Genomic DNA, 111,193 nt, shown 5'->3' with positions numbered 1-111,193 from the left:
ATCGCCGATGCGCGCACGTCGAGTCAGACCACCGTGGAAGCCAACGATGACCATCGCGTTCAAACCCTATCCGTTCGTCGCCGCGCGCCATTCCGCGCATCTGCCGGACTGCGTCGACGGCATCGATACGCACCGGCATCGCGTCGCGATCGTCGGCGGCGGCCCCGTGGGCCTCGCCGTCGCGCTCGGCCTCGCGAATCACGGCATTCGCAGCGTGTTGATCGAAGCCGACGATTCGGTCTGTCACGGCAGCCGCGCGATCTGCATTTCGCGCCGCAGCCTCGAGATCATCGAACGGCTCGGCGCGCTCGACGATTTCCTGCGCACCGGGCTGCCATGGACCGGCGGACGCAGTTTCCATCGCGACGACGAAGTGCTGCACTTCACGATGCCGCAGGACGAGAACCAGAAGCTGCCGCCGATGGTGAACCTCGCGCAGTATCACATCGAGCAGTTCCTGCTGGACGCCGCGCGACGCCGCGCCGATTTCATCGAGATCCGCTGGCAGACGAAGGTCACCGGCGTCACGCGACAACCGGACGGCGTACGCCTGGACGTCGACACGCCGCTCGGCGGCTACGCGCTCGACGCCGACTGGGTCGTCGCATGCGACGGCGGACGCAGCACGATGCGCGACGCGCTCGGTCTGTCGCTCCGCGGCACGCGCTACGAGGGCCGCTATGTGATCGTCGACATCGCGCTCGACAGCAACCGGCCGACCGAGCGGCTCGCATACTTCGATCCGTCGTCGAACCCGGGCTCGACGGTGCTCGTCCACAAGCAGCCCGACAACGTGTGGCGGATCGACTACCAGTTGCGCGACGACGAGGATGCCGACGCGGCCGTGAAGCCCGAGCACGTGATCCCCCGCGTGCAGAACCTGCTCGACATGATGGGCGAGCGCGGCCCATGGTCGCCGATCTGGATCACGATCTACAAGGCGAACGCACTGACGCTCGAACGCTACCGGCACGACCGCGTGCTGTTCTGCGGCGACGCCGCGCACCTCGTGCCGATCTTCGGCGTGCGCGGCGCGAATTCGGGCATCGACGATGCCGACAACCTCGCGTGGAAACTCGCGTACGTGCTGCGCGGCATCGCGTCGGACGCACTGCTCGACAGCTACTCGGACGAACGCGTGTTCGCGACGCACGAGAACCTGCGTTACGGCACGAAGAGCACCGAGTTCATGGCGCCGCCGTCGTTTGCCTTCGAACTGATGCGAAAGGCCGTGCTGACGCTCGCGCGCCGGCATCCGGCACTGCGTTCGCTGATCAACCCGCGCCAGACATCGGCTATCGCGTATGCGAAGTCGCCGCTGAATGCCGCCGAGCGCGACACGTTCGCGGCCGGCCCGGCGCCCGGCACGGTACTCGTCGAATGTCCGCTGACGCTGTACGCGCCACTCGGCGGCGGCACGCGCAGCGGCCACCTGACCGATCTCGTCGCGCCGCGCTTCACCGCGTTCTGCTTCGCGAGCGATGGTGTGCCCGATCCGTCGCTCGCCGAACTCGAGCGGCGCGTGCAGGATGCGCACGTGCCGTTCACGCTCGTCACGCTCGCACGACAGGCCAGGCCGCGACACCCGGCCTGCGCCGGCCATGACGACGACGGCCGGCTGTTCGACCTGTACGGCGCACGCGACGGCACCGTCTATCTCGTGCGACCGGACGGGCACGTACTCGGCCGCTGGCACGACGCGCGCGCCGACGATCTCGCCGCCGCGCTCGACCGCGCGCTCCACCCGCCCACGTCAACCGAGACCGACCTTCAGGAGACCGCATGATCACGGATATCGAACGCGACACGCTCTACACCGATCTGTGCCGCACGATGACGCGGATCGGTGAAACCGACGCACCGCTTTTTCTCGCCCGCTTCGCACTCCTGTCGATTGAGACGATAGCCGATCCCGCGATCGTCGCACGACTGATCGCCGATGCTGGCGAAGGGCTGCCCGATGCAAACGTTCCGGTGGCGGCACGCGGACAGCGGGACGCCTGACCGGCCAGGTCCGTCCCCACCCATTTCTTACATATTCATTTCATGACGCGTCGCAGCCAGACGAATTCCGCTGGAAAATCCGCTTAAGGGTGCATAACATTACTTAACGATCCTGACCCGTCTATCGCGTTACATTGCGTGGGCGGCGCGGCGGGTCGCATGCCGCTTTCATCCAGCTTGCGGCACACGACAGCCGTTGCCCGGTCATTTCGACTCAACCCAAGGAGAGGACCACCATGACTCATGGCTTGATTATGTGGCTCATCATCGGCGCGATCGCCGGCTGGCTTGCCGGGCTGCTCGTGAAAGGCGGCGGCTTCGGACTGATCGTCGACATCATCGTCGGGATCGTCGGCGCGGTGATCGGCGGCTGGCTCGCCGGGGTACTCGGCATCAGCGTCGGCAGCGGCTTCATCGGCTCGGTGATCGTCGCGGTCGTCGGTGCGGTGATCCTGCTGTTCGTGATCCGGCTATTCAAACGAGCGGCCTGACGCTTCTCTCCACGCGCCTTCGGGCGCGTTTTCGCATCAGGCCGGCGCGCGGCCCGTTTGCCGCGCGCCGCCCGTTCGATCACCGCTTCGCGTGCTGCAACTCGCCGTCGAGCACGTCGGTCGTCAACACCCCGCTGCGCGCTTCGCGTGCACGATCGCGCCCGATCCACACGGTGCGCGGCATGTCCCCCGCCATCCCGCATCCAGTGCCGCGCGCAAACGCTCGGGCACCGGTTCCGCGTGCGCATATCGCGCGAGCGCTTACGCGAGCGCCGCACCGTTGTCGTCGTACGCATCCATCACGACCATCGCGAGCTACCCGTCCGGATGAAGGCGCTGTCATGCGACCCGATGCGCGAATGGAACACGTCGCACCCGCCGGAGACAACGCCGCGAACGACTTCACAGCGACCATTTCAGTTCTCCGTAGAAGGTACGGCCCGGATACGGATGGAACACGTAGTAGCGGCGATCCGTCAGGTTGTCGATGCCGAGCGATGCGGTCCAGTGACGATCGAGGCGATAGCGCGCCTTCAGGTCGACGACCGTAAACGAGCTCGTGCCGCCGTACACGTCCGGATTCACATCGCTGTTGTCGAGCGTGTTGAACTGGCGGCCCGAGTAGCGCACGCCGACGCTCGCGAGCCAGTGCTCGTCGAAGCGATAGGACGCCAGCAGGTTCGCGCGCATGCGCGGAATGCGCGGGAAGCGCGAGCCGACGTAGGCAGGATTCGCGGCATCGGCGAGGATCTGCGCATTACTGGCCGATACGTTCGCGTCGATCGCGAGCCCCCTCAGCCCGACGTTTTCGCCGCTGAACGCGAGCTCGATGCCGCGTACGCGCACGCGGTCGACGTTCGAGACGTTGGTGACGGTCGTCGCGCCCGACACGGTCGTCTGGCTGTAGATCGAATCGCGCAGGTCGCTCTGGAACACGCTCGCGCGCACGACGCCGACACCGACGTCGCGCTCGGCCGTGAAGTCCCAGTCGATCGCCTTTTCCGGCCGCAGGTTCGGGTTGTTGTTGACGATCGCATTGTTCGAGATCGTGCCCTGGAACAGCTCGCCGACGGTCGGGAACCGCGTGCCGGTCGCGAACGACAGCCGGAAGCGCCACACGTCCGTCGCGTCCCATTGCAGCGCAACCTTCGGCGACAGCGCGTTCGCGCCGCGATCCGCATAACCGAGCGTGCCGCCCGCGTTGCCGAGCGCGCCGCCGTAAGCATCCCAGCGCTCGTAGCGCAACCCGAGCGTCGCGAGCCAGCCCGGCGCGAAGCGCCACGCATCCTGCCCGAACAGCGCCTGCGTGCGCGTGTCGCCGCGATAGACGCTCGCGAGCGACGTGGTCGGCCCGGCCAGCCAGTCGGCCGTGTTGTACGTGACGTTGCGCAGGAAGTAGTTGTCGTAGTGGTAACCGAACGTGAACGTGTGGCCATTCACTGCCGGCGCCTCGGCCTTCAGGTCGAGCGTGCGCCAGCCGGTGCCGTCGCCCTGGAACAGCGTGCCCGCCCCGCCCTGCACGGTCGAGGCCGCGCGCAGCACGTCGCGCGACACGTCGTACGCGGACACGACGCCCGACAGCCGCCAGCCCGAATCGAGCCGGCCGTTCAGGCCCAGCGCGTACAGCCAGTTCTCCTGGTCGCCGCGTTGCGGCGCGAACGCGTTCGGCGCAACGGTCATGTTCCGGCCGCCGATCGACACGTTGCCGCCGTAGACCGGGTTGCCGGCCGCGTCGCGCAGGAAGGTTTCGCCGTGCTGCCGGTAATGGTTCTCCCAATGCCCGAGCGTGAGCGTCGCATCGACGCGGTCGGTGAACGCGTAGCCCATCCGGACCGTCTCGTTGAGCTGCTCGGTCCGCTCGATCGTCTGCGCGCCGACGATCGTCCGCGGCTTGCCGTTCGGCCCGATGTCGGTCGCGGCACCCGTGACGGGTACGGCGGCGCCCAGCTTCGGGGTGTAGGCCGAATTGGGACTCGCATACTGCATCGGCTGACCGTTGTTCTCGAGCCGGTCGAGCGACAGCGCGAACCAGAACCGGCCGACGCGGTCGGCGATCCGCGCGGTCTGATGATTGCCGCCGAAGCTGTCCGCGAATCCGTAGCCGTCGTGATAGCGCTGCGTGAAGAATTGCGTCGACAGCGATGCCTCGAGCTTGTCCGGGCGCCGCGTCGTGAGCAGCACCGTCGAGCCGATCGCGTTGCCGGGATACAGCGCGGAAAAGGGGCCGTAGAGCACGTCGACGCGCGCGATGTCGTCAGGCGGAATCAGCGACCAGCGCGGCGGGTACGCATAACTCGACCCGAGCAGGTTCGACAGCAGCACGCCGTCCGCGTACACGAGGCCGCGCGCGCTCTGCAGCTCGTTGAAGTCGCGGCCCGCGAACACGCTGTTGCGGTCGCCGATATAGCGCTTGCGGACCATCAGGTTCGGCGCGTACTTCAGCGCGTCCTCGGTGGTGACGTTGGTATGCGACTCGATCTGCTCGCGCGTGATCGACGTGACGACGGCCGGCGTATCCGGATCGACCGGCTGCCGCTGGGCGGTCACGCTGACGGCGGTCAGCGTGTCGCCGGCCGGTGCCGGCGGCACGGCGGCGCTGGCCGGGCGCCCGACACCGCCGGGGACCGCATCGGCGGGGGCATCGACCGCCGATGCGGCGTGCGCGGCGGGCCACGCAAAAGCGGCCGCGCATGCGAGCGCGAGCCGGCCGCGCGGCAACCGCGCGACGTGGGTAAACGACATGAAGTGAATTCCTGAAAACGTGATCGGACACCGCCGGGCACGCGCGCGCGCCGCGCACGCACGACGCGGCGCGCGGACCGGGCCGCGGACGGCACGCGCGCCGCCGGGGCGCGCACGACATCAATCAGATCGGGACGTTTTCAGGCGGGGCCCGCGGCTGCGCGAGACGAATGCGCTTGCGGGGAAAATCGGGAACGGCCGGCGCGGCCACGCGATACGCGAACGTCCGCACGAAGCCCGGCATGTCGGGCAGGCGCGTGCCGAGCGCAAGATTCGCCGCGAAGCCCGGGCAGTACACGCAGTGCGGCACGCCGGCATGGTCGAACGACGACGTGTCGCGGTCGTCGACCGCTTGGGCGAGCACGACCTGGCGCGCGCCCGCTGCACTGCACAACTCGAGCGTGAGCGCGCCCGACCCACTCGACGCAAGACGCGCGTAGCCGACGACGGGCGACAGTACGTTCAGTACCAGCGCCAGCCATACGAGGCCGATCCATCGCGTCGTTCGTCTCATCGCGGTCCAGGAAAAAGTGCGCGCAAGTATAACAAGCGACCCGATTGTTGCTGAATGCGCAGGAGGCAATAGCGGCCATCACACCTCGCGCCGCAGCGCATGTGCCGTTAATACAACAGAGACAAAATCTAACGATTCGCCACTGGCATAAATCCAAGCACGAGGTTGATAATCATCGAACCTGCTGGAGAAATGACCATGGACGAAAGACCCACTCGCATGCCACCGCCCGAGCAAGTGATGAGCCCGGATCCGGAACCCGTCGGCGTGGAATTCCTCGCCGAATTGCCCGAGCACGTGCGGGCATTCTTCGACGAGCAGCACAAGCTGTACTCGCCGAAGTGAACGCCTGTCCGGTTCTGTAACCGCCACGTGTCGATCATCGCTATCGTGCGGTTCATCACTGCGCATCGCGCGCCATTCGCCTCGCACCCGGGCCGCAACAGCCTGACGGTGCCGGATCAGCTCGCCTGCTGATTCTTCTGTCGCGTCGCTACGCCGCGCGACTGTCTTCGTCTATCCTTCTGGTTTTCCACCTCCGGTCCGCCCGGCTCCTCCCATCATTCCGATGAAGCAAGCCATTCGTGCCAGCGTCGCTGTCGCCGCGCTCGGTGTCGCCCTCTTTTCGTCGCCTCACATTGCCCGCGCCGACGGCGACGACACCGCGCTCACCAACCTCGTCGCACTCGCGTCGCAACGCCTCGCGCTCGCCGAACCGGTCGCGCGGTGGAAGTGGGCGAATCAGAAGGCGATCGAGGACCCGCCGCGCGAAGCAGCCCTGCTTGCGTCGGTCGAAAAGCGCGCGACGCAAGCCGGCGTCGATCCGGCATTCGCACGGACGTTCTTCGAGGACCAGATCACCGCGAGCAAGGACGTGCAGAACGCACTGTTCGCGACCTGGCGCACGACGCGGCCGCCCGAAGGCACACCGCCCGACCTCGCGACCAGCACGCGCCCGGCGCTCGACCAGCTGACGCAGAAAATGCTCGCGGGCCTCGCGCAGGTCGCGCCGCTGCGCAATGCGCCCGATTGCCAGGCACGCCTCGCGCGCAGCATCACGAACTGGAAAACGCTGACGCGCTACGATTCGAAGCAGACACAGGCACTCGACACCGCGCTGTCACACGTCTGCTCGGCCGGCGGCGCCAGCGCGATCGGCTGACGCGGCCGGCGCCGCGCGCCTCCCTCAACCTGCCGGCGTGAGCGCGGCGAGCGGAATCAGTTGCAGCCCGCGCGCGAGATGCGTCTGCAGCAGGCGATGGGTAAAGGGTTCGAACGTGCCGTCCGCCGCCTCGGCGGCGAGCCGCGCGGCCGCATCGAGCGATTCGGCCGTGCCGAGGTAGCGCCAGCCGTCGATCACATGCAACAGGCGGCGCTCGCCGTTCGCCTCGAACGCAACGGCGCCGTCGAACGGCCAGTGCGCATTGCCGCCACGCACGCCATCGGCCGCGGGGCGCCGGTTGTACGACGGCCGCAGTTGGGCGATCCATTGCGCTTCCGCCAGCATCGCGCCCAGTTCGTTGCCGGTCTCGCGCCATTCGACGCGCCGCACCTGCTGGGCCAGCCGCATCTCCTTCGACGAACGGCGCTCGCCGGTCAGCAGCGCGCGCAGCCGCTGCCGCACCCTCACGCTTCGGCCCACATACAGCGGCGCGTCGCCCTCCCCGAACAACGCATAGGCGCCGCAGCCGGCAGGCGCGGTGTCGAGCCACGCCTCGGTCAGATCGCCGCCCAGGCGGAAGTGGCGCGTCGTGCGCGCGATCTGGTCGCGCAACCGCTCGAGCGGCACGATGTCGTGCAACTGGCGCCAGAACTGCCACAGCAGATCGGCATCCGCCAGCGCGCGGTGGCGCGCAGCCGGAACGAGACCGTGCCGCTCGATCAACGCGTCGAGCCCGTGCCGCGATTCGCGCGGGAACAGCGCGCGCGACAGCCGGACCGTACACAGCACATCGGGATTGAACGCCAAGCCGGCGCGCTCGAATTCGGCGCGCAGGAAACCGCGATCGAAACTCGCGTTGTGCGCGACGAACAGCTTGCCGTCGAGCCGCTCGAACAGCGCCGGCGCGAGCGACGCGAACGACGGCGCGTCGCGCACCATCGCATCCGAAATGCCCGTCAGTTGCTGGATGAACGGCGGAATCGCCTGCTCGGGATTGACGAGGCTCGTCCACGTCGACACGCCAAGCGGACCGATTTCGACCACGCCGATTTCGGTGATGCGGTGCTCGGCGGGCGAGCCGCCGGTGGTTTCGAGGTCGACGAAGACGAGCGGTTGTTCGCTGGCGGGATCGGACGGACGAGAATCAGACATGAAAAGACAGGAAAACGATGCTTCCGTGAGTATGCACCGGCAAGCATGGCCACGGCCAGCGCGGACCGAAGCGATTCGTCCCCGGAAAACAAAAAGCCCCCGCGATGCGGGGGCCGGACGTGATCGGCAATGCGTGGCGCGTCAGACCGCCTGGATATTCGCTGCCTGCTTGCCTTTCGGCCCGACTTTGACGTCGAACGAAACACGCTGGTTTTCCTTCAGCGTCTTGAAGCCGTCCATCCGGATTTCGGAAAAGTGCGCAAACAAATCTTCACCACCATTGTCCGACGTAATAAAACCAAAACCTTTAGCATCGTTAAACCATTTCACGATACCGGTATCCATGTCTTCGTTCCCCACTCGATTAGATCAAAAAAGCTATTTTTATAGCCGTTTCCCGAAATCCCGAAACATTGCGCCAGCACCCGCACCAGCACGCCGCCCGAGGACGGAGTGCTGACTTTATAAATTGGACAATCCGGGCGCGTCAAGAAGATTTTTGACGTTAGTTTTATCGAAAAAGCGCTAATACCACTGGAATCGGTACACCACCGCCTTTGATTAATTGATTCGCATCAAAAACCTGTCAATATTACCGGGAACGGATCGGCGATAATCCCGACGATGAAATTCCTACCGGGGACAAATCAGCTCGGTAAATCCCTCGGGTTTTTTCCGGGTTGCGAAAATCCGGGGACGTTGAGATGCTGACACCACGCCGACAGGAAGGAGAGGGTCATGTGGCTGGACGGAATCAAGCGCTTCGCGAGCCGGCTCGGACGCGTACGCCGCAAGTCCCGCGCCCTGGCCGAGTCCGCGCGCGAAGCGCCGTGCGACACCGAATTCGATACGACCTGGCACGGCGACCACTGGCAGAACCTGCTCGCCTCGCCACTGGATGCCCGTCACTACGTGATGGAAGACTGGACCTATACACCGCCGCCGACCGATGCCGAGGAAGCCGCGCCTGCGCCCAAGCGCAAGCGGCGCTCGTACGCGCAGTAGCGCACGGACCGGCCGGGCAAAAAAAAAGCGCGACTGGGAAGTCGCGCCGACAAAGGTTTGGAGATCTTTTCCGTCAACGAAAAAGTCTGCTTCGGAAAGCAGAGATCGCAGTATAGCGAGAGAACAACCTTTCATTAGCCATGCTCCACACAAACCTCTATTGCCGATGTGTCAATAATCGCGCTACGGCCTCCCTCGCCGGCCGCTGACCAGGTGTCGCGATCGCGCAACGCCCGTTACGGAGTCCTGAACGCCATTTTTCTTCGCTGCACCGCCGCAAACCCTTGATGTGCAACCGTTTACGCGCATCCCACGATCTTTGCGGATTCCAAAATACATTATTGCTTAAAGCGTCACCCTCCTCCGCTTCACGCACTCCGTACACTGCAGATGGCTTTCTGACAAGCGCACCGCCGCTCTGCCGGTCACAGCGTCACGCACATCAGCCCGGTCCGGCAGCAGGTTCGATCGACATCATCCTGTTTGGAGACAGATCCATGAAAAAAACCCTGATCGTCACCGCGTTGTCGGGTGTATTCGTTACCGCCGCACACGCACAAAGCAGCGTGACGCTATACGGCCTGATCGACGCCGGCATCACCTACACGAACAATCAGGGCGGTCACAGCGCCTGGCAGGAAACGAGCGGCTCGGTCAACGGCAGCCGGTGGGGCTTGCGCGGCACCGAGGATCTCGGCGGCGGCCTGAAAGCGATCTTCACGCTGGAAAACGGTTTCGGCATCAACAACGGCGCGCTGAAGCAGAACGGCCGCGAGTTCGGCCGGCAAGCGTTCGTCGGCCTCGCGCACGACAGCTACGGTTCGCTGACACTGGGCCGGCAATACGACAGCGTCGTCGACTACCTCGGGCCGCTGTCGCTGACCGGCACGCAATATGGCGGCACGCAGTTCGCGCACCCGTTCGACAACGACAACCTGAACAATTCGTTCCGGATCAACAATTCGGTCAAGTACCAGAGCGCGAACTACGGCGGCCTCAAGTTCGGCGCGTTGTACGGGTTCTCGAACTCGACGGCGTTCGCGAACAACCGCGCGTATAGCGGCGGCGTGTCGTACAGCTACCTGGGGTTCAACTTCGCCGCGGCCTACTTGCAGCTGAACAGCGACGTGAACGCGCTCGCGCAGGCCGCATCCGATCCGGGCGCGGTGACCGGCGACTGGACCTTCGCGTCGCGCGTGCAGCGCACCTGGGGGGCCGGCCTGAATTACGGCTTCGGCCCCGCCACGGTCGGCTTCGTGTTCACGCAGACGCGCCTGACCGGCATTCGCGCGATCAGCGCGGGGCAATCCGGCGTGTCCGGCGGCATCACGGGCCTCGGCGGCACCGCGCGCTTCAGCAACTATGAAGTCAACGGCCGTTACGCGTTGACGCCGGCCCTGTCGCTCGCCGGCTCGTACACGTACACGCAGGGCCGCCTGGCCGGCGACAAGCCGACCTGGCACCAGTTCAACCTGCAGGCCGACTATGCGCTGTCGAAGCGCACCGACGTCTATCTGCAGGGTGAGTTCCAGAAGGTCAACAACGACGGCCTCGACCTCGGTGCCAACATCAACGGGCTCGGCGCCGCATCCTCGACCAACAAGCAGATCGCGGTCACGGCCGGCATGCGCCACCGCTTCTGAGCGAAACCCGCCCGCAAGCCGGATGACGAAGCGCCCCGCCGGGGCGCTTTTTCGTTGCCGCGCCGTGCGCGCGGGCCGTGGCTCAGGCGGTGCCCCGCGCCGGATAGCGGACGTCGAGTATGTCGATCGGCTGCGGGCCGGCCGGCGTCATCAGCGTGACGGTATCGCCGATCTTCGCCTTGATCAGCGCACGTGCGACCGGCGAGATCCAGCTGACGCAGCCATGGTCGAGATCGACCTCGTCGATCCCGACGATCGTGATCGTGTGATCCACGCCATCCGGCGTCTCGTAATCGACCGTTGCGCCGAAGAACACCTGGTCGACATTCTCCTGCCGGCTCGCGTCGACGACTTCGGCGAGGTCGAGCCGCTTCGTCAGGAAGCGAATGCGGCGATCGATCTCGCGCAGCCGCCGCTTGCCGTAGATGTAGTCGCCGTTCTCCGACCGGTCGCCGTTCGACGCGGCCCACGACACGAGCCGCACGACCTCGGGGCGCTCGACGTCGATCAGGTTCAGCAGCTCGTCCCTCAGCCGCTTGTGGCCGGCCGGCGTGATGTAGTTCTTCGCCCCCGCCGGAATCGCGGGTTGAGCCTGGTCGAGATCGTCGTCGTCACCGTCCGACTCTTTGACAAACGCCTTGTTCATGATGCGGGTTCAACGTGGATGACTGATGCTCCAAGGGTACACGAAGGGCCGCCGCGAAGGCCATGCCGCCTAATTCGCGAATAAGGCTTCCCTTTTTATACAACCCTGCTATAATTTCGCTTCTGCGTGCGGCTGTAGCTCAGTTGGATAGAGTACTTGGCTACGAACCAAGGGGTCGTGGGTTCGAATCCTGCCAGCCGCGCCACTTTTTCGAGGGCCTTCCCAACCGAAGGCCCTTTCAGTTCGAAGCAGTAGAAGTTTTGTTTTGCGTGCGGCTGTAGCTCAGTTGGATAGAGTACTTGGCTACGAACCAAGGGGTCGTGGGTTCGAATCCTGCCAGCCGCGCCACTTTTTTGGGGGCCTTCCCATCGCAGAAGGTTCCGACAGTTGAAGCAGTACCGTTTTGCGTGCGGCTGTAGCTCAGTTGGATAGAGTACTTGGCTACGAACCAAGGGGTCGTGGGTTCGAATCCTGCCAGCCGCGCCACCTTAAAAGGGCTTTCCTTCGGGAAAGCCCTTTTTTCTTTTCCGCCACCCCTCTTCGCTCGCGCGCGTTGCCGCAGGTTCATACCGCTGCCGACATGAAAACGGCGGCCATTGGCCGCCGTCCGTCGATCGATCGCCCGCACACCGAGCGCGTCAGTAATCCTGCCGCTCCCGCTCGATGCGCATGCCGCCGTCGTGGCGCGCATGCGCTCCGTCGTCGGTCGAACGCTCGCGCATGATCCGCATCACGTCCGGATTGGTGCGCACGCGCCGCATCACGTTCGCGAGGTGCACACGGTCGCTGACCTGGATCACGAAGCGCAGCACCGTCGATTCGTGCGTCAGATCCTCGTCCATCGCGATGTGCACGATGTTCGCGTCGGCCGACGTGATGTCCGCCGCAACACGCGCGAAGATGCCCTTCGTGTTCTTCACGAGCGCCTTCACCGCGACATCGAACAGGCGGCCCGGCTGCGGCGCCCATTCGACATCGATCCAGCGGCCCGGATCGCGGCGATGGATACGCTGCGCGACACGGCAATCGGTCGTATGAATCGCCATCCCCAGGCCGATGCCGATGTAACCCATGATCGCGTCGCCCGGAATCGGCCGGCAGCAGGCCGACAACTGCACGGACATCCCCTCGGTGCCGGTGATCACGACCGGCGGCGCATGGTGCGCGGCATGCCGTTCGGACTTCGGCAGATCGTCGTCCGCGTCGCGGCCGCTCATCAGCACCTCGATGCGCTTGGCCATCACCGCGGCGACGCGGCGGCCCAGGCCGATGTCCGCGAAAATTTCCTGGCGGCTCTTGTTGCCCGTCCACTGCACGAGCTTCTCCCACACTTCCGGCGCGACGTCGGCCAGTGCAAGACCATAACCCTTCAGGCTCTGGTCGACGAGCCGCTCGCCCAGCTGGACGGACTCGTTCAGGCGCATCGTCTTCAGGTAGTGGCGGATCGCCGAACGCGCCTTGCCGGTACGCACGAAACCGAGCCACGCGGGATTCGGCTTCGAATACGGCGCGGTGATCACCTCGACGATGTCGCCGCTCTTCAGCTCGGTGCGCAGCGGCAGCAGCTCGTTGTTGATCTTCACGGCCACGCACTGGTTGCCGAGATCGCTGTGGATCGAATACGCGAAATCGAGTGCCGTCGCGCCGCGCGGCAGCGCCATGATCTTCGACTTCGGGGTGAACACGTAGACCGCGTCGGGGAACAGGTCGATCTTCACGTGCTCGAGGAATTCGCTCGAATCGCCGGCTTCGCTCTGGATGTCGAGCAGCGACTTCAGCCACTGGTGCGCGCGCTTCTGCACGTCGCTGAGATCGGCGCTGCCGTTCTTGTACAGCCAGTGCGCGGCGACCCCGGCCTCGGCGATCTCGTGCATCTTGCGCGTGCGCACCTGGAACTCGATCGGCGCGCCGAACGGGCCGACGAGCGTCGTGTGCAGCGACTGATAGCCGTTGATCTTCGGGATCGCGATGTAGTCCTTGAACTTGCCGGGCACGGGCTTGTACAGCGCATGCAATGCGCCGATGCACGTGTAGCAGTCGAGCGGACTGTCGACGACCACGCGGAAACCGTACACGTCGAGCACCTGCGAGAACGACAGCTGCTTGTCGCGCATCTTGCGGTAGACGCTGTAGATGGTTTTCTCGCGGCCGGTGATCTCGGCGTCGATCTTCGCGTCGGCCATCGCGCGCTGCGCGGCCTCGAGGATCTTGCTGATCACTTCGCGGCGGTTGCCGCGCGCGGCCTTCACGGCTTTCTCGAGCGTCGCGTAGCGATGCGGGTTGAAGTTCGCGAAGCTCATGTCCTGCAGCTCGCGATACGTGTTGTTCAACCCGAGCCGATGGGCAATCGGCGCGTAGATGTCGAGCGTTTCGCGCGCGACGCGGCGGCGCTTTTCCATCGGCACCGCGCCGAGCGTGCGCATGTTGTGCAGGCGATCGGCGAGCTTGACGAGAATGACGCGCACGTCGCGCGCCATCGCGAGCAGCATCTTGCGGAAGTTTTCCGCCTGCGCTTCCTCGCGGCTGCGGAATTCCATCTTGTCGAGCTTCGACAGGCCGTCGACCAGCTCGGCGACCTTCGGACCGAACCGCTCGGCCAGCTCGTTCTTGGTCACGCCCTGGTCTTCCATCACGTCGTGCAGCAGCGCGGCCATCACGGCCTGCGCGTCGAGCTTCCAGCCGGCGCAGATTTCCGCGACGGCGACGGGATGGGTGATGTAGGGCTCGCCGCTCTGGCGATATTGACCGAGGTGGGCTTCGTCGCTGAAGTGGAACGCCGCCTTGACCTCTTTGATTTCGTCCGGGGCGAGATACTCGGCCAGCACGGTGGTCAGTTTCGCGATCGAAACGACACCGTGCTTGCGCGGCTGCTCCGGAGTGGCGGTCGGCCCGAACAGATGCCGGAAGGACTGTTCGAGGACCGCGTCGATGTACTGGCGCGCAGGCGACTGGGCCGTGGCTTCGGTGGTCGAATCCGCGGAGGCGGACGATGGGGTGGTGCTCATATTCGCCTCCAGGTCGAGTCGTTGCGCGCGTGGATTACATGGCTGGAACGGGCCGGATGCGCGTTACACCGGCACCTTCTTCAGCATCTCGACGCCGACCTGGCCGGCAGCGATTTCGCGCAGCGCGACGACGGTCGGCTTGTCGCGGCTTTCGATCTTCGGCGTATGGCCTTGCGCGAGCTGCCGCGCGCGGTAGGTGGCGGCGAGCGCCAGTTCGAAGCGGTTCGGGATTTGCTTCAGGCAGTCTTCGACGGTAATGCGAGCCATGTTGGTAATTCCTTCTGAATATAGTCCTTATTCTACCTTATGTCCCTCGTCCCCCGCGTCATTCCGCGTGGGGCAGATGGATGCCGAGCTCGATGAACAGCTCCGTGTGTCGCGCGTACTGCGAAGCAAAGCGCAGGCGCGTCGCGGCGACGATGCATTCGAGCTCCGCGAGCGCACGCTCGAAATTCTCGTTGATCACCACGTATTCCGCTTCCGACGCGTGCGCGATCTCGCTGCCGGCAGCCAGCAGGCGCCGCGTGATCACGTTCGGTTCGTCCTGGCCGCGCTTCTTCAGCCGCTCCTCGAGCGCATCGAGCGACGGCGGCAGGATGAAGATGCCGACCGCGTTGCGGAACTGCTTCTTCACCTGCAACGCGCCCTGCCAGTCGATCTCGAGCAGCACGTCGTGGCCGCTCTTCATCTGCTCTTCGATCCAGACGCGCGACGTGCCGTAATAGTTGCCGTGCACTTCCGCGCTCTCGAGGAATTCATGCGCCGCGTGACGCGCGCGGAAATCCTCGACGGTCGTGAAGTGGTAATGCTGGCCGTCCTGTTCGTTCGGGCGCGGCTTGCGCGTCGTGTACGAGATCGACAGGCAGATGTCGCGGTCCTTCGACAGCAGCGCATTCACGAGCGTCGACTTGCCGGCGCCCGACGGCGCAATGACCATGAACAGGTTGCCGGGGTAGACACCCGCGTGAAGCGTATGCGTGTCGTGAGTGGGGTGGATCATGTTGCGTTACTCCAGGTTTTGCACTTGCTCGCGCATCTGCTCGATCAACAGCTTGAGCGCCATCGACGCATCGGCCAGTTCCTTCGCCGCCGCCTTCGAGCCGAGCGTGTTCGCTTCGCGATTCAGTTCCTGCATCATGAAGTCGAGGCGCTTGCCGACACGGCCGCCCTTCTCGATCACATGACGCGTTTCGTTCAGGTGCGCGGTAAGCCGCGACAGCTCTTCCGCGATGTCGATCCGGATCCCGTACATCGTCACTTCCTGACGGATGCGTTCCGCGGCTTCCTCGCGCGTGACGATCGTCGCGCCGCCTTCGGGCGCCGCGAGGCCGAGCGCTTCCTGCAGGCGCTCGACGATCTTCTGCTGATGCTTGGCGATCAGCTCCGGCACGAGCGGCGTGATGCGCGCGACGATCGCTTCCATCTCGGTGACGTTCGACAGCAGCATCGTCGCCAGTTGCGCGCCTTCGCGCGAACGCACGACGACGAGCTCGCCGATCGCTTCCTTGCCGCACGCGAGCACCGCGTCGCGGATCGCTTCCGCCGACACGCCGCTTTCGGCGAGCACGCCCGGCCAGCGCAGGATCTCGCCCGCGCGCAGGCGGCCGACGCCCGGGAACGAATCGAGCACCGCACGCTCGAGATCGGCAAGCTGGCCGAGCGCCGACTGGTTCAGCGCGCCCGCGCCGATGCTCTGTTCGCCGCGTTGCAGGTTGATGCGCACGTCGACCTTGCCGCGCGACAGCTTGTTCATCAGCATTTCGCGCAGCGCGGGCTCGCACGCGCGCACGTCGTCCGGCATCCGGAAATTGAGGTCGAGGAAGCGCGAGTTCACGGTGCGCAGTTCGACCGACACGCTGGTGCCGCCGTTGCCGGTGGCCGTCGCGAGTTCGCGCGTCGCGCTCGCGTAGCCCGTCATGCTGTAGATCATGGTTCGTCTCGCCGTCTGGGTGCCCTCGCGGGCGGGGATGTGTCGAGGCGCCCGGCGCATCGGAAAACGCGGGGCGGGAAGCGCGCATTATCCCATTTTTGCGGACCACCCCGCCGGGCAAGCCCGCCGTTCGGCGCTAAAATCGGGGTTTCCTCTCCTTCCGCGATTTCCCCATGACGTCTTCCGTTTCCCGCCCGAGCGGCCGCCGCGCCGACGCACTGCGCAAGGTCGCCCTCACGCGCCACTACACGAAACACGCCGAAGGCTCGGTGCTGGTCGAATTCGGCGACACCAAGGTGCTCTGCACCGCGAGCGTCTCCGAACGCGTGCCCGAGTTCCTGCGCGAGCGCGGGCAAGGCTGGCTGACCGCCGAATACGGGATGCTGCCGCGCGCGACGCACACGCGCAGCGACCGTGAAGCCGCGCGCGGCAAGCAGACCGGCCGCACGCAGGAAATTCAGCGCCTGATCGGCCGCGCGCTGCGCGCGGTGTTCGATCTCGAGGCGCTCGGCCCGCGCACGATCCACATCGACTGCGACGTGATCCAGGCCGACGGCGGCACGCGCACCGCGAGCATCACCGGCGCCTTCGTCGCCGCGCACGATGCCGTGTCGACGCTGATCGCGGCCGGCAAGCTCGCGCGCTCGCCGATCACCGACCACGTCGCCGCGATCTCGGTCGGCGTATACGAAGGCGCGCCGGTGCTCGACCTGGACTACGCGGAAGATTCGCAGTGCGACACCGACATGAACGTCGTGATGACGGGCGCCGGCGGCTTCGTCGAAGTCCAGGGCACGGCCGAGGGCGTGCCGTTCTCGCGCGCCGAGATGAATGCGCTGCTCGACCTCGCGCAGGGTGGCATCGCCGAGCTCGTGCAACTGCAGAAGGATGTCCTGGGCGCCGGCCATGCCTGACGATCGTACCCTCGCGCCGCTGTCGCGCATCGTCCTCGCGTCGAACAACCCGGGCAAGCTGCGCGAATTCACCGCGCTGTTCGCGACGGTCGGCATCGAGATCGTCCCGCAGGGCGATCTCGCCGTGCCCGAAGCGGAAGAACCGTTCGGCACGTTCATCGAGAATGCGCTGACGAAGGCGCGTCACGCGTCGCGGCTCACCGGGCTGCCGGCGATCGCCGACGATTCGGGCCTGTGCGTGCGCGTGCTGCGCGGTGCGCCGGGCGTCTATTCGGCACGTTACGCGCAGCGTGCGGGCCGCGACAAGGGCGACGCGGCGAACAACGCGTATCTCGTCGAGCAGCTGCGCGGGGTCGACGACCGGCGCGCATACTATTGCTGCGTGCTCGCGCTCGTGCGCCACGCGGACGATCCCGAGCCGCTGTTCGCTGAAGGGCGCTGGGCCGGCGAGATCGTCGATACGCCGCGCGGCGAGCACGGATTCGGCTACGACCCGTATTTCTACCTGCCGGCGCTCGGCGCGACGGCCGCGGAACTCGATCCGGCCGTGAAGAACACGCACAGCCATCGCGCGCTGGCGCTGAAGGCGCTGCTGGCGCGGCTCGCGGAGGAAGCATGAGCATGCCCGTTACCCGTTCGCCGCAGGGGGTTGCATGAGCCAGGCCGCGCAAACCGGCGCGCGCGTCGTCGCGACCTTCACGTCGCCCGGCCAGGTGCGGCTCACGTCGCTGCCGCCGCTCGCGCTGTACGTGCATTTCCCGTGGTGCGTGCGCAAGTGCCCGTATTGCGATTTCAACTCGCACGAATGGAAAGGCGAACGATTCCCGGAAACCGAGTACCTCGATGCGCTGCGTGCCGATCTCGAGCAGGCGCTGCCACTCGTGTGGGGGCGGCAGGTGCATACCGTGTTCATCGGCGGCGGCACGCCGAGCCTGCTGTCGGCGGCCGGCCTCGACCGGATGCTGTCCGACGTGCGCGCGCTGCTGCCGCTCGACGCCGATGCCGAGATCACGCTCGAGGCGAATCCGGGCACGTTCGAGGCCGCGAAGTTCGCGCAGTTCCGCGCGAGCGGCGTGAACCGCCTGTCGGTCGGCATCCAGAGCTTCAACGAAACGCACCTGAAGGCGCTCGGCCGGATTCACGATACCGCGCAGGCGCGCGCGGCCGTCGAGATCGCCGCGAAGAACTTCGACAACTTCAACCTCGACCTGATGTTCGCGCTGCCGAACCAGACGCTCGACGAATGCCGCACCGACATCGAGACCGCGCTGTCGTTCGCGCCGCCGCATCTGTCGCTGTATCACCTGACGCTCGAGCCGAACACGCTGTTCGCGAAGTTCCCGCCCGTCGTCCCCGACGACGACGCGTCGGCCGACATGCAGGAGTGGATCCACGCACGCACGGCCGAGGCCGGCTACGGACGCTATGAGGTGTCCGCGTATGCGAAGCCGAATCATCAGTGCAAGCACAACCTGAACTACTGGCGCTTCGGCGACTACCTCGGGATCGGCGCGGGCGCGCACACGAAGCTGTCGTTCCCGAACCGGATCCTGCGGCAGGCGCGCTACAAGCATCCGGCGACCTTCATCGAGCAGGCGAAGGCCGGCACGGCCGTGCAGGAAGAGCGCGAAGTCGGCGCCCGCGACCTGCCGTTCGAGTTCATGCTGAACACGCTGCGGCTCGTCGAGGGCTTCCCCGTGCACAGTTTCGCGGAGCGTACGGGCCTGCCGATGAGCACGATCGAGCCGGCGCTGCAGGAAGCGGAGCGACGCGGGCTGATCGCGCGCGATTTCGCGCAGATCGCGCCGACACCGCTCGGCCAGCGTTTTCTCAACGACCTGCAGGAATTGTTCCTGCGTGACGATTGACGGGATGAACGCGGCGGCATTTCGGTTACAATGCCGCCTCGTGTGGAAGCGTGGCCGAGCGGTTTAAGGCACCGGTCTTGAAAACCGGCGACGGGAAACTGTCCGTGAGTTCGAATCTCACCGCTTCCGCCAGGAAGTTCGCCCAACCCCGTCCATTCATCGAATGACGGGGTTTTTGTTTGGCGGTTTGCCCGTGCGTGCGTGCTCCTCACGTTCCGACGCGTCGCGCCGGATGCCGTTACAATCCCGCGCTCCGATTCGCGAAACGGGAAACCCACTTCATGAAGCCCCTCATCGTCTCGTCGCTCGTCGCCATGCTGGCCGCCGTCAGCACGCATGCGGCCGCCGACACCGCGTCCGGCAGCGGCGCGCAGGCATCGTGCGCGATCGCAACCGTCAGCGGCGTCGGCGGTTCGCCGCGCGGCCTGAGCGAATACCTCGCGAGCCCGGCACCGTACAACTACCTGAAGGACAACGATCTTCAGTGCAAGGTGTCGGACGACGGACGCACGTCCAATTGCACCGGCGTCACCTACCTGCGCAACGAACAGGTCAGCGTGTACGACGATTCCGATCCGGCGACGCTCACCGTCGTCGCGCGCGTGGAACTCGACCACGGCCAGAAATACCCGGTGATCATCGTCGTGCAGCGCAAGGATGCGCGCTGCAAGCCATGACGCCGCCTCGCACGCGCCGCTTCCAATCGGGACGGAACGTGCCCGAATGCCGCGCCGGAAGCCTCCCGGCCTGCCCCGCGATCACCTAGAATTCGTTCAACACGGCGACACGACCGCCGCCGCGTACTCGATGCCGCACGCGCCACCCCTGCGCGCGGCACACGGAGATCGCCATGACCGAACTGTCGAGCGCGACGCAACCCGTCGATTACGAAGGCTTCGAGATCCATGTCGTGCCGGCCGCCGCGCCCGGCAGCGACACGCGCCATACCTACACCGGCTACGTGTGCCATCCGGGCGCGAACCCCGCGCTGCCCGGCCATGCCGTGGCGTTTCACGCGGATGGCGAGGAAAGCTTCGCGACCGTCGACGAGGCCGTCCATGAAGCCGTGCACATCGGCAAGAGCATCATCGACGGCACGCACCCCGACCTGTCGGTACTGTCGCTCGTCACGCACGGCTTCTGAACCCGGTGAAAGGCCTCGCGGGCGATCGCGCGGCCGGCTGGCCGCGGTGCGCACCGGCGGGCCGTCATGCCCGGCCGGACGATCGCGGCGTGCCGTTCAACCTTGCGCCACGCACGCAGCCGCCACGCGTCGCGTTACATCGCGATGCGCGATGCGACCGCCCGGCCGTCATCATCGGCGAACGCAGTGTCCGGCCTCGCGCGCTATGCGTTTCTCCCCATATCGTCTCGCGCCGGGACGCCTATCATTTTTTTATAGTCCCTTCCGGCCGTCACCTCATGCGCCCCCCTCTCCGTCCGCGCGTCGCCCGGCTGCGTGTTGCCGCGCTGGCCGTCGCCGCCCTGCTTGCCGCGTGCACGATCACGCCACCTTCGTCGCTACACTCGGTGCTGACGATTCCGTCGATCGTCCGCAGCGGCAACCTCGACCAGTATCGCGTCGAAGTCGCGCACCGCGTCGCCGAGCGCAATCCGTCCGGCATGCTGCGCGGCACGCCGCAGGCGATGCTCCGATCGCTCGTCGTCGTGTCCTTCACCGTCGACGGCAGTGGCCGTCTCGTCAACGCGTCCGTCTATCGCAGCAACGGCGACAGCGAGGCCGAAGCGCTCGCCCTCGCATCGCTGCGCCGCTCGACGCCGCTGCCGGCGCCGCCGTCGCGGCTGCTCGACGGCAACGGCCGGCTCGAACTGATGGAAGGCTGGCTCTTCAACGACGACGGCCACTTCCAGCTGCAAAGCACGGCGTCCGCGCAGGCGCAATCGATCGACTGACGCGCCGCCGCCGCGCGATTGCCGGCCTGCGGCGGCGCTGGCTATAATTTTCCGCACCCGCGCGGCCATCACGCCGCGCGCGCGTTCGCGCGCTCCACCCGGCACGCGAGCCGACCACGCCGGCACCGGGCGGCGGCGACCTACCCGTCTCCATCGTCGACCGGCGGGTGACGTCCGCGTCACGGCGCGCGTCCACGCCGCCCTCGCGTCATCCGCAGCACCCGCATCATCCGCTCGGCCGCACCCGGCAGGCGCCCGCCTGTCCGGCCGCACCCCCGGCCAACCGCCCCAACGACAAAACGGAGACATCCATGTCCGCATCCCCCCCGACCGTTGCTCACGCAACCGGTTCGGCCGGCGCCGTCAGCCACCGGCGCATCGTGTTCGCGAGCTTCATCGGCACCGCGATCGAGTTCTACGATTTCTATGTGTACGCAACGGCCGCCGCGCTCGTCATCGGCCCCGTATTCTTCCCGCATGGTTCCGCGACCGCACAGGCGCTGTCCGCGTTCGTCACGTTCGGCATCGCGTTCATTGCCCGCCCGATCGGCTCGTTCCTGTTCGGGCACTTCGGCGACCGCATCGGCCGCAAGTCGACGCTCGTCGCGTCGTTGCTCGTGATGGGCGTGTCGACCACCGCGATCGGCTTCGTGCCCGGCTACGACGCGATCGGCACGCTCGCGCCGGTGCTGCTGTGCGTGCTGCGCTTCGGCCAGGGCATCGGCCTCGGCGGCGAATGGGGCGGCGCGGCGCTGCTCGCGACCGAGCACGCGCCGCGGGGCAAGCGCGGCTGGTTCGGGATGTTCCCGCAACTCGGGCCGTCGGTCGGCTTCCTGATGTCGAACGGCCTGTTCTTCGCGCTCGCGCTGTCGCTGTCCGACGAACAGTTCCGCAGCTGGGGCTGGCGCATTCCGTTCCTCGTCAGCGCGGTACTCGTCGCACTCGGCCTGTACGTGCGGCTGAAGATCACCGAGACGCCCGCGTTCCAGGCCGCGCTCGAGCGCAACGAACGCGTGCGCGTGCCGGTCGCGACGCTCGTCACGCAACACTGGCAGCCGACGCTGCTCGGCGCGCTCGCGATGGTCGTCTGCTATACGCTGTTCTATATCTCGACGGTGTTCTCGCTGTCGTACGGCGTGACGGCGTTGCATATTCCGCGCCAGAGCTTCCTCGGGCTGCTGTGCCTTGCCGTCGTGTTCATGGGGCTCGCGACGCCGCTGTCCGCCTGGGCGTCGGACCGCTTTGGCCGCAAGCCGGTGCTGATCGCCGGTGCGATCGCCGCGCTGCTGTCGGGTTTCGCGATGGAGCCGCTGCTCGGCAGCGGCTCGATGCCGCTCGTCGCGCTGTTCCTGACGATCGAACTGTTCCTGATGGGCGTGACGTTCGCACCGATGGGCGCGCTGCTGCCGGAGCTGTTCCCGACCAACGTCCGCTATACGGGCGCGGGCGTGGCATACAACCTCGGCGGGATCCTCGGCGCGTCGATCGCGCCATATATCGCGCAGCTGCTGGCGGCGCGCGGCGGGCTGTCGTGGGTCGGCGGCTACGTGTCGATCGCGGCGGCGATCAGCCTGATCGGCGTGCTGCTGATGCGCGAAACGCGCGACGCATCGCTCGTCTGAGCCTCCGGGGCGACCCGGGTTGCGCGGCGGCAGGCGCTGCCTATACTCGATCCTGGGCGCGCCGTTGCGCGCCCGGGGATCCCGCCCCGAAAGGAGCCGCCGCCATGACCATCCGCCTCGGCAATGCCGATCTCGTCCTGATCCTCGCACTCGCGCTGGGTGGCGCGCTGCTGCTGGCGCTGCGGTTCCGGCCGAAGACGTGGCGCGGCCTCGTGTTCGAGGCGCTGCTGGCGAATCTGGCGGCTGTCGCCGCCGTCATCACGGTCGAGGCGCTGCTGGCCTGAACCGGCCGGCGGCCCGGCTTTCAGGCGGTCAGTCGCGCGCGCTGCGCGCCATAGGCAGGGGCGACCGCATCGATCGCATCCAGCGCCTCGTCGACGGACGGCATCGCGCCGGGCTCGCCGATCGACAACGCGTTCGGCGCACCGCCGATCCCGCAATGGTGGCGCGACGTCGCGACGAAAATCATCACGGTCGGCCGCCGCAGCGCATGCGCCATATGGACGAACCCCGTATCGACCCCCACCACCAGCGCGGCCCGGCCGAGCGCCGCACCAAGTTCGCGCACCGTCATCGCCGGTAACACAATCGCGCCCGGCGCGCGCGCGGCGATGTCCTGCGCATCGTCACGCTCGGCGCTCGATCCCCACGGCAACAGCACCCGCACACCGCTCGCCATCATCTGCGTGGCCAGCGCGGCCCAATGGTCGGCCGGCCATTTCTTGTCGGGATTCGACGTCGCATGGAACAGCAGCATGAACGGTCCGCCGTCGGTCACGGCCGGCGGCAGGTTCGCGTCCTGCGGCGGAACGATGCCGTATGACGCGATGCCTTCGGGCCGGTAGCCGAGCGCCTCGCCGGCGCTCACGCGCATCCCGTGCCACGCGTCGCAATCCGGCCGCGGGCCGAAACGATGCGAATACGCGAAGCGCGCGCCCGCTTCGCCGAGATCCTGCGTCTGGTAGCCGACACGGCGCGCGGCGCGTGCCAGCGCCGAGATGATCGCGCTCTTGTAGACCCCGTGCAGATCGATGACCGCATCGTAGCGATGCGCGCGCAACGCGCCGATCGACGCCGAGATCGCCTTCAGGTCGCCGACGTTCCGCAGCTTCTTGAAGCGACGCAGCGGCGCGCACAGCACGGCGCTCACGCCCGGATGCCAGCGCACGACCTCGGCACACGATTCGTCCACGGCCCAGTCGACCGCCACGCCGGGAAAGGCACGATGCAGGTCCGCGACGACAGGGAGCGTCTGGACGACGTCGCCGAGCGACGTCACTTTCACGATGAGGATGCGTTTCACGTTTGCGGGGAAGAGCCAGCCATTTGGGGATGCTAACGACGGATGCCCGTCGCGGACATTACTTCCTGATTACATTTGCAACGAAATGCTACAACCTTGCAAAACATTGTCACCCGACTGCGCGGCCCCGGTTCTTTCTATAATCGATCCTTTGCCTGATGGCCCCGCCGATGCCACGCCCCGCGCTTCCCGCCCTGTTTCCCGCCCTCACCCGCCGCTCGCTGCGAATCTGGCGCCAGTACGGCGTCTTCTGGCTCGGCGCGATCGTCGTCGGGCTGGCAGCCGTACTTTACGCGCGGCTGATCGACTGGGGCTACGAGTCCTTCCGCGCGATGCGCGAGCACGCCGCATGGTTGCCGCTGCTGTTGACGCCCGCGATCGCCGCCGCGTCGGTATGGCTCACGCGCCGGTTCTTCCGTGGCGCCGAAGGCAGCGGCATCCCGCAGGTGATCGCGACGCTGCATGCGCGCCCGAGCGCGTTCGGCGCCCGGCTGCTGACGCTGCGCATCCTGTTCGGCAAGGTGCTGATTTCGTTCCTGGGCATCCTGGGCGGCTTCACGATCGGCCGCGAGGGGCCGACCGTGCAGGTCGGCGCGGCGCTGATGTTCAACCTGCGGCGCTTCTACCCGCGCTCGAACGCGCAGATCGAACGCCAGCTCGTGCTGGCCGGCGCGGCGGCCGGGCTGTCGGCCGCGTTCAATACGCCGCTCGCCGGGATCGTGTTCGCGATCGAGGAGCTGACGCGCAGCTTCTCCGCGCGCGCCAGCGGCGTGCTGATCACCGCGATCATCCTCGCCGGCGTCGTCGCGCTCGGCCTGAACGGCAACTACACGTACTTCGGCACGATCGACACGGGCCTCCACTTTCCGAAGCTGCTGGCGGTCGCGGTGCTGGTCACCGCGATCGTCACGGGCATCGCCGGCGGCCTGTTCTGCTGGCTGCTGCTGAACACGGGGCGCTGGCTGCCCGCGCGGCTGCTGGGCCTGTATCGCGAGCGGCCGATCACGTTCGCCGCGCTGTGCGGCTTCGCGATCGCCGTCGTCGGCCTGGTGTCGGGCGGCACGACCTTCGGCAGCGGCTACGCCGAGGCGCGCGGCCTGCTCGACGGCAGCCAGCACCTGTCGGTGTTCTATCCGTTCCTGAAGATGATCTCGATGGTCGCGTCGTACCTGCCGGGCATCCCGGGCGGGATCTTCGCGCCGTCGCTGTCGATCGGCGCCGGGTTCGGCAACCTGCTGCACGTCGTGTTCAACAACATGAGCCTGCCGATGCTGATCGCGCTCGCGATGGTCGGCTATCTGGCGGCCGTCACGCAGTCGCCGATCACGTCGTTCGTGATCGTGATGGAAATGATCAACGGCCATGCGCTCGTGATTTCGCTGATGGCGACCGCGCTGGTGTCGAGCCGGGTCTCGCGCTTTTTCGCGCCGCCGCTCTACGAAACGCTCGCGCAGCGTTATCTCGCGCCGCCCGCGGCGGCCGCCGCACCCGCCGCGGCATCGGCGGCGAGCACGGCGGCTGCGACCGGCGTGACCGAGCCGCAGGACGCCGCTGCCGCGCCCGCCGATCCGCTCGACACGTTGCGCGACGAAGACGGCGACGAGGCTGTCGCTGCGACGCCGGGCGCCCCCACGGCGCACGCGCCGGCTCCGGACGGCACCGAACCGGCCGCGCCCGGCGCGAGTGGCCCCGCGCAGCCGGGCCCGCGCGACGCTCAGTAGATCACGACCGGTGCAGGCCGGTAGTAGACGGGCCGCGCCGGCACGACGACGCACCCGGCCAGCGTGATCGCGACGAGCGCGACGGCGATGACGGTTCTTCTCATCACGCGCCTCCGTCACGCCCAGTGGCCACGGGTCCAGAACCAGTTCGGACCGCGCTGGTCCCAGTGGCCCGGCACCCATTGCATGCCGACGCGCTCGGCTTCCCAGTGGCCGCCGATCCACACGTAGCGGCCATGGTCCCAGTGCCAGTGCCCGCGCTCCCACACGTAGCCCACGCGCGCGGTCGGCACGACCTCATAGCGCACGGGCGGCGGCGCATTCGGCGCAACGACGACGATCTCCTCGGTGCGCACGGCAACCGGCTCGGCGACGACCACACGGCCCTGCGGCGCGATCACGGGTGTGCCGACGAGAATCTCGTCCGCCTGCGCGGCAAACGGTGCGACGACGGCTGACAGGCCCGCGGCAAACAGCGCGAGCGAAACGATACGACGTTGAACAGATGAGACAGCCATCACAACCTCCTGGTTGAACAAATAACGCGAGCGTATTCGTTCAATGCGGGAGGGGCGGTTACGGCCGACAGGCGCCGTGTTACGGCGTGCCCGAAAGTGCAACAGGGCGTAAGACGCGCACGACGGCGGGGGCCGCCGTGCGGAGGGACACCGGCAAGCGTCAGGCTTGCGGGATCTCGATCTTCACTTCGAGGACTTCGAGGTCGTCCTGGCGCTCGAGGCTCACGCGGATGTCATCGTTCGAAATATGGACGTACTTCGAGATGACGGCGACGAGTTCCTTCTGCAGCGCCGGCAGGTAATCGGCCGGCGGCCGGCCGCCGACCCGCTCGTGCGCGATGATGAGCTGCAAGCGCTCCTTCGCGACCGATGCGGACTTCTTCTTCTCGCCGAGGAGAAACGAAAGGATGGACATGGGCGGCCTCCGTTACTTGCTGCCGAAGAGGCGCTGCAGCAGGCCCGGCTTCTGGTAGTCGGTGAAGCGCAGCGGCTTGTCCTCGCCGAGGAAGCGAGAGACGACGTCCTTGTACGCTTCGGCGACGTCGGTGCCGTCGATATGCACGGCCGGCAGACCCTGGTTCGACGCGTGCAGCACGGCTTCCGACTCGGGCACCACGCCGATCAGCTTGATGCGCAGGATCTCGCTGATGTCCTCGAGCGACAGCATCTCGCCTTCGCTCACGCGCTTCGGGCTGTAGCGCGTGATCAGCAGGTGTTCCTTGATCGGCTCCTTGCCTTCGGTCGCGCGCTTCGTCTTCGACGACAGGATGCCCAGAATGCGGTCGGAGTCGCGCACCGACGACACTTCCGGGTTCGTGACGATCAGCGCCTCGTCCGCGAAGTACATCGCGTGCAGCGCGCCGGCCTCGATACCGGCCGGCGAATCGCAGACGATGTATTCGAAATCCATCGCGACGAGGTCGTTCAGCACCTTCTCGACGCCGTCGCGCGTCAGCGCATCCTTGTCGCGCGTCTGCGACGCCGGCAGGATGAACAGGTTCTCGCACTTCTTGTCCTTGATCAGCGCCTGGTTCAGGTTCGCTTCGCCCTGGATCACGTTCACGAGGTCATACACGACGCGCCGCTCGCAGCCCATGATGAGATCGAGGTTGCGCAGGCCGACGTCGAAGTCGATCACGGCCGTCTTGTGGCCGCGCAGCGCGAGACCGGACGCAAAGCTCGCGCTCGTCGTCGTCTTGCCCACGCCGCCCTTGCCCGAGGTCACCACGATGATTTTTGCCATTTACCCAATACCCTGTGTTCGTCAATGAGAGCCGATCGATCCGGAGCGTGCCGCGTGAATTTACGTCAGGCGCAGCGGTTCGATCATCAGTTTTTCCTCTTCGAGCCGGATCTGCACCGATTTGCCCAGTACGTCGGCGGGCAGCGGGTTCTCGGTTGTTCGATAGATACCCGCGATCGAAATCAGTTCCGGTTCGAGACACGTGCAGAAAATGCGCGCGTCGTGATTGCCGTGCACGCCCGCGAGTGCGCGGCCGCGCAACGGCGCGTAGATGTGGATATTGCCTTCCGCGATGATCTCCGCGCCGTGACTGACCGGCGCGAGCACCACGAGGTCTCCTTTCGCGTAAATCTGCTGCCCCGAACGCAACGGCCGGTCGATCACGAGCGTCTGGCCGCCCGGCTGATTCGATGCCGGCGCCTGCTCCGACGCCGGTTCGGGCGTCGCCGCGGCGGCCGCGGCGACGACGGCCTCGGCGATCGGCGACGGTTCCGCGCCCTCGGCCGGCTTGGCGGCCGGCACGCGGCGATCGCGCGCCTCGAGCAGCGGCAGGCCGGCTTCCCCCGCCCAAGCCTGCGTGGCCAGTGCGACCACGCCCACCGGGCGCATCCGCACGTCGTTCAGCATCTGCCGGATGTCCGCGAGCGCGACGCGTTCGCCGTCAGCCAGGCGGCGGACGTCGATCGCGACGACATCGTCGGCGAAAAACTCGGGAGTCGCTTCGAAGCGCTTGACAAGTTCGGCACGCAACGCATCGAGATCGGTCGTCTTCACGGTGAACAGCAACGTATCGACCGATCCGCTGCGCAGCTCGAAGAATGGCGATTTTTTAAGCGACATGGACACTCTGCAAAAATTTTTTGCGTATTTTACAGGCGTCCACGCGTGCGGCCATTATTTTTGGGACTCGGGGTGGCGGCGGCCCGGGCGGGCAAGCGACCGGCAGGGTGGCAGGCAAGCGGGCGGCGGAGCCCTCATCGCGCCGCGCGGCCCGCGTTTCGACGGGGCGTCAGTGCTTCACCTGCGACACGAACAGCGATTTCATCGCGCCCGGCATCCGCGCGACCGGCGCATGTTCACCGGTGTTGCCGAAACCCGCGCGCTCGTAAAAACGGATCGCGTTGCGGTTCGCATCGGCGATCCATGCATAGACTTCGCTCGCGCCGCGCTCGGCGAGCCAGGCGGTAGCCGTCTCCAGCAGCAGCACGCCGCCGCGCAGATGGCGCACCGCATGCGCGACCCACAGTTCGCTGACGAACGCGCGCCGATCGGGCGTGTTGTCGAAATACGCGCCGATCATGCCGGCCGGATGGCCTTCGGTGTACAGCAGGAAAGTCGTCGACTCGTCGGACACGGCGCGCAGCGCGGCAATCGCCGACGCCGCGTCCGTTTCGACAGTCAGCAATTCGGCCTCCGGCGCTTCGCCCGGCGCATAGGGCTCACGCAGCGATGCGGCGCGGAGTTCGCGATACACGCCGCCCTGGTCGGCAACGATACGACGAACGGTCAAGGTCGAACTCATGCAGGCACAGCCCCCTTCGGACAGCAAGCTATTAGCTTCAACCGAAAGCGGGGCATGAGTCAAATCGTTATTTTCAAATGACGGCGCGGATCGAAAGGCAACAGATGTCACCCGCGGCGACATGAGCCGATCGGTGTGCAGGTGCAGCATCGGCATGCCGATGCGCATCGACGGACAACCGTCGACGCTTCGCCGCTCGACGTCTCGCCCGGTTCGCCTTGCAATGCGCGGCAGTCGCGTTTCGAAGTGCACCGCCCGTCATGTTCGCCACCGTAATGTTGCGTAATACGAGCAACCCAAAACGTGTTCCGACCTTGCCCGCGTCGCTTCGTTTATTGCGACGCAACATTTGTTGCAGGCGAGCAGGATCGATGTGCGCGCACGCCACACCTCCCGATTCGTCTGACCAGCGCGCGGGATGCGCCGGCCGATCCGGTCTCCACCGGATGTTTCAATCAGCGCGTGCCGGCCCTTTCGGGCGCGACTCGCGCGCGGCCCTCCGTTTGGAGTCGCACGCCTAGCGCCGGTGTTTGGCAAGCGCGCGCACGGGTCGTATAACAGGCAGAACCGGGCAACGATCCGGTGGCGCCGCGCGTGTCGCGGGCCGACGAGGATTCGAACAACCGTGCATGCGGCCGCCCATCGGGCCCGCTGACTGGAGGGAGACAATGGCAATGACCGACGGATCGGCCGCGAGCTGGTCGGATGGCAAGCGTTACCTGTGGCTGCTGGGCGCACTGACGATCACGCTGCCGATCCTCGCCGCGCAGCTCGCGCTGTCGACGGGCCTTCACGTGTTCTGGTGGTTCGGCCCGCTGTTCGCGTTCGGCGTGATTCCGGTCCTCGACACGCTGATCGGCGACGATCGCGACAACCCGCCCGAGGTCGTCGTGCCGCACCTCGAACGCGAGCGCTATTACCGGTTCATCGTCTATCTGGCGACTTGCGTCGAATACGTCGCGTTCTTCATGTGCGTATGGATCGTCGGCACGCACGCGCTCGCGTGGTACGACTACGTCGGCTTCGCGCTGTCGCTCGGCGCCGCGACGGGCATCTCGATCAATACCGCGCACGAGCTCGGGCACAAGACCGACCGCTTCGAACGCTGGCTCGCGAAGATCACGCTCGCGCCGGTCGCGTACGGCCACTTCTATGTCGAGCACAACCGCGGCCACCACGTGCGCGTCGCGACGGCCGAGGATCCGGCGAGCGCGCGCTACGGAGAGTCGTTCTGGGCATTCCTGCCGCGCACCGTGACCGGCAGCATCCGCTCGGCATGGCGGCTCGAGAAGGCGCGCCTCGAACGGCTCGGGCGGTCGCCGTGGACCTGGCGCAACGAGGTGCTGCACGCGTGGGCGATGACGGTCGTCGTGTGGGGCATCGCGATCGCGATGGCCGGCAAGGTCGTGATCCCGTTCCTCGTGATCCAGGCCGTCTACGGCGCCTCGCTGCTCGAAGTCGTGAACTACGTCGAGCACTACGGGCTCGGCCGCCGCAAGCTGCCGAGCGGCCGCTACGAACGCTGCACGCCGCAGCATTCGTGGAACAGCAATCACGTCGTGACCAACCTGTTCCTGTACCAGTTGCAGCGGCACGCCGACCATCACGCGAACCCGACGCGCTCGTACCAGGCGCTGCGCCACTTCGACGATTCGCCGCAACTGCCGGCCGGCTACGCGACGATGATCCTGTTCGCGTACGTGCCGCCGCTCTGGTATCGCGTGATGAATCCGCGCGTCGTCGCGCACTACGGCGGCGACATGGCGCGATCGAACATCAAGCCGTCGATCCGCGACCGGGTGCTGGCGCAGTATCCGGCCGCGGCGTGATATCGGCCGGGGACGGCGCCGCGGCCGTCATTGCATGGCCGCGGACCCAAAACGAAAAACCCCTTGATCCTTTCGGATCAAGGGGCTTCGTATTTTGGCGGAGAGGGTGGGATTCGAACCCACGGTACGGGGAAACCGTACGCCTGATTTCGAGTCAGGTACATTCGACCACTCTGCCACCTCTCCTTTCTTACTGCATTTCGCGTTTGGTCATTTCCGCGAAAGAAAAGATTATAAAACGATCTCTTCTTGGCTGACAAGCCCTTTGTGCAAAATTTTTTACGAGGGCTTCGCAGGCCTGCGTTACGACGCCTGTGCCGGCGCGTCGATGCGCGCCATGCCGCCCATGTACGGACGCAGCACGTCCGGCACCGTGACCGAACCGTCCGCGTTCTGGTAGTTCTCCAGTACCGCGACGAGCGTGCGGCCGACGGCGAGACCCGAACCGTTCAGCGTATGCACGAGCTCCGGCTTGCCCTGCGCGTTGCGGAAACGCGCCTGCATCCGGCGCGCCTGGAACGCCTCGGTGTTCGAGCAGCTCGAGATCTCGCGATAGGTGTTCTGCGCGGGCAGCCACACTTCGAGGTCGAACGTCTTCGCGGCCGAGAAGCCCATGTCGCCCGTGCACAGCGTGATCACGCGGTACGGCAGGCCGAGTTTCTGCAGGATCGCTTCCGCGTGGCCGACCATCTCGTCGAGCGCCGCGTACGACGTTTCCGGCGCGACGACCTGCACCATCTCGACCTTGTCGAACTGGTGCTGGCGGATCATCCCGCGCGTGTCGCGGCCGTACGAACCGGCTTCCGAGCGGAAGCACGGCGAATGCGCGGTCAGCTTGATCGGCAGCGCGGACGCGTCGACGATCGACTCGCGCACGGTGTTCGTCAGCGAGATCTCCGACGTGGAGATCAGGTATTGCGTGACCGTGTTCTCGGCGCCGCCCTTCTCGACGCGGAACATGTCGTCCGCGAACTTCGGCAGCTGGCCCGTGCCGTAGAGGATCTCCGGGTTCACGATGTACGGCGTGTACGTCTCGGTATAACCGTGCTGCTGCGTGTGCGTGTCGATCATGAACTGCGCGAGCGCGCGGTGCAGGCGCGCGATCGGACCGCGCAGCATCGTGAAGCGCGCGCCGGCGAGCTTCGCGCCCGTCTCGAAATCGAGGCCGAGCGGCGTGCCGACATCGACGTGATCCTTCACCTCGAAATCGAACTGGCGCGGCGCGCCCCAGCGGCGCACCTCGACGTTATCGGCTTCGTCCTTGCCGACCGGCACGCTTTCGTGCGCGACGTTCGGCATGCCCAGCATCAGGTCGGACAGGCGCGCCTGGATGTCGCCGAGCCTGGCTTCCGACGCCTTCATGTCGTCGCCGATCCCGCCGACCTCGGCCATCACGGCCGACGTGTCCTCGCCCTTCCCCTTCATCGCGCCGATCTGCTTCGACAGGCTGTTGCGGCGCGCCTGGAGCTCTTCGGTGTGGGTCTGGATCGCGCGGCGTTCCGCTTCGAGTGCGGAAAACGCGGCGACGTCGAGGGTGTAGCCGCGATCGGCGAGGCGCTTCGCGACGCCGTCGAGGTCTTTGCGCAGCAACTGGATGTCGAGCATGGGAGGACTTGGAAAATCGTTGTGTAAGACGGGAATTCTAACGCACCGCGCGGCCGCCACGGCACCGGCCGAACGGACAATGCGCCAAACGGGCGGCGGCCATGGCAACATGGCCTTGCCGCCCCGTAGGCCGGCGGCCGGCGAATCGCGGTATGCCCGACCGTTGCGGATCGCAAAACCGCGGCGCCGGCGGACGGCAACCGATCGGGCGAAGCACCCGGCTTCGCCTCACCGCACCCCAGGGGACCCGATGACCATCGAACTCGACAAGGATGTCCGCGACCGCGCAATCGCGTCGCTGCAACGCTATTTCACGGAAAACATGGACGAGCCGATCGGCAACATCCAGGCCGGCGCGCTGCTGCACTTCTTCGTCGAGGAAATCGCACCGGCGATCTACAACCTCGCGATCGCCGACGCGCAGGAACGCCTGCATGCGCGCGTCGCCGAGCTCGACATCGAATGCCACGAGGAGCCGTTCGAATACTGGAAGAAACAGCAGCCGGGCCGCAAGCGCTGACGCAACGGCGGCGGCGGCGGCGGCCGAACCGGCCCGCGCAACGCGCGGTCAGTCCTTCTTGCCGGCCTCGCGGTCGAGTTCGCGCAACCACGCGAGCTTGTCGGCGATCTTCGATTCGAGCCCACGCGGCACCGGCTGGTACCAGCGCGGCTCGCGCATCCCGTCCGGCAGGTAGGTCTCGCCGGCCGCATACGCATTCGGCTCGTCGTGCGCGTAACGGTACGCGTGGCCGTAGCCGAGTTCCTTCATCAGCTTGGTCGGCGCGTTGCGCAGATGCACTGGCACCTCGCGCGACTTGTCCTGCTTCACGAACGCCATCGCCTGGTTGAACGCGTTGTAGCCGGCGTTGCTCTTCGCCGCGCACGCGAGATAGATCACCGCCTGCCCGAGCGCGAGTTCGCCTTCCGGCGAGCCGAGCCGCTCGTAGGTTTCGGCCGCGTCGTTCGCCACCTGCAGCGCGCGCGGATCGGCGAGCCCGATGTCTTCCCATGCCATCCGCACGATGCGCCGCGCGAGATACTTCGGGTCGGCGCCGCCGTCGATCATCCGGCAGAACCAGTACAACGCGCCGTCCGGGCTCGACCCGCGCACCGACTTGTGCAGCGCCGAGATCTGGTCGTAGAAGTTGTCGCCGCCCTTGTCGAAGCGCCGTGCGTTCAGCGTCATCGCGCTGCTGACGAAATCGGCGTCGATCGTCGCGACACCGGCCGACGTCGCCGCCGTCTGCGCCTGTTCGAGCAGGTTCAGGAAGCGGCGCGCATCGCCGTCCGCATAACCGACCAGCGTATCGATCGCCTTGTCGTCGAACGCGAGGCCGTCGAGCGCGATTCCCTGCGCGCGCTTCAGCAACTGCCGCATCTCGTCGTCGTTCAGCGACTTCAGCACGTACACCTGCGCACGCGACAGCAATGCCGAGTTGACCTCGAAGCTCGGGTTCTCGGTGGTCGCGCCGATGAAGGTCACGAGACCCGACTCGACGAACGGCAGCAGCGCATCCTGCTGCCCCTTGTTGAAGCGGTGGATCTCGTCGACGAACAGGATCGTATGGCGGCCGGTGCGGTTCAGCGTGTCCTTCGCCTGCTCCATCGACTCGCGGATGTCCTTCACGCCGCCGAGCACGGCCGACAGCGCGATGAACTCGCAGTCGAACGCGAGCGCGGTGAGGCGCGCGAGCGTCGTCTTGCCGACGCCGGGCGGCCCCCACAGGATCATCGAATGCGGCTTGCCCGATTCGAACGCGAGCCGCAGCGGCTTGCCTTCGCCCAGCAAATGCGTCTGGCCGATCACCTCGGCGAGCGTCTTCGGCCGCAGCGCCTCGGCGAGCGGGCGGCGCGGCTCGACTTGAAACAGGTCGGACATGAACCCTCGCTCCACATCAAACGATGGCGGCCGAACCGGCCGCCGGACCCGACATTATGACAGCCGCGCGACGGCGCCGCCGCGCCCGGTGCCCACGCCCGATGCCCGCAGGCAGAAACGACACGGGCCCGCCGTCGCCGGCGGGCCCGTTGCGAAAACGCGGCGCGCGGCGCCGGTCAGCCGGTGATCACGTCGGCGCCCTTCGGCACCACGAACTTGAACGTATCGCCCTTCAGCGGCGGGTTCGTCTGGATGTTCGTAAACGTCAGCAGCGTGACGTTGCCGAACACGTCGTGCAGTTCCATCGCGGCGAGCGTGCCATTCCGGAAACCGATGCCGATCCGCTGGAACTGCGTGTCCTGCGCCTTCGGCAGCATCTCGAGCCACTCGATGCCGCCCTTCTCGCCGGCATCGCGCAGCGTGTAGTTCTTGTCGAGATCGTTGCTGCCGAACAGGATCGCGGCAGGGCTCGCGCCCAGCGCGCCGTTCAGCTTGCGCTCGGTGACCTGGTTCAGGTCGCGGTCGAACACGTACAGCTTGTCGCCGTCGGCCTGCAGCACCTGCTGGTACGGCTTCTGGTACGTCCAGATGAACTTGCCCGGCCGCGCGAACACGAACGTGCCGCTCGAATTGTCGGTGGGCTTCGGCGCGGCCTGCGCGGCGCTCGCGCCCTTGGCCGGCGCCTTGACGATCTGCTGCGTGAAATCGCCTTTCGCCGAACGCACCTGCGACACGAAGGCCTTCAGCTGCTCGGTGCCGCCCGCGAACGCGTGCGTCGCCGCGAGCATCAGCGATGCGCCGGCAAGCGCCGCGCCGAGCCAGCGCCGCGTCGAACGAAGGGACATTGCGAACGAAAGTTGCTGCATATTGCGGTTTTCTCCGTGGGTGGCCGGCGCGGCGGGCGCCGCGGACTCATTCCGCGTCGCGCGCCGGCACAAGAATTTCGCGGTTGCCGCTCGACGACATCGCCGACACGAGCCCCGATTGTTCCATCTGCTCGAGCAGGCGAGCCGCGCGGTTGTAGCCGATCCGCAGATGACGCTGCACGAGCGAGATCGACGCGCGGCGGTTCTTGATGACGATCTCGACCGCCTGGTCGTACAGCGGATCAGACTCGCCGCCGCCTTCGCCGGTTCCCGCGCCGGCCGAACCCTCGTCGCCGTCGGCGGTGCCGCCTTCGAGCAGGCCCTCGACGTAGTTCGGCTCGCCCTGCTCCTTGAGCTTCTCGACGACGCGATGCACTTCGTCGTCGGCGACGAACGCGCCGTGCACGCGCACCGGCAGCCCGCTGCCGGGCGGCAGGTACAGCATGTCGCCCATCCCGAGCAGCGATTCGGCGCCCATCTGGTCGAGAATCGTGCGCGAGTCGATCTTCGACGACACCTGGAACGCGATCCGCGTCGGCACGTTCGCCTTGATCAGGCCCGTGATCACGTCGACGGACGGACGCTGCGTCGCGAGGATCAGGTGGATGCCGGCCGCGCGCGCCTTCTGCGCGATCCGCGCGATCAGTTCCTCGACCTTCTTGCCGACCACCATCATCAGGTCGGCCAGCTCGTCGATCACGACGACGATGTTCGGCAGGCGGCCGAGCGGTTCGGGATCCTCGGGCGTCAGGCTGAACGGATTCGGGAGCTTCTCCTCGCGCTTCGCCGCCTCGTCGATCTTGTTGTTGTAGCCGGCGAGGTTGCGCACGCCGAGCTTGCTCATCAGCTTGTAGCGGCGCTCCATCTCCGCGACCGTCCAGTTCAGCGCGTGGCCGGCCTGGCGCATGTCGGTGACGACCGGGCACAGCAGGTGCGGAATGCCTTCGTAGACGCTCATTTCGAGCATCTTCGGATCGATCAGGATCAGGCGCACCTGCTCGGCGGTGGCCTTGTACAGCAGCGACAGGATCATCGCGTTGATCCCGACCGACTTGCCCGAACCGGTCGTGCCGGCCACCAGCAGGTGCGGCATCTTCGCGAGATCCGCGCACACCGGCTTGCCGCCGATGTCCTTGCCGAGGCTCAGCGTCAGCGCCGACGGGGCGGCCGCATACACCTCGGAACCGATGATCTCGGACAGGTGCACGGTCTGGCGGCGCTGGTTCGGCAGCTCGAGCGCCATGTAGTTCTTGCCGGGAATCGTCTCGACGACGCGGATCGACACGAGCGACAGCGAGCGCGCGAGATCCTTCGCGAGATTGACGATCTGGCTGCCCTTCACGCCGGTGGCCGGCTCGATCTCGTAGCGCGTGACGACCGGGCCCGGATACGCGGCGACGACGCTCGCCTCGACGCCGAAATCCTTCAGCTTCTTCTCGATCAGGCGCGACGTGAATTCGAGCGTATCGGCGGAAATCGCTTCCTGCGTCTTCGGCGCGGGATCGAGCAGCGACACCGGCGGCAGCGTCGAGTCGCCCGGCAGGTCGGTGAACAGCGGCACCTGGCGCTCGCGCTCGACGCGCTCGGACTTCGCCGGCGTGACGACCGGCGGCACGATCGTCACCGGCTCGTGATCCTCGATGCGCACGCGCTCCTCTTCGACCTTGCCCTCGCGGCGCACGGCCGCGGCCTCGCCGAGCTTGCGGTCGCGTTCCGCCTCGCGGCGCAGCTTCGCGACGTTGACGGCGGACAGGATCGCGCCGCCGACGCGCTCGGCGACCGACAGCCACGAGAAGCGGAAATACAGCGACAGGCCGATCGCCAGCGCGATCAGCAGCAGCAGCGTGCCGCCGGTGAAGCCGAACGCGTGCGACATCGCACCCGCGACGGCTTCGCCGACGACACCGCCCGGCGCGCGCGGCAACTGCACCTTCAGCGACCACATGCGCAGCGCCTCGATGCCGTCGCACGCGAGCACGACCAGCACGAACGCAAAGATTTCGGTGAGCCAGCCGATCGGCCGCTCGGGTTCGTCGGGAATCGCCTCGTGGCGCGTGATGCGGCGGTAGTTGACGGCGATGCGCCGCCCGAGCGGCACGATCAGCCAGTAGGCGGACAGGCCGAACAGCAGCAGGATGATGTCGGCCGTCCACGCGCCGACGCGGCCGGCCCAGTTCGAGATGTGATCGACCTGGGCGGCGTGCGTCCAGCTCGGATCGCGCCGGCTGTAGCTCAGCAGGGCCATCACCAGAAAGGCGCAGAGCGCGACCTGGAGAATCCAGCGGATCTCCGTGAGGAGCTTCGACATCCGGTGCGGCAACGCCTGTGCCTGGGCGGAATAAGGAGCTTTTGCCATGAATCCGTATAAAGAGGACGGGCCGTGCGCCCGCCTGTCGTTCGATCCCGCTTATTGTAAACGCTGCACCGTGCCGCCAAGTGTAAATGACGGTTACATAACGGGGACGGGATGCCGAAGCGGCCGCCTGCGCACGCTTGGGCCGGGCGTGCCAGCCCCAAGCGTGCGGCAACCGGCCGCCTCGGGCCCGCCGGGCGCCCGTTGCCGCCGCGCCGGCACCGCCGGGCCGCCCCGACACGCTATCGCGGCGATTGAAACTCTCGTTCGGCAACGCAGCAACGGGGCCTTTATAATGCGCGTCTGATACCCATCTATGACGGCATCCCGGTCAACCCGGATCGTACGGCGAGCCCTACCCCGCCCGCCGCGGCCGCCTTTTACGGATTCGCACATGTCCACGCCCAAACACGCCAAAGTCCTGATTCTCGGTTCCGGCCCCGCCGGCTACACGGCCGCCGTCTACGCGGCTCGCGCCAACCTGTCCCCGGTGCTGATCACCGGCATCGCGCAGGGCGGCCAGCTGATGACCACGACCGACGTCGAAAACTGGCCGGCCGACGCGAAAGGCGTGCAGGGTCCGGAGCTGATGGCGCGCTTCCTCGAGCACGCCGAGCGCTTCAACACCGAAATCGTCTTCGACCACATCCACACCGCGAAGCTGCACGAGCAGCCGATCCGCCTGATCGGCGACTCGGGCGAATACACGTGCGACTCGCTGATCATCGCGACCGGCGCGTCCGCCCAGTATCTCGGCCTGCCGTCCGAGGAATCGTTCATGGGCAAGGGCGTGTCGGCCTGCGCGACCTGCGACGGCTTCTTCTATCGCGGCCAGGAAGTCGCGGTGATCGGCGGCGGCAACACGGCCGTCGAGGAAGCGCTCTACCTGACGGGTATCGCGAAGAAGGTGACCGTGATCCACCGCCGCGACAAGTTCCGCGCGGAGCCGATCCTGATCGACCGTCTGCTGGAAAAGCAGAAGGAAGGCGTCGTCGACATCAAGTGGGATCACGTGCTCGACGAAGTGACGGGCGAGGATTCGGGCGTCACGGGCCTGCGCATCAAGAACGTGAAGACCGGCGCGACGGAAGACCTCGCCGTGCAAGGCGTGTTCGTCGCGATCGGCCACAAGCCGAACACCGACCTGTTCCAGGGCCAGCTCGAGATGAAGGACGGCTACATCCTGACGAAGAGCGGCCTGCACGGCAACGCGACGTCGACGAGCGTCCCCGGCGTGTTCGCCGCGGGCGACGTGCAGGACAACGTGTATCGCCAGGCGATCACGAGCGCGGGCACGGGCTGCATGGCCGCGCTCGACGCGCAGCGTTACCTCGAAAGCCTGCACGACAAGAAGTAAGCCGCGAGCCTTGCCGCGCCGGGCGCTACAATGGCGTCCGCTGCCGCGAAGCGGGCCCGACCGGAAAGCCGCTGCCGCCGTGCAGCGGCTTTTTTTTGCCCGCGCGCCCGAACGCGCCTGCCCTGTTACCGAATCATGGCGAAGAACCAGCCCCATCCGAGCGATCCCGCGAAGCGGAAGATCGCTGCCCGCCCCGCGAACCCCGCGCCGGCCGCCCCGCCGCCCGCGCCCGATCCGGCCGCGCTGCGCGGCCAGGGCCTCGCGGGCCTCGGCGCATTGCGCCAGTCGCTGCAAGGCGAAGCCGATCGCCGCGAACGCGCGCGCGTCGAAACCGCGAAGGCCGAGCGCAAGGCGGAAGCCGACGCGAACCTGTTCCGCAACGAAATCGGCGCGATCCGGCCGCTGAACGCGCCGCCGCGCGCGTCGTCGGGCCGCACGCCGCCCGACCCGGTGCCGAAGCAGACGCAGCGCGACGAGGAAGCCGTGCTGAACGCGACACTGTCCGACGAATTCGATCCCGAGACGCTGCTCGACAGCGACGACTCGCTGTATTACCACCGCCCCGGCATCAGCCGCGACGTCGTGCGCAAGCTGAGAAGCGGCGCGTGGATCGTGCAGGCGCAGATCGACCTGCACGGGATGCGGCGCGACGAGGCGCGCGACGCGCTCGCCGAATTCATCCGCGAAGCCGGCAAGAAGGGGCTGCGCTGCCTGCGCGTGATCCACGGCAAGGGGCTCGGCTCGATCGGCAAGGAACCCGTGCTGAAGGGCAAGGTGCGCGCGTGGCTCGTGCAGAAGGAAGAAGTGATCGCGTTCTGCGAGGCGCGCGGCAACGACGGCGGCGCAGGCGCGGTGCTCGTGCTGCTGCAGCCGCATGCGGCGCCCGCCGAGCGGGGGCCGCGTGCCGCATCCTAGGCTGACGCTCGCGATCGCGGTACTGGAGGCGATCGCCACGCTGGCCTTCGCGATTTCGGGCTTCATCGAGGCGCGCAAGAACCGCCTCGACTCGGTCGGCACGTTCGTCGTCGCGCTCGCGACCGCGTTCGGCGGCGGCACGCTGCGCGACATCCTGCTCGAGCGCCGGCCGTTCTACTGGGTCGTGCACGACGACTACGTGATCGCGATCTTCGTGCTCGCGCTGTTCGCGCCGTTCGTGCTGCGGATGCTGTCGCGGCTGTCGGCCGAACGGCTGCTGCTGATCGCCGACGCGATCGGGCTCGGCATCTTCAGCATCTCGGGCACGGCGATCGCGCTCGACGCCGAGATGCCGCGCTTCATCGCGGTGATGATGGGCGTGATCACCGGTGTGGTCGGCGGGATCGTGCGCGACGTGCTGTGCAACGACATCCCGCTGATCCTGCGCGATTCGCGGCCGTACGCGACCTGCGCGTTCGTCGGCTGCTGGTTCTACCTGCTGCTCGTGTGGCTGCAGTTCGACTCGGTGTACAGCGTGCTGCTCGCGACCGGCTTCATCCTCGTCGCGCGGCTCGCGACGTTCAAGTTCGACGTGCGGCTGCCGCACTGATCGCGCCGCCCGCGGCCGCGTCGGCCGCACCGTCCAGACAAAAGGGGCCGTTCGACACGGCCCCTTTCCCTTTCGCGCGGCACTGCCGCCGCGTCACGCGATCCGCTCTTCCGACGCCGGATCGAACAGCACGGCCTTCGACACGTCGAACAGCAGCGACTGCGTCTGCCCCGGCTGCGGGTTCGCGGCCGGATGCACGCGGCTCACGATCCGCTTGCCGTTCACCTGCGCGAACACGTGCGTGTCCGGCCCGGTCGGCTCGGTCACGTCGACGCGCACGTCGATCGGCTGCAGCGTCGACGCCTCGCCGTGGTGCGCGTTGCGCGCGTCGGTGATGCGCTCCGGACGCAGGCCGAGGATCACCTCGCGGCCGACGTGGCCGTTCATCCGCTTCGCATCGAACGGCAGGTTCAGCGCGCTGCGCGCGAGGCCCGTGTCGATCTCGAGCGCGATCCCGCTGCCCTGCTCGACCAGCTTGCCGTTGATGAAGTTCATCGGCGGCGCGCCGATGAAGCCGGCGACGAACAGGTTCGACGGCGAATCGTAGATCTCCTGCGGCGCGCCGAACTGCTGGACCACGCCGTCCTTCATCACCGCGATCCGGTCGCCGAGCGTCATCGCCTCGATCTGGTCGTGCGTCACGTAGACGATCGTCGTGCCGAGGCGCTGGTGCAGCAGCTTGATTTCCGCGCGCATCTCGATGCGCAGCTTCGCGTCGAGGTTCGACAGCGGCTCGTCGAACAGGAACAGCGACGGATCGCGCGCGAGCGCGCGGCCCATCGCGACGCGCTGGCGCTGGCCGCCCGACAGCTGGCCCGGCTTGCGGTCGAGCAGGTGCTGGATCTGCAGCATCTGCGACACGCGGTCGACGATCTGCTGCTGCTCGCTCTTCGGCACCTTGCGGATGTTCAGGCCGAACGAGATGTTCTCGCGCACCGTCATCGACGGATACAGCGCGTACGACTGGAACACCATCGCGATGTCGCGATCCTTCGGCGACAGGTCGTTGACGACCTTGCCGTCGATGCAGATCTCGCCGCTCGTGACGGTCTCGAGCCCGGCGATCATGTTGAGCAGCGTCGACTTCCCGCAGCCCGACCCGCCGACCAGGATCAGGAACTGACCGTCCTCGATCTCGATGTCGACACCCTTCAGGACCGGCACCCCGTTCGGGTAGGTCTTGTACACGTCACGGATGGAAAGGCTTGCCATGCTGTGAATCCTCTGTCTCGTCTCGCGCGGCGCCCTCGGGCGCCGCGTCGGGTTCGTTTCGATGCGCCGCGCGTCGTGCGCGGCCGGTTCGTCGTATCGGAAAAAGCCGCGCTTACCCCTTCACCGCGCCTGCCGTCAGCCCGCGCACGAAATAGCGGCCGGCGACGATGTAGACGAGCAGCGTCGGCAGCGCGGCGATGATCGCGCCGGCCATGTCGACGTTGTATTCCTTCACGCCCGTCGACGTGTTGACGAGGTTGTTCAGCGCCACCGTGATCGGCATCGAATCGACGCCGGAGAACACGATCCCGAACAGGAAGTCGTTCCAGATCTGCGTGAACTGCCAGATCAGGCACACCATGAAGATCGGCAGCGACACCGGCAGCAGGATCTTCGTGAAGATCGTGAAGAAGCCCGCGCCGTCGATGCGCGCGGCCTTCACCAGCTCGGCCGGCACGCTCACGTAGAAGTTGCGGAAGAACATCGTCGTGAACGCGATCCCGTACACGACGTGCACGAACACCAGGCCCGGAATCGTGTTGGCAAGACCGAGCATCCCCTGCAGGCGCGCCATCGGCAGCAGGATCACCTGGAACGGGATGAAGCAGCCGACCAGCATCATCGTGAACAGCGCGTCCGCGCCGCGAAAGCGCCAGTGCGTGAGCACGTAGCCGTTGAACGCGCCGATCAGCGACGAGATCAGCACGGCCGGAATCACCATCTGCAGCGAGTTCAGGAAGAACGGCTTCATGCCGTCGCAGCGCACGCCGGTGCACGCGCCGCTCCACGCCTTCACCCACGGGTCGACCGTCCACGTGGTGGGCGGCGTCAGCAGGTTGCCGGTGCGCAGCTGGTCGAGATCCTTGAACGACGTCGACAGCATCACGTAGATCGGGAACAGGAAATACAGCGCGAACAGGATCAGTGCCGCATAGATCACTGCCCGGCTGATCGTCATCTTAGGCTGCATTGCGGGTGCTCCTCGATTCCATATACATCAGCGGCACCAGCACCGCGACCACGGTCGCGAGCATCATCACCGAGGACGCCGCGCCGAGCCCGAGCTGGCCGCGGTTGAACGAAAACGTGTACATGAACATGGCCGGCAGCGACGACGACGTGCCCGGCCCGCCCGCCGTCAGCGCGACGACGAGGTCGAAGGTCTTGATCGTGATGTGGCAGAGGATCAGCAGCACCGAGAAGAACACCGGGCGCATGCTCGGGATCACGATCTTGCGGTAGATGGTCGGCAGCGTCGCGCCGTCCACCTGCGCGGCCTTGAAGATCTCGCTGTCGACGCCGCGCAGCCCCGCCAGGAACAGCGCCATCACGAAGCCGGTCGACTGCCACACGGCCGCGATCACCACGCAGAAAATCGCCTTGTCCGGATCGTCGAGCCAGCCGAACGAGAAGCTCGTCCAGCCCCAGTCGTGCATCACCTTCTCGAGGCCGAGGCCCGGGTTCAGGATCCACTGCCACGCGGTGCCGGTGACGATGAACGACAGCGCCATCGGGTACAGGAAGATCGCGCGCAGCGCGCCTTCGTTGCGGATGCGCTGGTCGAGCAGGATCGCGAGGAACAGCCCGAGCGCGACGCAGATCGCGATGAACGGAATCCCGAACCAGCCGAGGTTCGCGGCGGAGGTCCACCACACGTCGTTCTGGAACAGGTCCGAGTAACGGCCGAAGCCGTCGAATTCGTAGTTCGGCAACAGCCGCGAGCGGGTCAGCGACAGATAGCCGGTAATCAGGATGAAGCCGTAGATGAACACCACGGCGATCGCGACGCTCGGCGCAAGCACGAGCTTCGGAATCCAGCGATCGGCGAAGGCCGACATCGGCGACGTACGCCGCGCGGCGGCAGCGCCGGATCCGTTTCCGCTAAGAGGGGCAGCCACTTGATTCGACTCCTGGAACGAGGGCGACGCAGGCCGGGCCGGCGCCGGGTACGGCACGGGCCCGCGGGCGAGCCCGTTTGCTGCACTTGCAAAAACGCCCGGCCGACGAAGCGTTTCCGGCCGGGCGCCTGTCGCGCGTTACTTGACCTTCGCGGCCTTCGCGAGCGCGGCGACCGCGCTCTTCGAATCCTGCTGCGAGTTCATGAACTTCGTGACGACGTCGGTGATCGCGCCGGCGGTCGCGTCGCTTTGCGCCATGCCGTGCGCGAGCGACGGCACGAAGCCACCCGACTTGATCGCGGTCTGTTCGTCGGCGTACGACTTCTTCGCGCAGTCGTCGAACTTGTCCATCTTCACGCCGAGGCGCACCGGCACCGAGCCCTTCAGCAGGCTGAACTGCTCCTGGAAGTCCGGCGTCATGATCGTCTTCGCGAGCGCGAGCTGGCCCGGCGTGGCGTTCTTCTCGCCCTTCTGCTGGAAGAACACGAACGAATCGACGTTGAACGTGTACGCGTTCGCCGTACCCGGCACCGCCGCGCAGATGTAGTCCTTGCCCGCCTTCTTGCCGGCGTTCTCGAACTCGCCCTTCGCCCAGTCGCCCATGAACTGCATGCCGGCCTTGCCGTTGATGACCATCGCGGTCGCGAGGTTCCAGTCGCGTCCGTTACGGCCCGTGTCGAAGTAGCCCTGGATCTTGCGCACCGTGTCGAACACGGACAGCATCTGCGGCGACGTCAGCGTCGCCTGGTCGAGGTCGACCAGCGCCTTCTTGTAGAACGCCGGGCCCTGCGACAGCACGACGTCTTCCCACAGCGTCAGGTCCTGCCACGGCTGGCCGCCCATCGCGACCGGCTGGATGCCCGCGGCCTTCAGCTTGTCGGCCACCGCGAAGAATTCGGGCCAGGTGGTCGGCACCTTCGCGCCGACCTTGTCGAGCGCGGCCTTGTTGATGTACAGCCAGTTCACGCGGTGCACCGAGAACGGCGCGGCGACGGTATGGCCCTTGTACTTGATGATCTTGTCGATTTCCGGCGGCAGGTTCTGCTTCCAGTCGCCGGCGGCGGAATCGATGTTGACGAGCACGCCCTGGTCGGCCCAGTCCTGGATCAGCGGGCCCTTGATCTGTGCGGCCGACGGTGCGTCGCCGCTGATCACCTTGGTCTTCAGCGCGGTCATCGCCGCGGCGCCGGCGCCGCCCGCGACCGCGAAGTCCTTCCACACGTAGCCCTGCTTCTGCAAGTCGTCCTTCAGCACGCCGACGGCCTTCGACTCGCCGCCCGAGGTCCACCAGTGCAGCACGGTTACATTCTCGGCTGCCTGCGCCGCCACGGCGCCAGCCATCAGACCCGCGGCGCAGAGCGCGCCCATGATCGAGCGAACTTTCATTACTTATCTCCTCCAGACTGAATCAACTCGTGAGGTTCCCTGACCGGGAACCGGCTTCTTGATAAACGACGGGGAAATCGAGCCGCGGGACGCATGCAGCGTACGGGCCGATGACCGGCCGGGCTCTTACAGAAAGCGTGAATCGAGATTCAACGGCGTGTCTCCTCTTTGTGTTTCTGGCCCGCCGCGATGATGCGACGCGAGCCCGGGGCCGACGGCGCGCGGACGATGCGCGCCGCCAATGTCCGATAACATTCGGCACAAGGCGCTCCCGAAGGCGAAGCTCGCGCAGTTCATCGACCGCACATCTTTTTTTCTTCACCCAGGTGCTACCCCTTGCGGCGGATTGTAGTTAAACTACAATTCAGTGTCAAAAATATTTTTATCGCACTACGGATCGCTTCCCAGCACCCCCAACACGGCGGAGACACATGCATACCGATTCCAGCTTTACCTTCGTCCTTTTCGGCGGCACCGGCGATCTGTCGATGCGCAAGATCCTGCCCGCGCTGTTCGAAGCGCACCGCGCGAACATGCTCGCGGAGAGCGGCCGGATCGTGGCCGTGGCGCGACACGAATCGGATCGGGCGGCCTATCTCGAATGGGTCGATACGCACGTGAAGCCGCATGCGGCAAAGGCCGCCGGCAACGCGCTCGACGAAGCCGCATGGAAGTCCTTCCTCGACCGCATCGAATACGTGAAGCTCGACCTCGGCCGCGCGGAAGACTACGTCGTGCTGCGCGACGCGATCTCGTCGCTGCCGGGCATCCGCGTGTTCTATCTCGCGACGGGCCCGTCGCTGTTCGTGCCGATCTGCAAGGCGCTCGCGTCGGTCGGCCTGAACGAAGGCGCACGCATCGTGCTCGAGAAACCGCTCGGCTACGACCTGAAATCGTCGAACGCGATCAACGACGCGGTCGGCGAGATCTTCGCGGAAGGCCAGATCTACCGGATCGACCACTACCTCGGCAAGGAGCCGGTGCAGAACCTGCTCGCGCTGCGTTTCGGCAATGCGCTGTTCGAGCCGCTGTGGCGCCGCGAATGGGTCGAGAGCATCCAGATCACGATCGCCGAGGAGCTCGGCGTCGAGGCGCGCGGCGATTTCTACGACAATACCGGCGCGCTGCGCGACATGGTGCAGAACCACCTGCTGCAACTGCTGTCGATCGTCGCGATGGAGCCGCCGCATTCGATGGATTCCGACTCGGTGCGCGACGAGAAGCTGCGCGTGCTGCGCGCGCTCAAGCCGGTCGATCCGCGCGACATCGGCAAGGTGGCCGTGCGCGGCCAGTATCATGCGGGCGTGATCAAGGGCGCGCAGGTGCCGGCCTACGCGACCGAGCCGGGCGTGAAACCCGACAGCCAGACCGAAACCTTCGTCGCGCTGAAGGTCGAGATCGAGAACTGGCGCTGGGCCGGCGTGCCGTTCTTCCTGCGCACCGGCAAGCGTCTGGCCGACCGCGTCGCGGAGATCGTCGTCAACTTCCGCCCGGTGCCGCACTCGGCACTGGGCCCGACCGCGCTGCGTCCCGGCTCGAACCGCCTCGTGATCCGGCTGCAGCCGAACGAGACGATCCGCCTGTACTGCCTCGCGAAGCAGCCCGGCGAAGGGATGAACCTCGCGAGCGTGCACCTCGACCTCGCGTTCGACCAGTTCTTCAAGGAAGGGCAGATGGAGGCGTACCAGCGCCTGCTGCTCGACGTGATCAACGGCCGGCTCGCCCTGTTCGTGCGGCGCGACGAACAGGAGGCCGCATGGCGCTGGGTCGAGCCTATCCTGAACGAATGGGCGCGCTCCCTGAAGCCGCCGAAGCCGTACGCGGCGGGTACGTGGGGGCCGGCCGCGTCGAGCGCGATGCTCGCGCAGCACGACACCTGCTGGCTCGAAGAAGAGAACTGATGCAAACCGTTGCCGGGCACGATCGTGCCCGGCAACGTGCCCCACGATTCGTACGATTTGAACAGACAAAGCAGTCCGGAGGAGATGTGATCGAGATCCACGCTTTCGACACCCAGGAAGCGCAAAGCGAAGCGCTCGCGCGCGCCGTCGGCGATGCGCTGCGCGCGGCGCTCGCCGGCGCCGCGCGCCCGACGCTCGCGGTGTCCGGCGGCACGAGCCCGCGCCCGTTCCTGCATACGCTGTCGCACGCGGCGCTCGACTGGGCCGGCGTCGACGTCACGCTGGTCGACGACCGCTGGGTGCCGGAGGACGACGCGGCCAGCAACGCGCAGCTCGTGCGCGACACGCTGCTGCAGCACGCGGCCGCCCCTGCCCGCTTCCTGCCGCTCGTCGACACGCGCAGCGCGCTCGACGCGCACGTCGCCGCGCTGAACGCGAACGCCGACTACCGCGTACCGACCGTCGCCGTGCTCGGCATGGGCGAGGACGGCCACACCGCGTCGATCTTCGCCGACGCGCCCGAATGGGACCACGCGATCACGACGCCCGAGCGTTTCGTCGCCGTGCACCCCGGCGCCGCCCCGCATGCGCGCGTGAGCTATTCGCTCGATGCGCTCAAGCGCGTCGAGCGCCTGTTCCTGCTGATCGCGGGCGAGCGCAAGCGCGCCGTGCTCGACGCCGCCGCCGCGTCGCTGCAGAAGAACGCGATTTCCCAACTGGCCAACGACAAGGGGACCCAGCTCGATGTCTACTGGTGCGCAAAGTAAGGTGGTCGTCGCGGGTCAGCATGCCGACGGTCCGCGCCTGCTCGCGGACGTCGGCGGCACCAACGCGCGCTTCGCGCTGGAAACCGGCCCGGGCGAAATCACGCAGATCCGCGTCTATCCCGGCGCCGATTACCCGACGATCACCGACGCGATCCGCAAGTATCTGAAGGACGTGAAGATCAGCCGCGTGAACCACGCGGCGATCGCGATCGCGAACCCGGTCGACGGCGACCAGGTCACGATGACCAATCACGACTGGAGTTTCTCGATCGAGGCGACGCGCCGCGCGCTCGGCTTCGACACGCTGCTCGTCGTCAACGACTTCACCGCGCTCGCGATGGCGCTGCCGGGCCTGACCGATGCGCAGCGCGTGCAGGTCGGCGGCGGCGCGCGCCGCCAGAACAGCGTGATCGGGCTGCTCGGGCCCGGTACCGGGCTCGGCGTGTCGGGCCTGATTCCGGCCGACGACCGCTGGATCGCGCTCGGCAGCGAGGGCGGCCACGCGTCGTTCGCGCCGCAGGACGAGCGCGAGGACCTGGTGCTGCAGTACGCGCGCAAGAAGTTTCCGCACGTGTCGTTCGAACGCGTGTGCGCCGGCCCCGGCATGGAGATCATCTATCGCGCGCTCGCCGCGCGCGACAAGAAGCGCGTCGCCGCGAGCGTCGACACGGTCGAGATCGTCGAGCGCGCGCATGCGGGCGACGCCCTCGCGCTCGAGACGGTCGAATGCTTCTGCGGGATTCTCGGCGCGTTCGCGGGCAGCGTCGCGCTGACGCTCGGCGCGCTCGGCGGCGTGTACATCGGCGGCGGCGTCGCGCTGAAGCTCGGCGAGCTGTTCACACGCTCGTCGTTCCGCGCGCGCTTCGAGGCGAAGGGCCGCTTCACGCACTATCTGCAGAACATCCCGACCTACCTGATCACCGCCGAATACCCGGCGTTCCTCGGCGTGTCGGCGATCCTCGCCGAACAGCTGTCGAACCGCTCGGGCGGCGCGTCGTCGGCCGTGTTCGAGCGGATCCGCCAGATGCGCGACGCGCTGACGCCGGCCGAGCGCCGCGTGGCCGATCTCGCGCTGAACCACCCGCGCTCGATCATCAACGATCCGATCGTCGACATCGCGCGCAAGGCCGACGTGAGCCAGCCGACCGTGATCCGCTTCTGCCGCTCGCTCGGCTGCCAGGGGCTGTCGGACTTCAAGCTGAAGCTCGCGACCGGCCTCACCGGCACGATCCCGATGAGCCACAGCCAGGTGCATCTCGGCGATACAGCCACCGACTTCGGCGCGAAGGTGCTCGACAACACGGTGTCCGCGATCCTGCAGTTGCGCGAGCACCTGAATTTCGAGCACGTCGAGAACGCGATCGAGATCCTGAACGGCGCGCGGCGCATCGAGTTCTACGGGCTCGGCAACTCGAACATCGTCGCGCAGGACGCGCACTACAAGTTCTTCCGCTTCGGCATTCCGACGATTGCGTACGGCGACCTGTACATGCAGGCTGCGTCGGCCGCGCTGCTCGGCAAGGGCGACGTGATCGTCGCGGTGTCGAAGTCCGGCCGCGCGCCCGAGCTGCTGCGCGTGCTCGACGTCGCGATGCAGGCCGGTGCGAAGGTGATCGCGATCACGTCGAGCAACACGCCGCTCGCGAAGCGCGCGACCGTCGCGCTCGAAACCGACCACATCGAGATGCGCGAGTCGCAGCTGTCGATGATCTCGCGGATCCTGCATCTGCTGATGATCGACATTCTCGCGGTCGGCGTCGCGATCCGTCGCGCGTCGACGAACGGCGAGCTGCCCGACGCCGTCGCGCAGGCGAAGGCGCGCGCGAGCGACGACGAAACGGCCGACGTGCTCGACTGGCTGAGCCACGGCGCGTCGCCGGCGGCGAAGGACGTCGCGCGGGACTGACGCGCGGTGCGGCGGCAGCCGCTTCCTGCGTCCCAACGAAAAACGCCACCGGCGCATCGCGCGCGGTGGCGTTTTTCATTCCGCGGCCCGGCTAGCGGTTCAGGCACCCGCCTTCACCGGCCGACCGTGCCAGCGCAGCACCAGATAACGCCCGACGAAGCACAGCACGCCCGACACGCCGATCGTCACGCCCATCGCGAACGGCGTGCCGTCCGCGAGTGCGCCGATCGCGACGCTCGCGAGCGCGCCGAGCGCGAGCTGCATCGCGCCGAACACCGCCGCCGACGCGCCCGCGTTGTGCGGATAGCGGTGCATCAGGTCGGTCGTGCAGTTCGCGGACAGGATCCCGACCACGCCGACCACGAAGAACAGGCACACGACGATCGACCACAGCCCGCCCCACCCGGTCAGCGCGACGAGCGCGACCGCGAGCGACGCGACGGCGCTCACGAGCGACGCGGCCGCGATGATGCGCAGCGAGCCGATGCGGCCGACGAGGCGCGTGTTCGCGAAGTTGCCGATCATGATCCCGACGACGTTCAGGCCGAACAGCAGCCCGTAGTGTTGCGGCGATACGTGGAAATACTCGATGTACACGAACGGCGTCGCGGTAATGTACGAGAACATCGCCGCGAACGCCATCCCGCCGCACAGCATGTGCCCCCACGCGACCGGGTCGGACAGGATGCGCCCGTACGACGCGAACGACGCGAGCACGGCCGTGCTCTTGCGCCGCTCCTTCGGCCAGGTTTCGGGCACGCGCAGGTAGGCGGTCGCCGCGCATACCGCGCCGAACACGGCCAGCACCACGAACACGCCGCGCCAGCCGGAAAAACGCAGGATCTGGCCGCCGATCAGCGGCGCGAGCAGCGGCCCGACCGCGGTGACGATCGCGACCATCGACAGCACCTTCGCCGCATCGCTCGGCTCGTGCGCATCGCGGGCGATCGCCCGCGCGAGCACCGACGCGGCGCCGGCACCGAGCGCCTGCAGGAAGCGCACGACGATCAGCATGTCGATCGAGCCCGACACGAAACAGCCGATGCTCGCGAGCGTGAACAGCGCGATGCCGCCGAGCAGCACGGGACGGCGCCCCCACGTATCGGACAGCGGACCGTACAGCAGCATGCCGACCGAGAAGCCGGCCATGAAGCTCGTCAGCGTGCGCTGCGCGGCGCCGGCGCTGACGGAAAAGCCGTCGGCGATCGACGGCAGGCTCGGCAGGTACATGTCGGTGGCGATCGGACCGCAGGCGGCGAGCGCACCGAGCAACAGGATCAGCCGGGCATCGGGCCGGCGCCGGACGACGTGAGACATGGGTATCCGGAATGGAGCCCGCGCGCATCGCGGCGCGCGTGGCGGTGAAGACGGGAGGCCGCGCCACGGATGGCGCGTTCAGGCCCATGATTGTACGCGCAACTTTTTTGCGCGCCTCCGGCCGCGTGCGATGGCGGGCGCGCAAGCGGATTCGATTAAGCTTGCCGCTCTCGTCCGATCATTTGAATGCCCGACCGAACCGATGACCGCTTTCCTGCTGATCTGGAGCCCCAAGAAATGGCCGTGGCCCGAGCTGCCCGACGTCGCCGCGCGCGTGAAGGCCGGTGAGGCCGTGCATGATGTGTGGGGCTGCGGCTTCGCACGCGGCATCCTGCCGGGCGACCGCGTGTTCCTGCACCGCGTCGCGAAGGAGCCGAAGGGCGTGTTCGGCTCCGGCTACGTGACGCGCGCGCCGTACGAGGTGCCCGATTCGTCGACGAAGCGCGGCTACCGGCTGTGCATCGACTTCGTCTACGACTGGCTGGTCGATGCACACCAGGACGTCGTGATCGCGCGCGACGCGCTGCGCGTCCACCCGTATTCGGTGCAGACCTGGGACGCGCAGTCGTCCGGCACGTCGATCAAGCCGATGGTCGAAGGTCCGCTCGAGAAACGCTGGGCCGAACTGACCGGCAAGCGCAAGCCGCCGCGCTAGCCGGGGCGGGTGCCGGAACGAATCGGGCCCCCGTTTCCGGCCCAGGCCGGCCCCCGCGCGCCGAAAGGCCGCACAAGCGCCGGCGGGCCTGCCGCGCGCGTCTCCGGTACAATCAGACGATCGTTCCGCCCAGGCGCCGCGGCCCGTGCACAGGCCCCCGCGCCCTTCTCTCGCAGGTTTCGCTCATGTCCAACAATCAGATCCTCTTCGAACGCGCCCAGAAGACCATTCCCGGCGGCGTCAACTCGCCGGTGCGCGCCTTCCGTTCGGTCGGCGGCACGCCGCGCTTCGTCGCGCGCGCGCAAGGCCCGTATTTCTGGGATGCCGACGGCAAGCAGTACATCGACTACATCGGCTCGTGGGGCCCGATGATCGTCGGCCACGTCCATCCGGAAGTGCTGTCGGCCGTGCAGAACGTGCTCGCCGACGGCTTCTCGTTCGGCGCGCCGACCGAAGCCGAGATCGAGATCGCCGAGGAAATCTGCAAGCTCGTGCCGTCGATCGAGCAGGTGCGGATGGTGTCGAGCGGCACCGAGGCCACGATGAGCGCGCTGCGTCTCGCACGCGGCTTCACGGGCCGCAGCCGCATCGTCAAGTTCGAGGGCTGCTACCACGGCCACGCGGACAGCCTGCTGGTCAAGGCCGGCTCGGGCCTGCTGACGTTCGGCAACCCGACGTCGGCCGGCGTGCCCGCCGACATCGCGAAGCACACGACCGTCCTCGAATACAACAACGTCGCCGCGCTCGAGGAAGCCTTCGGCGCGTTCGGCGACGAGATCGCCGCGGTGATCGTCGAGCCCGTCGCGGGCAACATGAACCTGGTGCGCGGCACGCCCGAATTCCTGACCGCGCTGCGCGCGCTGTGCACGAAGCACGGCGCCGTGCTGATCTTCGACGAGGTGATGTGCGGTTTCCGCGTCGCGCTCGGCGGCGCGCAGGCGTACTACGGGATCACGGCCGACCTCACCTGCCTCGGCAAGGTGATCGGCGGCGGGATGCCGGCCGCCGCGTTCGGCGGCCGCCGCGACATCATGGCTCACCTCGCGCCGCTCGGCGGCGTCTACCAGGCCGGCACGCTGTCGGGCAACCCGATCGCGGTCGCCGCGGGCCTGAAGACGCTGCAGCTGATCCAGGCGCCGGGCTTCTACGACGCGCTCACCGCGCAGACAAAGCGGCTCGCCGACGGCCTCGCGGCGGAAGCGCGCGCGGCCGGCGTGCCGTTCGCGGCCGACTCGATCGGCGCGATGTTCGGCCTCTACTTCGCGGAGCGCGTGCCGACGAGCTTCGCGGAAGTCACGAAGAGCGACACCGGGCGCTTCAACCGCTTCTTCCACCTGATGCTCGACGAGGGCGTGTACTTCGCGCCGTCGGCCTACGAGGCCGGGTTCGTGTCGAGCACGCACGACGACGCGGTGATCGACGCGACGCTCGCGGCCGCGCGCCGTGCGTTCGCGGCACTCGCTGCCTGACCCGGGGCCGCGCGCATGTTCTCGGATATCGATTTCGCCCACATGCAGCGCGCGCTCGCGCTCGCCGCGCGCGGCATGTATACGACGGCGCCGAACCCGCGCGTCGGCTGCGTGATCGTCAAGGACGGCGACGTGATCGGCGAAGGCTTCACGCAGCCGGCCGGCCAGGATCACGCGGAAGTGCAGGCGCTGAAGGATGCACGCGCACGCGGATACGACGTCGCGGGTTCGACCGTCTACGTGACGCTCGAACCGTGCAGCCATTTCGGCCGCACGCCGCCGTGCGCGAACGCGCTGATCGAGGCGCGCGTCGCGAAGGTCGTCGCCGCGATGGAAGACCCGAACCCGCAGGTGTCGGGGCGCGGCCTCGGCATGCTGCGCGACGCGGGCATCGACGTGCGCTGCGGATTGCTCGCGCATGAAGCCGGCGAGCTGAACATCGGTTTCGTGTCGCGGATGACGCGCGGCCGCCCGTGGGTGCGGATGAAGGCCGCCGCGTCGCTCGACGGCCGCACCGCGCTGCCGTCCGGCGAAAGCCAGTGGATCACCGGCGAGGCCGCGCGCCTCGACGGGCACGCCTGGCGTGCGCGCGCCTGCGCGATCCTGACCGGCATCGGCACCGTGCGCGAGGACAATCCGCTGCTGACCGTGCGCGGCATCGACACGCCGCGCCAGCCGCAACGCATCCTCGTGGACAGCCGCCTCGACCTGCCGCTCGACGCGCGGCTGCTCGAGGGCGCCCCGCTGCTGATCTTCTGCGGACGGCTCGACGCCGGCGGCGAAATGCGCGCGAACGTGCTGAAGTCGCGCGGCGCCGAAATCGTGCCGCTCGCGAACGCGCACGGCAAGGTCGACCTGCCGGCGATGCTGGCGGCGCTCGGCGCGCGCGGCGTCAACGAATTGCACGTCGAGGCCGGCCACAAGCTGAACGGCTCGCTGCTGCGCGAACAGTGCGTCGACGAATTGCTCGTCTATCTCGCACCGAGCCTGCTGGGCGCCGACGCGGCCGGCATGTTCGACCTCGCCGCGCCGGCGCATCTCGATGCGCGCACGCGACTGTCGTTCCACGGCGTCGAGCGGATCGGCGACGACCTGCGGATCCTCGCGCGTGTCGCGCCGCCCGACACGCGTCACTGAACGAAACCGTCACGATGTTCACCGGAATTGTCGCGGCCGTCGGCCGCATCGAATCAATCCGTCCGCTCGGCACGTCCGCCGACGCCGGCGTGCGCCTGACCGTGCAGGCCGGCGGGCTCGATCTCGCCGATGTCGCGCTCGGCGACAGCATCGCGATCCAGGGTGCCTGCATGACGGTGATCGAGAAGACCGACACCGCGTTCGACGTCGACGTGTCGCGCGAAAGCCTGAACCGCACGGTCGGCCTCGCCCAGCCCGGCGAAGTGAACCTCGAGAAGGCGCTGCGTGCGCACGACCGCCTCGGCGGGCACATCGTGTCGGGCCACGTCGACGGCCTCGGCACCGTGTCGCGCTTCGCGCCGGTCGGCGAATCGCACGAACTGCGCATCGTCGCGCCGCGCGAGCTCGGCCGCTATCTCGCGTACAAGGGGTCGATCACGGTCAACGGCGTGAGCCTGACCGTCAACACGATCGACGATCGCGCGGACGGCTGCGAGTTCTCGATCAACCTGATTCCGCATACGGTCGAGGTCACGACGCTGCGCCATGTGAAGGCCGGCGACAAGGTGAACCTCGAAGTCGACATGATCGCGCGGTATGTGGAGCGGATGCTCTCGTCGTCACAGGGCGCGCATCAGGACTGATCGCAGCGGCCACCGTCGAAGCGGCGGCTGACGGCCCGACATCCGGATATCGGCGGTCGCCGTTTTTCGACATCCTGCCCGGCCCCATCCGCCGGCATGCCGCCGGCGCTCAGGTATCCGCGCCGCCTCCGCCCGCCCGCACCAGAATCGTGTCGAGCAGTTGCCGGACATGCACCCGTGCCGCGCGCTCGGCGCCATCCGCATCGCGCTTCGCGATCATGTCGAACACCTGCCGGTGTTCGGCGACGTTCCCGCCCAGCCGCTCCCAGTCGTCCATCGGGCTCGCACCGCCCGCACACATCGTCTGCACCTGCGCGTACAGCGCCCTGAGCGACGTCTCGATCGTCGTATTGCGCGCGGCGGCGAGCAGCCCGTGGTGGAAATCGAGGTTGGCGACGCGGTATGCGCCGCCGTCGCGGCGGTCGACCGCGCGGGCCTGCCGCACCAGCGCTTCGTCCAGCGCTGCGCGCTCGTCGGGTGTCATGCGCTGCGCCGCCAGGCGCGCGGCCATGCCTTCGAGCGCTTCTCGCGCCTCGAAGATGGCCACGACCCGCGTGCGGTCGAACGCGATCACGAACACGCCCTGGCGCGGCACGACCTGCAGCAGCCCCTCGGCCTCCAGACGCGAGACCGCCGCCCACACGGGCGAGCGGCTGATGCCGAGATCGCGCGACAGCGCTTCGATGCTGATCTTTTCGCCCGCCGCGAAGCGCGCTTCGTCGACCAGCATCTCCCGGATCGCCCCGTAGGCGTCGCGCCCCAGGGTCGTGCGCTCGAGTGCGGCGCGCGTCATGCCGGCCGCCGGCGACGTGCGATGTGGAGCCCCTTGCCGACCGGCACGATCGTCGTGTCGAACTCGCGCGTCGCGTCGACCGCGGCGAGATAAGCGGCGATTTCATCCGGATGGGACAGTGCGTTGTCGGCGACGAGCAGCGCATCGGCCGTCAGCTTCGGCAACAGGTGCGCCAGTTGACGCGGCGCGCTCACGCGGTCGGCATCGAAGAATACGCAATCGAACGGGCCCGTCACGGCCGCGCAGACCTGCGTCGCCTCGCCTTCGATCACCTGCGCCCAGTCCTGCAGCGACGCCGCGCGCAGGTTGGCCCTCGCCTGCCCGGCCTTCTCCGGCGAACACTCGACGGTGACGAGCGGCTGCCCGTCCGTTTCGCGCAGCGCATGCGCGAGCCAGATCGCGCTGTAGCCGTTGGACGTTCCGATTTCGAGCATGCGCCGGCGCCGCGCGCCGGTGACGAGCAGGTACAGCAGCTCGGCCGTAGGCAGTTCGAGGTTGAGCATCTTGCGGCTGCGGTCGGCCATCCGCGCGTCGTTTTCCTGGCCGAAGGACGCCAGCCGGGCAAGGACGGCCGACGCGGCACTGTCGAGTTCGATCATGCAGGTCTCCGTTGCTTCATATTTCGTGTTTCGTGTTTCGTGTTTCATGATACGACAATTTCCGGATCGCGGCGCGATACCCGCGAGGGCCGCGATTCCGGCGTGCCTGAAACCGCGCCAGCGGGACCGGCGGCCATTCGGTCTGAGGACTCCCGGCCGAATGGCCAACGACGCGCACGGGCCGTGCCGTCGCGCTAAGATGCGTCGACAGCGGTTTCAACGCCGCCACGCACGACGCGCCGCACACCGGCCGCCCCTCTTCCCACAGGAGTCGTTCCCATGTCCATCTCGATGTACCAGGCCTCGCTGCCCGTCCTGATCCGCGGCCTGACCAACCTGCAGCACATCCTCGGCAAGGCGCAGGCGCACGCGGCCGAGAAGCAGATCGATCCGTCGGTGTTCACCGGCGCACGCCTCTACCCGGACATGCTGCCGCTCGTCCGCCAGGTCTATATCGCGACCGATACGGCGAAGGGCTGCGCCGCACGGCTCGCCGGCACCGAGATCCCGAGCTTTCCCGACGTCGAGCAGACCTTCGACGAACTGCACGCGCGCATCCAGAAGACGATCGACTACCTGAAAGGCTTCGACGCCGCGCAGATCGACGGCAGCGAGACGCGCCAGATCGTGCTGAAGATGCGCGTCGGCCCGATCGAGTTCACCGGCCAGTCGTACCTGCTGAGCTTCGTGCTGCCCAATTTCTTCTTCCACGTGACGACCGCCTACGACATCCTGCGCCACAGCGGCGTCGAGCTCGGCAAGCTCGACTACCTCGGCGGACGCGACCAGCACGCGTGACGCGCGGCCGGGATCCGCCCGGCCCGCCACCGTCCGCACCCGCGCGCCGGTCACGCGCGGCGGCCCGCCGGGCCCGCCGCGCAGGCCGCCCGCGACACGTTCCGGGGCCCTTGCCCGACGCGCGCGGCCCATGCCAGCCGAAACGCCGTCCGGCTGGCGTAAAATACGCACTTTCCTCTTTCTCGCCCCCTTATGACGCTCGCCTCCACGCTCGACATCATCGCCGAGCTGAAAGCCGGCCGGATGGTGATCCTGGTCGACGAAGAAGACCGCGAAAACGAGGGCGACCTCGTGATCGCCGCCGAATTCGTCACGCCGGAAGCGATCAACTTCATGGCCAGGTACGGCCGCGGCCTGGTTTGTCTGACGTTGACGCAGGAACGCTGCAAGCAGCTGCACCTGCCGCTGATGACCTACCGCAACGGCACGCAGTACGGCACCGCGTTCACGGTCAGCATCGAAGCGGCCGAAGGCGTGACGACCGGCATCTCGGCCGCCGACCGTGCGCACACGATCGCCACGGCGGTCGCGCACGACGTGCGCCCCGAGCACATCGTGCAGCCGGGCCACGTGTTCCCGATCATGGCGCAGCCGGGCGGCGTGCTCGTGCGTGCGGGCCACACCGAGGCCGGCTGCGACTTCACCGCGCTCGCGGGCCTCACGCCGGCCGCGGTGATCTGCGAGATCATCAAGGACGACGGCACGATGGCGCGCCTGCCGGACCTGATCGAGTTCGCGAAGGAACACAACCTGAAGATCGGCACGATCGCCGACCTGATCCAGTACCGCAGCCGCACGGAATCGATCATCGAGCGGATCGCCGAGCGCACGATGCAGACCGCGCACGGCACGTTCCGCACGGTGCTGTACCGCGACCAGCCGAGCGGCTCGCCGCACATCGCGCTGGTACGCGGCACGCCGTCGCCCGACGTCGATACGCCGGTGCGCGTGCACGAGCCGCTGTCGGTGCTCGACCTGCTCGAGACGGGCGTGTCGACGCACTCGTGGACGCTCGACGCCGCCATGCGCGACATCGCGGAACGCGACCTCGGCGTGATCGTGCTGCTCAACTGCGGCGACACCAAGGAACACCTGATCGACGTCTTCAAGGCGTTCGACGAGGAAGAAAAGGCGGCCGCGCTCAAGCGCCGGCCGGTCGATTTCAAGACGTTCGGCATCGGCGCGCAGATCCTGCGCGATGTCGGCGTCGGCAAGATGCAGGTGCTGTCGAATCCGCGCAAGCTGGGCAGCATGTCCGGCTACGGCCTCGAAGTCACGGGCTTCATTCCGATGCCCGGCGGCGAAGCCAAGTCCTGCCCGGCGTCCAACGCGTAACCCGCCACGGCGCTTTCGCCCTATAACCGTTCATCCACACCACGGACAAGATCATGGAAATCGGACAATACCAACCGAATCTCGAAGGCGACGGCCTGCGTATCGGCATCGTGCAATCGCGCTTCAACGAGCCGGTGTGCAACGGCCTCGCCGACGCATGCGTCGAGGAACTGGAACGCCTCGGCGTCACCGGTGAAGACGTGCTGCTCGTGTCGGTGCCCGGCGCGCTGGAAATCCCGCTCGCGCTGCAGAAGCTCGCCGAAAGCGGCCAGTTCGACGCGCTGATCGCGCTCGGCGCGGTGATCCGCGGCGAGACCTACCACTTCGAACTCGTGTCGAACGAGAGCGGCGCGGGCATCACCCGCATCGGCCTCGACTTCAACCTGCCGATCGCGAACGCGGTCCTGACGACCGAAAACGACGAGCAGGCCGTCGCGCGCATGACCGAAAAGGGTCGTGACGCCGCACGCGTCGCCGTCGAGATGGCCAACCTGACGATGGCCCTCGACCAGCTCGGCGACGACGAGGACGAAGAGGAAGACGAAGACGACGAAGAGGAGCGCGCATGAAGAAGAGCGCCCGCCGACAATCGCGCGAGCTGGCGACGCAAGGCCTCTACCAGTGGCTGCTGTCGAACGCGTCCTCCGGCGAGATCGACGCGCAACTGCGCGGCGCGCTCGGTTACGACAAGGCTGACAAGGAGCTGCTCGACGCGATCCTGCACGGCGTGATCCGCGAGCACGCCACGCTCGTCGACGCGCTGACGCCGTCGCTGGACCGTCCGATCGACCAGCTTTCGCCGGTCGAACGCGCGGTGCTGCTGATCGCGACGTTCGAGCTCACGCACCACGTCGAAACACCGTACCGCGTGATCATCAACGAAGCGGTCGAACTCGCGAAGACGTTCGGCGGCTCCGACGGCTACAAGTACGTGAACGGCGTGCTCGACAAGCTCGCCGCGAAGCTGCGCCCTGCAGAAACGCAAGCACGCCGCAACGGCTGACACCGTTGGTCTGTTCACGGGCGCGCAAGCGCCCGTTTTTCATTCTTTCTCCCCTCCGCCCTGCCCGCCGATGAATACCACCGCCGATTCGCTCGTCACGCTCGCCGCACGCGTCGACGCGATCCAGCCCTTCCATGTGATGGAACTGATGAAGGAGGCACAGCGGCTCGAGTCCCTTGGACGCGATGTTATCCACATGGGCATCGGCGAGCCCGATTTCACCGCGCCGGAGCCCGTCGTCGAAGCGGCCGCGGCCGCGCTGCGCCGCGGGGTCACGCAGTACACGAGCGCGCTCGGCATTGCGCCGCTGCGCGAGGCGATCGCCGCCCACTATGCGCGCGCGTACGGCCTCGCGATCAGCCCGGAGCGGATCGTCGTGACGGCCGGCGCATCGGCCGCGCTGCTGCTCGCGTGCCTCGCACTCGTGGGCCGTGACGACGAAGTGCTGATGCCCGACCCGTCGTATCCCTGCAACCGGCATTTCGTCGCGGCGGCCGAAGGCCGCGCGGTGCTCGTGCCGAGCGGCCCGGACGCGCGCTTCCAGCTCACCGAGAACGATGTCCGCACGCGCTGGGGCGACCGCACCCGCGGCGTGCTGCTCGCGTCGCCGTCGAACCCGACCGGCACGTCGCTCGAACCGGACGAACTGAAGCGGATCGTCGAGGCCGTGCGCGCCCGCGGCGGTTTCACGATCGTCGACGAGATCTACCAGGGGCTCAGCTACGACGCGGCGCCCGTGTCGGCACTGTCGTTCGGCGACGACGTGATCACCGTGAACAGCTTCTCGAAGTATTTCAGCATGACGGGCTGGCGGCTCGGCTGGCTCGTCGTGCCGCCCGCACTGGTCGGCACCTTCGAGAAGTTGTCGCAGAACCTGTTCATCTGCCCGTCCGCGCTCGCGCAGCATGCAGCGCTCGCGTGCTTCGAACCGGCCACGCTCGACCTTTATGAAGCGCGCCGCCTCGAATTCAAGCGCCGCCGCGATTTCATCGTGCCGGCGCTCGAACGGCTCGGCTTCACGGTCCCCGTGATGCCCGACGGTGCGTTCTACGTGTATGCGCATTGCGGCGGCGTCGCCCACCCGGCAGCCGGAGACAGCGCCGCACTCACGCAGGCGATGCTGCACGACGCCGGCGTCGTGCTGGTTCCCGGCATGGACTTCGGCGTCCATGCGCCGCGCGACTATATCCGCCTGTCGTATGCGACGGCCTACCCGCGGCTCGAAGAGGCGGTCGACCGGCTCGCGACGCTGTTCGGACAGCACTGACGCCGCGGCCCGCACACGGGCGTTTCACCCGCCGCAAAAAGAAAAGGCACCCGGATCGGGTGCCTTTTTCATGGCCTGCCGGCCGGAACCGCGCGAAACGCGTGACGTTACGCGCCGAGCTCCGAATGATCGCCGTGCGACTGCTTCGCGGTGTCGACGCTCGCGTCGTCCTGCGGCGACGCTTCCTTCGGCGCGGCCTTCACCGACGTCGCGCTGTCGAGCGTCGCGTGCACGCGCTTTGCGCCGCCTGCCGCCGCCGTCACGGCGGCCGTGACGATCGGCTTCGCCGGCTGGGCCGGTGCCTGCGGTGCGTTGATCGGCACGCTGCGGCCGCGCGCGACGTCGCGCAGGCGGCCGCGCTCGGCCATCACCTTCGAACCGTAGCCGTTGTCGTCGGGGTTCGTCGAACCGTTGTACATGCGCAAGCCGTTCGCGAGCGAGCCGCCGCGTGCGATGCAGTCCTTCAGCACCAGCGCGCCGACCTGCAGGTTCGCGAGCGGCTGCAGCGCCGTATCGGTGCCGCCGAAATATTCGAACTTGTCGGAATGGACCTTTGACATGACCTGCATCAGGCCCTTCGCGCCGACGCCGCTTTCGGCATACGGGTTGAAGCCCGACTCGATCGCCATCACGGACAGCAGCAGCAGCGGATCGAGGCCGACGTCGCGGCCGGTCTGGAACGCCGCCTTGACGAGCTGGCCGAGCGGCTCCTGCGCGACGCGGTAACGGCGCGACAGGTAGGTCGCGACGAGCGCCTGTTCGCGGTTCGACGCCAGCGCACGATCGTCGCGCGCATCGGCGGCAACCCGCTGGGCGGGAATCAGCTTGGCCAGCGCGACCGGCGACGGGCCGTTGCGGGCCGGATCGGATGCATCGGCCTGGGCGCCCGGTACGGCGGCTTCCGGTGCGACGTCGAGGCCGACCGCGAGCGCGTCCGCTTCAGGCGCATCTTCCTGCTGCGGCTGCGCGCCGGCAGGCGCGAAGTTCGGCAGCGGATGGCCGGACAGCAAACGGGCGGGCCCGGCCTGCACGGCCGCGGATACGACCGGCATCAGCTTCGCGGCGAGCGTGCCGCGGACGGTTGGCAGCAGCCACAGTGCAAGCGCAACCGCGACAGCGAAGCAGCCGACAACGCTGAATAGATGGTGACTGACACGCGTCCCGCGACGCAGCATGTTGCGCACGATCTGCGCATGCTGCTCATTGGGACGCCACGATAACCAAGCGTTCATTCAGATCATCTCCCATGAACATGACTCGTGCGGCTCGCTCAGCTCGATGGCGAGACAGAAAACGCGCCGCGGAATCACGACGCCGCACGCCTTGGTTGGGACGTGCAGGCATCGGGGAAACGGTATAAGTACCGTTCGAGGCCACGGTGTAAGAGGGCCGGCACCTTCGCACAATGGGCGAGGCGGGCATACGCGGTGGCACCCACGCAAAAAACCAGCGTCTGGTAGCGCTGGCTGGGACTACGACTAAGGCCGTCGGATACGCCGTGCAGGATTCGGCGGACGGTGACGCGCTGCGTCAAAGATCGGTGATTGGCGGCTCGAAGCCTTTTACCCTGCAGCCAATGTGAGCGGATTCTAGCAGGGTTTTATAGATCGTCAACACTATAAAAACTCAAATCTATAACAAAAAGTAATTTGAGACGGGCCTTCAGATCGCAAATCCCGTGCCGTAGGGGGTTTGCGCGCGATCGACTTTTTTCTCTGCCGGGCGGCCGCGCGGCGGCGCGGGGTAAAATCGTCGGTCGATTCGGGGCCGCAGCCGGCCGCTGCGCCCGCCCATCGCCGCCCGTCATGCGGGCGGCCCGGACCTTCTTCATGAAATACAAAGACTTACGCGATTTCATCCAGCGCCTCGAGGCGCTCGGCGAACTGCGGCGCGTCACGCAACCCGTGTCGCCCGTGCTCGAAATGACCGAGCTGTGCGACCGCGTGCTGCGCGCCGGCGGCCCGGCGCTGCTGTTCAACGCACCGACCGGCCATGCGTTTCCCGTGCTCGGCAACCTGTTCGGCACGCCGCGCCGCGTCGCGCTCGGGATGGGCGTCGATGCGGGCGACGACGCCGCGCTCGATTCGCTGCGCGATCTCGGGCGCCTGCTCTCCGCGCTGAAGGAACCCGATCCGCCGAAGAGCCTGAAGGATGCCGGCAAGCTGCTGTCGCTCGCGAAGGCCGTGTGGGACATGGCGCCGAAGTCGGTATCGTCGCCGCCGTGCCAGGAGATCGTCTGGGAAGGCAACGACGTCGACCTGAACAAGCTGCCGATCCAGACCTGCTGGCCCGGCGATGCGGGGCCGCTCGTCACGTGGGGCCTGACGGTCACGCGCGGGCCGAACAAGTCGCGCCAGAATCTCGGCATCTACCGCCAGCAGCTGATCGGCCGCAACAAGCTGATCATGCGCTGGCTCGCCCATCGCGGCGGCGCACTCGACTTCCGCGAGTTCGCGCTGCGGAACCCCGGCAAGCCGTACCCGGTCGCGGTCGTGCTCGGCGCCGATCCGGCCACGACGCTCGGCGCGGTGACGCCCGTGCCCGATTCGCTGTCCGAGTACCAGTTCGCCGGCCTGCTGCGCGGCAGCCGCACGGAGCTCGCGAAGTGCCTGACGCCCGGCGTCGACACGCTGCAGGTGCCCGCGCGCGCGGAAATCGTGCTCGAAGGCTTCATCCATCCGCAGGAAGGCGCCCCTGCCCCCGCGCCTGCCGGCGCACCGCCGCGCCCGGCCGGCAACGCGTCGGCCGCGTACGAGCACGCGCTCGAAGGCCCGTACGGCGATCACACCGGCTATTACAACGAGCAGGAGTGGTTCCCGGTGTTCACCGTCGAGCGCATCACGATGCGCCGCGACGCGATCTACCACTCGACCTACACCGGCAAGCCGCCCGACGAGCCCGCCGTGCTCGGCGTCGCGCTCAACGAAGTGTTCGTGCCGCTGCTGCAGAAGCAGTTCTCCGAGATCACCGACTTCTACCTGCCGCCCGAAGGCTGCAGCTACCGGATGGCCATCGTCCAGATGAAGAAGAGCTACGCGGGCCACGCGAAGCGCGTGATGTTCGGCGTGTGGAGCTTCCTGCGGCAGTTCATGTATACGAAGTTCATCGTGGTCGTCGACGAGGACGTGAACATCCGCGACTGGAAGGAAGTGATCTGGGCGATCACGACGCGCGTCGACCCCGTGCGCGACACGGTGATGGTCGACAGCACGCCGATCGACTATCTCGACTTCGCATCGCCGGTGGCCGGTCTCGGCTCGAAGATGGGGCTCGACGCGACCAACAAGTGGCCCGGCGAGACGAATCGCGAATGGGGCCGCCCGATCGAGATGGACGCGGCCGTGAAGGCGCGCGTCGACCGGCTCTGGCAGGAGATCGGCCTCTGACGCCATGCGGCCGGCGCGCGCCGGCCCGTGCCTCGCCATCGCCACAAGAACGACGAAGATGAGTTTTCCACCCGCCTCCATGCTGTCCGACGGTTTCTTCCTGTCGCTGTCGCTCTGTCTCGACATCGGCCTCGTGAACGTCGCGATGCTGTCGCTGACGCTGTCGCACGGCTTCCGGCCGGGTTTCTGGCTCGGCCTCGGCTCGTGCGTCGGCGATCTCGTCTATGCGGCGCTCGCGCTCGCGGGAATGGCCGTGCTGCTGCAGTTCGAGCCCGTGCGCTGGATCGTGTGGATCGGTGGCGGCGCGGTCCTGCTGTTTCTCACGTGGAAGATGGCGCGCGAAGCACTGGCGCCGGCCAGTGCGGCCAACGACGACGCGGACGACGCCCCGCAGCCGCGGGCGAGCGCGCGGCGCAGCTTCCTGCGCGGGATGCTGCTCGCGATGTCGTCGCCGAGCGCGATCCTGTGGTTCGCGGCGGTCGGCGGCGCACTGATCGCAAAGGCCGGCGCGACCACGCCGGCCACCGCGTCGGTGTTCCTGTCGGGCTTCTTCCTCGGCGGCCTCGCGTGGACGCTCTTCATGTGCACGCTCGCGAGCCAGGGCCGCAAGCGCGCGGGCGCCGGGCTGATGCGCGCGTGCCATATCGCGTCGGCGCTGCTGTTCGCGTATTTCTCGTACAGCGTGATCGTCGGGGGCTACCGCGACCTGATCGTGCACGCGGTGTAGGCGACGACGGCCCGCACGGGCCGCCCATCAAGCGGCCGCCGCAAAGAAAAACGGCGCAGCGCCCCTCGCGGGACGCTGCGCCGTTTTGCCACGCGCGGTCAGGCCGCGCGGGACGAATCAGCGACGCCAGTAGCCGTGGTGGCCCCAGCCGCCGTAACCGTGACGCCAGTACGGGCGACCGTAGTAGCCGCCGACGACCACGGCGGGCGGCGGCGCATAGTAGGCGGGCGCAGGCGCGTAATAGACGGGCGGAGGCGGCGGCGCGTAGTACACGGGCGGCGGCGGTGCATAAACGGGGTACGCAGGCGCGACCGGGATACCGATGCCGACCCCGATCGACACGTGGGCCTGCGCGGCGCTTGCGGCACCCAGGCCCAGCGCGGCGGCGGCGATGAACGGAATGAGCTTTTTCACTTCGATTCTCCTGCTGGAGCGGTATTTTGTGCGCTCCTGTCGGCAACGGCGGGCATGCACGTCGCATGGAAGCAATGTAGCGAAAACCCGCCCCTCGCGTATCGCGCATTTGTTGCAAATTGCAATTGCACGCAGCGGGAGATGCCCTGCGGCATGGCGTCCTGAGCGGGCGGCGACCCTTGCGGAACGCGCGATTCCGTCCGACGACTCGGGTCGCGACGCACGGGCCGGTCAGTCTTACCGGATACGGCACGCGCAGCGGGTACACGCACGTAATGAACGATTACAAATTTGAGACAAGATGCCGACATTTCAAGCGCCGCGGGCACGCGCCATGTTTCGGGGTCGGATTCTCCGGTCGTCATTCGGCCGTGACGCCGGGCATCGGTACGCAGGGAGACCGGGCCGCACACCGGTCATGAATACCTGCCATGGCACGGCAGCCGCCCTTGCGCAGCGCCACCGACATTCCTGCGATACTGGCGGTTGCTTCGTTTTTGCTTACGTCCGCCGCCATGCCGCTTCCCGACATCCCCCGCCTCGGCTTCATCGGTGCCGGCCGCCTCGCGCGCTGCGTCGCGCAGTGCTTCGCGCAAGCCGGCTTCCCCGTCGTCGCGATCGCGAGCCGCACGCCCGCGTCGGCGGCCGACCTCGCCGCGCGCATCGACGGGTGCCGGGCAGTCGATACGCCGCAGCAGGTTGCCGATGCCGCCGACCTGATCTTCGTGACGGTGCCCGACGACCATCTCGCACCGACCGCCGCGGCGCTGCGCTTCGACGCGTCGCGCGCCGCCGGCCAGGCAGTCGTCCACTGCAGCGGCGCGTCGGCGGTTGCGCTGCTCGATCCGGCGAAGCAGCAAGGCGTGGCCACCGGCGGCTTTCATCCGCTCTACCTGTTCGGCGGCACCGATGCCGACCTTGCGCGCATCGACGGCTGCTCGGTCACGATCGAAGCCGACGGCGCGCTGCATGCGACGCTGCTGCGGCTTGCTGCCGCACTCGGCTGCCATCCGCTGTCGATTCCGGCCGGCGGCCGGATGCTCTACCACGCGGCCGCGCACTACGCGGCGAGCTTCGCGCTGTGCGGGCTGTCGGAAGCGGTCGAGCTGTGGCGCGGCCTCGGCTTCGACGAGGACGCCGCGCTGCGCGCGCTGCTGCCGATGCTCGCCGGCACGATCGAGACCGCCCGCGACAAGGGGCTCGCCAACGCGCTGGCCGGCCCGGTGTCGCGCGGCGATACGGGTATCGTCGAACGCCAGCTCGCGCTGCTCGAGGCGCGCGGCGGCGATCACGCGGCGCTGTATGCGCTGCTGACGCGCCGCGCGGTCGCGCTCGCGGCGAAGCGCGCCGCCCCGCCGGCGTCGCTGCCGGCGCTGGCCGAAGCCGTCGAAACGTCGCTCGCGCGCACGGCCGCGCCCCCCTCCCCGTCGCGCGACGAGGCGTGATAAGGTGTCGGCCGATGCGCCGCCAACCGGCGTTGGCGGCCGCACGCTACTGACTGTATAAAAAGGATGCCAACGATGTTCGGCGAGATCGCCCGTTTTCTGCTCAATACCGTCTTCACGCTGTTCGGCGCCGCGCTGATCCTGCGCGTCTGGATGCAGGCCGTCCGCGTGCCGCCGTACAACCCCGTCACGCAGGCCGTGCTGCAGGCGACCAACTGGCTCGTGCTGCCGCTGCGCCGCGTGATCGCCGGCGTGCGCGGCATCGACTGGGCCAGCGTCGTCGCCGCGCTGCTCACCGCGCTCGTCTACGTCGTGCTGATGGTCGTGATGGCCGGCTTCGATCCGGCCGCGGTGATCGCGACGCTCGTCGTGGTCGCGCTGCTCACCGTCGTGAAGTGGGCGCTCAATCTCGTGATCTGGATGACGATCCTGATGGCGCTGCTGTCGTGGCTCAACCCGCGCTCGCCGGCGATGCCGATCCTCTACCAGCTCACCGCGCCGTTCCTGAACCCGCTGCGCCGCGTGATCCCGAACCTCGGCGGCATCGACCTGTCGCCGATCCTGTTGTTCGTGATCGTGCAGGTGCTGCTGATGATCGTCACGCGCGCCGCCGTGTCGCTGACGATGTTCGGTATCTGAGTCGACGCCACCCTACGCCGCCGGCCCCTGCGCCGGCGGTGCGCCGAGCGTGTCGATCACGCCGAAGCGCGCCGGCATCATCGCGTAGCACACGCGTACTTTCTCGTGCGACAGCCGCTCGAGCAACCGCTGCGCCTCGTCCTCGGTGACGATGAATTCGACCTCGATCGCGAGCGAACCTTGCAGTTCGAAGAAGCGGTCCTCGTGCAGCACGCGATGCTGGCCGAAGCCGGCCATCGCGCGAAACGCGGACCCGCCCGCGACGCCCATCCGGTTCGCCTCCTCCAGCAGCCATTCCCACAGCGGTTTCCAGTGCAGCCGGTGCTGCTCGTGCACGTAAAAGCGCAAGAAGACGCGGTCCATCGCACCCTCCGATGGCGGCCGGCTCAGGCCGCCGCAAGCCACGCGCGCGCGGTCCACATGCCGAGCGCCGTCAGCGCGAACGATCCAGTCAAGTGTAGGGCAGCCACCGCCAATGCCCATCCGAATTCGCCCTCGAGCGCATGCGTCATCACTTCGACCGAATAGGTCGAGAACGTCGTGAGGCCGCCGAGGAAACCCGTGATCACGAACAGCCGCCACTCGGGCGGCAGCCCGACGCGCGCCGTGAACACGACGGCGGCCACGCCGATCACGTAGCCGCCGATCAGGTTCGACGCGAGCGTGCCGAGCGGCACGGCCGGAAAGAGTGCGTTGAGCGCGAGGCTCAGGAACCAGCGCAGCAGCGCGCCGAGCCCGGCGCCGACGAAGATCGCGACGATCGAATAGAACAAGGCCACTCCTCACTGACGACGCCGCGCGGCGGACACGGCCTACGCTGAACTGTATGCGGAATCGCGCGACGGCGGCAATGCCGGCAGGCGAGCCGGTACGCGCCCGATCGTGTCGCGGCTGTTCGAGGCCTTCCGTTATTTTCGCCAGCGCGACGTGATCGATATTTACGAACAATTCAATCCGTCATGACAAATTCGTTTTAATACGATGATTATTTATCGGATTTTTAAAAGAAAAAAGACAATTCATTTCCCCCGTCGACCCGGCAAACGTCTGCTTATACGGGCATTCCACGGATTTACCCTCATCAGGCATTCCCGCATCCGGCCGATATTCGATTCAATTGATTCCGTCGATTTCGTAAAATTGTTTCGCCACGCCACTCCATCGACATGGAGACTCGAGAAATGAACAAGATCCGCCTGTCATCCATGTTGATTCCGGCGCTGTGCGCGTCGCTGCTCGCATCGGGCGGCGTGCTCGCCGACGGCAACGGGCCGCAGTCCTACGTCGAAGGCAACCGCGCGCCGAAAGGATTCGCGCGGCCGCCGTTCCACACGAAGCAGCGCGCGAGCACGGCCACGATCGCGGGCCTCACGCCCGCGCTCACGCGGCACGCATACGGGTTCGACTCGATCGCGAACCAGGGCGACGGGATGGTCGTCGCGATCGTCGACGCATACGACGATCCGAAGATCGAGTCGGACCTCGGCGTGTTCAGCAACGCGTTCTCGCTGCCGGCCTGCACGTCGTCGAACGGCTGTTTCACCAAGGTGTACGCGCATGGCGCACGGCCGAAGACCGATTCGGGCTGGGCGCTCGAGATCTCGCTCGACGTCGAATGGGTGCATGCGATCGCGCCGAAGGCGAAGATCATGCTCGTCGAGGCCGCGTCGGCCAGCTTCAGCGACCTCCTGGCCGCGGTCGACGTGGCCGTCAAGCGCGGGGCGTCGGTCGTATCGATGAGTTTCGGCGGCAACGAGTTCAGCAGCGAGACCGGCTTCGACGGCCACTTCAGCGTCGCGGGCGTCACGTTCGTCGCGTCGTCCGGCGACAGCGGCACCGGGACCGAATACCCGGCCGCGTCGCCGTACGTGGTGTCGGTCGGCGGCACGACGCTGTCGTCCGACAGCGCCGGCAACTACGTCGGCGAAGCGGCGTGGAGCGGCAGCGGCGGCGGCGTGAGCACCACCGAGGCCGAGCCGGCCGGCCAGACGGCATGGCCGATTCCGGTGGCCGGCAAGCGCGGCGTGCCCGACGTCAGCTACGACGCGAATCCGTCCAGCGGCTTCGCGGTGTACGACTCGGTCGCCTATCAGGGGCAGGCCGGCTGGTTCCAGGTCGGCGGCACGAGCGCGGGCGCGCCGCAATGGTCGGCGCTCGTCGCGATCGCGAATTCGCTGCGCGCCGCGGCCGGCAAGCGGTCGTTGAGCGGCACCTACGATGCGCTTTATACGGTCGGCAAGAACGCGTACGGCAGCGCCTTTCACGACGTGACGACCGGGTCCAACGGCACTTGCGGCAGCGTCTGCAGCGCGGCCGGCGGCTACGACTACGTCACCGGCCTCGGTTCGCCCGTCGCGCCGGCCCTCGTGCAGGCGCTCGTCGCCCGGCCGTAACGGCGCGATCGGCGCCGCTCGGCCCGTGGCGAGGTGCTCAGCCGCCGCGCCACGCGCGATCGAGCGCGGTCAACGTCGCAAGCGCACCGCCTTCCAGCCCGATCACGTCGGAACGGCGCGCCTGCGCTTCGCGCGCGTTGATGCGGATCACGTCCGCACCGAGCCGTTCGCTCAGCAGCCGCACGGTCGGAATCGCGGTGCCCGCGCCGATCTCGACCACGGCGACGCGCCCGGCCTGCGCGATCCAGTCTTCCAGCGCGCGTTCCTGCGCGTCGTAGCGCGCACCGAGCCAGCCGGCATCGCCGAACATCAGGATGTTCGGCCGCGCGAGGCCGCCGCAATGCGGACAGCCCGGCATGTCGCCGATCAGGCGGCATGTCGCCTCGTCGACATCCGGCACGAACGGCGCCGCCTCCCACGTATCGTCCGTGCACGGCCGCAGGCACTGCATCGCGTGAATAGACCCGTGAATCTCGACGATGCGCGCCGGATCGAAGCCGGCTTTCTGGAACTGGCCGTCGACGTTGCTCGTCAGCACGAAGCCGCCGTTCGGCATCGCGTCGATCCAGCGGCGCAGGATCGCGAAGCCCGCATGCGGCACCGTCGCGCGATAGAGCGCGAGACGGTGCCCGTAGAATCCCCACGCGAGCGGCGCACGCGCGCGAAATGCGTGCGGCGACGCGATCTCGTGGAATTCGAGACGCGCGTGACGCAGCGCCGGATATGCGCGCCAGAAGCCGTCCGTGCCACGAAAATCGGGCAGCCCCGAATCGACGCCGATACCCGCGCCGGCCGTCACGAGCAACGCGTCAGCGCGTGCGAGCGCATCGACGGCGGCGGCGACGAGATCGGCGGGCAGTTGCGCGGCGGCGGAATCAACGGAATCGGAGAACGGCATGATGGGGAGGCGGTAACGTCGAACGTTGCGCGGGTGGCGACGCGATCATACGCCCGTTCGAGCGTCGCGACGCCAGCGCGATACAGCGGCGCGATGCCACGCTCGTCCGGCCTCCCCCATGCGGACAGCAGCCGCTACGGCGAGGCCGCCCGCGAACCGTCGGCCCGGCGCCGCGCTGCCCGCTCAGCGATCCGAATCGTCCTGCGCGACCGGAATCGCGTCGGCCGAGAAATAGACCGGCTTGCCGAGCTGCCGTGCAAGGCCGACATCCATGTCCGCTCCGCGCGATGCGCCGTCGATCCGCAGCACCGCATCGCAACGTCGCAACAGCCGGTGCGCGGCCGGATACAGGAACGTCTCGCTGATCGCGTCGCCGACCTGCCGCGACCCGGCCGCGACCGCGAGCGGCAGCGATACCCACTCGCCGATCATCGGCACATGCCCGCGGCGATACACGGCGAGCGCCGCCGTCTCCAGCCGGTGCAGGTTCGCGGCGATGCGCGCGGGGTCGCCGTCGGTGCCGCTGCGGTAGGGGCCGGCGACCAGCACGAGCCGCGGCGTCATGCGGCGCGCGCGCCGGCGGTTTCCCGCAGCGCGGCGTACTGCAGCAGCATGATCGTCTTCGCGTCGACGATCTCGCCGCGCTCGACCGCGTCCAGCGCCGCCTGCAGCGGCATCTCGACGACTTCGAGATCCTCGCCCTCCTCCGCGACGCCGCCGCCGTCGCCGGTGCGCAGCGACGCATCGTATTCGCCGACGAAGAAATGCAGCTTCTCCGTCACGGAGCCGGGGCTCATGAACGCCTCGAACACCTTGCGCACGCCGCGCACGCGATAGCCGGTCTCCTCCTCGGCCTCCGCGCGGATGCGCGCTTCGGGTGTTTCATCGTCGAGCAGGCCGGCCGCCGCTTCGAGCAGCATGCCGTCGTGGCCGCTCACGAACGCCGGCATCCGGAACTGCCGCGTCAGCAGCACGTCGCCCGTGCCGGCATGGCGCAGCAGGATCGTCGCGCCGTTGCCGCGATCGTAGGTCTCGCGGCTCAGGCGCTGCCACGTTCCGTCGCGGCGCCGGAAATCGAAGGTCACCTTCCTGAGCACATACCAGTCGTCGGACAGCACCGTCGTATCGACGATGCGCACCCGGTCATGCGTTGCAGCCATTGCAGCCTCCCGTTCGACAAAAGACGGCGCCCATGGTAACGTGCAGTTTCGTGCAATTTCAAGAATTTTCGTGTAATCACGATGCTGACGACCCAACGCAAGAAGGCGATCCTCGATGCGCTCGCGCGCGACGGCCAGGTGCTGGCCGTCGAACTGAGCGCGCAATTCGGCGTGTCCGAAGACACGGTGCGCCGCGACCTGCGCGAGCTCGCGGCCGAAGGCCTGCTGCAGCGCGTGCATGGCGGCGCGCTGCCGGCGTCGCCGGCCGTCGCGCCGTTCGCGCAGCGCGAGGCGCTCGAGACGGCGGAAAAGCGGCGCATCGCGCGGCGGGCCGCGGAGATGATCGCGCCCGGCCAGGTCGCGATCATCGACGGCGGCACGACCTCCGCGCTGCTCGTCGGCCAGTTGCCGGCCGACCTGCGCGCGACGATCGTCACGCACAGCCCGAGCGTCGCGGTCGCGCTGGCCGCGCATCCGTCGATCGACGTGATCCTGATCGGCGGCCGGCTCTACAAGCATTCGATCGTCGCGGTCGGCGCGGCGGCGATGGAAGGCATCGCACGCGTCCACGCGGACCTGTACTTCATGGGCGTCACGGGCGTTCATCCGGTCGCGGGGCTGAGCACCGGCGATTTCGAGGAAGCGGCGATCAAGCGCGCGCTGGCGGAACGCGCGGCCGAGACCGTCGTGCTCGCGTCGCAGTCGAAATTGCGCGCGGCGTCGCAGTTCGTGATCGGCGAGATCACGCTGGCGCAGACGGTCGTCGTCGAGCAGGAAACCGACACCGCGCTGACGAAACCGATCGAGGCGGCTGGCGTGACGGTCGTGCGCGCGTAGCGCGTCGGATCGTTGCGGATGCCGTCGCACCGGCGCCGGGCCCATGTCAGCCTGCTGACAGGCGCCGCTTGTAACATGGGCGATCGTCCGATCGCCACGCGCTACCCGCCCGATGCCCCCGTCCACCGCCACGACTTCCCCGGCGCCGCCCGCAGGCGACGCACCGCCGCCCGGCCTCCTCGCGCTGTTCGTCGCGTTCACGCAGATCGGCCTGACCAGCTTCGGCGGCGGACTGAGCGGGCGGATGATGCGCGACTTCGTTCACGAGCGGCGCTGGCTCGACGAAGAGGCGTTCCTCAACGGCCTCGCGCTGTCGCAGGCGTTGCCGGGCGTCAACGTGAAGAACCTCGCGATCTGGATCGGCTACCGCCTCGCCGGATGGCGCGGCGCGGTGGCCGGCTTCACCGGCATCATCGCGCCGCCGGCCGTGCTGATCGTGCTGTTCGGCGTCGCGTTCTCGACCCTCACGCGCTTCCCGCTCACGCATGTCGCGCTCGCCGGCGCCGCAGCCGCGGCGATCGGACTGTCGATCTCGATGGCCGTCACCGCCATGCGGCGGCTGCCGCGTCGCGCACTGCCGTTCGCGGTAACGGCGCTCACGTTCGTGTCGGTTGCGGTGCTGCACTGGCCGCTCGTGTGGACCGTGCTGATCGGCGGCACGCTGAGCGTCGCGCTCGAATACCGCCGCGCGGCCGCGGCACCGGCACCGGCACCGGCACCGGCCGGGAGCGATACGCGATGACCGTGTCGCCCCGGTATGCGGCCCTGTTCGGCGTATTCGCGCCGTTGTCGATCGCGACGATCGGCGGCGGGCAGGCGATCATCGCCGACATCCAGCGGCAGGTCGTCGACGTGCATCACTGGATGACCGCCACGCAATTCGTGAACGACTTCGCGATCGCGCGGATGGCGCCGGGCCCCGGCTCGCTGCTGGCGACGCTGATCGGCTGGCAGGTCGCGGGCTTCTGGGGCGCGTTGATCGCGACGCTCGCGCTGTTCGGCCCGACCGCGTTCCTGATCTACGGCGTCGCGCATCTGTGGCGGCGGCACCAGGGCAAGCGCTGGCAGATCGCGCTCGAAGCCGGCCTGCGCCCGGTCGCGGCCGGCATGATCCTCGCATCGGTCTGGGTGCTGCTGCAGGCGCTCGACGGCGGCTGGGCCGCGCGCGCGATCGCGGTGGCGTCGACGCTGTGCGTGATCTACACGCGCATTCACGCCCTGCTGCTGATCGCGCTCGGCGCGTTGCTGCTCGTCGGCGTGCACGCGCTCGGCGGCATGTAGCGCACCGCCGCAGCGCGACCGAACCCGCCTAGACGCCGCGAAACCGCGGCGCTCGGCGCTCGCCAAACGCACGCAGCCCTTCGTCGAAGTCGGCGCCTTCGCACGCTTGCCGGCGCAACTCGGCAATCCGTTCGAATGCGTCGGCAGGCAGCGGCCGCGCGTCCTGCAGCACGCGCAACTGCTCCTTCACCGCATGCACGGCAAGCGGCGCCTTCGCGGCAATCGTGCGCGCGACGTCGAGCGCCGCGTCGTCGACGCCACCGGCTTCGGCCAGCCGGTTCACGAGCCCGTGATGCGCGGCGCGCGCCGCATCGAGCGGCTGCGCGCAGAAGAACATTTCCTTCAGCACGTGAATCGGCAGGTTGTCGTAAAAACGCAGCAGGCCGCTCGTCGAGTACGGCAGGCCGAGGTTCGCCGGCGTCATCGCGAAACGCGCGTCGCGCGCCGCGACGACGAGGTCGCAGCTCATCACGAGATCGACGGCCCCGCCCCACGCCGACCCGGCGACCGCCGCGACCACCGCGCCCGGATAGGTCCGCACGCGCCGCAGCGCGCGTTCGAGCGGCTTGCCGTAGGCGAGCGGATCGCGATCGCCCGCCAGTTCGCGCAGATCGTGCCCCGCGCTCCACACGTCGCCGCTGCCGTCGTTCGACAGGATCACGACGGGCGGCGGACGATGCCCGGCCAGCGCATCGAGGTGCGCGACCAGCGCATCGAGCAACGGTGCGTCGAGCGCATGCCGCCGCGCCGGATTCGCGAACCGCACGCGCGCGATCCGCTCGCCGACCATGTCGACCGTCACGGTCGACGCGCTGTCGTGTTTCGTCATGGCGGTCATTGCACGGCCTCCGCCACGGCTTCCGCCTGGAAGATCGCACGCCCGGCCAGCAGTTGGTCGATCGCGTCGTCGCCGTAGCCCGCTTCGCGCAGCACGTCGACCGTATGCTCGCCGAGCAGCGGCGGCGCGTGGCGCGTGCGCGGCGCGGGCAGGTCGTCGCCCATCCCGCCGAGCGGCGTGACGACCTGGCGCAGCGTGCCGAGCGTCGGATGCGCAACCGGCTCGACCAGCCCGCAATGCGCGAGCTGCGGATCGTCGAACACTTCGTCGAGCGTGTTGATCGGCCCGGCCGGCAACCCGGCTTCGACGAAACGCCGCGTCCATTCGCGCTTGCCGCGCGTGCGCAGCCGGCTTTCGAGCAACACCTTGAGTTCGTCGCGATGCGCGACGCGTGCATCGTTGGTCGCGAAGCGCGGATCGTCCGGCAGCTCGGGCAGCTCCAGCAACTGGCACAGCCGAAGCCACATGTCGGTCGTGATCGGCGCGAGGTTGAGCGGCCCGTCGGCGGTCTCGAACACGCCGTACGGCGCGATCACCGCATGCGCATTGCCGGTGCGGCGCGGCACGTCGCCGAGACTCAGGTAGCGTTGCCCGTGCACGCTCAGCAGCGCAACGAGGCTTTCGAGCAGCGACGTGCCGACATGCTGGCCGCGACCGGTGCGCTCGCGCTCGAACAGTGCGGCCATCACGCCGGTCGCGACCCACATTCCCGAGCTGAGATCGCCGATCGCGGTACCCGTGCGGGTCGGCTCGCCGTCCGCGAACCCGGTGAGGCTCATCAGCCCGGCATAACCCTGCGCGATCTGGTCGAAGCCCGGCCAGTCGCGCAGCGGGCCGCGCGGGCCGAACGCGGTGACGCTGCCCATCACGAGCCGCGGATCATGCGCGCTCAGCGCCGCGTAGCCGAGCCCCATCGCATCCATCGTGCCGGCCTTGAAATTCTCGATCACGACGTCGGCCTGCGCGATCAGCCGCCGCACGACGTCGAGGCCCGCCGGCTGCCGGAAGTCCACGCAGATACCGCGCTTGTTGCGGTTGCAGGACAGGTAGTACGTGCTCACGCCGCGATCGAACGGCCCCCATGCGCGGCTCATGTCGCCGTGCGGCCCCGACTCGACCTTGATCACGTCGGCGCCGAGATCGGCGAGCACCATCGAGCAGAACGGCCCCGACAGCGCGCGACTCAGATCGACGACCTTGATTCCCTTCAATGCCTGCATTCCGGACTCCTGATATTGATGACTGGGTGTGGCGTGGAAGCGAACGACGCGCGTGTGGCGCTCATTCGGGCAGCGTCTGATGCCGCGTTTCGACCGCGAACGGCAGGATCAGGATGCCGAGTCCGAACGCGGCCGCCGTCCACGCGACGGGCACGCCGAGCGACCCGTAGCCGTGAATCGCGGCGCCGAGCAGGAAGTTCACGCCCGCGCCGATGAAGCGGCCGACCGACGCGTTGAACGCGAACGCGGTGGCGCGCACGCGCGTCGGGTACTGCTCGGGCAGCCACAACGAGAAGATCGCGAAATTGCCGCCGAAGAAGCCGAGGAACGCGAGCGACACCATGAACGCCGCCAGCCCGTTCGGCTGGTAGAACGCCCAGCCGAACGCGAACACGATCGAGGCCGCCATTCCCGCGAAATACACGCCGAGCGCGGTGCGTCGGCCGAGCCGCTCCGACAGCCACGGTGCGACCAGGCAGCCGGCGATCGTCGCGCACGACAGGATCGCCGCACCAACGGACGCGAGCCGCAGCGCGCCGACATGATCGATGCCCGCGCGCGCCGCCAGCGTGCTGACCGCGCTCGCCTCGTAGACGGAACCGGCCCACAGCCCGACGATCGCGACGCCGACGAGGCTCGCGCTCGTCAGCGTGCGGCGCAGGAACGCCGGCGCGAAGATCTCGCGCAGCGGGTGTGCGCGCCGCGCGTCGGCCACGTCGCCGTCGCGCGCGTCGTGCCGACGCCACTGCCCGGGCTCCTTCACGCGCATCACCGTGAACACCGCGAGCAATGCGGGCGCCAGACCGCACAGGAACATCGCGCGCCAGCCGTAGGTCGCGCCGATCGTGTAGTTCAGGCAGGCGGCGATGAAGAAGCCGAAGTAGTAGCCCGTCTGCAGGTAACCGGCGCCCATCTTGCGGCGGTCTTCCGGCCAGCTCTCGGCCACGTAGGTGCCCGCGAGCGCCCACTCGCCGCCGACGCCGATCCCGGCGATCAGCCGGCACGCGGCCAGCGCCCATACGTCGTGCACGAACGCGGCCGCGCCGGTGAACACCGAGTAGATCAGGATGCTCGCGGCGAGCGTGCGCACGCGGCCGAAGCGGTCGGCGAGCGGCCCCCAGACGAACGACAGCCCCCAACCGATCAGGAACAGCGCGAACAGGATCGACCCGTACATCCCCAGATTCGCGGGCGTCGCCGCGATGCCGGACGCCGGCAGCAGTTCGGTCAGCGCGGGAATCAGCACGAGCGCGTAGATCACCGAATCCACGCCGTCGAGCACCCAGCCCGCGTAGACGGCCCAGAAGCCCTTCACCTGCTCGCGCGTGAGCGGCGTGCGCCGCGGCTTCGCGCCGGCCGTCGGCGCGTCGATCGCCTTGAACATCTTCGTCTCCTTGCCGGCAGGGCCGGCACGTTCGCCGCGTCCGGTCCGGAATGGCCGGCAGTCGGGCTCTTTTGTGAGACGAGTATAGAAACCCGATCGATCGCGGAAAAATATGATATTCATCTTGCTCGATCGGATTGGCTTATGACTCGAATCGGGAGACGCCGGCGATGGACTTGAGACAGTTGCGCTATTTCGTGAAGGTCGTCGAATGCGGCAACGTCACGCATGCGAGCGAGGCGCTGCACGTCGCACAGCCGGCGGTGAGCCAGCAGATGCGCAATCTCGAACAGGATCTCGGGATGCAGCTGCTCGAGCGAAGCGTGCGCGGCGTCGCGCCGACCGCCGCCGGCCGCACGCTGTACCAGCACGCGCTCGACCTGCTGCGCCAGGCCGACGGCACGCGCGAGCTGCTGCGCCGCGACGCCGACACGCCGCAGGGCCGCGTGACGGTCGGCATGCCGTCGAGCACCGCGCGCGTGCTGGCCATTCCGCTCGCCCGCGCGGTGCGCGACCGCTACCCGGGCATCATGCTGGAGCTGATCGAGGCGCCGAGCGCCGATCTCGACACGCTGCTCGAACGCGCGCGGCTCGATCTCGCGATCGTCGTCGATGCGGTCGACACGCGCGGCATCGCGGTCCACCGGCTGCTGACGGAGACGCTGTACCTGATCACGTGGCCCGAATTCCAGGTGCCGGACGATCCGGTGCCGCTCGACGCGATCGCGCGGATGCCGCTCGTGCTGCCGAGCGCGCCGAACACGATCCGCAACCGCGTCGACTGGGCAATGCGCGAGGCCGGGCTGTCGTACGAGATCAGCTTCGAGGCGAGTTCGACCGGGCTGCTGTTCGCGGCCGTGATGGCGCAGCTCGGCGTGACGATCCTGCCGTGGACGGCCGCGCACGTCGAGATCGAGGAACGCAAGCTCAAGCTGTCGACGGTCGCGCACCGGCTGTTCGCGCGCGACCTGTCGCTGTGCTGGCACGATACGGCGCTCGTCAGCAACGCGGTGCAGAAGGTCAAGGGCGAGATCGTCCGGCTGTTCGACACACTCGGGCAGCGGCCGGAGTGGGCGGCCGGCAATAACGATCGCAGCGATCGCACGTGACCCGTGCTCGCTTGCTTAGTGCGGCCCCACCGCACGTACCAAGCTCCTTTCGTGGGCGGACCGCTGACACCTCCGCTTCTCCTCGCCGCTCGGTATAAGCGTCGGGGGAAGGAGGCCGTTCGTGTCCCCGTCCCAGTCTGCCTGGTTTCTGCTAGGCGTCAGTGTTCTCGCCGAAGTGCTCGGCTCCGTCGGCCTGAAATTTTCGGTCGGTTTTTCCCGCCCGCTGCCGTCCGCGCTCACGATCGTCTGCTATGCCTGCGCCGTATCGCTGATGGCGCTCGCGACGAAGCGGCTCGAACTGGGGCTCGCATACGCGAGCTGGGCCGCCGCCAGCACCGCGGCCACCGCCGTGATCGGCATCGTCTGCTTCGACGAGTGGGTGTCGTCGCTGAAGCTCGCCGGCCTCGCGCTGACCGTCTGCGCGCTCGTCGCGCTCTACCTCGGCGATGCAGCGGCGCGGTGATCGGCGCGCAGGCGCCCGGCGCGGCATTGACAACGCCCCCGGCACCCCTTAACGTTGCTCACATCGTAACCATCACCGGTTCAGCTTAAGAGGTTGTCGGCCCGCTCGTGCTCGACACCTCTGCCTTCCTCGAAGGCCTGCTGCTTGGCGCCGGCCTGTTCACGTCGGTCGGCCCCAAGGACGCCTTCGTCATCAAGCGCTCGCTCTCGAGCCCCCACCTGCTCTCCATCGCCCTCGTCTGCGCAGGCAGCGACGCGTTGCTGATCGCGCTCGGCGCGCACGGGTTGTCTTCGTTGCTGTCGCGCCATCCCGGCGTCGTGTCGGCCGCGCTGTGGGCCGGCATCGCGTATCTGGCCGGTTACGGCCTGCTCGCGTTGCGCTCGGCGATCCGGCGACGACAGCCGGAACACGTCACGGGTCCACGCTCGGCCACCGAACCCACGCGGTCGAGCACGGTGCTCGCCACCGCCGCCGTTTCGCTGCTCAATCCGTATGCGTGGATCGATACCGTGCTGCTGCTCGGCACCGTGATCGTGAGTCATGCGCCGTCCGCACGCGCGCCGTTCGCGATCGGTGCGATGACCGCTTCGCTCGTCTGGTTCCTGATGCTTGCCTATGGCGCACGCGCGTGCCGTGCCTGGTTCGCTCGCACGCTCGCGTGGCGTGTGCTCGACGGCTTCGTCGCGGTGATGATGCTCGGCTTCGCGATTCGGTTCGCGATCGATGCGCTTTAGGTTTCAGCGACCGGATACCGGGATCGCGCGGAATGTATCGTGCGCGTTGGCATGCAGTTCGAAACCGATACCGGGCGCCTGCGGCACGCGTGCGTATCCGGCGTCGACGGTTTCGCCGTCGGCCAATCCGCTGAACGGATGGAACGCGAACGGGCTGACTTCCGCGCCGCCGAGACCGAGCGCCGCGACGACGTGCAACGAGAACAGATGGCCGCCGTGCGGCCAGAACGCATCGCGCCGCCAGCCGCGCGACACGAAGTGATCGACGATCTGCAGATATCCCGGCAGCCCGTAGCCGTGCACGGGATCGAACACGAGCACGTCGCGATCGCGGCGCAAACCGCCATAGCGCTCGAGCAGCTTCGCTTCCGCGAGCGAGAACAGCGCTTCGCCGGCCGCGATCGGCGGGGCGTATCGTGCGGCGAGGTCCGCCTGAAGCGGCAGGTCGAGCGGGTCGCACACGTCCTCGAACCACCAGAGATCGAACGGTGCGAGCATCTCGGCGGCCGCGCCGACCGTCGTGGCGTCATACGTATTCATCGCGTCGACCGCAAGATGCGAACTGCCCGCGAGGTGCGCGGCGGCGACTTCGATGCGGCGTCGATCCTGGTCGAGATCCGCGCCGCCGATCTTGATCTTCGCATGCGTGTAGCCGAGATCGGCGAAACGACGCATCTCGTCCGACAGGCGCGCGAGATCGTCATGCGGATAGCGGTAGCCGCCGCCGGCATACACGCGCACGCGGGTTGCCGCCGTGCGTTCGAGCCGGTCGGCGAGAAAACGACTGAGCGGCAGGTCGGCAATTTTCGCGGCGGCGTCCCAGATCGCCATGTCGAGCGTGCCGACCGCGACGCAACGTTCGCCGTGGCCGCCGGGCTTTTCGCCGGCCATCATCGCGCGCCATGCACGGAACGGGTCGAGGTTCGTGCCGGTGTCGTCGGCGAGGGTATCGGCGGCGGCCAGCAGGCGCGGCGCGAACCGTTCCCGGATCAAACCGCCCTGCGCGAAGCGGCCGATCGATGCGTAGCCGTAGCCCGTCACCGGGCGGCCGTCGCGCACGACGTCGGTCACGACCGCGACGGCGCTCGTCGTCAGGCCACCGGACGGAATCGCGGGATCGGCATAACGCGACACGGGAATCGCGCGCTCGTGGATGGCGGTGATGCGCATGGTCGGGCTCCGGAGAGGCGTCCGGCGCAGGCGGATGGTTCATGCGCTGCAGCGGAATCGATGGGCGGATCGCTGCATCTTAGGGGTTTGCGTGACAGCGTGCAGGACCGGCGGCGACCGTCGTCGCGTAATCGCCGGACAACCGCGCGTCGCATTCATCACGGGTTGCAGCCGAATGGCAGAGCGCGCCGAGCCTGTTGCCACGCTCGGCGCGCTATTTCCGGACCGGATCGGCATTCATTGATTGAGCCGGAGTCCTCGTTTGCTCCTCGCGGCTTGGTGAGCCGCGAGGACGCAGGGCGATGACGGTATGCGTGGGCCGGGTCGAATCGACCGCCCGCTCAGGCGAAAACGAAGTACTTGCGCACCGTCTCCACCACTTCCCACGTCCCTTTCATGCCGGGTTCGATCACGAACACGTCGCCGGCCTTCAGGTGCACCGACTCCTCCCCTTCCGGCGTGATGATGCAGTACCCGTCGAGGAAGTGGCAGTACTCCCACTTCTCGTAGTTCACCTCGAACTTGCCCGGCGTGCAGATCCAGGTGCCCATGATCTTGCTGCCGTCCTTCGAGACGTATGCGTTGAGGTTCACGGTGTGCGGATCGCCGCCGATGCGCTTCCACTTGGTCGCATCAAGGACAGGCGTCGGGCAGGTTTTGCGCAGAACGGTGATGAAATCGGACATGTCGGCTCCAGACTGACGATCGTGTAAGAGACCTGTCACGTTAGTTCGAAAGCCTTGCCCGGGCTTGTATGCGTCCGACACCGACTCGTCCATTTTCGACATCGGCTGGTAGAGGCACGCCGCCGGCGGGTTTCGTCCGGTCTGGGTGCCACGGAACCGCCTCACGTAATGGCCGATCTGCCGCGCAGACGGTGCATCGAGATAGGTGTCCATCACGGTACACAAAGTCGTTTGCCAGCCGCCCAAACAACCTCACTTGCCACGTCGACGCCAAACCTTGTAGAATTACGCGTTCTGCGGGCGTCGTATAATGGCCATTACCTCAGCTTCCCAAGCTGATGACGTGGGTTCGATTCCCATCGCCCGCTCCAGTTTTCGGCTGCATCGCAGCCTGCGCAAAAGCCGCCTCGTCGAAGGCGGCTTTTTTGTACCATGTGCCGGATCGCCCGGCGCACTGCCGCGCACAACGGGCCCTCGCCCGCAACCGAGCCTTTCTCTGTCACCGATGATGCACGACGATCCGAACGAAGCCGGCCTGCCGCCGCACGACGACGCCATTTCCGACGAAGCCGCCGACGGCGCCGACGACGTCAATCCGCTGCACCGCCGCCGCATCCGCAGCTTCGTGACGCGCGCCGGCCGCGTGTCGACCGGCCAGCGCCGCGCGCTCGACGAGTTCGGCCCGCGCTTCGTCGTCCCGTATGCGCCGGAACTGCCCGACTGGAACGCGATCTTCGGCCGCAACGCGCCGCGCATCCTCGAGATCGGTTTCGGGATGGGCGCGTCGACCGCGGAAATCGCCGCGCACCGCCCGGGCGACGACTTCCTCGGCGTCGAAGTCCATGAGCCGGGCGTCGGCGCGCTGCTGAAGCTGATCGGCGAGCAGGATCTGCCGAACATCCGCATCATCCAGCACGACGCGGTCGAAGTGCTCGAGCACATGATCGCGCCGGAAAGCCTCGACGGCGTGCACATCTTCTTTCCCGATCCGTGGCACAAGGCGCGCCACCACAAGCGCCGGCTGATCCAGCCGCCGCTCGTCGCGCATCTCGCGTCGCGCCTGAAGCCCGGCGCCTACATTCACTGCGCGACCGACTGGCAGAACTATGCGGAGCAGATGCTCGAAGTACTCGGCGCGGAGCCGACGCTCGAGAACACGGCCGCCGACTACGCACCGCGCCCCGACTACCGCCCGGTGACGAAGTTCGAACGGCGCGGGCTGCGGCTCGGCCACGGCGTGTGGGACCTGGTGTTCCGCAAGCGCGCCAGTTAAGCCCCCGCTCCGCCCAGAAAAAACGGCCCGACCGGCATTGCCGATCGGGCCGTTTTTCATGTACGCATGCCGGATTACGACGCGCGCCTCACGCCCAGTTCAGCCAGCCGCTGTAACCGACCAGCAGCACGAACAACCCGAACGCGATCCGGTACCACGCGAACACCGTGAAATCGTGCGTCGCGACATAACGCAGCAGCCAGCGCACGCACACGAACGCGCTGACGAACGCCGCGACGAGCCCGAGCGCGAACAGGCCGAGCGAATCGACGGTGAACGCCTGCCAGTCCTTGACGGTTTCGTAGAGCGTCGCGCCGAAGATGATCGGAATCGCGAGGAAGAACGAGAACTCGGTGGCCACGCGCCGGTCGAGGCCGAACAGCATCCCGCCGATGATCGTCGAGCCCGAGCGCGACATGCCGGGCACCAGCGCGAAGCATTGCGCGATGCCGACCTTGAACGCATCGAGCGGCGTCAGCGCATCGACCGACATCACGCGCGGCGGCTCGCTGCGTTCGCGCTGCCGCGCCTCGGCCCACAGGATGATCGCGCCACCCACGACGAGTGCGAACGCGACGGGCACCGGCGAAAACAGCACGGCCTTGATCTTCTTCTCGAACAGGAGGCCGAGCGCGATCGCGGGAATCGTCGCGATCACGACGTTCAGCGTGAAGCGCCGCGCGTCGGGCCGGCTCGGCAGCCCGGACACGATGGATGCGATCCGCTGCCGGTATTCCCAGCAGACCGCGAGAATCGCGCCGAACTGGATCACGACGTCGAACGTCTTCGCGTGCGAATCGTTGAAATTCAGGAAGCTGCCCGCGACGATCAGGTGGCCGGTGCTCGACACCGGCAGGAATTCCGTCAGCCCCTCGACGACGCCGAGGATCAATGCCTTGCAGATCAGGATCCAGTCCATCCGTGGCCCAACTCCGAAAAGGTCGAAAGAAAGGGCCACTCTTCCACGCGCGGCCCGCCCGGCCGCGCGCGGTCCGTCGTCACTTTTCGACGATCGCCACGCGTATGCCGTTTGTAAGGATCGTAATTGTACCGGGTTCGTAGTTCACCCCGGCAAATTGCAGTTGCTCGGGCTTGAACGTGTAGATCGGGTAATTGGTCAGCAACTGCGTCGCGAGCAGGCCTGCGGCCGCCCCGACCTGCTGCGCGTACATCTGCGCGTCGCCGTCGAGCACGAGGCTGTCGACGGCCGGTGCCTTCAGCACGACCGAGCGGCTCGGCGCGTCGTACGCGAGCTGGCCCGACACGGTGAACTTGCCGCTGACGGGCGCGCGCAGGAACGGGCTCGCGAAATGCGCGTCGAGCTGCACCGCGACGCGGTTCTGGTCCGGCAGCAGGTTGACGTTCGGGTTCGCGAGCGACACGTCGACGACCTGCGCAACCGTCTTCTGGTACGGGAACTTGCGCCCGACGGCTTTCTGCACGTCGCCGCGCGAGAACGTGTAGTGATCGGGGATGAACGGGAACGTCGACGCGCACGCGGCGAGCGATACGCATACGCCGACGGCGCCGAGGGAGGCGGCAAGGAAACGGCGCCGGCCGGGCGCGCGAGGTACGGTCATGCTGAACGCTCTCCTGTAGGCGCCGACGGCCGCGTCGCGGCCTCGAGGCGCGTGAGCCACGCGAGCGCGTCGTCGCGCGACGCGCCGCACATGTCGGCGGACGGCTGCAGCCCGGAACAGCACGCGGGCCGCTCGGGCCGGCCGAAGATCATGCAGCGCAGGTCGTCGCCGAGCTGCGCGCAGCGCACGCCGGCCGGCTTGCCGCCGGGCATGCCCGGGATCGGGCTGGAAATCGACGGCGCGATGCAGCACGCGCCGCAGCCCTCGCGGCACGCATGCGGCGGCGGGACGTCGGCGGGCGCCGGGCGGACAGGCAATTCGACGGACACTCGGCTCTCTCGACACGACAGACAACGAAAACGGCGCGGCAACCGGACGCGGTGCCCGGTTGCCCCACCCCGCATTGTGCCATCGTCGGCTGCGACGTTATTACACAATGCAGCCGAATCGCGTGTTTATATACTCGAAAGCATCTAAAAAGCGCGAGACCGTCATGAGTTCTGGTTCTGCCGACACAATGTTCCGTCCCGATTTGCTCGCGAAATACGGCGCGAACGGGCCGCGCTATACGTCGTACCCCACCGCGCTGCAGTTCCGCGACGATTTCGACCCGGCCGACTACGTACGCGCGGCCAGCGACCCCGGCGCGTCGTCGAGCGAGCTGTCGCTGTACGTCCACATCCCGTTCTGCAACACCGCGTGCTTCTACTGCGGCTGCAACAAGATCGCGACCAACAACCGCCGCCGCGCCCGCCCGTATCTCGACCAGCTCAAGCGCGAGATGGCGCTGCAGGCCGCGCTGTTCGATCCGTCCCGCCCCGTCACGCAGCTGCACTGGGGCGGCGGCACGCCGACCTTCCTGTCCGACGACGAAACGGCCGAACTGATGGCGGCCACCCGCGAGCACTTCGCGCTCGCGCCGGACGCCGATGCCGAGTTCTCGATCGAGATCGACCCGCGCACGGTCACGCCCGCGACGCTCGTGCACCTGCGCACGATCGGCTTCAACCGGCTGAGCCTCGGCGTGCAGGATTTCGACCCGGCCGTCCAGCAGGCAATCAACCGCGTCCAGCCGCGCGCGATGACGGCCGACCTGCTCGCCGCCGCGCGCGCGACGGGCTTTCATTCGGTGAGCGTCGACCTGATCTACGGGCTGCCGCACCAGACCGTCGCCGTGTTCGCGCGCACGCTGGAGACGATCATCGAGCTCGCGCCCGATCGCCTGTCGGTGTTCGGCTACGCGCACATGCCGCACCTGTTCAAGATGCAGCGGCAGATCGACGACGCGGCGCTGCCGCCGCCGGAAGCGCGCATCGCGCTGCTCGGCCTCGCGATCGACATGCTGACGTCGGCCGGCTACGTGTACATCGGGATGGACCACTTCGCGCGGCCGTCGGACGAACTCGTGCGCGCGCAGCGCAACGGCACGCTGCAGCGCAATTTCCAGGGCTACAGCACGCGCGCGGACACCGATCTCGTCGGCTTCGGCGTGTCGTCGATCGGCAAGGTCGGCGACGTCTACGCGCAGAACGCGAAGGACCTGCCCGCGTACGGCGCCGCGCTCGACGCGGGCCGGCTGCCGATCGCGCGCGGCGTGCGGCTCACGCCCGACGACCGGCTGCGCCGCGACGTGATCACGCAACTGATGTGCAACCTCGCGCTGCCGTTCTCGCATGTCGAGGCCGCGCACGGCATCCGCTTCACCGATCATTTCGCGCGCGAACTCGACGCGCTGCGCCCGTTCGAGCGCGACGGTCTGCTGACGATCGCGCACGACCGCCTGACGATCCATCCGGCCGGCCGGATGGTCGTGCGCAATATCGCGATGGCGTTCGACGCATACCTGGGCCAGATGCCGCGGCAGCGCTACTCGCGCACCGTTTGACACCCGCGCCGGCCGCACGCGGGCGGCCGGTTTGATACAGTGTGGGGCTTACGCTCCGCCAGAACCCGCACGATGCGCACCACCAAAGCGACCCACGCAGTCGAACGCCTGAAGACCCGCTCCGGCAACCCGCAATTCGCGGCCGTCGCGATGGCGGGCGGCCTGTTCTATCTCGTCGACCGTTCCGGCGGCACCGCCGAAAAACGCTGCGAGCCGCTGCCGCTCGACGAGTTCGTCAAGTTCGTCGACGAATTCGGCCCCAAAAAGCCGCGCAAGGCGAGCAAGCTCGACCTCGCATTCGAGGCGCAGATCAAGAAGAGCAAGGGGTAAAGGTCTGTTGCAGGCCGCCTGAAGGCTTCGCAGCCGCCCCGTTTGGTACAATCACGAAGTTTCTCTATCCCCGCTGATGGCCGACCAGGCTGCGTGACCACACCATGAATATCGAAAACGCGCGTTTCAACATGATCGAACAGCAGATCCGTCCGTGGGACGTGCTGGATCTGGACGTCCTGGGCCTGCTGTCGATCGTCAAGCGTGAAAACTACGTTCCGGCCGAATACCGCGATCTCGCGTTCGCCGACCTCGAACTGCCGCTGCCCGGCGGCACCAGCAAGATGCTGTTCCCGCGCGTCGAGGCGCGCGTGCTGCAGGAGCTGACCGTCAAGAAACACGAAAACGTGCTCGTGATCGGTGCGGGCTCCGGTTACCTGGCCGCGCTGTTCGCGCATCGCGCGCAGCACGTGACGGCCGTCGAAATCGATCCGGCGATCGCGAAATTCGCGGAAGACAACCTGCGCAACGACGGCGTGACCAACGCGGAAGTCGTGCTCGGCGACGGTTCGCGCGGCTGGGCGGCCAAGGCGCCGTACGACGTGATCTGCGTCGCGGGCGGCCTGCCGGTCGTGCCGCAGGAAATGCTCGAGCAGCTGAAGATCGGCGGCCGCCTGTCGGCATTCGTCGGCGGCCGTCCGGTGATGAAGGCACAGATCATCACGCGCATCGACGACAAGCAGTATCGTGTCGCCGACGTGTTCGAAACGTACATCAACCACCTCGTCAACGCGATCGAGCCGTCGCGCTTCAAGTTCTGAGCGGCGGAGCCTCCATGCAGATCCTGACGCCCGCGATGCTCGCGGAATGGCTCGGCGATTCGGCACGCCCCGCGCCGGTCGTGCTCGACGTGCGCGAGCCGTGGGAAATCGCGACCGCGCAGATCGCCGGCAGCGTGTCGATCCCGATGCAGCAGATCCCCGCGCGCAGCGAGGAGCTCGACGACGAAGCGGAAATCGTCTGCGTGTGCCATCACGGGATGCGCAGCGCGCAGGTCGCGATGTTCCTCGAATCGCGCGGCTTCACGAAGCTGTACAACCTGCAAGGCGGGATCGACGCGTGGTCGCGCGACGTCGATCCGTCCGTGCCGCGTTACTGACCTGTCCGGCGGCGCATCATGCGCCGCCCCGCCGGCCGGCCCGCTGCCGCCGGCCGCACTGATCCGCCGAACGGGCACGCATCGCGTGCCCGTTTCTGTTTTCCGCCCCGCTTCGTTCCCGTCCACATGCGCCGCTGACGGGCAAAGGCACCGCGCCCCGGCCGACCGTGCACCATTTGCGCCCACGCGCCTGCACCGCAACGGACCGCACCTGCTGCGCGACGCATCATCCGCACCATCCCGACGCCCGGCAACGCCCCGCACAGGCACGCCCGGCGTGCATCCGTGCGACTGGCACATGCCTTGCGTTACAGGAAGGCCGGCGCCGCCACGGCGCACGCACAACCAACACGACAAGGGGATACCGATGAAACGTCGCAGTCTGTTGAAGTTCGGTTCGATGGCCGGCGCGCTCGCGCTGGCGGGCAAGAGCCCGTTCGCGCACGCGGCCGATGCCGGCACCGGTCCGATCAAGGTCGGCATCCTGCATTCGCTGTCGGGCACGATGGCGATCTCGGAGACGTCGCTGAAGGACACCGCGCTGATGACGATCGCCGACATCAACAAGAGCGGCGGCGTGATGGGCCGCAAGGTCGAACCGGTGGTGGTCGATCCCGCGTCGAACTGGCCGCTGTTCGCCGAGAAGGCGCGCCAGTTGCTCACGCAGGACAAGGTCGCGTGCGTGTTCGGCTGCTGGACGTCGGTGTCGCGCAAGTCCGTGCTGCCGGTGTTCGAGGAACTGAACGGGCTGCTCTACTATCCGGTGCAGTATGAAGGCGAGGAAATGTCGCGCAACGTGTTCTACACGGGCGCCGCGCCGAACCAGCAGGCGATTCCGGCCGTCGAGTACCTGATGAGCGCGGAGGGCGGCGGTGCGAAACGCTTCTTCCTGCTCGGCACCGACTATGTGTATCCGCGCACGACCAACAAGATCCTGCGCGCATTCCTGAAATCGAAAGGCGTGAAGGACGCCGATATTCAGGAGGTCTACACGCCGTTCGGCCACAGCGACTACCAGACCATCGTCGCGAACATCAAGAACTTCTCGCAGGGCGGCAAGACGACCGTGATCTCGACGATCAACGGCGACTCGAACGTGCCGTTCTACAAGGAACTCGGCAACCAGGGCATCAAGGCGACCGACGTGCCGGTCGTCGCGTTCTCGGTCGGCGAGGAAGAGCTGCGCGGGATCGACACGAAACCGCTCGTCGGCCATCTCGCCGCATGGAACTACTTCATGTCGGTCAAGAACCCGACCAACACGAAATTCAAGGACCAGTTCGCCGCCTGGGTGAAGGCGAACAACCTGCCGGGCGGCGCGAAGCGCGTGACCAACGACCCGATGGAGGCGACCTACGTCGGCATCCACATGTGGAAGCAGGCGGTCGAGAAGGCGAAGAGCACCGACGTCGACAAGGTGCGCGTCGCGATGATCGGCCAGACGGTTGCCGCGCCGTCGGGCTTCACGCTCACGATGGACGGCAACCATCACCTGCACAAGCCGGTGATGATCGGCGAGATCCGCGGCGACGGGCAGTTCAACGTCGTGTGGAAGACGAAGACGGCGGTGCGCGCGCAACCGTGGAGCCCGTTCATCGCCGGCAACCAGGGCAAGCCCGACGTCGTCAGCTCGATCCCGGCGTTCCTGCGCCGGCAGCGCACGGCGCTGGCCTGACGCGATGCAGGGGCACGCACACCGACGCGTTGCCCCGCTCGCACGCATGCACCGATGCGCCGGCCGGCCCATCGGTGCGTGAATCCGCCTCCCTACGCCGACAGGATCTCCCGATGCCTACACGCTTTCGCCGAGCCGCCGTCGCGATCGTCGCTTGCGCCGCCCTCGCGGGCATGCTGCCGCGCGCCGCGTTCGCGCTGACGGCGGCCGATACCGCCGCGCTCGCCGGCGACGACTTCGACGCGAAGACGGCCGCGATCGAACGCCTCGCCGCCGACACGGATCCGCGCGCGATTACGGTACTCAACGCACTGTCGAGCGGCGACGCGCTCGCGACCGGCGACGGCCGCCTGCTGATCCAGACCGGCGACACCGCGCACGATGCGCTCACGCAGGCCGCGACGCCGGCCGGCGATGCACAGCCCGTGATGCTGAACAACCTGCTGCGCACGAAGATCGCGGGCGCGCTGTCGGGCCTCGCGCTCGCATCGCCCGACGTCGCCGCGCGACGCGACGCGATCGATGCGCTGCTGAAATCGCCCGATCCGGCGCTCAAGCCGATGATCGACCGTGCCCGCGCGAAGGAAACCGACCCCGCACTGAAGCGCCGCCTCGACGCGCTGTGGGCGATCTCCGCGCTGCACGACGCCGATCCGGCGAAGCGCCTCGAAGCCGTGCAGGTGGTGGCCGCGCGCCGCGATCTCGACATGATCGAACAGCTCCGCCCGCTCGTCGCGAAGAATGCCGACGGCAGCTACACGGAACCCGACGCCCGCGTGCGCGACGCCGCGCAGCAAGGGCTCGACGCATTGCACTCGCTGCAGCGCCGCGGCGAGATCGTCGGCACGCTGTTCGCGGGCCTGTCGCTCGGCAGCGTGCTGCTGCTCGCCGCGCTCGGCCTCGCGATCACGTACGGGCTGATCGGCGTGATCAACATGGCGCACGGCGAGTTCCTGATGATCGGTGCGTACGCAACCTATGTCGTGCAGACGCTGGTCCAGCGCTACGCGCCCGGCGCGTTCGACTGGTATCCGCTCGTCGCCGTGCCCGCGTCGTTCGTCGCGGCCGCGCTCGTCGGCATCGTGCTGGAGCGGCTCGTGCTGCGGCACCTGTACGGCCGCCCGCTCGAAACGCTGCTCGCGACGTTCGGCGTGAGCCTGATCCTGATCCAGGCGACGCGCATGCTGTTCGGCGCGCAGAACGTGCAGGTCGTGAATCCATCGTGGATGAGCGGCGGCGTGACGGTGATGCAGAACCTGATCCTGCCGTACAACCGCCTCGCGATCCTCGCATTCGCGCTCGCGGTGGTATTCGTCGCGTGGGCCGTGCTGACGAAGACGCGGCTCGGCCTGTTCGTGCGCGCGGTCACGCAGAACCGCCGGATGGCCGCGTGCGTCGGCGTGAAGACCGCACGCGTCGACGCCTATGCGTTCGCCTTCGGTGCGGGCATCGCGGGCCTCGGCGGCTGCGCGCTGTCGCAGATCGGCAACGTGGGCCCCGACCTCGGCCAGAACTACATCATCGATTCGTTCATGGCCGTCGTGCTCGGCGGCGTCGGGCAGATCGCCGGCACCGTGCTCGGCGGCTTCGGGCTCGGCCTCGCGAGCAAGGCGATCGAGCCGTTCTGGGGCGCCGTGCTCGCGAAGATCGCGGTGCTCGTGATGATCGTGCTGTTCATCCAGAAACGCCCGCAGGGCATGTTCGCCCCGAAGGGCCGCAGCGCGGAGGCTTGACGTGACTTCAATCAGCGATTCGCTGTCGAACCCGGTCGCCGGCGCACCGACGCCCGCCGCCGCCGGACGGGCGGCCGACGGCTTCGCGCTCGGCCTGCCGCCGCGCCCCGCGCTCTTGTCGCGCCGCGCATGGCTCGCGCTCGTCGCGCTGTGCGTCGCGATCGGCATCGGCGTGCCGCTCGCCGCGCTCGTCGCGCCCGAAGCGAGCGCGTTCCATCTGTCCGCGTACGCGATGACGCTCGCCGGCAAGCTGATGTGCTATGCGATCGCCGCGCTCGCGCTCGATCTCGTGTGGGGTTACTGCGGCATCCTGAGCCTCGGCCACGGGCTGTTCTTCGCGCTCGGCGGCTATGCGATCGGCATGTACCTGATGCGCGAGATCGGTCGCGACGGCAAGTACGGCAGCGACCTGCCGGACTTCATGGTGTTTCTCGACTGGCACCAGTTGCCGTGGTACTGGAGCGGCACGCAGCATCTCGCGTGGGCGCTCGCGCTCGTGGTGCTCGTGCCGGCCGTGCTCGCCTGGGTGTTCGGCTTCTTCACGTTCCGCTCGCGCGTGAAGGGCGTGTACCTGTCGATCATCACGCAGGCGCTGACGTTCGCCGCGATGCTGCTGTTCTATCGCAACGAGACGGGCTTCGGCGGCAACAACGGCTTCACCGACTTCAAGCGCATCGCGGGCTTCGCGATCACGTCGCCCGGCACGCGCACGGTGCTGTTGCTGCTGACGTTCGCGACGCTGGTGCTGGCGTTCATCGCCGCGCGCGCGATCGTCACGAGCAAGCTCGGGCGCGTCGTCACGGCCGTGCGCGACGGCGAGACGCGGCTGATGTTCCTCGGCTACAGCCCGCTCGCGTACAAACTGTTCGTGTGGACCGTGTCGGCCGTGCTGTGCGGGATCGCCGGCGCGCTGTACGTACCGCAGGTCGGCATCATCAACCCCGGCGAGATGTCGCCCGGCAACTCGATCGAGATGGCGATCTGGGTCGCGGTGGGCGGGCGCGGCACGCTGATCGGGCCGATCGTCGGCGCATTCGCGGTGAACGGCGCGAAGAGCCTGTTTACCGCGTACTTCGCCGAATACTGGCTGTTCTTCCTCGGCCTAATCTTCGTGCTCGTGCCGCTGCTGCTGCCGCGCGGCATCATGGGCCTCGTCGAAACCTTGCTCGCGAAGGGGAAACGCGCATGAACGGAACAGCCCTGTACCAGTTCACGCCGCCGCCCGAGGACGAATTGCTCGCCGTCAGCGGCGCCGCGTCGATGGGCCGCGTCGTGCCGCAAGGCATCGACACGTCGCACGGCACGATCCTTTATCTCGAGGATATCGAGGTGAGCTTCGACGGCTTTCGCGCGCTGAAGAAGCTGTCACTCGCGATCGACGCGGGCGAGCTGCGCTGCGTGATCGGCCCGAACGGCGCGGGCAAGACGACGATGATGGATGTCGTCACCGGCAAGACGCGCCCCGATGCCGGCAGCGTGTTTCTCGGCCAGACGCTCGACCTTTCGCGGATGAGCGAGCCCGAGATCGCGCGCGCGGGCATCGGCCGCAAGTTCCAGAAGCCGACCGTGTTCGAACAGCATCCGGTGTGGGAAAACCTCGAGCTCGCGATGCAGACCGACAAGGGCTGGCTCGCCTCGCTGCGCGCGCGGCTCGACCGCTCGGCGCAAGCCAGGATCGAGGAGACGCTCGCGCTGATCGGCCTCGAAAGTCACGCCTACCGCGCGGCCGGCGAGCTGTCGCACGGCCAGAAGCAGCGGCTCGAGATCGGCATGCTGCTGATGCAGCGCCCTGCCCTGCTGCTGCTCGACGAGCCGGCGGCCGGGATGACCGACCACGAGACGATGGAGCTCGCCGAGCTGCTGAACACGCTGCGCGGCACCTGCTCGATGATGGTCGTCGAGCACGACATGGAATTCGTCGCGGCGCTCGCGGGCGACACGGGCCGCGTGACGGTGATGGCCGAAGGCGCGGTGCTCGCGCAAGGCACGCTCGACCAGGTCAAGCGCGACGACGCCGTGATCGAGTCATACCTCGGACGATGATGCGATGCTGAAGATCGAAGCACTGAACCAGTACTACGGCGGCAGCCATATCCTGCGCGACGTGAACCTCGCCGCCGACGACGGCAAGCTCACCGTGCTGCTCGGCCGCAACGGCGTCGGCAAGAGCACGCTGCTGCGCTGCCTGATGGGCGTCGTCGCCGCGAAGAGCGGCAGCGTGTCGTGGCGCGGCACGGCGCTCGGCGCGCTGCCGCCGTATGCGCGCGTCGCGGCCGGGCTCGCGTACGTGCCGCAGGGCCGCGACATCTTTCCGCGGCTCACCGTCGAGGAAAACCTGCTCGTCGGCGCGGCCAGCCGCAAGGCGCCGTCGAAAGTGCCGGACCGCATCTACGACCTGTTCCCCGTGCTGAAGGACATGCGCGCGCGGCGCGGCGGCGACCTGTCGGGCGGCCAGCAGCAGCAGCTCGCGATCGGCCGCGCGCTGATGAGCGAGCCGCAGCTGCTGATCCTCGACGAGCCGACCGAAGGCATCCAGCCGTCGATCATCCAGGACATCGGCCGCACGCTGCGCCAGCTCGTCGACGAATCGAGGATGACGGTGCTGCTCGTCGAACAGTATTACGATTTCGCGCAATCGATCGCGGACCGCTACTGGGTGATGAGCCGCGGCGAGATCGTCGCGGGCGGCGATGCGCGCGACATGGCGGCGAACGGCGTGCGCGAACTGATCGCGGTGTGATGCGCGGCACGGCGTAGGCACCGCGGCAGGCACGGCGTAGGCACCGCGGCGAGAACGGCTGGCTGGCCGGGCCGCGGCACGCGGCGCTTCCACCGAACGCGGCAACTGCATTATTGTTCCGGTAGCATCCACGTTCCTCGCGCCCGTTTCCTTCGTTTCCCGTTCCCGTTTGCCGCCGATGTCCGCCTCCGATTCGCACGCCCCGCTGTCCCGCCCCGCCGTCGCCAAGTCGTGGCGCGGCCGCCTCGAACTCGGTTTCGAGCGGCACGGTGCGCGCACGACGCTCGCGCACCGGTTGCACGACGGCCCGCTGCGCGTGCAGCGGCCGCTGTACCCGGAAGGCGACGCGATCTGCCACGCGGTGATCGTCCACCCGCCGGGCGGCGTCGCGGGCGGCGACCGGCTCGACATCGACATCGCGCTCGGCGACGGCACGCACGCGGTGCTGACGACGCCGGGCGCGACCAAGTGGTACAAGTCGAACGGCCTCGACGCGACGCAGCGCATCGGCATCACGGTCGGCCGGGACGCGAAGCTCGACTGGCTGCCCCAGAACAACCTGTTCTTCGACGCGGCGCACGCAGCGCTCGATTTCACGGTGACGCTCGGCGCGGGTGCCAGTGCGATCGGCTGGGACGCGACACAGCTCGGCCGGCAGGCGGCCGGCGAAACCTGGGCGGCGGGACGCATCGCATCGACCTCGGCGCTCGTCGATGCCGACGGCCGGCCGCTTTGGACCGAACGCGCGCTGCTCGACGCGCACGATCCGCTGCGCGGCGCGCTGCAGGGCCTCGCCGGCTTTCCCGCATACGGCACGCTGTGGGCGGTCGGCGCCGCATGCGACGCCGCGCTGGCCGAATCGCTCGCCGCCCGGATGCCGTTCGACGACACGCTGCGTGCGGGCGCCACCTGCGTGACGCCCGGGGTCGTGCTCGTGCGCGCGCTGTCGACCTCGATGGAAGCGCTGCAGCGCCACTTCACCGACTGCTGGCTGCACTTGCGGCCGATCGTGCACGGCGTCGACGCACGGCCGCTGCGCCTCTGGCAAACCTGAGCGCGTCCGCGCCGCGCACCGTTTCGGCGCAAGGCCGCCTCGGACACTGCACGTTCGTCATGCACGACGCACCACGAACGCGCATCGCGCACCATGCGACAGGCATGGCACGCGCCTTGCTCCTTACATAGTCGATACACGACGCACGCAAAACAGCGCGGTGCTACGATGACTCGCGCGTCCGCCTGGTCGCATGTACACCGATAAAAATTACGTTTTCCCGAACGTTTGCCTTCATGAAACTGACTCCCCGCGAGAAGGACAAGCTGCTGATCTTCACGGCAGCGCTGCTGGCCGAGCGCCGTCGCGCGCGCGGCCTGAAGCTCAACTATCCGGAGGCGGTCGCCTTCATCACCGCCGCGCTGATGGAAGCCGCACGCGACGGCAAGACGGTGGCCGAAGTGATGCATTACGGCACGACGCTGCTCACGCGCGACGACGTGATGGACGGCGTGCCGGAGATGATTCCCGACATCCAGGTCGAGGCGACCTTCCCCGACGGCACGAAGCTCGTGACCGTCCATCATCCGATTCCGTGAGGCCCCGCATGATCCCCGGCGAAATCCTCACCGACGACGGCGAACACGAACTGAACGCGGGCCGCGCGACGCTGACGCTCGTCGTCGCGAACACCGGCGACCGCCCGGTGCAGGTCGGCTCGCATTACCACTTCTTCGAAGTCAACGACGCATTGTCGTTCGACCGCGCGGCCGCGCGCGGCTTCCGGCTCAACATCGCGGCCGGCACGGCCGTGCGCTTCGAGCCGGGCCAGACGCGCACCGTCGAGCTCGTCGCGCTCGCGGGCGCGCGCGCCGTCTACGGTTTTCAAGGCAAGGTGATGGGGCCGCTGTAAGCCGCGCCCCGCTCTTCAGGAACAGCAACATGACACTACGCTTGAGCCGCCGCGCGTACGCGGAAATGTTCGGGCCGACGACGGGCGACCGCGTCCGGCTCGCCGACACCGAACTGCTGATCGAGATCGAACGCGACTTCACGACCTACGGCGAGGAAGTGAAGTTCGGTGGCGGGAAGGTGATCCGCGACGGGATGGGCCAGTCGCAGCGCGTGGCCGCCGACGTGCCCGACACGGTCATCACGAACGCGGTGATCCTCGATCACTGGGGCATCGTGAAGGCCGACATCGCGATCAAGCACGGCCGCATCGCCGCGATCGGCAAGGCCGGCAACCCCGACATTCAGCCAGGCGTGACGATCGCGATCGGCGCGGCGACCGAAGTGATCGCCGGCGAAGGGCTGATCGTGACGGCCGGCGGCATCGACACGCACATCCACTTCATCAGCCCGCAGCAGATCGACGAGGCGCTCGCATCGGGCGTCACGACGATGCTCGGCGGCGGCACCGGGCCGGCCACCGGCACCAACGCGACGACCTGCACGCCGGGCCCGTGGCACATGGAGCGGATGCTGCAGGCCGCCGACGGCTGGCCGATCAACCTCGGCTTCCTCGGCAAGGGCAATGCCAGCCTGCCGGAGCCGCTCGTCGAGCAGATCGCGGCCGGCGCGATCGGGCTCAAGCTGCACGAGGACTGGGGCACGACGCCCGCCGCGATCGACAACTGCCTGTCGGTCGCCGACGACACCGACACGCAGGTTGCGATCCATACCGATACGCTGAACGAAGGCGGCTTCGTCGAATCGACGGTCGCCGCGTTCAAGGGCCGCACGATCCACACGTACCACACCGAAGGCGCGGGCGGCGGCCACGCGCCCGACATCCTGAAGGTGTGCGGCGAGTCGAACGTGCTGCCGTCGTCGACCAACCCGACGCGCCCGTACACGATCAACACGCTCGACGAACATCTCGACATGCTGATGGTGTGCCATCACCTCGATCCGTCGATCGCCGAGGATCTCGCGTTCGCCGAATCGCGGATCCGCCGCGAGACGATCGCGGCCGAGGACATCCTGCACGATCTCGGCGCGCTGTCGATGCTGTCGTCCGATTCGCAGGCGATGGGCCGCGTCGGCGAGGTGATCATCCGCACGTGGCAGACCGCGCACAAGATGAAGGTGCAGCGCGGCGCGCTGCCGGAAGACGGCGCGCGCAACGACAACTTCCGCGCGAAGCGCTACGTCGCGAAGTACACGATCAACCCGGCGCTCACGCACGGCATCGCGCACGAAGTCGGCTCGATCGAGCCCGGCAAGTGGGCCGACCTCGTGCTGTGGGAACCGGCGTTCTTCGGGATCAAGCCGTCGATGATCCTGAAAGGCGGGATGATCGCGATGGCGCAGATGGGCGACCCGAACGCGTCGATCCCGACGCCGCAGCCGGTCCACTACCGCGAGATGTTCGCGACGCGCGGCGGGGCGCTCGCGCGCACGTCGCTGACCTTCGTGTCGCAGATGGCGGCCGACGCGGGCATCGCGGAACGCTACGGCCTCGCGAAGCGGATCGTACCCGTGCGCAACTGCCGCAACGTGACGAAGGCCGACATGATCCACAACGCGTGGCGCCCGTCGATCAGCGTCGATCCCGAAACCTACGACGTGATCGCCGACGGCCAGTTGCTGACCTGCGAGCCGGCAACGGTGCTGCCGATGGCCCAACGCTATTTCCTGTTCTGATTGCCGGTTTTCCGTTTCATGCGCACCCTCGACAAACGCATTGCCCCGAACGTGAAACTCGCCGCGTCGCTCGTCGCGCGCGCGCCGACGCTCACGCTCGCCTATGACGCCCGCTGCAAAAGCCGCCTCGCGGCGACGCTCGACACCGGCGAGGACGTCGCGGTCCTGCTGCCGCGCGGCACGGTGCTGCGCGACGGCGACGTGCTCGTCGCCGACGACGGCGCGCTCGTGCGCATCGCAGCGGCCCCCGAGACCGTGCTGCTCGTGCGCGCGGCCGATCCGCTCACGCTGATGCGCGCCGCGTATCACCTCGGCAACCGCCACACGCCGGTCGAGATCGGCGACGGCTACCTGAAGCTCGAAGCCGACCCGGTGCTCGCCGACATGCTGCGCCGGCTCGGCACGCAGGTCGAGGAGACGCAGGTGCCGTTCCAGCCGGAAGCCGGCGCGTACGGCGGCGGCCACAAGCACGGGCACGACGCGACGTTCGCCGAGGATTACGCGCTCGCGCAGCAGGTATTCGGCGAACATCACGGGCACTCGCACGATCACGATCACGATCACGATCATCAGCATGGTTCCGGATGCACGCACGGCCACGGCCATGACCACCACTGAACTCGTCGCGCTGCTGCACCTCGCGTCGCCGGCGCTGCCGATCGGCGCGTACAGCTATTCGCAGGGCCTCGAAGCGGCACTCGACGCAAACCTGATCCGCGACGCCGATTCCGCGCGCGACTGGATCGCCAGCGGCCTGACCGACGTGCTCGCGCACGGCGAGTTGCCGTTCCTCGCGCACCAGCTCGCGCGCTGGCAGGCGCACGACACGCGCGCGCTCGCCGCCGAAAACGCGTGGTTCGTCGCGAGCCGCGAATCGGCGGAACTGCGCCGCGAAACCGAACAGATGGGCTGGTCGCTCGCGCAGCTGTGCGCATCGCTCGAATGGGGCGATGCCGCGCGCCGCGCGACGCTCGCGTCGCTGTCGCCGGTCGCGCTGCCGACCGCGTTCGCCTACGCAGCCGCCACGCACCACGCCAGCGCCGACGCGACGCTCGCCGCATACGCATTCGGCTGGGTCGAGAACCAGACGTCCGCCGCGCTGAAGGCCGTGCCGCTCGGCCAGCTCGCCGGACAACGCATCATCGTCGCGCTGCGCGGCGCGATCGACGCGGCCGTGCGCCGGGCGCTCGCGACGCCGCCCGACGCCATCAACACGTTCGCGCCGCAGCTCGGCATCCTGTCCGCGCGGCACGAGACCCAGTACTCGCGGTTGTTCCGCTCCTGAACCCCCTCGCCAGACCATGAACGCACCTGCTCCCTCCTCCGCCCGCCGCACGAAGAAACTGCCGCCGCTGCGCGTCGGCATCGGCGGCCCCGTCGGCTCCGGCAAGACCACGCTGCTCGAAATGCTGTGCAAGGCGATGCGCGAGCGCTACGACCTCGTCGCGATCACCAACGACATCTACACGAAGGAAGACCAGCGGCTGCTGACGGTGGCCGGCGCACTGCCCGAGGAGCGCATCATGGGCGTCGAGACGGGCGGCTGCCCGCATACGGCGATCCGCGAAGATGCGTCGATCAACCTCGAGGCCGTCGACCGGATGCTGGCGCGCTTTCCCGACGCCGACATCGTGTTCATCGAATCGGGCGGCGACAACCTCGCGGCGACCTTCAGCCCCGAACTGTCCGACCTGACGATCTACGTGATCGACGTCGCGGGCGGCGAGAAGATTCCGCGCAAGGGCGGCCCCGGCATCACGAAGTCCGACCTGCTCGTGATCAACAAGACCGACCTCGCGCCGCTGGTCGGCGCGAACCTCGATGTGATGGCGTCCGACACGCGGAAGATGCGCGGCGAACGGCCTTATGTGATGACGAACCTGAAGGCGCTCGAAGGCGTCGCGGACGTGATCGCGTTCATCGAGAAGAAGGGTTTGCTGACGGTCTGAGCAGCGTGGCGGCGACACTCGACGCCGCCACGCGCACCGGGGCGGCCTTGCGCCGCCCTTCGTCGATTCGTCCCACTCGTTCTATTCGTCGTCCGACGTGCCCGGCGCGTCCTGCGGCGTGCGCGCGCCGCGCTCGGCGGGCGGCAGCAGCGCCGCGAGCACGTCGACCGTACGCGCCGTCGCGCCGCGGTGACGCGACGCGAAAGCCGCGCCGGCCGCGCCCATCGCGACGCGCCGCGCCTTGTCGGCGAACAGCGCATCGAGCACGTGCGCGAGATCGAGCGGATCCGCGACCTGCATCGCCGCACCGGCCGCGACCGCGTCGGCGGTCGCCTGCGTGAAGTTGAACACGTGCGGCCCGATCAGCACCGGCACGCCCACCGCGCACGCTTCGATCAGGTTCTGGCCGCCGAGCGGCAGCAGGCTGCCGCCGATGAACGCGATATCGGCGGCCGCGTAATACGCGCCGAGTTCGCCCATCGAATCGCCGAGCAGGACCGTCACGTCGCCCGGCAGCGGTTCGGCAGCCGGCCGGCCGGCCGCGAGCGCGGCCGCGTCCGCCGCCCAGACGGAACGCCGTACACATTTGAGCCCGCTGCGCGCGACGAGCGCCTCGACCTCGGCGAAACGCTGCGGATGACGCGGCACGAGCACCAGCAGCGCGTCGGGCGTACGCATTTCCGCGAACGCCTGCAGCACCAGCGCCTCTTCGTTCTCGCGCGTGCTCGCGGCGACCCACACGGGCCGCGCGCCGATCGCATCGCGCCACGCATGGCCGCGTGCCGCCAGTTCCGGCGGCGTCGTCATGTCGAACTTCAGGTTGCCGAGCACCGTCACGTTGCGCGCGCCGAGCGACGTCAGCCGCTCCGCGTCGGCCGGACTCTGCGCGAGCACGCGCGAGAAGCCGCCGAACACATCGCGCGTCGCCGCGCCGAACTTCGCCGCGCGCCGGAACGAACGCGCGGACATCCGCGCATTGGTCAGCACGAGCGGCACGTCCGCGCGGCGGCACTCGTCGATCAGCGTCGGCCACACCTCGGTTTCCATCACGAGGCCGAGCGTCGGCCGCCACGCGCGCAGGAAGCGCCGCACCGCGCCCGGCATGTCGTACGGCAGGTAGCAGCGCAGCACGCGATCGCCGAAGATCTGTTCGCCGGTCGCGCGGCCGCTCGGCGTCATGTGCGTGAGCAGGATGCGCGCATCGGGGCGCGCATGCATCAGCGCGTCGATCAACGGCTGCGCGGCACGCGTCTCGCCGACCGACACCGCATGTACCCAGATCAGCGGCGCGCGGTCGTCGCGCAAGCGGCCCGCAACGTGACCGAAGCGTTCGCCGATATGCTCGCGATAACCGCGCTCCTTGCGCGAGCGCACGTAGAGCCGGATGACCGCGGCCGGCGCGACGAGCCACCACAGCGCGCGATAGATCACCCTCAGCATGCGGCGGCCCTCGTGTTGCGTCGAAGCAGGTGCGCGCTCAAACCAGCGCCCTGCCCGTCAGGCGTTCGAGAATGCCGAGCGGCGCGCATTCGCGGCGGACCATCGCGTCGACCGGCAGGAAGAACGTCTGTTCGAGCATGAACTGGCCGGACATCACAGCGTGCGAAGTCTGATCGGAGAAACATATCCACACGCAACCCGGCGGAAACGGCATCGTCTCCTGCGGGCTCGTCTTCTGGTAGTCGAGATCGGCCTTCATGCTGTCGTGCAGGTTCAGCATCAGGTGGTCGTATGCGCTGCGCGGCGACTTCGTCACGTGCAGCAGGTTCAGCAGCCACGCGGCGCCCGGCAGTTGCGGCCTGATCGACGGCAGGAAGCGCTTCGCGACGTCCTCGAACGGCTCGCCGACGCGCCAGACGCGCGGCACGCCGGCCGGGTTCACGTTCGTGAACACGCGCAGGATGCGCTCGCCGTAGTTCGGCCGCGACGGGAACGCGTCGACGTGCAGCCGGCTGTCGTCCTTGCGCCACGACGTCTGGCGCGTCTCGACCTGCATCAGCCGCAGGCTGGTCGGCGCGACGCGCAGCTTGCCGCGGTATTCCGGAAAGAGGCCGTCGACGAGCGTGCCGGCCTGCTGCTGGAAGCGCGCGACGAGCGCGCGCACGGCCGACTGCGTGACGCTGTCGCCGAGCACGCCGGCGAGCGTGCCGCCGTTCGGCGCGAGGCTGATGTTCTTGCGTTTCGGATCGGCGAGCGCCGGATCGAGCAGCGCTTCCTCGCCGCCTTCGATCGCGAAGCGCAGGTGCGGGAAATACAGCACCTTGCCTTCCTCGACCGCGGCCAGCAGCTGCTCGCGCGGCGCCGACAGGTTGTGCCCGCTCCAGTCGGCGGACGGGACTTCGATGATCTGGGATTCGCTCATGATCGGTTCGCGTGTGGGACAGCGTTACAGGAGACCGAAGCCCGCGAGCGCCGACTTCACCTGCGCGATCGACGGGGGCTGCCCCGCCGTGCCGAGATTGACGACGTTCGGCGACCAGTAGCCGCCGGTCCGCCAGGCCGTCGCGAAATTGTACAGTTCGACCGTCGGACGCTTCAGCGCGGCCGCGATGTGAACCAGACCTGTATCAACCCCGACGGTCGCGGCCGCGCCGTCGATCAGACCAACCACGGCCGGCAGCGACAGTTTCGGCGGCACGATCGCAGCATCGCCGAATTCCTTCGCGAGCCGCTCGCTGGTCGCGCGTTCCGCGTCGTTGCCCCACGGCAGCACGAGCGACGCGCCGCGCCGCACGAGCGCCTGGCCGAGTTCGATCCACGCGGCGTCCGGCCACTGCTTGTCGGCACGCGACGTCGCATGGACGAACACCACGTACGGCACCGGCAGGTTCAGGCCGAGCGCGGCCACCGCGAGCGCAGCCGCGCGCGTGTCGAGGCCGAAGTCGACCGGATCGGCCGGCGTCGGCGCGGGGTCGTTCAGCGCCGCCGCGACGAGTTGCCGCGACCGCTCGACGACGTGCGTCCGTGGCGCGATCGGCACGCGCTTCGCATAGAAGAAGCGCACCGGCCATTCGTAGCCGGCGCCATCGGTGCGGTTGCCGAGCCCGACCAGCGGGCCGCGCGCCCAGCTCGCGACCCAGGCCGTCTTGATGAGGCCCTGGCAGTCGATCACGAGATCGTACTGCTCGGCCGCGAGACGCTTGCGGAATGCGCGGATCTCGCGCCACGTGGCGCCCGAGAACGGATTCTTGCGCCAGCGGCGCAGCGAGAACGGCAGCACGTTGCGCACGCCGTCGACGAGCCGCACGAGGTCGACGAAGCTTTCCTCGACGAGCCAGTCGATCTGCGCGTCGGGGTGGCGGCGCCGGATATCGGCGATCACCGGCATGTTGTGCACGACGTCGCCCAGCGACGACACGCGCACGATCAGGATCTTTTGCACGCTGAAAAAACGCCGGCTGGCAGCCGGCGACAGGCATAAAGGGGGGATTTTATCTCGCCCGGCGGGGCGGACAGACAAAAAGCGGCGCACGCCCGTGACGTGCGCCGCTTTTCGGGAGAATCGCGGCCGACGAAGCTGCCGCGGCACCGCGGGCGGCCCGCAGGCCGCCGGCGCTCAGAACGGCAGCTTGACGTCCGGCTTCGCGGCCGTCAGCACACGGCGGAAGTCTTCCTGGATCCGCTTGAGCCCTTCCTGCGTCTCGGCTTCGAAGCGCATCACGACGACCGGCGTCGTGTTCGACGAACGCGCGAGACCGAAGCCGTCCGGGTACTCGACGCGCAGGCCGTCGATCGTCACGACTTCCTCGGCACCGTTGAACTTCGCCTCTTTCTGCAGCTTGTCGATCAGGCTGAAGTTCTCGCCTTCGTCGAGCCAGAGCTGCAGTTCGGGCGTGCTCATCGCGTCCGGCAGCGCATTGAGCAGCGCGCTCGGGTCGGCCGTCTTCGCGACGATCTCGAGCAGGCGCGCGCCCGTGTAGAGACCGTCGTCGAAGCCGTACCAGCGATCCTTGAAGAACACGTGGCCGCTCATTTCGCCTGCGAGCGGCGCCCCCGTCTCGCGCAGCTTCGCCTTCACGAGCGAGTGGCCCGTCTTCCACATCAGCGGCTCGCCGCCCTTCGACTTGATCCACTGCGCGAGGTGGCGCGTGCACTTCACGTCGTAGATGATCTGCGCGCCCGGGTTGCGCGACAGCACTTCTTCCGCGAACAGCATCAGCTGGCGGTCCGGATAGATGATCTGGCCGTCCTTCGTGACGACGCCCAGGCGGTCGCCGTCGCCGTCGAACGCGAAGCCGAGTTCGGCATCGGTGTCCTTCAGCGCCTGGATCACGTCCTGCAGGTTTTCCGGGTGCGCGGGATCGGGGTGGTGGTTCGGGAACGTGCCGTCGATGTCGGTGAAGCGTTCGACGAGTTCGCAGCCGAGCGCCTTGAACAGGCGCGTCGCGAGCGGGCCCGCGACGCCGTTGCCGGCGTCGACGACCAGCTTCAGCGGCCGCGCGAGCTTCACGTCGCCGACGATGCGCGCGATGTACTGATCGGCGACGTCGACTTCCTCATACGTGCCGCTGCCCGTCTCGAAGCGCTCGTCGACGATGCGGCGGTACAGCGCCTGGATCTGCTCGCCGTAGATCGCGGCGCCGCGCAGCACCATCTTGAAACCGTTGTAGTCGGGCGGGTTGTGGCTGCCCGTGACGACGATGCACGAATCGACGCGGCGCTCGCCGCCCTTCAGCGCCAGCGGCACGTTTGCCGCGAAATAGCCGACCGGCGTCGGCACCATGCCGACGTCGACGACATCGACACCGGCCGCACGCAGGCCATCGGCGAGCGCGCCGACGAGCTCCGGCCCGGACAGGCGGCCGTCGCGCGCGACGACGACCGCGTCGCCGCCCTGCGCACGCACTTCGCTGCCGAATGCGCGGCCGATCCCGCGCGCCGTATCGACGTCGAGTGTCTTGCCGACCACGCCACGGATGTCATATGCCTTAAAGATGGATTGGGAGATCATCGATTCTCTTCTCTCTCAGTTGCGTGCATGGAAAATTGTCTGGCTTGGCTGGCCGCCTCTCGCCGGTGCCGCGCATGATACATGCGGCCCCGCAAAACAAGGAACGGAACGGCTGGAGCGGTCGCGATCCCACTTATAATCGCGGGTTTCGATGACGCGCATACCGCCCATTTTAATGCCTAGCCGTCCCGCCGCCGCCAATCCGCAGCCTTCGGGCGCCCTGCCGGCCGCCCCGCACGCGCGCCGCCGCGCCGCATGCTGACGCGCTTCGGCAACCCGGACGTCGCGAAAGCCGTCGCGAACCTCGTCTGGCTGGGGCTCGAACGGCTCACGCAGATCGGCGTCGCGATCGCGATCAGCGGCCTGCTGGCCCGTTATTTCGGGCCAGATGTGTTCGGCAAATGGCAGTATGCGAATACGCTTCTCCTGGTACTCGCGCCGCTCACCTGGGTGTGCGGCGCGGAAATCCTCGTCCCGACCATCGTCCAGCGCCCGCCCGCCCAGCTCGGCGCGGTGCTCGGCAGCGCGTTCGCGCTGCGCATCGCCGTCTCGGTCGCCGCGCTCGCCGCGACCTGGATCGCGATCGCCGCGGGCGCGTTCGACCCGCTGGTCGGTGCGATGCTCACGGGTCTCGCCGTCACGATGGTGTTCCGCGAACCGTTCGTCGGCGTGATCAACGCGTGGCTGCAAAGCATGACCTACAGCAAGCCGCAGCTCGTCACCAGCATGGTCACGGCGCTCGCGAAGGCGCTGCTCGTGTGGCTGCTGGTCCGCGCGGCCGCCGGCCCCGCCCGCTTCGCGTGGCTGTGGGCGCTCGAGGCCGCCGCGATCGGCTTCACGCTGCTGCTGTACTACCGGCATCGTAACGGCGGCGCGCTCGGCTGGACGTTCGATAAACCGCTGTTCAGGCACTTTGCGACGGCCGGCACCGTGTTCTGGCTCGGCCTGATCTGCATGTACCTGTTCCTGAAACTCGACCGCCTGATGCTCGAGCGTCACGTGTCGTTCGCCGATCTTGGCCGCTATTCGGCCGCGCAGCAGCTCAACGAAAACTGGATCACGCTCGCGCTGATGCTCGCGCAGACCATCGCGCCCGCGTTCGTCTACCGCGTGCAGGACGTCGCGCGGCTGCGCCGCAACATCGTCCGCCTGATCGCGATGACGGCCGGCCTGATGACGGCCGGCGCGCTCGTGCTCGACGCGGCCGCCCCGCTGATCGTCGGCAAGGTGTTCGGCCACGGCTACGAGGCATCGGTCGACATCTTCCGCTGGGCCGTCTGGCTGTCCGTGCCGGCCGGCATCGAGGCGATAGGCAATCTTATCGTTCTCAAATATCAAGCAAAATTCGTGTTGCTGTCGAAATGGCTGCTCGCGCTGGCGATCGCCGCGGTCGTCAACCTGTTCGCGATCCCGCGGCTCGGCCTGTACGGCGCGCTCGTCGGGCTGGCGGCCGGCTACCTGGCCGCGGCCGCCGTCAACTTTTATTACATCCGTTTCAAGCTGCGAACATGACGTCCCCTGATTGCCCGCCCCCGCTCGACGACGTGGCCGTGCTGATGCCGGCCTACAACGGGCACGACGACGTCGTCCGGACCCTTGCGTCGTTTCGCGAGGATGCGCCCGTGCACGTGCTGGTCGTCGACGACGGCAGCACGCCGCCGATCGTCGCGCCCGACCTGCCGGGCCTCGCGATCGAGGTGCTGCGCATGCCGCGGAACGGCGGCATCGAGCGCGCGCTCGCGGCCGGCATCGACGCGCTCGCGGCGCGTGGCTTCCGCTATGCGGCCCGCATCGACGCGGGCGACCTGGCCGTGCCGCAGCGCCTCGCGAAGCAGCGCGCCTATCTCGGCGCCCACCCGAACGTCGCCTGCGTCGGCATGTGGACGCAGGTCGTGTCGCGCGCCGGCGAACCGCGTTTCATGCTGACGCCGCCCGCCGATCCGCGCACGCTGCGCCGCACGCGCTTCCTGCGCTCGCCGCTCGTGCATCCTTCGGTGATGCTGCGCATCGACGCCGTGCGGGAAGTGGGCAACTATCGCGAGAAATACCGCGCGGCCGAGGATCTCGATCTTTTTTTACGGTTAATGCAACGCTACGATTGCGCGAACCTGCCGGAACTCGGCCTGTATTACGAACTGAACGAGGGCGGGATCAGTGCGACCAAGCGCCGGCGCCAACTGGTGTCGACGCTCACGCTGCTGCTGAGCCATTTCAACGCGCTGAACCCGTACGACTGGGCCGGCCTCGCCAAGAACCTGCTGCATTTCGTGACGCCGTACCGGACGTTGCAGCGGATCAAGCAGACGCTGTTCGCCGCGCGGCCGTCCGCCTGACGCCGATCCGGCATTTACGACGCTTTATTTTTTTCTTTTTTCATGTCCGCCACTTCCCCGCTGCGCATCGCGCTCGTCTGCAACACGGCCTGGGCGATCTACACGTATCGCCACGGGCTGATCCGTGCGCTCGTCGCGCGCGGCGCCGAGGTCGTCGTGATCGCGCCGCACGACCGCACGGTGCCGTTGCTCGAGCAGATGGGCTGCCGCTACGTGAAGCTCGCGGTCGCGTCGAAAGGCACGAGCCCGCGCGAGGATCTCGGCACGCTCGCGGCGCTGGTGCGCCACTACCGCGCGCTCAAGCCCGATCTCGTGTTCCATTACACGATCAAGCCGAACATCTACGGGTCGGTCGCCGCGTGGCTCGCGCGCGTGCCGTCGATCGCGGTGACGACGGGGCTCGGCTACGTCTTCATCCAGAAAAGCCGCGCGGCGAGCGTCGCGAAGCGCCTGTACCGGTTCGCGTTCCGCTTCCCGCGTGAAGTGTGGTTCCTGAACCGCGACGACCTCGCGACCTTCACCGACGAGCAGTTGCTCGCGCATCCCGAGCGCGCGCGGCTGCTGCACGGCGAAGGCGTCGATCTCGAGCAGTTCGCGCCCGTGCCGCTGCCCGCCGGCGACGCGCCCGTCTTCATCCTGATCGGCCGGCTGCTGTGGGACAAGGGCGTGCGCGAATACGTGGAAGCCGCGCGCATCGTGCGCGGCCGCTTCCCGAACGCGCGCTTCCAACTGCTCGGGCCGCTCGGCGTCGACAATCCGAGCGCAATCGGGCGCGCGGACGTCGACGCATGGGTCGGCGAAGGCATCGTCGAATATCTCGGCGAGGCGCACGATGTCCGCCCGCATATCGCGGCGGCCGACTGCGTCGTGCTGCCGTCGTACCGCGAAGGCGTGCCGCGCACGCTGATGGAAGCATCGGCGATGGGCCGCCCGATCGTCGCGACCGACGTGCCGGGCTGCCGCGACGTCGTCGCCGACGGCGAAACCGGCTTCCTGTGCCGCGTGCGCGACAGCGCAAGCCTCGCGGAGCAACTGCTCCGCATGATCGAACTCGGAACGGCCGGGCGCGACGCGATGGGCGCGCGCGGCCGGCGGAAAGTCACGGCGGAATTCGACGAGCAGCAGGTCGTCGAACGCTACCGGCAGACCATTCGTTCGTTGACCGGCATCACTCTCTGAAGGAGCGCATCAGCAATGACCGCTAAAGGCACCATCCTCGTTACCGGCGGCGCGGGCTATATCGGCTCGCACACGGCCGTCGAGCTGCTCGACAACGGCTACGATGTCGTGATCGTCGACAACCTCGTCAACAGCAAGGCCGAGTCCGTGCGCCGCATCGAGCGGATTACCGGCAAGACGCCCGCGTTCCATCAGGTCGACGTGTGCGACGAAGCCGCGCTCGCGAAGGTGTTCGACGCGCACCCGATCACCGGCACGATCCATTTCGCGGCGCTCAAGGCCGTCGGCGAATCGGTCGCGAAGCCGCTCGAGTACTACCAGAACAACATCGGCGGGTTGCTGGCGGTGCTCAAGGTCATGCGCGAGCGCAACGTCAGGCAGTTCGTGTTCAGCTCGTCCGCGACCGTGTACGGCGTGCCCGAGCGCTCGCCGATCGACGAATCGTTCCCTCTGTCGGCGACGAACCCGTACGGCCAGTCGAAGCTGATCGCCGAGCAGATCCTGCGCGATCTCGAGGTGTCCGATCCTTCGTGGCGCATCGCGACGCTGCGCTACTTCAACCCGGTCGGTGCGCACGCAAGCGGGCTGATCGGCGAGGATCCGGCCGGCATCCCGAACAACCTGATGCCGTATGTCGCGCAAGTCGCGGTCGGCAAGCTGGAAAAGCTGCGCGTGTTCGGCTCCGACTATGCGACGCCGGACGGCACCGGCGTGCGCGACTACATCCACGTCGTCGATCTCGCGAAAGGACACATCGCCGCGCTCGACGCGCTCGCGAAGCGCGACGCGAGCTTTGTCGTGAACCTCGGCACCGGCCAGGGCTACAGCGTGCTGGAAGTCGTGCGTGCGTTCGAGAAGGCGTCGGGCCGCCCGGTGCCGTACGAACTCGTCGCGCGCCGCCCGGGCGACATCGCCGAGTGCTACGCGAATCCGCAGGCCGCGGCCGACATCATCGGCTGGCGCGCGACGCTCGGGATCGAGGACATGTGTGCCGACCACTGGCGATGGCAGGAGGGGAACCCGCGCGGTTTTGTATAATCCGCTGTCCATTTTTCGAGCGATCCCATGCTCAGCTTCGCGTCCGGCTTCATCGTCTCTCTGCTCGTCACGCTGTTCATCGTGCGCTACGCGCACCTTCACGAGAAATTCTCGATCGACAGCGATCTGGCCGGCGTGCAGAAATTCCACGTGCGGCCCGTGCCGCGAGTGGGGGGCATCGGGATCCTCGCCGGGGTCGTCGTGGCCGCGCTGATCCTGTCGCGGCGCTATCCGACGATCGCGGGCAGCATTCTCGGCATCGCGGCCTGCGGGCTGCCGGCGTTCCTGTCCGGCCTCGTCGAGGACCTGACCAAACGCGTGTCGCCGCGCGCGCGGCTGCTCTGCACGATGGGCGCGGCCGCGCTGGCGTTCTGGCTGCTGGGCATCGCGGTCAAGCGCATCAGCGTGCCGCCGCTCGACTTCCTGCTCGGCTACGTGGCCATCTCGGCGTTCATCACGGTGCTCGCGGTCGCGGCGCTCGCGAACGCGATCAACATCATCGACGGCTTCAACGGCCTCGCGTCGATGGTCAGCTTCATGATGTTCGCGTCGCTTGCGTACGTCGCGTTCCACGTCAACGACCCGGTCGTGATGTCCGCGTCGATCATCATGATGGGTGCGGTGCTCGGCTTCTTCCTGTGGAATTTTCCTGCCGGGCTGATCTTCCTCGGCGACGGCGGCGCGTATTTCATCGGCTTCATGCTCGCCGAACTCGCGATCATGCTCGTGATGCGCAACCGCGAGGTGTCCGCGTGGTATCCGGTGCTGCTGTTCATGTACCCGATCTTCGAGACCTGTTTCTCGATCTACCGGAAGAAGTTCATCCGCGGGATGTCGCCGGGGATTCCGGACGGCGTGCATCTGCACATGCTCGTGTACAAGCGGCTGATGCGCTGGGCCGTCGGGACGAAGCACGCGCACGACCTGACGCGGCGGAATTCGCTCACGTCGCCGTATCTGTGGCTGCTGTGCCTCGTCGCGGTGATTCCCGCGACGCTGTTCTGGCGACACACGCTGCACCTGTTCGTGTTCGTCGTGCTGTTCGCACTGACCTACGTGTGGCTTTATCTCAGCATCGTGCGGTTTCGCGCGCCGCGGTGGATGGTGGTACGCAAGCACCGGCGCAGCCACTGAACGTCGTTGCATCGGCTTCCGGACAAAGAAAAAGCGCCCCGCGGGGCGCTTTTTTCATGCATCGCCGAGCCCCGTTCGGGCTTCGCGCCGCCGCGTCACTTGTTCGACGCGGCGCGCACCGACGGTACGCTCTGCAAGGTCGGGGCAACGGCCGTCTGGTATTCCGGCACCCAGCGCCGCAGGTCGCGCCGCACTTCGTCGTCGGACAGCACGCGGTGCTGCATCAGCCACGGCAGCAGCTCGTCGAGCAAATTGTCCGGTACTTCGCGCGCCCGCGCGATCCGCAGTTTCGGGTGCGGCGTGCGCGTCGTCGCCTCGTCGTCCGCGAGCAGCTCCTCGTAGAGCTTCTCGCCGGGCCGCAGCCCCGTGAACTCGATCCGGATCTGTTCTTCCGAGAACCCGTACAGGCGGATCAGGTCGCACGCGAGATCGACGATCTTCACCGGCTCGCCCATGTCGAGAATGAAGATCTCGCCGCCCTGCCCCATGCTCGACGCCTGCAGCACGAGCTGCGACGCCTCCGGGATCGTCATGAAGAAGCGCGTGATCTCCGGGTGCGTGACCGTGACCGGACCGCCCTTCGCGATCTGCTGCTGGAACTTCGGAATCACGCTGCCGGCGCTGCCGAGCACGTTGCCGAAGCGCACCGTCTCGAACTGCGTGCGCGCGCTCGTCTGCTGCAATGCCTGGCACGCCATTTCGGCGAGACGCTTGCTCGCGCCCATCACGTTGGTCGGATTGACGGCCTTATCGGTCGAGATCAGCACGAAGTGGCGCACGTCGTGACGAATCGCCGCGCGGGCCACGCGATACGTGCCGAGCACGTTGTTGCGCAACGCCTGCCACGCGTTGTGTTCCTCCATCAGCGGCACGTGCTTGTAGGCGGCCGCATGGAACACGATGTGCGGCGCATGGCGCGACATCACCTGGTCCAGCAGCAGCGAATCCTTCGCATCGCCGATGATCGGCAGGACGGGCAGGTCGGGGAACCGTTCGCGCAGCTCCTCGGTGAGCCGGTACATCGCGTATTCGGACAGGTCGAATGCAACCAGTTGCGCCGGCGCGAAGCGCAGGATCTGCCGGCACAGCTCGGAGCCGATCGAACCGCCCGCGCCCGTCACCATCACGACGCGGCCGCGCAGCAGCGCCTCGACGTGCGGCGTGTCGATCGTCACGGCATCGCGGCCGAGCAGGTCCTCGAGATCGATGTTCCGTACCTGCGACAGGAAGCCCTGCCCCGGCATCAGCGCAGTCAGCGACGGCAGCACCATCGCCTTCACGCCGGCCCGCACGCACAGCGTCGCCACGCGACGCTGGGTCTCGATCGACGCCGACGGAATCGCGATGATCGCGTACTCGACCTTCATCGCATCGGTCCAGTGCTTGAGGTCGTTGAACGAGCCCAGCACCTTGTAGCCGTAGATTTCGCGGCCCTGCTTCGTGACGT

The 111,193-nt window shown here is 67.8% G+C and carries 112 protein-coding genes, 6 tRNA genes and 1 pseudogene (1 of these 119 only partly in view); 71 read left to right on the top strand and 48 right to left on the bottom strand.

Features of this window, described 5'->3' with window-relative positions:
• Positions 1-46: 46 nt before the first annotated feature.
• From AC1VVG_RS05040 to AC1VVG_RS05030, 3 genes are all read left to right on the top strand, one after another.
• Positions 47-1,786, top strand: coding sequence for an FAD-dependent oxidoreductase (locus tag AC1VVG_RS05040; RefSeq protein WP_482835317.1), 1,740 nt, complete (start codon positions 47-49; stop codon positions 1,784-1,786).
• Positions 1,783-2,004: a hypothetical protein gene (locus tag AC1VVG_RS05035; protein ID WP_034187395.1), complete on the top strand. Its 222-nt coding sequence runs from the start codon at positions 1,783-1,785 to the stop codon at positions 2,002-2,004. Before AC1VVG_RS05040 ends, AC1VVG_RS05035 begins: the two co-directional genes overlap by 4 nt.
• A 236-nt stretch (positions 2,005-2,240) precedes the next feature.
• Positions 2,241-2,495 (top strand): GlsB/YeaQ/YmgE family stress response membrane protein, encoded by a 255-nt coding sequence (locus AC1VVG_RS05030; protein ID WP_034187394.1) that lies wholly within the window; start codon positions 2,241-2,243, stop codon positions 2,493-2,495.
• A gap of 79 nt (positions 2,496-2,574) precedes the next feature.
• Here the strand turns inward: AC1VVG_RS05030 and AC1VVG_RS05025 are convergent.
• From AC1VVG_RS05025 to AC1VVG_RS05015, 3 genes and pseudogenes are all read right to left on the bottom strand, one after another.
• Positions 2,575-2,834: pseudogene (locus AC1VVG_RS05025) on the bottom strand (TlpA family protein disulfide reductase); the annotation flags it as partial.
• 63 nt (positions 2,835-2,897) lie between these two features.
• The gene (locus AC1VVG_RS05020) at positions 2,898-5,237 is read right to left on the bottom strand and encodes a TonB-dependent receptor (protein WP_482835316.1); all 2,340 of its coding nucleotides are present in this window, start codon (positions 5,235-5,237) and stop codon (positions 2,898-2,900) included.
• A 124-nt stretch (positions 5,238-5,361) separates the two neighbouring features.
• Positions 5,362-5,751 (bottom strand): DUF2946 domain-containing protein, encoded by a 390-nt coding sequence (locus AC1VVG_RS05015; protein ID WP_343726912.1) that lies wholly within the window; start codon positions 5,749-5,751, stop codon positions 5,362-5,364.
• Positions 5,752-5,949: 198 nt separating this feature from the next.
• Here AC1VVG_RS05015 and AC1VVG_RS05010 point away from each other — a divergent pair, with 198 nt between their 5' ends.
• Both AC1VVG_RS05010 and AC1VVG_RS05005 read left to right on the top strand, forming a co-directional pair.
• Positions 5,950-6,096, top strand: a complete 147-nt coding sequence (locus tag AC1VVG_RS05010) for a hypothetical protein (protein WP_009690993.1) — start codon at positions 5,950-5,952, stop codon at positions 6,094-6,096.
• A gap of 223 nt (positions 6,097-6,319) precedes the next feature.
• Positions 6,320-6,913 (top strand): chorismate mutase, encoded by a 594-nt coding sequence (locus AC1VVG_RS05005; RefSeq protein ID WP_034187391.1) that lies wholly within the window; start codon positions 6,320-6,322, stop codon positions 6,911-6,913.
• Positions 6,914-6,937: 24 nt separating this feature from the next.
• On the opposite strand, the gene AC1VVG_RS05000 is transcribed toward AC1VVG_RS05005, so the two are convergent.
• A complete protein-coding gene (locus tag AC1VVG_RS05000) occupies positions 6,938-8,065 on the bottom strand; it encodes an exonuclease domain-containing protein (protein WP_034187390.1) in 1,128 nt (375 codons plus the stop codon).
• A 141-nt stretch (positions 8,066-8,206) separates the two neighbouring features.
• Complete coding sequence (locus AC1VVG_RS04995) at positions 8,207-8,410, bottom strand: cold-shock protein (RefSeq protein ID WP_006476615.1); 204 nt, start codon at positions 8,408-8,410, stop codon at positions 8,207-8,209.
• Between the two features lie 393 nt (positions 8,411-8,803).
• On the opposite strand from AC1VVG_RS04995, the gene AC1VVG_RS04990 reads away from it, so the two are divergent.
• Together AC1VVG_RS04990 and AC1VVG_RS04985 are read left to right on the top strand one after the other, a co-directional pair.
• Positions 8,804-9,070: a hypothetical protein gene (locus AC1VVG_RS04990; RefSeq protein ID WP_034187389.1), complete on the top strand. Its 267-nt coding sequence runs from the start codon at positions 8,804-8,806 to the stop codon at positions 9,068-9,070.
• Between the two features lie 497 nt (positions 9,071-9,567).
• Positions 9,568-10,713, top strand: coding sequence for a porin (locus tag AC1VVG_RS04985; protein ID WP_034187388.1), 1,146 nt, complete (start codon positions 9,568-9,570; stop codon positions 10,711-10,713).
• Between the two features lie 82 nt (positions 10,714-10,795).
• Here AC1VVG_RS04985 and greB read toward each other — a convergent pair whose 3' ends face one another.
• Complete coding sequence (greB, locus tag AC1VVG_RS04980) at positions 10,796-11,359, bottom strand: transcription elongation factor GreB (RefSeq protein WP_069706117.1); 564 nt, start codon at positions 11,357-11,359, stop codon at positions 10,796-10,798.
• Between the two features lie 128 nt (positions 11,360-11,487).
• On the opposite strand from greB, the gene AC1VVG_RS04975 reads away from it, so the two are divergent.
• The 3 genes from AC1VVG_RS04975 to AC1VVG_RS04965 all read left to right on the top strand — a co-directional run bounded on the left by AC1VVG_RS04975 (position 11,488) and on the right by AC1VVG_RS04965 (position 11,845).
• Positions 11,488-11,564 (top strand) — tRNA-Arg (locus AC1VVG_RS04975).
• A gap of 66 nt (positions 11,565-11,630) precedes the next feature.
• Positions 11,631-11,707: transfer RNA gene (locus AC1VVG_RS04970), tRNA-Arg, on the top strand.
• 61 nt (positions 11,708-11,768) lie between these two features.
• Positions 11,769-11,845, top strand: a tRNA-Arg gene (locus AC1VVG_RS04965).
• A 152-nt stretch (positions 11,846-11,997) separates the two neighbouring features.
• On the opposite strand, the gene AC1VVG_RS04960 is transcribed toward AC1VVG_RS04965, so the two are convergent.
• The 4 genes from AC1VVG_RS04960 to AC1VVG_RS04945 all read right to left on the bottom strand — a co-directional run bounded on the left by AC1VVG_RS04960 (position 11,998) and on the right by AC1VVG_RS04945 (position 16,294).
• Entirely contained in the window at positions 11,998-14,364 is a 2,367-nt protein-coding gene (locus AC1VVG_RS04960) for a RelA/SpoT family protein (RefSeq protein WP_049032098.1), read from the bottom strand.
• Positions 14,365-14,427: 63 nt separating this feature from the next.
• Positions 14,428-14,631: a DNA-directed RNA polymerase subunit omega gene (gene rpoZ / locus AC1VVG_RS04955; protein ID WP_006025620.1), complete on the bottom strand. Its 204-nt coding sequence runs from the start codon at positions 14,629-14,631 to the stop codon at positions 14,428-14,430.
• Between the two features lie 58 nt (positions 14,632-14,689).
• Positions 14,690-15,364, bottom strand: a complete 675-nt coding sequence (gmk, locus tag AC1VVG_RS04950; RefSeq protein ID WP_034187385.1) for a guanylate kinase — start codon at positions 15,362-15,364, stop codon at positions 14,690-14,692.
• A gap of 6 nt (positions 15,365-15,370) precedes the next feature.
• Positions 15,371-16,294 carry a YicC/YloC family endoribonuclease gene (locus AC1VVG_RS04945; protein ID WP_034187384.1) on the bottom strand — a complete coding sequence of 308 codons (924 nt, stop codon included), beginning with the start codon at positions 16,292-16,294 and terminating at the stop codon, positions 15,371-15,373.
• A 173-nt stretch (positions 16,295-16,467) separates the two neighbouring features.
• Between AC1VVG_RS04945 and rph the strand changes: the two genes are divergently transcribed.
• From rph to AC1VVG_RS04900, 9 genes are all read left to right on the top strand, one after another.
• Entirely contained in the window at positions 16,468-17,208 is a 741-nt protein-coding gene (rph, locus tag AC1VVG_RS04940; RefSeq protein ID WP_034187383.1) for a ribonuclease PH, read from the top strand.
• On the top strand, positions 17,183-17,827 hold the full coding sequence (rdgB, locus tag AC1VVG_RS04935) for an RdgB/HAM1 family non-canonical purine NTP pyrophosphatase (RefSeq protein WP_175027376.1): 645 nt from the start codon (positions 17,183-17,185) through the stop codon (positions 17,825-17,827). Before rph ends, rdgB begins: the two co-directional genes overlap by 26 nt.
• A gap of 34 nt (positions 17,828-17,861) precedes the next feature.
• Positions 17,862-19,076 carry a radical SAM family heme chaperone HemW gene (hemW, locus tag AC1VVG_RS04930; protein WP_034187382.1) on the top strand — a complete coding sequence of 405 codons (1,215 nt, stop codon included), beginning with the start codon at positions 17,862-17,864 and terminating at the stop codon, positions 19,074-19,076.
• 44 nt (positions 19,077-19,120) lie between these two features.
• Positions 19,121-19,208, top strand: a tRNA-Ser gene (locus AC1VVG_RS04925).
• Positions 19,209-19,357: 149 nt separating this feature from the next.
• Positions 19,358-19,753 (top strand): hypothetical protein, encoded by a 396-nt coding sequence (locus tag AC1VVG_RS04920; protein WP_034187363.1) that lies wholly within the window; start codon positions 19,358-19,360, stop codon positions 19,751-19,753.
• Between the two features lie 173 nt (positions 19,754-19,926).
• A complete protein-coding gene (locus AC1VVG_RS04915) occupies positions 19,927-20,220 on the top strand; it encodes a hypothetical protein (RefSeq protein WP_034187362.1) in 294 nt (97 codons plus the stop codon).
• Between the two features lie 278 nt (positions 20,221-20,498).
• Positions 20,499-20,990: an energy transducer TonB family protein gene (locus AC1VVG_RS04910; protein WP_049034931.1), complete on the top strand. Its 492-nt coding sequence runs from the start codon at positions 20,499-20,501 to the stop codon at positions 20,988-20,990.
• A gap of 311 nt (positions 20,991-21,301) precedes the next feature.
• Positions 21,302-22,612, top strand: coding sequence for an MFS transporter (locus AC1VVG_RS04905; protein ID WP_059557142.1), 1,311 nt, complete (start codon positions 21,302-21,304; stop codon positions 22,610-22,612).
• Between the two features lie 104 nt (positions 22,613-22,716).
• Entirely contained in the window at positions 22,717-22,896 is a 180-nt protein-coding gene (locus tag AC1VVG_RS04900; protein WP_034187359.1) for a hypothetical protein, read from the top strand.
• 20 nt (positions 22,897-22,916) lie between these two features.
• Here the strand turns inward: AC1VVG_RS04900 and waaC (AC1VVG_RS04895) are convergent, their stop codons facing one another.
• Positions 22,917-23,915, bottom strand: coding sequence for a lipopolysaccharide heptosyltransferase I (gene waaC, locus AC1VVG_RS04895; protein WP_034187358.1), 999 nt, complete (start codon positions 23,913-23,915; stop codon positions 22,917-22,919).
• A gap of 170 nt (positions 23,916-24,085) precedes the next feature.
• Here waaC (AC1VVG_RS04895) and AC1VVG_RS04890 point away from each other — a divergent pair, with 170 nt between their 5' ends.
• Positions 24,086-25,636, top strand: a complete 1,551-nt coding sequence (locus tag AC1VVG_RS04890; protein WP_069706149.1) for a chloride channel protein — start codon at positions 24,086-24,088, stop codon at positions 25,634-25,636.
• 116 nt (positions 25,637-25,752) lie between these two features.
• Here the strand turns inward: AC1VVG_RS04890 and AC1VVG_RS04885 are convergent, their stop codons facing one another.
• From AC1VVG_RS04885 to AC1VVG_RS04865, 5 genes are all read right to left on the bottom strand, one after another.
• Positions 25,753-26,154, bottom strand: coding sequence for a YXWGXW repeat-containing protein (locus tag AC1VVG_RS04885; RefSeq protein ID WP_034187356.1), 402 nt, complete (start codon positions 26,152-26,154; stop codon positions 25,753-25,755).
• A gap of 160 nt (positions 26,155-26,314) precedes the next feature.
• The gene (gene minE, locus AC1VVG_RS04880) at positions 26,315-26,569 is read right to left on the bottom strand and encodes a cell division topological specificity factor MinE (protein ID WP_006486661.1); all 255 of its coding nucleotides are present in this window, start codon (positions 26,567-26,569) and stop codon (positions 26,315-26,317) included.
• 12 nt (positions 26,570-26,581) lie between these two features.
• The gene (gene minD, locus AC1VVG_RS04875; protein WP_006486674.1) at positions 26,582-27,397 is read right to left on the bottom strand and encodes a septum site-determining protein MinD; all 816 of its coding nucleotides are present in this window, start codon (positions 27,395-27,397) and stop codon (positions 26,582-26,584) included.
• A 60-nt stretch (positions 27,398-27,457) separates the two neighbouring features.
• Positions 27,458-28,237 carry a septum site-determining protein MinC gene (gene minC, locus AC1VVG_RS04870; protein ID WP_034187355.1) on the bottom strand — a complete coding sequence of 260 codons (780 nt, stop codon included), beginning with the start codon at positions 28,235-28,237 and terminating at the stop codon, positions 27,458-27,460.
• Positions 28,238-28,406: 169 nt separating this feature from the next.
• Entirely contained in the window at positions 28,407-29,042 is a 636-nt protein-coding gene (locus AC1VVG_RS04865; protein WP_482835884.1) for a GNAT family N-acetyltransferase, read from the bottom strand.
• 545 nt (positions 29,043-29,587) lie between these two features.
• Between AC1VVG_RS04865 and AC1VVG_RS04860 the strand changes: the two genes are divergently transcribed.
• Entirely contained in the window at positions 29,588-30,748 is a 1,161-nt protein-coding gene (locus AC1VVG_RS04860) for an alkane 1-monooxygenase (RefSeq protein ID WP_301740614.1), read from the top strand.
• A gap of 95 nt (positions 30,749-30,843) precedes the next feature.
• On the opposite strand, the gene AC1VVG_RS04855 is transcribed toward AC1VVG_RS04860, so the two are convergent.
• Together AC1VVG_RS04855 and serS are read right to left on the bottom strand one after the other, a co-directional pair.
• Positions 30,844-30,934: transfer RNA gene (locus tag AC1VVG_RS04855), tRNA-Ser, on the bottom strand.
• A gap of 117 nt (positions 30,935-31,051) precedes the next feature.
• On the bottom strand, positions 31,052-32,353 hold the full coding sequence (gene serS / locus AC1VVG_RS04850; RefSeq protein ID WP_034187352.1) for a serine--tRNA ligase: 1,302 nt from the start codon (positions 32,351-32,353) through the stop codon (positions 31,052-31,054).
• Positions 32,354-32,603: 250 nt separating this feature from the next.
• Between serS and AC1VVG_RS04845 the strand changes: the two genes are divergently transcribed.
• Positions 32,604-32,873 carry a DUF2164 domain-containing protein gene (locus AC1VVG_RS04845; protein ID WP_034187351.1) on the top strand — a complete coding sequence of 90 codons (270 nt, stop codon included), beginning with the start codon at positions 32,604-32,606 and terminating at the stop codon, positions 32,871-32,873.
• 48 nt (positions 32,874-32,921) lie between these two features.
• Here AC1VVG_RS04845 and AC1VVG_RS04840 read toward each other — a convergent pair whose 3' ends face one another.
• From AC1VVG_RS04840 to AC1VVG_RS04830, 3 genes are all read right to left on the bottom strand, one after another.
• Positions 32,922-34,232, bottom strand: coding sequence for a replication-associated recombination protein A (locus AC1VVG_RS04840; protein WP_482835315.1), 1,311 nt, complete (start codon positions 34,230-34,232; stop codon positions 32,922-32,924).
• Between the two features lie 176 nt (positions 34,233-34,408).
• On the bottom strand, positions 34,409-35,098 hold the full coding sequence (gene lolA, locus AC1VVG_RS04835) for an outer membrane lipoprotein chaperone LolA (protein ID WP_034187349.1): 690 nt from the start codon (positions 35,096-35,098) through the stop codon (positions 34,409-34,411).
• 46 nt (positions 35,099-35,144) lie between these two features.
• A complete protein-coding gene (locus AC1VVG_RS04830; RefSeq protein ID WP_034187348.1) occupies positions 35,145-37,454 on the bottom strand; it encodes a DNA translocase FtsK in 2,310 nt (769 codons plus the stop codon).
• A gap of 391 nt (positions 37,455-37,845) precedes the next feature.
• Here AC1VVG_RS04830 and trxB point away from each other — a divergent pair, with 391 nt between their 5' ends.
• The 3 genes from trxB to AC1VVG_RS04815 all read left to right on the top strand — a co-directional run bounded on the left by trxB (position 37,846) and on the right by AC1VVG_RS04815 (position 40,333).
• Complete coding sequence (trxB, locus tag AC1VVG_RS04825; protein WP_034187347.1) at positions 37,846-38,808, top strand: thioredoxin-disulfide reductase; 963 nt, start codon at positions 37,846-37,848, stop codon at positions 38,806-38,808.
• 135 nt (positions 38,809-38,943) lie between these two features.
• Positions 38,944-39,723: a Smr/MutS family protein gene (locus AC1VVG_RS04820; RefSeq protein WP_049030588.1), complete on the top strand. Its 780-nt coding sequence runs from the start codon at positions 38,944-38,946 to the stop codon at positions 39,721-39,723.
• Positions 39,683-40,333 carry a trimeric intracellular cation channel family protein gene (locus tag AC1VVG_RS04815; RefSeq protein WP_226251656.1) on the top strand — a complete coding sequence of 217 codons (651 nt, stop codon included), beginning with the start codon at positions 39,683-39,685 and terminating at the stop codon, positions 40,331-40,333. The genes AC1VVG_RS04820 and AC1VVG_RS04815 overlap by 41 nt, the downstream gene beginning before the upstream one ends.
• A gap of 93 nt (positions 40,334-40,426) precedes the next feature.
• Here AC1VVG_RS04815 and AC1VVG_RS04810 read toward each other — a convergent pair whose 3' ends face one another.
• The 4 genes from AC1VVG_RS04810 to AC1VVG_RS04795 form a co-directional block, all read right to left on the bottom strand.
• Positions 40,427-41,545, bottom strand: a complete 1,119-nt coding sequence (locus tag AC1VVG_RS04810) for an ABC transporter ATP-binding protein (RefSeq protein ID WP_034187345.1) — start codon at positions 41,543-41,545, stop codon at positions 40,427-40,429.
• A 112-nt stretch (positions 41,546-41,657) separates the two neighbouring features.
• Positions 41,658-42,515, bottom strand: coding sequence for a carbohydrate ABC transporter permease (locus AC1VVG_RS04805; protein WP_011544828.1), 858 nt, complete (start codon positions 42,513-42,515; stop codon positions 41,658-41,660).
• Positions 42,505-43,443, bottom strand: a complete 939-nt coding sequence (locus AC1VVG_RS04800; RefSeq protein ID WP_034187344.1) for a carbohydrate ABC transporter permease — start codon at positions 43,441-43,443, stop codon at positions 42,505-42,507. The genes AC1VVG_RS04805 and AC1VVG_RS04800 overlap by 11 nt, the downstream gene beginning before the upstream one ends.
• Positions 43,444-43,581: 138 nt before the next feature.
• The gene (locus tag AC1VVG_RS04795) at positions 43,582-44,829 is read right to left on the bottom strand and encodes an ABC transporter substrate-binding protein (protein ID WP_034187343.1); all 1,248 of its coding nucleotides are present in this window, start codon (positions 44,827-44,829) and stop codon (positions 43,582-43,584) included.
• Positions 44,830-45,260: 431 nt separating this feature from the next.
• Here AC1VVG_RS04795 and zwf point away from each other — a divergent pair, with 431 nt between their 5' ends.
• The 3 genes from zwf to AC1VVG_RS04780 all read left to right on the top strand — a co-directional run bounded on the left by zwf (position 45,261) and on the right by AC1VVG_RS04780 (position 49,403).
• Positions 45,261-46,730, top strand: coding sequence for a glucose-6-phosphate dehydrogenase (zwf, locus tag AC1VVG_RS04790; RefSeq protein WP_034187342.1), 1,470 nt, complete (start codon positions 45,261-45,263; stop codon positions 46,728-46,730).
• Between the two features lie 86 nt (positions 46,731-46,816).
• Positions 46,817-47,497, top strand: a complete 681-nt coding sequence (gene pgl, locus AC1VVG_RS04785) for a 6-phosphogluconolactonase (RefSeq protein ID WP_034187341.1) — start codon at positions 46,817-46,819, stop codon at positions 47,495-47,497.
• Positions 47,475-49,403, top strand: a complete 1,929-nt coding sequence (locus AC1VVG_RS04780; RefSeq protein WP_034187340.1) for a bifunctional transcriptional regulator/glucokinase — start codon at positions 47,475-47,477, stop codon at positions 49,401-49,403. Before pgl ends, AC1VVG_RS04780 begins: the two co-directional genes overlap by 23 nt.
• 99 nt (positions 49,404-49,502) lie before the next feature.
• Here AC1VVG_RS04780 and AC1VVG_RS04775 read toward each other — a convergent pair whose 3' ends face one another.
• Positions 49,503-50,720, bottom strand: a complete 1,218-nt coding sequence (locus AC1VVG_RS04775) for a Bcr/CflA family multidrug efflux MFS transporter (protein WP_069706110.1) — start codon at positions 50,718-50,720, stop codon at positions 49,503-49,505.
• A gap of 202 nt (positions 50,721-50,922) precedes the next feature.
• On the opposite strand from AC1VVG_RS04775, the gene AC1VVG_RS04770 reads away from it, so the two are divergent.
• The 4 genes from AC1VVG_RS04770 (at position 50,923) to AC1VVG_RS04755 (ending at position 54,625) form a co-directional block, all read left to right on the top strand.
• A complete protein-coding gene (locus AC1VVG_RS04770; RefSeq protein ID WP_049034495.1) occupies positions 50,923-51,375 on the top strand; it encodes a hypothetical protein in 453 nt (150 codons plus the stop codon).
• Positions 51,376-51,560: 185 nt separating this feature from the next.
• On the top strand, positions 51,561-52,844 hold the full coding sequence (hemL, locus tag AC1VVG_RS04765; protein ID WP_034187335.1) for a glutamate-1-semialdehyde 2,1-aminomutase: 1,284 nt from the start codon (positions 51,561-51,563) through the stop codon (positions 52,842-52,844).
• A gap of 15 nt (positions 52,845-52,859) precedes the next feature.
• The gene (ribD, locus tag AC1VVG_RS04760; RefSeq protein WP_034187334.1) at positions 52,860-53,981 is read left to right on the top strand and encodes a bifunctional diaminohydroxyphosphoribosylaminopyrimidine deaminase/5-amino-6-(5-phosphoribosylamino)uracil reductase RibD; all 1,122 of its coding nucleotides are present in this window, start codon (positions 52,860-52,862) and stop codon (positions 53,979-53,981) included.
• Between the two features lie 14 nt (positions 53,982-53,995).
• Positions 53,996-54,625 (top strand): riboflavin synthase, encoded by a 630-nt coding sequence (locus tag AC1VVG_RS04755; protein ID WP_034187333.1) that lies wholly within the window; start codon positions 53,996-53,998, stop codon positions 54,623-54,625.
• A gap of 109 nt (positions 54,626-54,734) precedes the next feature.
• On the opposite strand, the gene AC1VVG_RS04750 is transcribed toward AC1VVG_RS04755, so the two are convergent.
• Both AC1VVG_RS04750 and AC1VVG_RS04745 read right to left on the bottom strand, forming a co-directional pair.
• Complete coding sequence (locus AC1VVG_RS04750; protein ID WP_482835314.1) at positions 54,735-55,418, bottom strand: GntR family transcriptional regulator; 684 nt, start codon at positions 55,416-55,418, stop codon at positions 54,735-54,737.
• Complete coding sequence (locus tag AC1VVG_RS04745; protein ID WP_049028247.1) at positions 55,415-56,017, bottom strand: O-methyltransferase; 603 nt, start codon at positions 56,015-56,017, stop codon at positions 55,415-55,417. Before AC1VVG_RS04745 ends, AC1VVG_RS04750 begins: the two co-directional genes overlap by 4 nt.
• Before the next feature lie 279 nt (positions 56,018-56,296).
• On the opposite strand from AC1VVG_RS04745, the gene AC1VVG_RS04740 reads away from it, so the two are divergent.
• The 5 genes from AC1VVG_RS04740 (at position 56,297) to AC1VVG_RS04720 (ending at position 60,420) form a co-directional block, all read left to right on the top strand.
• Positions 56,297-56,815: a DUF1993 domain-containing protein gene (locus tag AC1VVG_RS04740; RefSeq protein WP_034187331.1), complete on the top strand. Its 519-nt coding sequence runs from the start codon at positions 56,297-56,299 to the stop codon at positions 56,813-56,815.
• A gap of 192 nt (positions 56,816-57,007) precedes the next feature.
• Positions 57,008-58,150: a bifunctional 3,4-dihydroxy-2-butanone-4-phosphate synthase/GTP cyclohydrolase II gene (gene ribBA, locus AC1VVG_RS04735; protein WP_034187330.1), complete on the top strand. Its 1,143-nt coding sequence runs from the start codon at positions 57,008-57,010 to the stop codon at positions 58,148-58,150.
• 53 nt (positions 58,151-58,203) lie between these two features.
• Positions 58,204-58,719, top strand: a complete 516-nt coding sequence (ribH, locus tag AC1VVG_RS04730; protein WP_006476661.1) for a 6,7-dimethyl-8-ribityllumazine synthase — start codon at positions 58,204-58,206, stop codon at positions 58,717-58,719.
• The gene (gene nusB / locus AC1VVG_RS04725; RefSeq protein ID WP_034187329.1) at positions 58,716-59,153 is read left to right on the top strand and encodes a transcription antitermination factor NusB; all 438 of its coding nucleotides are present in this window, start codon (positions 58,716-58,718) and stop codon (positions 59,151-59,153) included. The genes ribH and nusB overlap by 4 nt, the downstream gene beginning before the upstream one ends.
• Before the next feature lie 70 nt (positions 59,154-59,223).
• On the top strand, positions 59,224-60,420 hold the full coding sequence (locus AC1VVG_RS04720) for a pyridoxal phosphate-dependent aminotransferase (protein WP_059557162.1): 1,197 nt from the start codon (positions 59,224-59,226) through the stop codon (positions 60,418-60,420).
• A gap of 107 nt (positions 60,421-60,527) precedes the next feature.
• Here AC1VVG_RS04720 and AC1VVG_RS04715 read toward each other — a convergent pair whose 3' ends face one another.
• Positions 60,528-61,652, bottom strand: coding sequence for a lytic transglycosylase domain-containing protein (locus tag AC1VVG_RS04715; protein WP_069706105.1), 1,125 nt, complete (start codon positions 61,650-61,652; stop codon positions 60,528-60,530).
• A 597-nt stretch (positions 61,653-62,249) separates the two neighbouring features.
• Here AC1VVG_RS04715 and AC1VVG_RS04710 point away from each other — a divergent pair.
• The gene (locus tag AC1VVG_RS04710) at positions 62,250-63,806 is read left to right on the top strand and encodes a UbiD family decarboxylase (protein ID WP_034187326.1); all 1,557 of its coding nucleotides are present in this window, start codon (positions 62,250-62,252) and stop codon (positions 63,804-63,806) included.
• A 58-nt stretch (positions 63,807-63,864) separates the two neighbouring features.
• Complete coding sequence (locus AC1VVG_RS04705) at positions 63,865-64,533, top strand: LysE family translocator (protein WP_226227283.1); 669 nt, start codon at positions 63,865-63,867, stop codon at positions 64,531-64,533.
• A 117-nt stretch (positions 64,534-64,650) separates the two neighbouring features.
• Here AC1VVG_RS04705 and AC1VVG_RS04700 read toward each other — a convergent pair whose 3' ends face one another.
• Entirely contained in the window at positions 64,651-64,947 is a 297-nt protein-coding gene (locus tag AC1VVG_RS04700; protein WP_006488565.1) for a hypothetical protein, read from the bottom strand.
• A gap of 515 nt (positions 64,948-65,462) precedes the next feature.
• On the opposite strand from AC1VVG_RS04700, the gene AC1VVG_RS04695 reads away from it, so the two are divergent.
• Entirely contained in the window at positions 65,463-66,392 is a 930-nt protein-coding gene (locus AC1VVG_RS04695; RefSeq protein WP_343726922.1) for a Rossmann-like and DUF2520 domain-containing protein, read from the top strand.
• Positions 66,393-66,467: 75 nt separating this feature from the next.
• Positions 66,468-67,031, top strand: coding sequence for a YggT family protein (locus AC1VVG_RS04690; protein ID WP_006488584.1), 564 nt, complete (start codon positions 66,468-66,470; stop codon positions 67,029-67,031).
• 12 nt (positions 67,032-67,043) lie between these two features.
• On the opposite strand, the gene AC1VVG_RS04685 is transcribed toward AC1VVG_RS04690, so the two are convergent.
• Both AC1VVG_RS04685 and crcB read right to left on the bottom strand, forming a co-directional pair.
• Entirely contained in the window at positions 67,044-67,394 is a 351-nt protein-coding gene (locus AC1VVG_RS04685; RefSeq protein WP_034187323.1) for a DUF190 domain-containing protein, read from the bottom strand.
• Between the two features lie 23 nt (positions 67,395-67,417).
• Entirely contained in the window at positions 67,418-67,804 is a 387-nt protein-coding gene (crcB, locus tag AC1VVG_RS04680; protein ID WP_034187322.1) for a fluoride efflux transporter CrcB, read from the bottom strand.
• A 408-nt stretch (positions 67,805-68,212) separates the two neighbouring features.
• On the opposite strand from crcB, the gene AC1VVG_RS04675 reads away from it, so the two are divergent.
• Positions 68,213-69,424 carry a S53 family peptidase gene (locus tag AC1VVG_RS04675; RefSeq protein WP_059557165.1) on the top strand — a complete coding sequence of 404 codons (1,212 nt, stop codon included), beginning with the start codon at positions 68,213-68,215 and terminating at the stop codon, positions 69,422-69,424.
• 37 nt (positions 69,425-69,461) lie between these two features.
• Here AC1VVG_RS04675 and AC1VVG_RS04670 read toward each other — a convergent pair whose 3' ends face one another.
• From AC1VVG_RS04670 to AC1VVG_RS04660, 3 genes are all read right to left on the bottom strand, one after another.
• Complete coding sequence (locus tag AC1VVG_RS04670) at positions 69,462-70,322, bottom strand: SIR2 family NAD-dependent protein deacylase (RefSeq protein ID WP_482835313.1); 861 nt, start codon at positions 70,320-70,322, stop codon at positions 69,462-69,464.
• Positions 70,323-70,505: 183 nt separating this feature from the next.
• Positions 70,506-70,886 (bottom strand): TIR domain-containing protein, encoded by a 381-nt coding sequence (locus tag AC1VVG_RS04665; RefSeq protein WP_059557169.1) that lies wholly within the window; start codon positions 70,884-70,886, stop codon positions 70,506-70,508.
• A complete protein-coding gene (locus AC1VVG_RS04660) occupies positions 70,883-71,482 on the bottom strand; it encodes an NUDIX domain-containing protein (RefSeq protein WP_049029857.1) in 600 nt (199 codons plus the stop codon). The genes AC1VVG_RS04665 and AC1VVG_RS04660 overlap by 4 nt, the downstream gene beginning before the upstream one ends.
• Positions 71,483-71,563: 81 nt before the next feature.
• On the opposite strand from AC1VVG_RS04660, the gene AC1VVG_RS04655 reads away from it, so the two are divergent.
• From AC1VVG_RS04655 to AC1VVG_RS04645, 3 genes are all read left to right on the top strand, one after another.
• Positions 71,564-72,319 carry a DeoR/GlpR family DNA-binding transcription regulator gene (locus AC1VVG_RS04655; protein ID WP_034187317.1) on the top strand — a complete coding sequence of 252 codons (756 nt, stop codon included), beginning with the start codon at positions 71,564-71,566 and terminating at the stop codon, positions 72,317-72,319.
• Positions 72,320-72,431: 112 nt separating this feature from the next.
• Positions 72,432-73,061, top strand: a complete 630-nt coding sequence (locus AC1VVG_RS04650; RefSeq protein ID WP_482835312.1) for a chromate transporter — start codon at positions 72,432-72,434, stop codon at positions 73,059-73,061.
• Positions 73,058-73,600 carry a chromate transporter gene (locus tag AC1VVG_RS04645; protein ID WP_124607806.1) on the top strand — a complete coding sequence of 181 codons (543 nt, stop codon included), beginning with the start codon at positions 73,058-73,060 and terminating at the stop codon, positions 73,598-73,600. The genes AC1VVG_RS04650 and AC1VVG_RS04645 overlap by 4 nt, the downstream gene beginning before the upstream one ends.
• 28 nt (positions 73,601-73,628) lie before the next feature.
• Here AC1VVG_RS04645 and scpB read toward each other — a convergent pair whose 3' ends face one another.
• The 3 genes from scpB to AC1VVG_RS04630 all read right to left on the bottom strand — a co-directional run bounded on the left by scpB (position 73,629) and on the right by AC1VVG_RS04630 (position 77,042).
• Positions 73,629-74,438: a methylmalonyl-CoA decarboxylase gene (gene scpB / locus AC1VVG_RS04640; RefSeq protein ID WP_482835311.1), complete on the bottom strand. Its 810-nt coding sequence runs from the start codon at positions 74,436-74,438 to the stop codon at positions 73,629-73,631.
• Positions 74,435-75,658, bottom strand: a complete 1,224-nt coding sequence (locus AC1VVG_RS04635) for a CaiB/BaiF CoA transferase family protein (RefSeq protein WP_124669220.1) — start codon at positions 75,656-75,658, stop codon at positions 74,435-74,437. Before AC1VVG_RS04635 ends, scpB begins: the two co-directional genes overlap by 4 nt.
• Before the next feature lie 61 nt (positions 75,659-75,719).
• Positions 75,720-77,042 carry an MFS transporter gene (locus tag AC1VVG_RS04630; protein WP_034187312.1) on the bottom strand — a complete coding sequence of 441 codons (1,323 nt, stop codon included), beginning with the start codon at positions 77,040-77,042 and terminating at the stop codon, positions 75,720-75,722.
• A gap of 170 nt (positions 77,043-77,212) precedes the next feature.
• Here AC1VVG_RS04630 and AC1VVG_RS04625 point away from each other — a divergent pair, with 170 nt between their 5' ends.
• The 3 genes from AC1VVG_RS04625 (at position 77,213) to AC1VVG_RS04615 (ending at position 79,348) form a co-directional block, all read left to right on the top strand.
• Entirely contained in the window at positions 77,213-78,151 is a 939-nt protein-coding gene (locus AC1VVG_RS04625) for a LysR substrate-binding domain-containing protein (protein WP_034187311.1), read from the top strand.
• A 121-nt stretch (positions 78,152-78,272) separates the two neighbouring features.
• On the top strand, positions 78,273-78,614 hold the full coding sequence (locus AC1VVG_RS04620) for a DMT family transporter (RefSeq protein WP_482835310.1): 342 nt from the start codon (positions 78,273-78,275) through the stop codon (positions 78,612-78,614).
• Between the two features lie 107 nt (positions 78,615-78,721).
• Positions 78,722-79,348 (top strand): LysE/ArgO family amino acid transporter, encoded by a 627-nt coding sequence (locus AC1VVG_RS04615; protein ID WP_200097140.1) that lies wholly within the window; start codon positions 78,722-78,724, stop codon positions 79,346-79,348.
• Between the two features lie 3 nt (positions 79,349-79,351).
• Here AC1VVG_RS04615 and AC1VVG_RS04610 read toward each other — a convergent pair whose 3' ends face one another.
• Both AC1VVG_RS04610 and AC1VVG_RS04605 read right to left on the bottom strand, forming a co-directional pair.
• Complete coding sequence (locus AC1VVG_RS04610; RefSeq protein WP_226227288.1) at positions 79,352-80,518, bottom strand: mandelate racemase/muconate lactonizing enzyme family protein; 1,167 nt, start codon at positions 80,516-80,518, stop codon at positions 79,352-79,354.
• A gap of 341 nt (positions 80,519-80,859) precedes the next feature.
• On the bottom strand, positions 80,860-81,204 hold the full coding sequence (locus AC1VVG_RS04605; RefSeq protein ID WP_034187308.1) for a cupin domain-containing protein: 345 nt from the start codon (positions 81,202-81,204) through the stop codon (positions 80,860-80,862).
• A gap of 296 nt (positions 81,205-81,500) precedes the next feature.
• Between AC1VVG_RS04605 and AC1VVG_RS04600 the strand changes: the two genes are divergently transcribed.
• Positions 81,501-81,575: transfer RNA gene (locus AC1VVG_RS04600), tRNA-Gly, on the top strand.
• A gap of 134 nt (positions 81,576-81,709) precedes the next feature.
• Positions 81,710-82,477, top strand: coding sequence for a tRNA (guanosine(46)-N7)-methyltransferase TrmB (gene trmB / locus AC1VVG_RS04595; RefSeq protein ID WP_482835309.1), 768 nt, complete (start codon positions 81,710-81,712; stop codon positions 82,475-82,477).
• Between the two features lie 88 nt (positions 82,478-82,565).
• On the opposite strand, the gene AC1VVG_RS04590 is transcribed toward trmB, so the two are convergent.
• From AC1VVG_RS04590 to AC1VVG_RS04580, 3 genes are all read right to left on the bottom strand, one after another.
• Entirely contained in the window at positions 82,566-83,396 is an 831-nt protein-coding gene (locus AC1VVG_RS04590; RefSeq protein ID WP_034187306.1) for an undecaprenyl-diphosphate phosphatase, read from the bottom strand.
• A gap of 79 nt (positions 83,397-83,475) precedes the next feature.
• Positions 83,476-84,057, bottom strand: coding sequence for a DUF1439 domain-containing protein (locus AC1VVG_RS04585; protein WP_034187305.1), 582 nt, complete (start codon positions 84,055-84,057; stop codon positions 83,476-83,478).
• Positions 84,054-84,374 carry a YkgJ family cysteine cluster protein gene (locus AC1VVG_RS04580; protein ID WP_049031226.1) on the bottom strand — a complete coding sequence of 107 codons (321 nt, stop codon included), beginning with the start codon at positions 84,372-84,374 and terminating at the stop codon, positions 84,054-84,056. The genes AC1VVG_RS04585 and AC1VVG_RS04580 overlap by 4 nt, the downstream gene beginning before the upstream one ends.
• Positions 84,375-84,550: 176 nt before the next feature.
• Here AC1VVG_RS04580 and hemN point away from each other — a divergent pair, with 176 nt between their 5' ends.
• The 16 genes from hemN (at position 84,551) to ureG (ending at position 99,111) form a co-directional block, all read left to right on the top strand.
• Complete coding sequence (gene hemN / locus AC1VVG_RS04575) at positions 84,551-85,942, top strand: oxygen-independent coproporphyrinogen III oxidase (RefSeq protein WP_482835308.1); 1,392 nt, start codon at positions 84,551-84,553, stop codon at positions 85,940-85,942.
• A gap of 72 nt (positions 85,943-86,014) precedes the next feature.
• Entirely contained in the window at positions 86,015-86,272 is a 258-nt protein-coding gene (locus AC1VVG_RS04570; protein ID WP_006488573.1) for a hypothetical protein, read from the top strand.
• 104 nt (positions 86,273-86,376) lie between these two features.
• Positions 86,377-87,033: a protein-L-isoaspartate O-methyltransferase family protein gene (locus AC1VVG_RS04565; protein WP_034187303.1), complete on the top strand. Its 657-nt coding sequence runs from the start codon at positions 86,377-86,379 to the stop codon at positions 87,031-87,033.
• Positions 87,034-87,047: 14 nt separating this feature from the next.
• A complete protein-coding gene (locus AC1VVG_RS04560; protein WP_034187302.1) occupies positions 87,048-87,371 on the top strand; it encodes a rhodanese-like domain-containing protein in 324 nt (107 codons plus the stop codon).
• 367 nt (positions 87,372-87,738) lie between these two features.
• The gene (urtA, locus tag AC1VVG_RS04555) at positions 87,739-89,046 is read left to right on the top strand and encodes an urea ABC transporter substrate-binding protein (protein ID WP_049033581.1); all 1,308 of its coding nucleotides are present in this window, start codon (positions 87,739-87,741) and stop codon (positions 89,044-89,046) included.
• Positions 89,047-89,159: 113 nt separating this feature from the next.
• On the top strand, positions 89,160-90,779 hold the full coding sequence (gene urtB, locus AC1VVG_RS04550; RefSeq protein WP_124607812.1) for an urea ABC transporter permease subunit UrtB: 1,620 nt from the start codon (positions 89,160-89,162) through the stop codon (positions 90,777-90,779).
• A gap of 1 nt (position 90,780) precedes the next feature.
• Positions 90,781-91,968, top strand: coding sequence for an urea ABC transporter permease subunit UrtC (gene urtC, locus AC1VVG_RS04545; protein WP_034187299.1), 1,188 nt, complete (start codon positions 90,781-90,783; stop codon positions 91,966-91,968).
• The gene (gene urtD / locus AC1VVG_RS04540) at positions 91,965-92,822 is read left to right on the top strand and encodes an urea ABC transporter ATP-binding protein UrtD (RefSeq protein ID WP_049033579.1); all 858 of its coding nucleotides are present in this window, start codon (positions 91,965-91,967) and stop codon (positions 92,820-92,822) included. The genes urtC and urtD overlap by 4 nt, the downstream gene beginning before the upstream one ends.
• 4 nt (positions 92,823-92,826) lie before the next feature.
• Positions 92,827-93,519, top strand: coding sequence for an urea ABC transporter ATP-binding subunit UrtE (urtE, locus tag AC1VVG_RS04535; protein ID WP_059557193.1), 693 nt, complete (start codon positions 92,827-92,829; stop codon positions 93,517-93,519).
• 178 nt (positions 93,520-93,697) lie between these two features.
• The gene (locus AC1VVG_RS04530; RefSeq protein WP_034187296.1) at positions 93,698-94,573 is read left to right on the top strand and encodes an urease accessory protein UreD; all 876 of its coding nucleotides are present in this window, start codon (positions 93,698-93,700) and stop codon (positions 94,571-94,573) included.
• Between the two features lie 236 nt (positions 94,574-94,809).
• Positions 94,810-95,112 (top strand): urease subunit gamma, encoded by a 303-nt coding sequence (gene ureA / locus AC1VVG_RS04525; RefSeq protein WP_006406310.1) that lies wholly within the window; start codon positions 94,810-94,812, stop codon positions 95,110-95,112.
• A gap of 8 nt (positions 95,113-95,120) precedes the next feature.
• Positions 95,121-95,426, top strand: a complete 306-nt coding sequence (locus AC1VVG_RS04520; RefSeq protein WP_034187295.1) for an urease subunit beta — start codon at positions 95,121-95,123, stop codon at positions 95,424-95,426.
• A gap of 29 nt (positions 95,427-95,455) precedes the next feature.
• A complete protein-coding gene (gene ureC, locus AC1VVG_RS04515; RefSeq protein WP_034187294.1) occupies positions 95,456-97,162 on the top strand; it encodes an urease subunit alpha in 1,707 nt (568 codons plus the stop codon).
• 18 nt (positions 97,163-97,180) lie between these two features.
• Complete coding sequence (gene ureE, locus AC1VVG_RS04510) at positions 97,181-97,780, top strand: urease accessory protein UreE (RefSeq protein WP_034187293.1); 600 nt, start codon at positions 97,181-97,183, stop codon at positions 97,778-97,780.
• Positions 97,767-98,447 (top strand): urease accessory protein UreF, encoded by a 681-nt coding sequence (locus AC1VVG_RS04505; protein WP_034187292.1) that lies wholly within the window; start codon positions 97,767-97,769, stop codon positions 98,445-98,447. The genes ureE and AC1VVG_RS04505 overlap by 14 nt, the downstream gene beginning before the upstream one ends.
• A gap of 16 nt (positions 98,448-98,463) precedes the next feature.
• On the top strand, positions 98,464-99,111 hold the full coding sequence (ureG, locus tag AC1VVG_RS04500) for an urease accessory protein UreG (RefSeq protein WP_034187291.1): 648 nt from the start codon (positions 98,464-98,466) through the stop codon (positions 99,109-99,111).
• Between the two features lie 81 nt (positions 99,112-99,192).
• On the opposite strand, the gene waaA is transcribed toward ureG, so the two are convergent.
• The 4 genes from waaA to AC1VVG_RS04480 all read right to left on the bottom strand — a co-directional run bounded on the left by waaA (position 99,193) and on the right by AC1VVG_RS04480 (position 104,062).
• A complete protein-coding gene (waaA, locus tag AC1VVG_RS04495) occupies positions 99,193-100,551 on the bottom strand; it encodes a lipid IV(A) 3-deoxy-D-manno-octulosonic acid transferase (protein ID WP_034187290.1) in 1,359 nt (452 codons plus the stop codon).
• A 37-nt stretch (positions 100,552-100,588) separates the two neighbouring features.
• Positions 100,589-101,473, bottom strand: coding sequence for a Kdo hydroxylase KdoO (gene kdoO / locus AC1VVG_RS04490; RefSeq protein ID WP_059557203.1), 885 nt, complete (start codon positions 101,471-101,473; stop codon positions 100,589-100,591).
• Between the two features lie 24 nt (positions 101,474-101,497).
• Positions 101,498-102,493, bottom strand: coding sequence for a lipopolysaccharide heptosyltransferase I (waaC, locus tag AC1VVG_RS04485; protein WP_482835307.1), 996 nt, complete (start codon positions 102,491-102,493; stop codon positions 101,498-101,500).
• Between the two features lie 174 nt (positions 102,494-102,667).
• On the bottom strand, positions 102,668-104,062 hold the full coding sequence (locus AC1VVG_RS04480; protein WP_482835306.1) for a phosphomannomutase/phosphoglucomutase: 1,395 nt from the start codon (positions 104,060-104,062) through the stop codon (positions 102,668-102,670).
• Between the two features lie 255 nt (positions 104,063-104,317).
• On the opposite strand from AC1VVG_RS04480, the gene AC1VVG_RS04475 reads away from it, so the two are divergent.
• From AC1VVG_RS04475 to AC1VVG_RS04455, 5 genes are read left to right on the top strand one after another with little or no spacing between them, the layout of a single operon-like run.
• Positions 104,318-105,574, top strand: a complete 1,257-nt coding sequence (locus AC1VVG_RS04475; RefSeq protein WP_482835305.1) for a lipopolysaccharide biosynthesis protein — start codon at positions 104,318-104,320, stop codon at positions 105,572-105,574.
• Positions 105,571-106,395, top strand: coding sequence for a glycosyltransferase (locus AC1VVG_RS04470; protein ID WP_059557209.1), 825 nt, complete (start codon positions 105,571-105,573; stop codon positions 106,393-106,395). Before AC1VVG_RS04475 ends, AC1VVG_RS04470 begins: the two co-directional genes overlap by 4 nt.
• 42 nt (positions 106,396-106,437) lie before the next feature.
• Positions 106,438-107,574, top strand: a complete 1,137-nt coding sequence (locus AC1VVG_RS04465; protein WP_069706991.1) for a glycosyltransferase family 4 protein — start codon at positions 106,438-106,440, stop codon at positions 107,572-107,574.
• A 15-nt stretch (positions 107,575-107,589) separates the two neighbouring features.
• Positions 107,590-108,612: a UDP-glucose 4-epimerase GalE gene (gene galE / locus AC1VVG_RS04460; protein ID WP_034187283.1), complete on the top strand. Its 1,023-nt coding sequence runs from the start codon at positions 107,590-107,592 to the stop codon at positions 108,610-108,612.
• Positions 108,613-108,639: 27 nt separating this feature from the next.
• Positions 108,640-109,746 carry an MraY family glycosyltransferase gene (locus AC1VVG_RS04455; protein ID WP_034187282.1) on the top strand — a complete coding sequence of 369 codons (1,107 nt, stop codon included), beginning with the start codon at positions 108,640-108,642 and terminating at the stop codon, positions 109,744-109,746.
• 95 nt (positions 109,747-109,841) lie between these two features.
• Here the strand turns inward: AC1VVG_RS04455 and AC1VVG_RS04450 are convergent, their stop codons facing one another.
• On the bottom strand, positions 109,842-111,193 hold the 3' portion of the coding sequence (locus AC1VVG_RS04450) for a nucleoside-diphosphate sugar epimerase/dehydratase (protein WP_049035493.1). 532 nt of this gene lie beyond the right edge of the window; the window shows 1,352 of its 1,884 coding nt (coding positions 533-1,884); its start codon lies beyond the right edge, outside the window — the gene reads right to left on this strand; its stop codon occupies positions 109,842-109,844.

This window comes from Burkholderia sp. L-4 (assembly GCF_056856535.1).
This window is presented reverse-complemented; position numbering and strand designations above follow the sequence as displayed.

Coding starts and splice junctions, on each gene's coding strand:
- AC1VVG_RS04910 (WP_049034931.1), top strand. CDS start 20,499: ATGCGCCCCCCTCTCCGTCCGCGCGTCGCCCGGCTGCGTGTTGCCGCG.
- AC1VVG_RS04960 (WP_049032098.1), bottom strand. CDS start 14,364: ATGAGCACCACCCCATCGTCCGCCTCCGCGGATTCGACCACCGAAGCC.
- AC1VVG_RS05005 (WP_034187391.1), top strand. CDS start 6,320: ATGAAGCAAGCCATTCGTGCCAGCGTCGCTGTCGCCGCGCTCGGTGTC.
- AC1VVG_RS04530 (WP_034187296.1), top strand. CDS start 93,698: ATGTCCGCCTCCGATTCGCACGCCCCGCTGTCCCGCCCCGCCGTCGCC.
- AC1VVG_RS04630 (WP_034187312.1), bottom strand. CDS start 77,042: ATGTTCAAGGCGATCGACGCGCCGACGGCCGGCGCGAAGCCGCGGCGC.
- AC1VVG_RS05040 (WP_482835317.1), top strand. CDS start 47: ATGACCATCGCGTTCAAACCCTATCCGTTCGTCGCCGCGCGCCATTCC.
- AC1VVG_RS04675 (WP_059557165.1), top strand. CDS start 68,213: ATGAACAAGATCCGCCTGTCATCCATGTTGATTCCGGCGCTGTGCGCG.
- AC1VVG_RS04820 (WP_049030588.1), top strand. CDS start 38,944: ATGGCGAAGAACCAGCCCCATCCGAGCGATCCCGCGAAGCGGAAGATC.
- ureA (WP_006406310.1), top strand. CDS start 94,810: ATGAAACTGACTCCCCGCGAGAAGGACAAGCTGCTGATCTTCACGGCA.
- minD (WP_006486674.1), bottom strand. CDS start 27,397: ATGGCAAAAATCATCGTGGTGACCTCGGGCAAGGGCGGCGTGGGCAAG.
- AC1VVG_RS04780 (WP_034187340.1), top strand. CDS start 47,475: ATGTCTACTGGTGCGCAAAGTAAGGTGGTCGTCGCGGGTCAGCATGCC.
- urtD (WP_049033579.1), top strand. CDS start 91,965: ATGAACGGAACAGCCCTGTACCAGTTCACGCCGCCGCCCGAGGACGAA.
- AC1VVG_RS04995 (WP_006476615.1), bottom strand. CDS start 8,410: ATGGATACCGGTATCGTGAAATGGTTTAACGATGCTAAAGGTTTTGGT.
- ureG (WP_034187291.1), top strand. CDS start 98,464: ATGAACGCACCTGCTCCCTCCTCCGCCCGCCGCACGAAGAAACTGCCG.
- AC1VVG_RS05030 (WP_034187394.1), top strand. CDS start 2,241: ATGACTCATGGCTTGATTATGTGGCTCATCATCGGCGCGATCGCCGGC.
- AC1VVG_RS04610 (WP_226227288.1), bottom strand. CDS start 80,518: ATGCGCATCACCGCCATCCACGAGCGCGCGATTCCCGTGTCGCGTTAT.
- AC1VVG_RS04990 (WP_034187389.1), top strand. CDS start 8,804: ATGTGGCTGGACGGAATCAAGCGCTTCGCGAGCCGGCTCGGACGCGTA.
- AC1VVG_RS04660 (WP_049029857.1), bottom strand. CDS start 71,482: ATGGCTGCAACGCATGACCGGGTGCGCATCGTCGATACGACGGTGCTG.
- rpoZ (WP_006025620.1), bottom strand. CDS start 14,631: ATGGCTCGCATTACCGTCGAAGACTGCCTGAAGCAAATCCCGAACCGC.
- AC1VVG_RS04475 (WP_482835305.1), top strand. CDS start 104,318: ATGCTGACGCGCTTCGGCAACCCGGACGTCGCGAAAGCCGTCGCGAAC.
- kdoO (WP_059557203.1), bottom strand. CDS start 101,473: ATGAGCGAATCCCAGATCATCGAAGTCCCGTCCGCCGACTGGAGCGGG.
- AC1VVG_RS04565 (WP_034187303.1), top strand. CDS start 86,377: ATGAATATCGAAAACGCGCGTTTCAACATGATCGAACAGCAGATCCGT.
- hemL (WP_034187335.1), top strand. CDS start 51,561: ATGTCCAACAATCAGATCCTCTTCGAACGCGCCCAGAAGACCATTCCC.
- greB (WP_069706117.1), bottom strand. CDS start 11,359: ATGAACAAGGCGTTTGTCAAAGAGTCGGACGGTGACGACGACGATCTC.
- AC1VVG_RS04845 (WP_034187351.1), top strand. CDS start 32,604: ATGACCATCGAACTCGACAAGGATGTCCGCGACCGCGCAATCGCGTCG.
- AC1VVG_RS04920 (WP_034187363.1), top strand. CDS start 19,358: ATGAAGCCCCTCATCGTCTCGTCGCTCGTCGCCATGCTGGCCGCCGTC.
- minE (WP_006486661.1), bottom strand. CDS start 26,569: ATGTCCATCCTTTCGTTTCTCCTCGGCGAGAAGAAGAAGTCCGCATCG.
- waaA (WP_034187290.1), bottom strand. CDS start 100,551: ATGCTGAGGGTGATCTATCGCGCGCTGTGGTGGCTCGTCGCGCCGGCC.
- ureC (WP_034187294.1), top strand. CDS start 95,456: ATGACACTACGCTTGAGCCGCCGCGCGTACGCGGAAATGTTCGGGCCG.
- AC1VVG_RS04625 (WP_034187311.1), top strand. CDS start 77,213: ATGGACTTGAGACAGTTGCGCTATTTCGTGAAGGTCGTCGAATGCGGC.
- AC1VVG_RS04470 (WP_059557209.1), top strand. CDS start 105,571: ATGACGTCCCCTGATTGCCCGCCCCCGCTCGACGACGTGGCCGTGCTG.
- urtE (WP_059557193.1), top strand. CDS start 92,827: ATGCTGAAGATCGAAGCACTGAACCAGTACTACGGCGGCAGCCATATC.
- ribBA (WP_034187330.1), top strand. CDS start 57,008: ATGACGCTCGCCTCCACGCTCGACATCATCGCCGAGCTGAAAGCCGGC.
- AC1VVG_RS04645 (WP_124607806.1), top strand. CDS start 73,058: ATGACCGTGTCGCCCCGGTATGCGGCCCTGTTCGGCGTATTCGCGCCG.
- AC1VVG_RS04520 (WP_034187295.1), top strand. CDS start 95,121: ATGATCCCCGGCGAAATCCTCACCGACGACGGCGAACACGAACTGAAC.
- serS (WP_034187352.1), bottom strand. CDS start 32,353: ATGCTCGACATCCAGTTGCTGCGCAAAGACCTCGACGGCGTCGCGAAG.
- AC1VVG_RS04650 (WP_482835312.1), top strand. CDS start 72,432: ATGCCCCCGTCCACCGCCACGACTTCCCCGGCGCCGCCCGCAGGCGAC.
- AC1VVG_RS04685 (WP_034187323.1), bottom strand. CDS start 67,394: ATGGACCGCGTCTTCTTGCGCTTTTACGTGCACGAGCAGCACCGGCTG.
- AC1VVG_RS04590 (WP_034187306.1), bottom strand. CDS start 83,396: ATGGACTGGATCCTGATCTGCAAGGCATTGATCCTCGGCGTCGTCGAG.
- AC1VVG_RS04560 (WP_034187302.1), top strand. CDS start 87,048: ATGCAGATCCTGACGCCCGCGATGCTCGCGGAATGGCTCGGCGATTCG.
- AC1VVG_RS04655 (WP_034187317.1), top strand. CDS start 71,564: ATGCTGACGACCCAACGCAAGAAGGCGATCCTCGATGCGCTCGCGCGC.
- AC1VVG_RS04815 (WP_226251656.1), top strand. CDS start 39,683: ATGCGGCGCCCGCCGAGCGGGGGCCGCGTGCCGCATCCTAGGCTGACG.
- AC1VVG_RS04480 (WP_482835306.1), bottom strand. CDS start 104,062: ATGATCTCCCAATCCATCTTTAAGGCATATGACATCCGTGGCGTGGTC.
- AC1VVG_RS04710 (WP_034187326.1), top strand. CDS start 62,250: ATGAAATACAAAGACTTACGCGATTTCATCCAGCGCCTCGAGGCGCTC.
- AC1VVG_RS04900 (WP_034187359.1), top strand. CDS start 22,717: ATGACCATCCGCCTCGGCAATGCCGATCTCGTCCTGATCCTCGCACTC.
- urtB (WP_124607812.1), top strand. CDS start 89,160: ATGCCTACACGCTTTCGCCGAGCCGCCGTCGCGATCGTCGCTTGCGCC.
- AC1VVG_RS04775 (WP_069706110.1), bottom strand. CDS start 50,720: ATGTCTCACGTCGTCCGGCGCCGGCCCGATGCCCGGCTGATCCTGTTG.
- AC1VVG_RS04570 (WP_006488573.1), top strand. CDS start 86,015: ATGCGCACCACCAAAGCGACCCACGCAGTCGAACGCCTGAAGACCCGC.
- AC1VVG_RS04740 (WP_034187331.1), top strand. CDS start 56,297: ATGTCCATCTCGATGTACCAGGCCTCGCTGCCCGTCCTGATCCGCGGC.
- AC1VVG_RS05015 (WP_343726912.1), bottom strand. CDS start 5,751: ATGAGACGAACGACGCGATGGATCGGCCTCGTATGGCTGGCGCTGGTA.
- rph (WP_034187383.1), top strand. CDS start 16,468: ATGACGTCTTCCGTTTCCCGCCCGAGCGGCCGCCGCGCCGACGCACTG.
- AC1VVG_RS04690 (WP_006488584.1), top strand. CDS start 66,468: ATGTTCGGCGAGATCGCCCGTTTTCTGCTCAATACCGTCTTCACGCTG.
- trmB (WP_482835309.1), top strand. CDS start 81,710: ATGATGCACGACGATCCGAACGAAGCCGGCCTGCCGCCGCACGACGAC.
- AC1VVG_RS04755 (WP_034187333.1), top strand. CDS start 53,996: ATGTTCACCGGAATTGTCGCGGCCGTCGGCCGCATCGAATCAATCCGT.
- ribD (WP_034187334.1), top strand. CDS start 52,860: ATGTTCTCGGATATCGATTTCGCCCACATGCAGCGCGCGCTCGCGCTC.
- AC1VVG_RS05000 (WP_034187390.1), bottom strand. CDS start 8,065: ATGTCTGATTCTCGTCCGTCCGATCCCGCCAGCGAACAACCGCTCGTC.
- AC1VVG_RS04860 (WP_301740614.1), top strand. CDS start 29,588: ATGGCAATGACCGACGGATCGGCCGCGAGCTGGTCGGATGGCAAGCGT.
- AC1VVG_RS04865 (WP_482835884.1), bottom strand. CDS start 29,042: ATGTCGCCGCGGGTGACATCTGTTGCCTTTCGATCCGCGCCGTCATTT.
- hemN (WP_482835308.1), top strand. CDS start 84,551: ATGAGTTCTGGTTCTGCCGACACAATGTTCCGTCCCGATTTGCTCGCG.
- AC1VVG_RS04985 (WP_034187388.1), top strand. CDS start 9,568: ATGAAAAAAACCCTGATCGTCACCGCGTTGTCGGGTGTATTCGTTACC.
- rdgB (WP_175027376.1), top strand. CDS start 17,183: ATGTCCTGGGCGCCGGCCATGCCTGACGATCGTACCCTCGCGCCGCTG.
- AC1VVG_RS04505 (WP_034187292.1), top strand. CDS start 97,767: ATGACCACCACTGAACTCGTCGCGCTGCTGCACCTCGCGTCGCCGGCG.
- galE (WP_034187283.1), top strand. CDS start 107,590: ATGACCGCTAAAGGCACCATCCTCGTTACCGGCGGCGCGGGCTATATC.
- AC1VVG_RS04670 (WP_482835313.1), bottom strand. CDS start 70,322: ATGCCGTTCTCCGATTCCGTTGATTCCGCCGCCGCGCAACTGCCCGCC.
- AC1VVG_RS04890 (WP_069706149.1), top strand. CDS start 24,086: ATGCCACGCCCCGCGCTTCCCGCCCTGTTTCCCGCCCTCACCCGCCGC.
- AC1VVG_RS04465 (WP_069706991.1), top strand. CDS start 106,438: ATGTCCGCCACTTCCCCGCTGCGCATCGCGCTCGTCTGCAACACGGCC.
- AC1VVG_RS04665 (WP_059557169.1), bottom strand. CDS start 70,886: ATGACGCCGCGGCTCGTGCTGGTCGCCGGCCCCTACCGCAGCGGCACC.
- lolA (WP_034187349.1), bottom strand. CDS start 35,098: ATGCAGCAACTTTCGTTCGCAATGTCCCTTCGTTCGACGCGGCGCTGG.
- AC1VVG_RS05035 (WP_034187395.1), top strand. CDS start 1,783: ATGATCACGGATATCGAACGCGACACGCTCTACACCGATCTGTGCCGC.
- AC1VVG_RS04585 (WP_034187305.1), bottom strand. CDS start 84,057: ATGACCGTACCTCGCGCGCCCGGCCGGCGCCGTTTCCTTGCCGCCTCC.
- minC (WP_034187355.1), bottom strand. CDS start 28,237: ATGTCGCTTAAAAAATCGCCATTCTTCGAGCTGCGCAGCGGATCGGTC.
- AC1VVG_RS04705 (WP_226227283.1), top strand. CDS start 63,865: ATGAGTTTTCCACCCGCCTCCATGCTGTCCGACGGTTTCTTCCTGTCG.
- AC1VVG_RS04715 (WP_069706105.1), bottom strand. CDS start 61,652: ATGAACGCTTGGTTATCGTGGCGTCCCAATGAGCAGCATGCGCAGATC.
- AC1VVG_RS04830 (WP_034187348.1), bottom strand. CDS start 37,454: ATGGCAAAAGCTCCTTATTCCGCCCAGGCACAGGCGTTGCCGCACCGG.
- AC1VVG_RS04695 (WP_343726922.1), top strand. CDS start 65,463: ATGCCGCTTCCCGACATCCCCCGCCTCGGCTTCATCGGTGCCGGCCGC.
- nusB (WP_034187329.1), top strand. CDS start 58,716: ATGAAGAAGAGCGCCCGCCGACAATCGCGCGAGCTGGCGACGCAAGGC.
- ureE (WP_034187293.1), top strand. CDS start 97,181: ATGCGCACCCTCGACAAACGCATTGCCCCGAACGTGAAACTCGCCGCG.
- AC1VVG_RS04905 (WP_059557142.1), top strand. CDS start 21,302: ATGTCCGCATCCCCCCCGACCGTTGCTCACGCAACCGGTTCGGCCGGC.
- AC1VVG_RS04750 (WP_482835314.1), bottom strand. CDS start 55,418: ATGACGCGCGCCGCACTCGAGCGCACGACCCTGGGGCGCGACGCCTAC.
- ribH (WP_006476661.1), top strand. CDS start 58,204: ATGGAAATCGGACAATACCAACCGAATCTCGAAGGCGACGGCCTGCGT.
- AC1VVG_RS04795 (WP_034187343.1), bottom strand. CDS start 44,829: ATGAAAGTTCGCTCGATCATGGGCGCGCTCTGCGCCGCGGGTCTGATG.
- AC1VVG_RS04915 (WP_034187362.1), top strand. CDS start 19,927: ATGACCGAACTGTCGAGCGCGACGCAACCCGTCGATTACGAAGGCTTC.
- scpB (WP_482835311.1), bottom strand. CDS start 74,438: ATGACCGCCATGACGAAACACGACAGCGCGTCGACCGTGACGGTCGAC.
- AC1VVG_RS04720 (WP_059557162.1), top strand. CDS start 59,224: ATGAATACCACCGCCGATTCGCTCGTCACGCTCGCCGCACGCGTCGAC.
- AC1VVG_RS04945 (WP_034187384.1), bottom strand. CDS start 16,294: ATGATCTACAGCATGACGGGCTACGCGAGCGCGACGCGCGAACTCGCG.
- AC1VVG_RS05010 (WP_009690993.1), top strand. CDS start 5,950: ATGGACGAAAGACCCACTCGCATGCCACCGCCCGAGCAAGTGATGAGC.
- AC1VVG_RS04635 (WP_124669220.1), bottom strand. CDS start 75,658: ATGCAGGCATTGAAGGGAATCAAGGTCGTCGATCTGAGTCGCGCGCTG.
- AC1VVG_RS04455 (WP_034187282.1), top strand. CDS start 108,640: ATGCTCAGCTTCGCGTCCGGCTTCATCGTCTCTCTGCTCGTCACGCTG.
- AC1VVG_RS04745 (WP_049028247.1), bottom strand. CDS start 56,017: ATGATCGAACTCGACAGTGCCGCGTCGGCCGTCCTTGCCCGGCTGGCG.
- AC1VVG_RS04605 (WP_034187308.1), bottom strand. CDS start 81,204: ATGTCCGATTTCATCACCGTTCTGCGCAAAACCTGCCCGACGCCTGTC.
- AC1VVG_RS04805 (WP_011544828.1), bottom strand. CDS start 42,515: ATGCAGCCTAAGATGACGATCAGCCGGGCAGTGATCTATGCGGCACTG.
- urtA (WP_049033581.1), top strand. CDS start 87,739: ATGAAACGTCGCAGTCTGTTGAAGTTCGGTTCGATGGCCGGCGCGCTC.
- AC1VVG_RS05020 (WP_482835316.1), bottom strand. CDS start 5,237: ATGTCGTTTACCCACGTCGCGCGGTTGCCGCGCGGCCGGCTCGCGCTC.
- zwf (WP_034187342.1), top strand. CDS start 45,261: ATGCATACCGATTCCAGCTTTACCTTCGTCCTTTTCGGCGGCACCGGC.
- AC1VVG_RS04840 (WP_482835315.1), bottom strand. CDS start 34,232: ATGTCCGACCTGTTTCAAGTCGAGCCGCGCCGCCCGCTCGCCGAGGCG.
- hemW (WP_034187382.1), top strand. CDS start 17,862: ATGAGCCAGGCCGCGCAAACCGGCGCGCGCGTCGTCGCGACCTTCACG.
- AC1VVG_RS04810 (WP_034187345.1), bottom strand. CDS start 41,545: ATGGCAAGCCTTTCCATCCGTGACGTGTACAAGACCTACCCGAACGGG.
- gmk (WP_034187385.1), bottom strand. CDS start 15,364: ATGATCCACCCCACTCACGACACGCATACGCTTCACGCGGGTGTCTAC.
- trxB (WP_034187347.1), top strand. CDS start 37,846: ATGTCCACGCCCAAACACGCCAAAGTCCTGATTCTCGGTTCCGGCCCC.
- AC1VVG_RS04770 (WP_049034495.1), top strand. CDS start 50,923: ATGACCGCTTTCCTGCTGATCTGGAGCCCCAAGAAATGGCCGTGGCCC.
- AC1VVG_RS04885 (WP_034187356.1), bottom strand. CDS start 26,154: ATGGCTGTCTCATCTGTTCAACGTCGTATCGTTTCGCTCGCGCTGTTT.